Consider the following 109,865-nt stretch of genomic DNA (forward strand, 5'->3'; position numbering starts at 1 on the left):
TCAACCCGATCGCGATGGAAGAAGGTCTGCGCTTTGCAATTCGCGAAGGTGGCCGTACGGTCGGCGCTGGTGTCGTCGCCAAGATCATCGAGTAAAATCGACGATTGCTGTAGCAGTCTGTAGCGCCCGGGCTCAGGCACTCGCTCTGCGCGAGCGTCCGAGCCTACGTTCTTTTTCTAATCGGCGGTGCAATATCGCCTCGCTCTTTTCAAGGAATTTGTCATGCAGAACCAGAAAATCCGCATTCGCCTGAAGGCTTTCGACTATCGCCTGATCGACCAATCGGCAGCTGAAATCGTCGATACGGCAAAGCGGACCGGCGCGATTGTTCGTGGTCCCGTACCCCTGCCGACTCGCATTCAACGCTTCGACATCCTGCGTTCGCCGCACGTCAACAAGACGTCGCGTGACCAGCTCGAAATCCGCACCCACCAGCGTCTGATGGACATCGTTGACCCGACGGACAAGACCGTCGACGCGCTCATGAAGCTGGATCTCCCGGCTGGCGTGGACGTTGAAATCAAGCTGCAGTAAGGCTTCCAGCCCTTGCCCGGCCACCCGGGCAACGCTAAGTCATTGATTGCTTGCGGAAAACGAAAAGGCTCGCTATACTATCGAGCTTTTCGCGCATTTGCGTAAAAAAGTCGGCGTCCTGCAGCATGGTTTCATGCCCGAAGCGGTGCCGGCATTTTGTAAATTAGCCCCGACCAATCGCAGTCGGGAATGGAGAAAACGATGAGCCTTGGACTCGTAGGTCGCAAGGTTGGCATGACCCGTATCTTCACGGCTGAAGGGGATTCAATTCCCGTCACCGTGCTGGACGTGTCCGACAACCGCGTGACGCAGATCAAGACTGTTGAAACCGACGGCTACACGGCCGTGCAGGTTGCCTTCGGTACGCGCCGTGCATCCCGCGTGACGAAGCCGTTGGCAGGTCATCTCGCCAAAGCCGGTGTTCAAGCCGGTGAAATCCTCAAAGAATTCCAGATCGATGCCGCTAAGGCTGCCGAACTGTCGAGCGGCGCCGTGGTTGGTCCCGAGCTGTTCGAAGTGGGCCAGAAGGTCGACGTGCAAGGCGTGTCGATCGGTAAAGGCTACGCCGGTACCATCAAGCGTTATAACTTCTCGTCTGGCCGTGCATCTCACGGTAACTCGCGCTCGCACAATGTGCCGGGCTCGATCGGTATGGCGCAGGATCCGGGTCGTGTTTTCCCGGGTAAGCGCATGACCGGTCACATGGGCGATGAGAAGGTAACGGTGCAAAACCTCGAAATCGCTCGTATCGACGCTGACCGCAAGCTGCTGCTGGTCAAGGGCGCCGTTCCGGGTGCGAAGGGTGGCAAGGTATTCGTTACGCCGGCCGTGAAGACGCGTGCCGTGAAAGGAGCGAAATAATGGAACTTAAGCTCCTGAATGCCAATGGTCAGGAAAGTGCAGGCGTTAGCGCGTCGGACGTCGTGTTCGGCCGCGACTACAACGAAGCCCTGATTCACCAGGTGGTGGTTGCGTACCAGGCGAATGCCCGTAGCGGCAACCGCGCGCAGAAGGATCGTGAGCAGGTCAAACACACGACCAAGAAGCCGTGGCGCCAGAAGGGTACGGGCCGCGCCCGTGCCGGTATGTCGTCGAGCCCGCTGTGGCGCGGCGGTGGCCGTATTTTCCCGAATTCGCCGGAAGAAAACTTTTCGCACAAGGTCAACAAGAAGATGCATCGTGCAGGTCTCTGCTCGATCTTCTCGCAGCTGGCCCGCGAAGGCCGCATCTCGGTGGTCGACGAGTTGACGCTCGAAGCGCCGAAGACGAAGCTGCTGGCCGAAAAATTCAAGGCGATGGGTCTCGATTCCGTGCTGGTGATTACCGACACGGTTGACGAAAACCTGTACCTCGCGTCGCGCAACCTCGCCCACGTGGCGGTTGTGGAGCCGCGTTACGCCGACCCGCTGTCGCTGATCTACTTCAAGAAGATCCTGATCACGAAGGCTGCGGTCGCCCAGATCGAGGAGTTGCTGTCATGAGCGAGATTCGCAAGAACGATCATCGTTTGATGCAGGTCCTGCTCGCGCCGGTGGTCTCCGAAAAGGCGACGCTGGTGGCCGACAAGAACGAACAGGTTGTGTTCGAAGTCGCGCCGGATGCCACGAAGCAGGAAGTGAAAGCTGCAGTCGAGCTGCTGTTCAAGGTGGAAGTCGATTCCGTCAACGTGTTGGTCGCGAAGGGCAAAGCCAAGCGCTTTGGTCGCTTCATGGGCAAGCGCAAGGACGTGAAGAAGGCGTACGTCTGCCTGAAGCCCGGCCAGGAAATCAACTTTGAAGCGGAGGCCAAGTAATCATGGCAATCGTGAAAGTTAAGCCGACTTCGCCGGGTCGCCGCGCGATGGTCAAGGTGGTCAACAAGGAACTGCACAAGGGCAAGCCGTTCGCAGCGCTGCTCGACACGCAGTCGTCGACCGCCGGCCGTAACAACAACGGTCACATCACCACGCGTCACAAGGGTGGTGGTCACAAGCATCACTATCGTGTTGTTGACTTCCGTCGCACGAAGGATGGTATTCCCGCAAAGGTCGAGCGTCTCGAGTACGACCCGAACCGTAGCGCGAACATCGCGCTGGTTCTGTACGCAGACGGCGAGCGCCGCTACATCATCGCTCCGAAGGGTATTACCGTTGGTCAACAGCTGATGTCAGGCTCGGAGGCGCCGATCCGCGCAGGTAACACGCTGCCGATTCGCAACATCCCGGTCGGTACGACGATTCACTGCATCGAAATGCTGCCGGGCAAGGGCGCGCAAATGGCGCGTTCGGCGGGTACGTCGGCGATGCTGCTGGCTCGCGAAGGCATCTACGCGCAGGTTCGTCTGCGTTCGGGCGAAATCCGCCGCGTTCACGTTGAATGCCGCGCAACGATCGGTGAAGTAGGCAACGAAGAGCATAGCCTCCGTCAAATCGGTAAGGCTGGTGCGAACCGCTGGCGCGGTATCCGCCCGACGGTGCGTGGCGTTGCAATGAACCCGGTCGACCACCCGCACGGTGGTGGCGAAGGCAAGACTGCGGCAGGCCGCGATCCGGTGAGCCCGTGGGGCACGCCGACGAAGGGCTATCGCACCCGCAGCAACAAGCGCACGACGAGCATGATCGTCCAGCGCCGTCACAAGCGTTAAGGAGTAGGCAATGGCACGTTCTATTAAGAAAGGTCCGTTCTGCGACGCCCATTTGCTGAAGAAGGTTGAGGCGGCTGCAGCATCGCGTGACAAGAAACCGATCAAGACCTGGTCGCGTCGCTCGACGATCCTGCCGGACTTCATCGGCCTGACGATCGCCGTTCACAACGGCCGTCAACACGTTCCGGTGTATGTCACGGAAAACATGGTCGGCCACAAGCTTGGCGAGTTCGCACTGACCCGTACGTTCAAGGGACACGCGGCCGACAAGAAGGCCAAGAAATAAGGGGCAGTCAAGATGGAAGTGAAAGCAATTCATCGCGGTGCCCGCATCTCGGCGCAGAAAACGCGCCTTGTGGCTGACCAGATCCGCGGTTTGCCGGTCGACAAGGCGCTGAACGTTCTGACGTTCTCGCCGAAGAAGGCTGCGGGGATCGTGAAAAAGGTCGTGCTGTCGGCGATCGCGAATGCGGAGCACAATGAAGGCGCCGATATCGACGAGCTCAAGATCAAGAGTATCTACGTCGACAAGGCAGCATCGCTGAAGCGTTTCACCGCGCGCGCTAAAGGCCGCGGTAACCGCATCGAGAAGCAATCCTGTCACATCACTGTGACGGTCGGGAATTAAGGGGTCATACGATGGGACAGAAAATTCATCCGACTGGCTTCCGTTTGGCCGTCAGCCGCAATTGGGCTTCGCGTTGGTACGCGAACAACAACAATTTCGCGGCGATGTTGCAGGAAGACATCGGTGTTCGTGAATACCTGAAGAAGAAGCTGAAGAACGCGTCCGTCGGCCGCGTTGTGATCGAGCGTCCTGCAAAGAACGCGCGTATCACGATTTTCAGCTCGCGTCCGGGTGTCGTGATCGGCAAGAAGGGTGAAGACATCGAACTGCTGAAGTCCGAGCTGCAAAAGCGCATGGGCGTTCCGGTTCACGTCAACATCGAAGAAATCCGCAAGCCGGAAACGGACGCGCAACTGATCGCTGATTCGATCACGCAACAACTCGAGCGCCGGATCATGTTCCGCCGCGCGATGAAGCGTGCGATGCAGAACGCGATGCGTCTGGGTGCTCAAGGCATCAAGATCATGAGCGCTGGCCGTCTGAACGGTATCGAAATCGCCCGTACGGAATGGTATCGCGAAGGTCGCGTGCCGCTTCATACGCTGCGTGCGGATATCGACTACGCAACGTCGGAAGCAAAGACGACGTACGGCATCATCGGCGTGAAGGTGTGGGTCTACAAGGGCGACACGCTCGGCCGCAACGACGCACCGGTGGTCGAAGAAGTCGCCGAAGAAAAGCGTCCGCGCCGCAACGCACGTCCGGGTGGCGATCGCCGTCCGCGTCGTGATGGTGAAGGTGGTGGCCCGGCAGGTGCACGCCGTGGCGCTCCCCGACGTGCTGGCGGTGCCGGCGGCGACGGGAAGACTGGAGAATAACGATGCTGCAACCGAAACGCAGAAAGTATCGCAAAGAGCAGAAAGGTCGTAACACCGGCGTTGCTACCCGCGGCAACGCGGTGTCGTTCGGTGAGTTCGGCCTGAAGGCTGTCGGTCGTGGCCGTCTGACCGCGCGCCAGATTGAAGCGGCGCGTCGTGCAATGACGCGTCACATCAAGCGCGGTGGCCGCATCTGGATCCGGATCTTCCCGGACAAGCCGATCTCGACCAAGCCGGCGGAAGTACGTATGGGTAACGGTAAGGGTAACCCGGAGTACTACGTCGCTGAGATTCAACCGGGCAAGATGCTGTACGAAATGGACGGCGTAACCGAAGAACTGGCGCGCGAAGCGTTCCGTCTGGCTGCAGCGAAGCTGCCGCTGAAGACGACGTTTATCGTGCGTCAGCTCGGCGCCTAAGGAGCAAATGATGAAGGCTTCCGAACTTCACCAGAAAGATCAGGCCGCGCTCAACAAGGAGCTGTCGGACCTGTTGAAGGCGCAATTTGGCCTGCGCATGCAACTCGCGACTCAGCAGCTCACGAACACGAGCCAGCTGAAGAAGGTCCGTCGCGACATCGCGCGTGTGCGGACCGTCCTGACTGAGAAGGCGAACCAGAAATGAACGATAGCGTAAAAAACTCGCTCAAGCGGACGCTGGTCGGCAAGGTCGTCAGCAACAAGATGGACAAGACGGTTACCGTGCTGGTCGAGCACCGCGTGAAGCACCCGATCTACGGCAAGTACGTCGTGCGGTCGAAGAAGTACCACGCGCATGACGACGCGAACACGTACAACGAGGGCGACCTCGTTGAAATCCAGGAAACTCGTCCGATTTCGAAGACGAAGGCTTGGGTTGTGGCTCGCCTGGTCGAGGCTGCTCGCGTCATCTAATGTCGCAAAGCTGTAGAAAATAGTTGAAATCGCAGTAAGTTTCGCTTGCAAGACCGAGATTATTTGATATAATTTCGGTCTTCCCTCTTTATGGGAGCCCCGTCGCGGGCGAAGTTGGTGGGGGAAGCGGTTCGGGCGCCAGCCTAGACCGAAGGATTCACCGGATTGCGATGGCGGGTTTCGTTTGCCGTCGCTGCTGTTCTAACCCAAGCAGCCGATCGGCTGACGGGACCAAGACTGACCGGGAAGCGCCATGGTGGTGTGACCGGATTAAGTTGGGAAAGATAAACCATGATCCAGACCGAAACTCGGCTTGAAGTGGCCGACAACACGGGTGCACGTGAAGTCATGTGCATCAAGGTGCTCGGCGGCTCGAAGCGTCGTTATGCCAGCATTGGCGACATCATCAAGGTGACTGTCAAAGAGGCAACGCCGCGCGGGCGCGTGAAGAAAGGCGAAATCTACAACGCCGTGGTGGTTCGCACCGCCAAGGGCGTGCGTCGTCAGGACGGCTCGCTGATCAAGTTCGACGGCAACGCGGCTGTGTTGCTCAACACCAAGCTCGAACCGATCGGTACCCGTATTTTTGGGCCTGTCACGCGCGAGTTGCGTAGCGAACGATTCATGAAGATCGTTTCGCTGGCGCCTGAAGTGCTGTAAGGAGTCGCGATGAACAAGATTCGCAAGAGTGACGAAGTTATCGTCATCACCGGCAAAGATAAGGGCAAGCGTGGCGTGGTGCTGGCCGTTCACGGCGAGACCGTGACTGTCGAGGGCATCAACCTCGTCAAGAAGCACGTCAAGCCGAACCCGATGAAGGGTACGACGGGCGGCGTGGAAGCCAAGACGATGCCGCTGCAAATTTCGAACGTCGCATTGGTGGACGCGAATGGCAAGCCATCGCGTGTAGGCATCAAGGTCGAAGGGGGCAAGAAGGTCCGTTTCCTGAAGACGACCGGTGCCGTACTGAGCGCCTGACGCTGCGGAGTAAAAAATGGCTCGTTTGCAAGAGTTTTACAAAGAGAAGGTTGTACCCGGCCTCATCGAGAAGTTCGGTTACAAGTCCGTGATGGAAGTGCCGCGCATCACCAAGATCACCCTTAACATGGGCCTTGGCGAGGCCGTCGCTGACAAGAAGATCATCGAAAACGCCGTTGGCGATCTGACGAAGATCGCGGGCCAGAAGCCGGTGATCACGAAGGCACGCAAGGCAATCGCTGGCTTCAAGATCCGTCAGGGATATCCGATCGGTGCAATGGTCACGCTGCGTGGCCAGGCAATGTACGAATTCCTGGACCGTTTCGTGACGGTTGCGCTCCCCCGTGTGCGCGACTTCCGTGGCGTGTCGGGCAAGGCGTTCGATGGTCGCGGCAACTACAACGTCGGTGTGAAAGAGCAGATCATTTTCCCCGAAATCGACTACGACAAGATCGACGCACTGCGTGGGCTGAACATCAGCATCACGACGACTGCGAAGACTGACGACGAAGCAAAGGCTCTGCTCGCCAGCTTCAAGTTCCCGTTCAGAAACTGAGGTTACCGTGGCTAAACTGGCACTGATCGAACGTGAAAAGAAGCGTGCTCGCCTCGCCGCCAAGTACGCTCCTAAGCGTGCAGCATTGAAGGCAATCATTGGCGATACGAGCAAGTCGGAAGAAGAGCATTACGCAGCACGCCTGGAACTGCAGCAACTGCCGCGAAACTCTAACCCGACCCGTAAGCGCAACCGTTGCGCAATTACCGGTCGTCCGCGCGGCACGTTCCGTAAATTCGGGCTGGCGCGTAACAAGATTCGCGAAATCGCGTTCCGCGGCGAGATCCCTGGCCTGACCAAGGCGAGCTGGTAATAGGAGAAACATAAATGAGCATGAGTGATCCTATCGCCGATATGCTGACTCGCATCCGCAATGCGCAGATGGTCGAGAAGGTTTCGGTGACTATGCCCTCGTCGAAAGTCAAGGTTGCGATTGCGCAGGTCCTGAAGGACGAAGGTTATATCGACGATTTCGCAGTGAAGTCCGAAGGTGCGAAGTCGGAATTGAACATCGTGTTGAAGTATTACGCTGGCCGTCCGGTCATCGAGCGCATTGAACGCGTCTCGAAGCCTGGTCTGCGTGTGTACCGCGGCCGTAACGACATCCCCGTGGTCATGAATGGCCTGGGCGTGGCAATCGTGTCGACGCCGAAGGGCGTGATGACGGACCGCAAGGCACGTGCAACGGGCGTTGGCGGCGAAGTCATCTGCTATGTCGCTTAAGGCCGAAAGGAGAGAAACATGTCTCGAGTAGGTAAGAGCCCAATCGCGCTGCAAGGCGCGGAAGTGGCCCTGAGCGCCGACAGCATTACTGTCAAGGGTCCGCTGGGTACGATTTCGCAGGCTGCCAACAGCCTCGTGAAGGTAGTGAACGACAGCGGCACGCTGAAGTTCGAGCCGGTCGATGAAAGCCGCGAGGCGAATGCGATGTCGGGCACGATGCGCGCGCTGGTTGCGAACATGGTGCACGGCGTGACGAAGGGTTTCGAGCGCAAGCTGACGCTGGTTGGCGTCGGTTACCGCGCACAAGCGCAAGGCGACAAGCTGAACCTGTCGCTGGGTTTCTCGCACCCGGTGGTGCACCAGATGCCGGCTGGCGTCAAGGCAGAAACCCCGTCGCAAACCGAAATCGTGATCAAGGGGATCAACAAGCAACAAGTCGGTCAAGTCGCTGCAGAAGTGCGCGGCTACCGTCCGCCGGAGCCCTACAAGGGCAAGGGCGTGCGTTACGCCGATGAGGTTGTGATCCTCAAAGAAACGAAGAAGAAGTAAGGGTGCGCAATCATGGATAAGTCTCAATCTCGCCTGCGCCGCGCTCGTCAGACGCGTATCAAGATCGCTGAGCTGCAGGTCGCGCGTCTCGCCGTGCATCGCACGAACACGCACATCTATGCGCAAGTGTTCTCGCCGTGCGGTACCAAGGTGCTCGCTAGCGCGTCGACGCTCGAAGCCGAAGTGCGTGCGCAACTGGCCGATCAATCGGGAAAGGGCGGCAACGTTGCTGCTGCCACTCTGATCGGCAAGCGCATTGCAGAAAAGGCTAAGGCTGCCGGCATCGAATCCGTCGCCTTCGACCGTTCGGGTTTCCGTTACCACGGCCGCGTGAAAGCGCTGGCTGACGCGGCGCGCGAAGCCGGACTCAAGTTCTAAGGGAAGAATTCGTCATGGCAAAGATGCAAGCTAAAGTTCAGGCTGACGAACGCGACGACGGCCTTCGTGAAAAAATGATCGCGGTTAACCGCGTGACCAAGGTCGTGAAGGGTGGCCGTATTCTCGGCTTCGCTGCACTGACCGTGGTTGGCGACGGTGATGGCCGCGTCGGTATGGGCAAGGGCAAGGCGAAGGAAGTGCCGGTCGCTGTCCAGAAGGCGATGGAACAGGCTCGCCGCAACATGTTCAAGGTGCCGTTGAAGAACGGTACCTTGCAACACGAAGTGCACGGTAAGCACGGCGCATCGACGGTCCTCCTCGCTCCGGCGAAGGACGGTACCGGCGTGATCGCGGGCGGACCGATGCGCGCCGTGTTCGACGTGATGGGTGTGCAGAACGTTGTGGCCAAGAGCCACGGCTCGACGAACCCGTACAACCTCGTTCGTGCGACGCTCGATGGTCTGCGCAAGCAGTCCACGCCGGCCGACATCGCTGCGAAGCGTGGCAAGTCCGTCGAAGAAATTCTGGGCTAAAGGTGGACACCATGTCTGATAAAACTGTCAAGGTCCAGCTCGTCAAGAGCCTGATCGGCACCCGTGAATCGCACCGTGCAACGGTGCGTGGCTTGGGCCTGCGCCGACTCAACTCGGTTAGCGAGTTGCAGGATACGCCGGCTGTGCGCGGCATGATCAACAAGGTTTCGTACCTCGTTAAGGTCATCAGCTAAGCGGCTGACCAGGACTCAAGGAGTTGATAATGGAATTGAATAACCTGAAGCCGGCCGAAGGCGCGAAGCACGCAAAGCGCCGCGTTGGTCGCGGCATCGGCTCCGGCCTCGGCAAGACCGCTGGCCGTGGTCACAAGGGTCAGAAGTCGCGTTCGGGCGGCTTTCACAAGGTTGGCTTTGAAGGCGGTCAAATGCCGCTGCAACGTCGCCTGCCGAAGCGTGGCTTCACCTCGCTGACGAAGGAATTCGTCGGGGAAGTACGTCTCTCGGATCTGGAGAAGCTGCCGGTCGACGAAATCGATCTGCTGGCTCTCAAGCAAGCCGGCCTCGTCGGCGAGCTGATCCGTAGCGCCAAGATCATTGCAACGGGCGAGCTCAAGCGCAAGGTCGTTGTGAAGGGTCTGGGTGCGACGAAGAGCGCACGTGCTGCTATCGAGGCAGCCGGTGGCTCTTTTGCCGAGTAACGCGCAAGTTAATAGCCGTCACTAGCACTTGCATCGGAGAAGGTACTTGGCTAACAGCCCGAGTCTCGCAAAACCCGGCCGCAGCGCGGCGAAGTTTGGCGATCTGCGCCGGCGAGCAGTGTTCCTGCTGCTGGCGCTAGTCGTCTACCGTATCGGCGCGCATATTCCGGTGCCGGGTATCGACCCGGACCAACTGGCGAAACTGTTCCAAAGCCAGTCGGGCGGCATCCTTGGCATGTTTAACATGTTCTCGGGTGGCGCACTTTCGCGGTTCACGATTTTCGCGCTGGGGATCATGCCGTACATTTCGGCGTCGATCATCATGCAGTTGCTGGCGATTGTTTCGCCGCAGCTCGAAGCGCTGAAAAAGGAAGGGCAGGCAGGTCAGCGAAAGATTACGCAGTACACGCGGATCTTCACGGTTGTGCTGGCGACGTTCCAGGCGTTCGGTATTGCCGTCGCTCTGGAAAATCAGCCGGGCCTCGTGATCGATCCGGGGATGGTTTTCCGCTTGACGACGGTCGTGACGCTGGTGACCGGCACGATGTTCCTGATGTGGCTGGGTGAGCAGATCACGGAGCGCGGGCTTGGCAACGGTATCTCGATCATCATATTCGGCGGTATCGCGGCGGGTTTCCCGAACGCAATCGGTGGTCTCTTTGAACTGGTGCGAACCGGCTCGATGAGCATCATCTCGGCGATTATCGTCGTCGCGCTGATTGCTGCTGTGACCTATCTGGTGGTGTTCATCGAACGCGGCCAGCGCAAGATACTTGTGAATTATGCGAAGCGGCAGGTGGGCAACAAGATTTACGGCGGCCAGTCTTCGCATTTGCCGCTGAAGCTGAATATGTCGGGCGTGATTCCGCCGATCTTCGCATCGTCGATCATTCTCTTCCCGGCAACTATCCTGAACTGGTTCAGTTCGGGTTCGCGTACCAGCTGGTTCGCAGACACGTTGCACAACGTTGCCGAAGCCCTGAAGCCCGGTCAACCGGTGTACGTGTTGCTGTACGCGTTGGCGATCGTCTTCTTCTGCTTCTTCTACACTGCACTGGTGTTTAACAGCAGGGAAACGGCCGACAACCTGAAAAAAAGCGGCGCTTTCGTCCCAGGTATCCGCCCGGGCGATCAGACGGCGCGATATATCGACCGCATCCTCACGCGTTTGACGCTTGCCGGTGCGATCTACATCGTGTTCGTTTGCCTGCTGCCTGAATTTCTGGTGCTGCGCTGGAACGTGCCGTTTTATTTTGGTGGAACGTCGCTGCTGATCATTGTCGTCGTCACAATGGATTTCATGGCGCAGGTGCAGTCGTACGTTATGTCGCAACAGTATGAATCGCTGCTGAAGAAAGCTAATTTCAAAGGCGGCGGCGTCCCGATGCGTTGAAAGGACTTATGGCCAAAGACGATGTTATCCAGATGCAGGGCGAAGTAATCGAGAACCTGCCTAATGCTACCTTCAGGGTGAAGCTGGAAAACGGCCATGTCGTGTTGGGACACATATCCGGCAAAATGCGGATGCACTACATCCGGATCTTGCCGGGCGACAAGGTGACGGTTGAATTGACGCCTTACGATCTGTCGCGTGCGCGGATCGTGTTCCGGGCGAAGTGATTTGAAAAAAGGGTAATATCATGAAAGTGATGGCATCGGTTAAGCGCATTTGCCGCAATTGCAAGATCATCAAGCGCAAAGGCGTTGTGCGCGTGATTTGCAGTTCTGATCCGCGCCACAAACAGCGTCAAGGCTGAACGCCGCGCTTTTGCTTGCGCTTTTTGTTTGAGGAAAAACAATGGCTCGTATCGCAGGGGTTAACATCCCGAATCACCAGCATACTGAAATCGGCCTGACGGCTATTTACGGTGTCGGTCGCACGCGCTCGCGCGACATTTGCGTCGCTGCTGGTGTGGCATTTTCGAAGAAGGTCAAAGACCTGACTGACGCAGACCTCGAAAAGCTGCGTGAAGAAGTCGGCAAGTTCATCGTTGAAGGCGATCTGCGCCGTGAAACGACGATGAACATCAAGCGCCTGATGGATCTCGGCTGCTATCGTGGCGTGCGGCATCGTAAGGGTCTTCCCCTGCGCGGCCAGCGTACGCGTACGAATGCCCGTACGCGCAAGGGTCCGCGTCGTGCAGCGCAATCGCTGAAGAAGTAAGCGGAACTGACAGTTACAGGAAAACGTAATGGCTAAGGCTTCGAACAACTCCGCGGCGCAACGCGTTCGCAAGAAGGTCAAGAAGAACGTCGCCGAGGGCGTGGTTCACGTTCACGCGTCGTTCAACAACACCATCATCACGATCACCGACCGTCAAGGCAACGCGCTTGCCTGGGCAACGTCGGGCGGTCAGGGCTTCAAGGGTTCGCGTAAGTCGACTCCGTTTGCAGCTCAGGTCGCAGCTGAATCAGCTGGCCGCGTGGCGATGGAATACGGCGTGAAGAACCTCGAAGTGCGGATCAAGGGCCCCGGTCCTGGCCGGGAATCGGCGGTGCGAGCGCTGCATGGTCTTGGCATCAAGATCACCGCGATCTCCGACGTGACGCCGGTCCCGCACAACGGCTGCCGTCCGCCGAAGCGTCGTCGTATCTAAGACGCTGGTATTTCGAGCGCCTGTTGCCGCCTTGCGCGGTGGCGGGCTGCGTGCGTTATTGAATTGACTAAGCCCACCGTTCGACTCAAAGGGTTCGGACTAGCGCGAGTGGAAGCATTCGCGTGATAAATCACAGAAGGAATCAACGTGGCACGTTATATCGGCCCCAAGGCCAAGCTGTCCCGCCGTGAAGGCACTGACCTCTTCCTGAAGAGCGCGCGCCGTTCGCTCGCTGACAAGTGCAAGCTTGACAGCAAGCCCGGCCAGCACGGCCGTACCTCGGGCGCACGTACGTCCGACTATGGCACTCAGCTGCGCGAGAAGCAAAAAGTAAAGCGTATCTACGGTGTCCTCGAGCGCCAGTTCCGTCGCTACTTCGCTGAAGCAGACCGCTTGAAGGGCAACACGGGTGAGAACCTGCTGCAACTGCTCGAATCGCGTCTGGACAACGTCGTGTATCGCATGGGCTTTGGCTCGACGCGCGCTGAAGCGCGTCAGCTCGTTGGCCACAAGGCAATCACGGTGAACGGCGTCGTGACGAACATCCCGTCGATGCAAGTGAAGGCTGGGGACGTCGTCGCCGTGCGCGAACAGAAGCGCAAGCAGGCTCGCATCATTGAGGCGCTGTCGCTCGCTGAGCAAGGCGGCATGCCGAGCTGGGTCGCGGTCGACGCGAAGAAGTTCGAAGGTACCTTCAAGCAGAAGCCGGAACGCAGCGACATCGCTGGCGACATCAACGAAAGCCTGATCGTCGAATTGTATTCGCGGTAATCGGATTGACGGCCGGGGCGCCCTGATTGCGTTGCGCAAGGGGGCGTCTCGGCTGTTTATTTTCAGGTTGTTACCGGTCAGCCTTATCGGTGTAACGAGCCGAGGGTATTGAAAAGGAAAACCTATGCAAACCAGTTTGTTGAAGCCCAAGATTATCGCAGTTGAATCGCTTGGCGAAAGCCACGCGAAAGTGGTCATGGAGCCGTTTGAACGCGGTTATGGCCACACCTTGGGCAACGCGCTTCGGCGCGTGCTGTTGTCGTCGATGGTGGGCTATGCCCCGACCGAGGTGACGATTGCAGGCGTCGTGCACGAGTATTCGACGCTCGACGGTGTGCAAGAGGATGTGGTCAACCTGTTGTTGAACCTGAAGGGCGTCGTCTTCAAGCTGCATAATCGTGACGAAGTGACGGTTACGCTGCGGAAGGAAGGCGAAGGCGTGGTCACGGCCGGCGATATCGAACTCGCGCACGATTGCGAAGTCATCAATCCCGATCACGTGATTGCGCATCTGTCGAAGGGCGGCAAGCTCGACGTGCAGATCAAGGTCGAAAAGGGCCGCGGCTATGTGCCGGGCAATGTGCGTCGTTACGGTGAAGAGTCGGCCAAGATCATCGGCCGGATCGTGCTGGACGCCTCGTTTTCGCCGGTTCGTCGCGTGAGCTACGCGGTCGAAAGCGCTCGCGTCGAGCAGCGCACCGACCTCGACAAGCTCGTGATGAACATCGAGACCAACGGTGTGATTTCGCCGGAAGAAGCGATCCGACAATCGGCGCGCATTCTGGTCGATCAGTTGTCGGTGTTCGCGGCACTGGAAGGTACCGAAGCAGCGGCGGAAGCGCCGTCGCGCGCACCGCAGATCGATCCGATCCTGCTGCGTCCGGTCGACGATCTCGAACTGACGGTTCGTTCCGCGAACTGCCTGAAGGCCGAGAACATCTACTACATCGGCGACCTGATCCAGCGTACCGAGAACGAACTGCTCAAGACTCCGAATCTGGGTCGCAAGTCGCTGAACGAGATCAAGGAAGTTCTGGCATCGCGTGGGCTGACGCTCGGCATGAAGCTCGAAAACTGGCCGCCGGCTGGTCTCGACAAGTAAGCGGACAACTCGGTCGGGTGTGACCCGCGAATTGCACCGCTGTACTGTACTGGCAAAGGCGCGGATTTTCCTTTAAAATCCGCGTCTTGTCTTTTGTCACTACCGGCCCGTGCGCTCACTGTTTGTAGTCGATGCTGCAGAACGAGTGCGATAGAAGAGCTGGACCAAAACTTTGAACTGAAGGAATTAACATGCGTCACCGTCATGGTCTGCGGAAACTGAACCGCACGAGCAGCCACCGTTTGGCAATGCTCCGTAACATGTCCAACTCGCTGATCGAGCACGAAGTCATCAAGACCACGCTGCCGAAGGCCAAGGAACTTCGTAAAGTCGTCGAGCCGCTGATCACGCTCGGCAAGAAGCCGTCGCTCGCAAACCGTCGTCTGGCGTTCAACCGCCTGCGCGATCGTGACTCGGTCACGAAGCTGTTCGACGTGCTCGGCCCGCGCTACGCAAACCGTCCGGGCGGCTACCTGCGCGTGCTGAAGTTCGGCTTCCGCGTTGGTGACAATGCGCCGATGGCTCTGGTCGAACTGCTCGACCGTCCGGAAGTTGAAGAAACGGAAGTGCAAGAAGCTGAGTAAGCTTTCTGCTTCGACAAAAAGCCAGGCGCATCGCCTGGCTTTTTTGTTTTCTGCGGCGGATTTTTCATTGATAGCGAAAGCTGCTTCGCAGTGACCAAATGTCGCGGCCGCACCGCGTGGCGCCCTGCAGGGCGACAGGGCCAGGTGATACGATATAGGGATCGAAATCCTGCGCCGCCGGAGCTTGGTGTGAGTGTGAATGTGACCTTGGTGCTGACAACGGTGCCGGACGCGGCCGGCGCTCAAAAGCTCGCAGCCGACGCGCTCGCCGCTCGCCTTTGCGCATGCGTCACCCAGCTAGGCAGCGTGCAGTCGAGCTATCACTGGCAGGGCGCGATCGAAACCGCGCAGGAAATCCAGCTGCTGTTCAAGACCAGCGCCGCTCGCGCGCTCGAACTGGAGCAATACATTCAGGCTCACCATCCCTACGGCACGCCGGAAATCCTCTCATGGCAAGCGACGGCCTCCGCCGCCTACGGCCAGTGGATCACTGCTGAAACCCAACGCCCTGTTCATGTTTAACGGTCTCGATCGGCGCGCGCGCGCTGCGCTGCGCACCGCATTCTTTCTGCTCGGCTGCGTGTTCCTCGCGCAAGTCGCCACGCTCGCGCGCGCCGCGGACGACTTCCTCGACCCGTCCGTCGCGTTCCGGTTCAGCGCGACCGAGGCCCCCGGCCAAGTCGTCGTCACCTACAAGATTGCGGACGGCTACTACATGTACCGCGAGCGCTTCGCGTTCGCGACCCGCAACGGCACGGCGACGCTTGGCGAGCCTGAACTGCCACGCGGTCATGTGAAGTTCGATCAGACATTCAACAAGAATGTCGAGACGTATCGCAACGAGCTGACGATTCGTATTCCGGTCAAGCAGGCTGCCGGACCGTTCGATCTTGCGGTGACGTCGCAGGGCTGTGCCGACGCGGGCATCTGCTACCCCCCGATGGAGCGCGTGTACCACGTGAGCAGCGAGGCGCTGCAGCTGGCTGGCAGCGGGGCGGCGACCCCAACCGCGCAACAATCCGCCGCCACTGACGACGAACCCTGGTACGAACGCGCCACCAGCGCCGATTACGCGAAGTCGCTGCTGCAGCGTGGCGGTTTTTTTGCGATCGTCGGGCTTTATTTCGTTGCCGGCGCCATTCTGAGCTTGCTGCCGTGCTCGTATCCGATGATTCCGATTCTGTCGGCGATCATCATCGGTGAGGGAGCGCGCGTCACGCGCAGGCGTGGCTTCGCGCTGTCGCTCGCGTATGTAGTCGGGATGGCGCTCGTGTACACGGTGCTGGGTGTCGTGGCGGCACTCGTCGGGCAGAGTCTCGGCGCATGGCTGCAGAACCCGTGGGTGCTCGGCGCGTTCGGCGGCCTTCTGACGATTTTCGCGCTGCTGCTGATCGCCGGTGTGGATCTCGAACTGCCGCCGCGCTGGCGCGATCGCATGTCGAGCGCGTCAGCGGGACGCTCGGGTGGCAAATTTACCGCGGTCGCCGTGATGGGCGCGCTGTCGGCGCTGGTGGTCGGCGCCTGCATGACCGCGCCGCTTTTTGCGGTGCTCGCGTTCATCGCGCATACCGGCAACGCCGTGCTCGGTGGCGCGGCACTGTTCTCGATGGGCATCGGCCTCGGGCTACCGCTGCTGATCATTGGCCTCGGCGCGGGTACACTGCTGCCGCGCGCGGGCAAGTGGATGGACAGCGTAAAAGTGTTCTTTGGCGTCGTTCTGCTGGCCGCGGCGCTGTGGATTGTTTGGCCGGTGCTCGGCGGGGCGGCGTCGATGCTGTTGAGCGCCCTCTGGCTGCTGATCGCCGCGGTTGCGCTCGGCCTGTTTTCCAAGTCGGTTGCGGGCGCCTCGATATGGCACCGGCTTGGGCGGGCGGTCGGCGTCGTGATGGCGGTTTGGGCAGCCGCGCTTCTAGTTGGCCTCGCGGCGGGATCGTTGGATCCGCTGCGACCGCTGGCGGTGCTCGCGGCTCGCGCCGGCAATCAGGCAAGCATCGCGAAGGATGGCTCCAGCGCGGCCGCGCCGGCGCCGCAAAGCGATTTGACGTTCGCGCCGGTACGTTCATCGGATCAGCTCGACCAGGCCGTCAAAACGGCGGCGCAGCCAGCCATGCTCGATTTTTACGCGGACTGGTGCGTGAGCTGCAAGGAGATGGAGAAATTCACCTTCAGCGACCCGCGCGTTCAGGCGAAGCTGAAGCAGATGAATCTGCTGCGCGCCGACGTCACTGCGAACAATACCGACGACCAGGCGCTGCTCAAGCGCTTCAATCTGTTCGGGCCGCCGGGGATTATTTTTTTCGATCAGGGTGGCAAGGAAGTGTTGCGGGTGGTCGGCTACGAATCGGCGGATAAATTCCTGCGCACACTGGATCGGGCGAGTGCGTCGGGCGTGTAATCGAAGGCCGCGGGGCGTTGCAAGACCGCCGCTTCGCAAACGGCAGCACAAAAGAACGGAGGCGAAACCCTAAGGTTCGCCTCCGTTCTTTTCTCGACGGCCGCGCGCTAAACCGCGCCTGGTTTACTTGTGCGAACGCAGGATCTTCGCGGCATCCAGCGCGAAATACGTCAGCACGCCGTCCGCGCCTGCACGCTTGAACGCGAGCAGCGATTCCATCATCACCTTGTCGTGATCGAGCCAGCCATTCTGCACGGCGGCCTTCAGCATGGCGTATTCGCCGCTTACCTGGTACACGTAGGTGGGGAACTGGAACTCGTCCTTCACGCGACGCACGATGTCCAGATACGGCATGCCCGGCTTGACCATCACCATGTCCGCGCCTTCGTTGATGTCGGCCTGCACTTCGCGCAGCGCCTCGTTGGAATTTGCCGGGTCCATCTGGTAGGTCATCTTGTTGCTCTTGCCGAGGTTCGTCGCGGAACCGACGGCATCGCGGAACGGGCCGTAGAACGCCGAAGCGTACTTCGCCGCGTACGCCATGATGCGCGTGTGGATGTGGTCCTCGCTCTCGAGCATTTCGCGGATCGCACCAATGCGTCCGTCCATCATGTCCGACGGCGCGACGATGTCGACGCCGGCTTCCGCCTGCGCACGAGCCTGCTCGACGAGGATCTCGACGGTTTCGTCGTTGATCACGTAGCCGGCTTCGTCGAGCACGCCGTCCTGACCATGGCTCGTATACGGATCGAGCGCCACGTCGGTGAGCACGCCGAGCTCCGGAAAATTCTTCTTCAACTCACGCACCGCGCGCGGGATCAGACCCGCCGGGTTGGCCGCTTCTCGGCCTTCAGGTGTCTTCAGCGAGGGCTCGATCGCGGGAAACAGAGACAACACCGGCACGCCCAGTTCGACGCACTGCCCGGCGACGCCCATCAGCAGATCGACCGATACACGCTCGACGCCCGGCATCGACGGCACGGCTTGCCGCACGTTGGTTCCCTCGACGATGAACACGGGGTAAATCAGATCGTTGGTCGTGAGGATGTTTTCGCGCATCATGCGACGCGAGAAGTCGTCACGGCGCATGCGGCGCGGACGGTAGTGCGGGTAGAAGCTCATATCGAGTCGAAGATCGTGGATAGGTGGAGTGGACAAATAGCACCTGGCTCCGCTCCCGGAAACTTTTCGAGACAATGGTATATCATACCGATCGAGCAAGGCGCCTAGCGCTGACCTCCCCGCTTCTCCTCCCTGAGCGGGTGCCTGTCGTTTTTCGATTAGGCTGTTTGACCCGCCGTTCAAGCGGCGGGTTTTTTTATGCGCGGCCGCAAACGCGCTCTGACGCGGGTTTTACAGGCATATCACGCGTGCCGCGGGATTCCTGCATTGATATGCATTCAGCCCGCGGCCGGCGTTTCGCCTGTTTCGCCCGCTGCCTCCGGGATCAGCCAGCTCTCGATCAGCTCATGCGCTTCATCGAGCCCCGTTCGCTTGAGCGCCGAAAACAGTTGCGCGGTGAGTTCGCCGCGATAGCCCGCAGCCCGATATTCGGCCAGTCCCTTCTGCGCGGTGCGCAACGCGTTCGTGCTTTCCTGACGCGTCAATTTGTCGCATTTGGTGAGCAGCGTGTGGATCGGCTTGCCGGTCGGCGCGAACCACTCGATCATGCGCCGATCGAGATCCGTCAGAGGGCGGCGCGAATCCATCATGAGGATCATGCCGCGCAGTTGCGAGCGCGATTGCAGATACGTGGACAGCAGCGCTTCCCAGTGCGCCTTCGCCGCACCCGGCACTTCCGCATAACCGTAGCCCGGCAGGTCGACCAGATAGGCGGTCGGCTCATCCGCCTTGCCAACCGAAAAATAATTGATGTGCTGCGTGCGGCCAGGCGTCTTACTCGCGAATGCAAGTCGCTTCTGATTGCAGAGCACGTTGATCGCGGTCGATTTGCCCGCGTTCGAGCGTCCCGCGAAAGCGATCTCGGGCTGCGCGGTGGCCGGCAGGTCGCGCAGATGATTGACGGTGGTATAGAAGCGGGATTCGTGGAGCAGGAAGGGCATGGTGGAAGCCAGATTGGAGAAGCTGCGGAGCCCGCAGCGGGAACGGGGTCAAGCCCGACTGGCGTCTAAGCGATTAGCGAGTTATTGTACAATACGATGGTTTACTGAAAACCTCAGGAGGCCGCCGCACGTGCCTTGGCGGCTCCTGGCGGTCACTCGGTCGCCGTCGTCGTACTTTGCAGAACATCTAAAATCCCACAAGACGAGACAGGGTGTGCGAATGAATCGACTGTGCAAGACTCTGATGGTGCTTCATGTAACGGCAGGTCTTTCAGGTTTGGCAATTCAGGCACGAGCAGCAGATCCGGCAAAGCCGGACATCAATCGGGGGCAGGCAATCGCGGTACAGGTATGCGCGTCATGTCACGGCGCAGACGGCAACAGTGCCGGCGGCGCATACCCGAAACTGGCGGGCCAGCATCCTGAGTACCTCGTCAAGCAGCTCAGAGATTTCAAGCCGCAGCCGGGCGCCAAACAGGCCGCGCGCAACAATGCGATCATGGCGGGCATGGCCGCAGCGCTTTCCGATCAGGACATGATCAACGTCGCGGCTTACTTCTCGACGCAGACGCCCAAGCCAGGCTATGCGCACAACAAGAAGACCGTCGCGGTGGGGCAGCAGATCTATCGCGGTGGGATTGCCGACCGCGGGGTGCCGGCCTGCGCGGCCTGTCACGGGCCCACGGGGCAGGGCATTCCGATCCAGTATCCACGCCTGTCGGGGCAGTGGGCCGAGTACTCGGTGACGCAATTGACCGCGTTCACGCAAGGTCCGGGCGCTCGTAATAACAACGACGCGATGCATGCGATAGCATCGCGTCTGTCGGACAACGAAATCAAAGCGGTTGCCGACTACATCGCGGGCCTGCATTAAGCGCTTCGTCCGCGCAAATCCAACCGGCCCGGCGAGGCCGGTGAAAAACAAGAAAAGGGTGAGGGTGTCGTCGCTACGACAGCCCTTCACCCTTTTTTGCTGTTCAGTCGGAGATTGAATGAGCGTCACCACGTCGGGTCTGCAGTCGAAGTCGGGCAATCGCGTCATGCGCAGCGCCATCGAGCTCCTGAGCTCGATGCGTTTCGCCATTGCGCTGCTCGTCATTCTGTCGATCGCCAGCATCATCGGTACCGTCCTCACGCAGGACGATCCGTATCCCAACTACGTCAACCAGTTCGGTCCGTTCTGGGCGGACATCTTCCGCGCGCTGAGCCTCTACACGGTGTACAGCTCGTGGTGGTTCATGCTGATTCTCGGCTTCCTGATGGTGTCTGTGTCGCTCTGCGTGATCCGCAATGCGCCGAAGATGGTCGCCGACGCGAAGAGCTGGAAGGACAAGGTTCGAGAAGGCAGCCTGCGCGCGTTCCATCACAAGGGTGAGTTCGCGGTGCACGGCACGCGCGCGCAGTCGGCGGCGGTGCTCGCAAGGTTGTCGGCGAAGCTCGGCTACAAGTTCGTCACGCGCGAGTCGGACGGCGCGACGTTGATCGCCGCGAAGCGTGGCGCGCTGACGAAGTTCGGCTACATCTTCGCGCACCTCGCGATCGTCGTGATCTGCCTCGGCGGCCTGCTCGACAGCAATCTGCCGATCAAACTGCAAATGTGGCTGTTCGACAAGTCGCCGATCAACTCGAACACGGTGATCAACGAGATTTCGCCCGAGCATCGGCTGTCGCAATCGAACCCGACGTTCCGCGGCTACGCGTGGGTACCCGAAGGGCAGCACGTGTCGACCGCGATCCTGAATCAGCCCAATGGTTCGCTGATCCAGGACCTGCCGTTTTCGATCGAGCTCAACAAGTTCATCGTCGATTACTACTCGACCGGCATGCCGAAGCTGTTCGCGAGCGACATCGTCGTGATCGATCACAAGACCGGCGCGCGCGTGCCGGCGCGCGTCGAGGTCAACAAGCCGTTCGAATACGACGGCGTGTCGATTTATCAATCGAGCTTCCAGGACGGCGGCTCGCAGATGCAGATGACTGCCTTCCCGATGTCCGGCCCGAGTGCAAAGCCCGCGCCGTTTGGCGGCACGATCGGCGGCAGCGCGCCGTTGAGCTCGGCCACGCCGCTGGCCGATGGCCAGACCGTCGAATTCACCGACTTCCGCGCGATCAACGTCGAAAACATCTCGAAAGGCAACGGGCAGAACGATGCGCGCGGGGTTGTCGCGCAGCACTCGCTTAAGGAAGCGTTCGACGAGCGCCTCGGCTCCGGCGCGAAGACGTCGAAGCCGCTCGATCTGCACAATGTCGGCCCGTCGGTGCAGTACAAGATTCGCGGCAAGGATGGCCAGGCGCGCGAATACAACAACTACATGCTGCCCGTCGACGTGAACGGCGAAAAAATGTTCCTCGCCGGCATGCGCTTGAATCCCGACGACCCGTTCCGCTATCTGCGAATTCCCGCCGACAGCGGCGGCACGCTCAAGGAATGGATGAATCTGCGCGCCACGCTGGAAGACCCGAACCAACGGGCCATCGCCGCTCATCAATTCGCGCAGCGTTCGGTACCGGGTTCAAACGCGGAGTTGCAGCAACATCTGGAGGAAAGCGCCTTGCGGGTGCTGACCCTTTTTGCGGGCGCCGACAGCAGCATGAAGATGCCGAATGGCGAAACACTTGGCGGCTTCCAGGCGGTCGCTGGGTTTATCGACCGCTCGGTACCGAAGGGCGAGCAGGAAAAGGCCGCGGGCCTGCTGCTTCGCATGCTCGAAGGCGTGACGTGGGACTTGTGGCAACTGTCGCGCCAGCGGCTCGGCGAGCCCGCCGCGCCAGCCGATGCGGACACGAGCCGCTTCATCCAGAGTTCGCTTAATGCGATTTCCGACAGCTTTCTGTATGGATCGCCGGTTTATTTGCAACTTGACTCATTCAAGCAGGTGCAAGCTTCGGTATTTCAGTTGACGCGCGCGCCGGGCAAAAAAGTCGTGTATCTTGGCAGCCTGCTTCTCGTATTGGGCATCTTCTCGATGTTCTACGTTCGCGAACGGCGTCTGTGGTTCTGGCTCAAGGACACGGACCACGGCACGAGCGTCGTAATGGCGATGTCGAGCGCGCGTAAGACGCTAGACTTCGAGAAAGAGTTCGTCCAGACGCGGGCCGCCGTGAGCGCCGCATTGGGCGCGAAACTCATCGAAGCAGCCGATGGCAGCCCGGCCGGTCAGGCCGCCGCTGCGTCGGCAAGCTCACAGGATTCGACCCGGTAAGATCATGGACTTGACTCAGGTTTCCTCCTCCTCTTCTTCTGCTTCACGCGCCGACAAGGCGTTTGCGAGCAGCACGCCCGAACTCCCGAACTTCGACGAACGGCCGTTCCTGAAACGCCTGGGTATCGTCGACTGGCTGTTCGCGCTCGCGCTCGTCGGGGGCGCCGGGTTCGCGCTGTCGCGCTATTACCCGTTCATGAACTACTACGACAAACTGGTGCTGATGTGCGCGGTGCCGGTTTTCGTCGTGCTCGGCTGGCGCTGGAAGCCGGTGCGTCCGCTGATGGCGGGAATCGCCGCGCTGTCGCTGCTCGCAATCCAGATCTACCACGGCGATCTGAGCCGCGCCGACAACGCTTTCTTCCTCAAGTATTTCCTGTCGAGCCAGTCCGCGATCCTGTGGATGAGCGCGCTCTTCGTATTCGCGACCCTGTTCTACTGGATCGCGCTGCTGTCGCGCTCGCCGACCGGCGCCGCGATCGGCTCGAAGATGACGTGGGCGGCGGTGCTGATGGGCTTCGTCGGCATGATGGTGCGCTGGTACGAGTCGTATCTGATCGGCGCGGACGTCGGCCATATTCCGATTTCGAACCTCTATGAAGTGTTCGTGCTGTTCAGCCTGATCACCGCGCTGTTCTATCTGTACTACGAGCAGCACTACAACACGCGCGCGCTCGGCGCGTTCGTGTTGCTCGTGATCGGCGCAGCCGTCGGCTTCCTGATGTGGTACTCGGTCGCGCGCGACGCGCAGCAGATCCAGCCGCTCGTGCCGGCGCTGCAAAGCTGGTGGATGAAGATTCACGTGCCGGCGAACTTCATCGGCTATGGCAGCTTCGCGCTGTCGGCGATGGTCGGCGTCGCATATCTGGCGAAGGAACGCGGCGTGCTCGCGGATCGTCTGCCGGCGCTCGACGTGCTCGACGACGTGATGTACAAGTCGATCGCGGTCGGCTTCGCGTTCTTCACGATCGCGACGATTCTCGGCGCGCTGTGGGCCGCCCAAGCCTGGGGCGGCTACTGGAGCTGGGACCCGAAGGAGACGTGGGCGCTGATCGTGTGGCTGAACTACGCGGCCTGGCTGCACATGCGTATGATGAAGGGACTGCGCGGCGCGCTCGCCGCGTGGTGGGCGCTGACCGGGCTGCTGGTCACGAGCTTCGCGTTCCTCGGCGTGAACATGTTCCTGTCGGGCTTGCATAGCTACGGCAAGCTGTAAGATCCGCCGCGCTGAACCGACTAAGAACCGCCGCGTGCTTTCGCACCGGCGGTTTTTTTATGGCCGATGGAATATTCGTTGCTCCCCGGTGTTCGCCAGTCGAGCACCTGAGCAACTACCCGTGGATGACAGACGCCCCCAAAGGGGCGATCATCAATAAGGCTCCGCAACGCGCGCGACGCGGCGGGCCGGCAAGGAGTAGCACGATGTGGATCAAGCGAAGCGACAGAATTCAACTGACCGGCGATGACATCGCGCGCAGCGAAATCGCGCCGCGGCACGTGTTCGAAAACCGGCGACGCATCCTGCAGGCGGCGGGCGCGATGGCGCTCGGCAGCCTGATCGGCGTGAGCGGCGAGGCGCTCGCGACCTACTCGTCGCCCGATCCGAAGGCGCAGAAGCTCGCGGCGAAAACCAACACCAGGTTCGTCGCGCTCGACAAGATCACGCCGTACAAGGACATCACCACCTACAACAATTTCTACGAGTTCGGCACCGATAAATCCGACCCCTCGCAGCGCGCGGGCACGTTGCGGCCGCGTCCGTGGAAGGTGAGCGTCGAGGGCGAGATCAAGAATCCGAAGGTGTACGACATCGACGATCTGCTGAAGCTCGCGCCGCTCGAGGAGCGTGTGTACCGGCATCGCTGCGTCGAAGGTTGGTCGATCGTGGTGCCGTGGATCGGCGTCTCGCTGTCGGAGCTGATCAAACGCGTCGAGCCGACCGGCAATGCAAAGTACGTGCAGTTCATCACGCTCGCCGATCCGTCGCAGATGCCAGGGTTGTCGGCACCCATACTCGATTGGCCGTACTCCGAAGGCCTGCGGATGGACGAGGCGATGCATCCGCTGACGCTACTGACGATGGGCCTCTACGGCCAGGTGCTGCCGAATCAGAACGGCGCGCCGGTGCGCGTCGTGGTGCCGTGGAAGTACGGCTTCAAGAGCGCGAAGTCGCTCGTGAAAATCCGCTTCGTCGAAAAGCAGCCGCCGACGAGTTGGAACACGTACGCGTCGAACGAATATGGGTTTTATTCGAACGTGAATCCGAATGTCGATCATCCGCGCTGGAGTCAAGCCACTGAACGGCGCATCGGCGAAGACGGCTTTTTCACGCCGAAACGCAAGACGCTGATGTTCAACGGTTACGGCGATCAGGTCGCGTCGCTCTATCAGGGCATGGACCTGAAGAAGAACTTCTAGGGCGAGCGCGATGGTTTCCGATACGCAAACTGTCACCCGCACCGAGCCTGCGACGCGGCGGACCTCGTCGGCGTCGGCGGCGAAGCTGCGCTCCACCGGCGGCGCGCGCTGGGTCGTGCCCACCAAAGTCGCAGTCTTCATCGCGGCGCTCTATCCTCTCGTGCGCCTCGTGCTGTTCGGCCTGACCGACCGGCTCGGCGCGAATCCGATTGAATTCATCACGCGCTCGACCGGCCTGTGGACGCTCGTGTTCCTGTGCATCACGCTTGCGGTGACGCCGCTACGCCGTCTGACCGGCGTCGCCGCGTTCATGCGTTTCCGCCGCATGCTCGGGCTCTACACGTTCTTCTACGCGACGCTGCATTTCACCACGTACCTGTGGTTCGACAAGTGGTTCGATGTTGCCGAGATTCTGAAGGACATCGGCAAGCGGCCGTTCATCACGGTGGGCTTCGCCGCGTTCGTGCTGCTGATCGCCCTTGCGGTCACGTCGCCGCGCGCGATGGTGCGCAAGCTCGGACGTCGCTGGCAGACGCTGCATCGCGCGATCTATGCGATCGGCGTGCTCGCGATCCTGCATTTCTGGTGGATGAAGGCGGGCAAGCACGACCTGCTGCTGCCGAAGATCTACGGCGTGGTGATGATCGCATTGCTGGGATGGCGGCTGGTGGTGTGGATCCGTGAGCGGAGGATGGGAACGCGCCGACGATGATGGCGAGTTTATTGGCGTCACGCTGTTTCAAATAAAAATGGCGATGCCACCGTGGCATCGCCATTTTCGTTGCTGCGCTCGACCTTCGCGCTCTGCCGCAGGTACTGACGTTTACGCCGGCAGTATCGTTTCATCCGCAAACAGCTGCTTGAGCTCTTCGCGCGCGCGAACCACATGCGCCTGTGTACCATCCACCATCACCTCGGCGGCGCGCGCACGGGTGTTGTAGTTCGAGCTCATCACGAAGCCGTACGCGCCGGCCGAGCGGATCGCGAGCAGATCGCCGGGTTCGACCGCGAGCAGCCGCTCGCGGCCGAGCCAGTCGCCGCTTTCGCAGACCGGGCCGACCACGTCGTACACATGCGCGGGGACGTCGCGCTTCACGACCGGCTCGATGGCGTGATAGGCGTCGTACATCGCGGGGCGCGCGAGATCGGTCATCGCGGCGTCGACGATCGCGAAGTTCTTGTCCTCGCCCGGCTTCAGAAACTCGAGACGTGTGAGCAGCACGCCCGCATTGCCGACCAGCGAGCGGCCCGGCTCGAAATAGACTTCGCGGTGACCGTGGCCGCGCGCTTCGATGCGATCGAGCACCGTGCGCACGAATTCGCCGATTTCCGGCGGCGTTTCGTCGTCGTAGGTGATGCCCAGACCGCCGCCGACGTCGATATGGCGAATCGACACGCCGTCCTGCTCGATCTGCTCGACGAGTTCCAGCACCTTGTCGATCGCGTCGAGATAGGGCGCGACTTCGGTGATCTGCGAGCCAATATGGCAGTCGATGCCGATCACCTCGAGATTCGGCATCGCCGCGGCCGCCTGGTAGGTGGCACGCGCATCTTCGAAGGCGACGCCGAACTTGTTGGTCTTGAGTCCGGTAGAAATGTACGGATGCGTTTTCGCATCGACATCGGGATTCACGCGCAGCGACACCGGCGCTTTCTTGCCCATCTCGCCCGCCACCGCGTTGAGGCGGTCGAGTTCGGAAATCGATTCGACGTTGAAGCATTTGACGCCCGCCGCGAGCGCGTCGCGCATTTCGCTTGCCTGCTTGCCAACGCCCGAAAACACGGTGTTTTCCGCTTTGCCGCCAGCCGCGAGCACGCGCGCGAGCTCGCCGCCCGACACGATGTCGAAGCCCGCGCCGAGGCGCGCGAACACGTTCAGCACCGCGAGATTGCTGTTGGCCTTGACGGCCACGTGCACGCTCGCGCGACGCCCCGCGCAGGCGCCCGCATAGGCGTTCCAAGCAGCGGTGAGCGCGGCGCGTGAATAGACGTAGAGCGGCGTGCCGAACTGCTCGGCGAGGGAAACGGCGGACACGCCTTCGGCGTGCAACACGCCGTCGACGTAGTCAAATGCGGATCGAGTCATGCGAAAGTCTTATTGAACGGAGGGGACGGCAGAGGCGGGCAGCGGCACGGCGGGAGCCGATGCCGCCGAAGCGGGCGGCGCCGCGAGCTGGTCTTCGGGGGCGAGCGTGAGCGGCGTGCCCGAGGTGTCCGGGATCGAACCCGTGTCGGCCGCGCTGCCGCTAGCCGGTTGCGTTCGATCGGTCGATGGCGTTTGCGTGCGGTGAGCCGGCGGGGCAGGCATCGGCGGTACGGTCGGCAGATAGAGTGAGCCGCGTTGGCCGCAGCCGGTAAGCGCACAACCTGCGAGAATGACCAAAACCGCTACAATCGCGCGGCCGGGCGCTGCCGCGCGCATCCGAGTTACGACTCGCATGACTGTCCCTGAATGAATAATCGATGGAGTTTAGCATGTCCGATAGTGATTACCTGACCCGTGCGGAAGCCGTGCTGGCCGCCATCGAGAGCGCGCTCGACGACATCGACGCCGACATCGAGCTCGAGCGCAGCGGCAACGTTTTGACGCTCGAATTCGAGAACCGCACGAAGATCATCGTCAACCTTCAGCCGCCGATGAGCGAGATCTGGATCGCGGCGAAGGCCGGCGGTTTCCACTTCCGTTTCGTCGACGGTGAATGGCGCGACACGCGCAGCGGCGCGGAGTTTTTCGCGGCGCTATCGCAGTATGCGACGCAGCAGGCTGGCGAGCCGGTGCGGATCGCCGCGCTATGAGCGCGGTGTAATAAGCGCGAGACGCTCTCAAAACGAAACCGCCGCTTAACGAACGCGGCGGTTTTTTCTTTTCTAGCGGGACATCGACGCAGCCTCAGTGCCCACGGAACAGATTCATGATGTCCTGCTTTTCCTGTTCGCCGACCTGTTCCGGAGCGGCGGCTGCCGCGCTCGCCTCCGCATCGAGCGTCGCCTGACTGACGCCGACCGTCGCGATGAAACCGTGGCCCGGCGTGAACTCGTCGAAATAAAGCTCCGAGCCGATTTCGCTGACGTCGTCGGGGCGTGGCATCTTGTACTCGGGCACCCCCTTCAGCGCGCGTCCCATGTACTCGATCCACACCGGTAGCGCCAGGCCGCCGCCGGTTTCCTTGTCGCCGAGGCTGCGCGGGTTGTCGTAGCCGATCCACGCGATCGCGGTGAGCGTGTGCTGATAGCCGGCGAACCACGCGTCACGGGAATCGTTGGTCGTGCCGGTCTTGCCGGCGAGATCGGTGCGCTTGAGCACGTTGCTCTTCGCCCCGGTGCCGTGCTGCGCGACGCTTTGCAGCAGGCTGTTCATCACGTAGGCGTTGCGCGGTTGGATCGCGAACGGCGCGCTTTGCCCGGCCACGAGCGGCTGCGCGTGCGCGACGACGATGCCGCGCTGATCGGTGACCTCCGCGATCAGATACGGATTGATCCGGTAGCCGCCGTTGGCGAACACCGAGAACGCGCCGGCCATTTGCAGCGGCGTCACGAGACCCGCGCCGAGCGCCATCGGCAGATAGGCGGGATGGCGGTCCGCGTCGAAGCCAAACCGCGTGATGTATTGCTGCGCGTACTTCGGGCCGATCTGGTTCAGGATGCGGATCGACACGAGGTTCTTCGACTTCTGCAGCGCGGTGCGCATCGTCATCGGACCGTCGAAGCCGCCGCCGTAGTTTTTCGGCTCCCACGCCTGGCCGCCGGTTTCGGCGGCGCTGAAGAAGAGCGGCGCGTCGTTGATGATCGTGGCGGGCCCGAGGCCCTTTTCGAGCGACGCCGAATAGATGAACGGCTTGAAGCTGGAGCCCGGCTGACGCCACGCCTGCGTCACGTGATTGAACTTGTTCTTGTTGAAGTCGAAGCCGCCGACCAGCGAGCGGATCGCACCGTCCTGCGGCACCAGCGAGATGAACGCGCCTTCCACCTGGGGCAATTGCGTGATCGACCAGTCGCCCTCGTCGTTCTTCACGAGCCGCACGATCGCGCCGGGCCGGATGCGCTGATTCGGCTGCGCGCGCGGGCCGAGCGCGAACTGCGCATAGCGCAGGCCGTCGCCCTGAATGGTCGCGACATTGCCGTCGATGAACGCCGCCTGGACCTGCTTCGGGCTCGCCGCCGTGACGACGGCCGCGATGATTTCGCCATTGTCGGGATGTTCGAGCAGCGCGTCGTCGATGGCCTGCTCGCGCTCGTCGGCGTCGGCCGGCAGATCGATGAACGCCTCCGGGCCGCGATAGCCGTGACGGCGCTCGTAGTCCATCAAGCCTTTGCGCACCGCGTGGTAGGCGACGTCCTGATCGGCCGAGTCGATCGTGGTCACGACGTTCAGGCCGCGCGTATAGGCTTCCTCGCGATACTGCGCGTACATCATCTGCCGCACCATTTCCGCGACGTATTCCGCGTGCACGCTGTACTCCTTGCCCATGCCCTTCACGACGAGCCGCTGCCGGCTCGCCTCGTCGTACTGTTCCTGAGTGATGTAGTGCAATTCGTACATGCGCTGCAGGATGTACTCCTGGCGCACCTTCGCACGCTTCGGATTGACGACCGGGTTATACGCGGAGGGCGCCTTCGGCAGACCGGCGAGCATCGCCGATTCGGCGAGCGTCAGGTCCTTCAGATCCTTGCCGAAGTACACGCGCGCGGCACTCGCGAAACCGTACGCGCGCTGACCGAGATAGATCTGATTCATGTACACCTCGAGAATCTGATCCTTGCTCAGCTTCGACTCGATCTTGTACGCGAGCAGCATCTCGTAGATCTTGCGCGTGTACGTCTTTTCGCTGGAAAGGAAGAAGTTGCGCGCGACCTGCATCGTGATCGTGCTCGCGCCTTGCGTCGCATGACCGTTGGTCAGCGCGACGAAGCCGGCTCGCGCGATGCCGGTGAGGTCGACGCCACCGTGCTCATAGAAGCGCGCGTCCTCGATCGCGAGGATCGCTTTCTTCAGGTTGTCGGGCACGTCCTGGATGTGCACGATGTCGCGCCGCTCCGCGCCGAATTCGCCGATCAGCACGTGGTCGGCCGTATAGATTCGCAGCGGCACTTTGGGCTGATAGTCAGTCAATGCATCGAGTGACGGCAGGTTAGGCGTCGCGACGACGAGCGCATAGCCGAGCACCAGCGCCACGCATACGATGCCCGCCACGATCAAGCCGACAAAGCCGAGGATCAGCTTCAGCCATAACGGACGTTTGCGCTTTTTCGGCGCGGGCGGTGGGGACGCAGGAGACGTGGCTTGCATAGGAGTACCGGAAAAACAGTCCCGCGATTATAGCCGCCAGGGTTTTTCTGCTTTCGACAAGCTTACGAATAACGTGCAATCGGCACACGCCAGGCGGCGCGGGAATGACTTCGCTGTAGTCCCAACTGTAGTCGCTTTGATGTCGCTCGGGGCGGCTTCGCATCCGCGTTAGCCATTCGGCTGAATGTCGTTAGGACGTGCGTCTGCCGACAATGATCGCTCGTTACTCGCGTTCGAATGGTTCGTCGCGTGAGTCAGAGGGAGGGCGGTATGGCCTATAAAAATTCGTGGCTTCAGGCGGTGCGGGAGGGCCGGCAGCGTTTCGCCGCCGGCATCGATGTCGGTTCGCAAAACGTGCGTCTCGTCGTGGTGAGTCAACGCGCCCGGGGCGCGCTGCATCTCGAACATATGAGCACGGTGCCGCTCGCGGCCGGCACCATGGCGGGCGCCGAGATCGTCGATCGGCAGGCCGTCGCGCGGGCGTTGCGCGATGCGTTCGCCGGTTTGCCGCGCGTGTGCGCGACGCACGCGCTGCGCTGCGCGATGGCCGTGCCTTCGTCGGCCACGCTGACGACGACAGTGCCGCTCGCGCGGCTCGCCGCTCAGAGCGACTGCGAGGCGGAGGACGGCGGCGTTGCGCTCGCCGGACTTGCGCCCGCGGTGATGGGAGAGGCGGAGCGCATCGCCGGCCTCGAGCGTCATGCGCTCGCGGTCGACTGGTACGTCGACGAGACGCCGTCGCCGGTGCGCTCGGTGAAGATCGCCGCGACCGCGCGTCAGCATCTCGAAGCGCGGATCGAATGCGCCGCGACCGCAGGGATTTCGCTGTCCGCGATCGATGGCGAACCGCACGCGGCATTGCGCGCGCTGCGCCACGCGGCCAGTCGCGAGCTCGACCCGAACGAGCCGTACGCGGCGGTGTGGGTCGGTACGGACGGCGTGTACGGCTGGAGCGTCGTCGATGGCGCGAGCGTCGGCGAGATGCGCTACCCGGCGCCCGAGCATGCCGATCTCGCCGACGCGTTGCGCGATCTCACGCACGGGCCGGAGTTCGACTGCGCGCTGATCGGCGGCGAAATCGATCTGCTCGACGGCGTAGGCTTTTCACTCGCCGATATTGGCGACGTGCTCGGCTGCTCGGCGCTGCCGTTCGAATGCGCGCTGCTCGGCAGCCACGCGCGGCCGCTCGACGACGCCTTGCTGCACGAGCCGGCTGGCGCGGTCGCGTTTGGGCTCGCGTTGCGCGGGGTGCTGGAATGAAGACCGTTCTGTCGTTTTCGTCTGGCGTCGCCGCGCGTGCCGATCAGCGCGCCGCTGTACCGTGGCTGGGCGGCTTCAATCTGCTGCCGTATCGCCAACGCAACGCGCGACTCGCGCGGCGCCGCTGTATGCGCGACTGGGCTGTGGCTGCTTGTGTCGGTGCCGCGGGTGTGTCGCTCGTCGCCGGTTGGCAGAGCTTCGCCGCAGCGCGGCTCGATGCGCGGCGCGCGGCGGCCGGACAGGCGCTGACTCCGCTCGCCGTGCCGCTCGCGGAGCACGCGAAGCTGTCGCGGGCCGAACAGGATGAGCGCGAAGCCGCGGCGCGCGCCGCGAGTCTCGCGAGGCCGCTCGCACATCTGCGCGATCTGCTCGACGCGCTGAGCTTCGAACCCGGCGATCGCGTCGTGTTGCGGCAGCTGCGCCAGCGCGAGTACGAGACTGAATTGCTGGCGACTTCGAGTGACCATATCGCGTCGGCTGAGTGGCTCAAGCGGCTCGGCGCGATCCACGGCGTGCAGGGCGCGGAGATGCGCGATCTGCATCGGCCGACGGGGAAGGGCGGCGCGTCGACGGAACAGGTGATAGGCGGACCCGTGGAGTTCGATGCGCGCCTGAGCTGGGGCGATCCGCCGCACAAAGCGACGCGCGCCCTGCAGGCCGCACCAACGGGAGGTGCGCGATGAGCACGACCTTTTTCGAGGCGGGTGGTGCGGCGCATGGGTCCGCGGGTTTTTCGCGCTGGGTCAAGCGGGCGCGTATGCCGCTCGAGGCGTGGAGCCGGCGCCGTCGCCGGCTCGTCGCGGCGACGCTTGCAGTGCTCGTGTTCGGCGTCGGCGCGTACGGCTGGAACGCGGCTGATCTCGCCGGACTGGAAGCGAGCCGCGCGGCGCTCGCGGTCAGCACGCAGCGTCTCGCGGACGCGCGGCACACGCTCGCACAGCTGTCGTCGCTGCGCCGTGCAGCCGCGGCGATGCCGGCCACGGCGTCGAGCGCCGTGTCGTGGAACTCCGCCGACGACGTGCGCATCGTCTCCGAGCTGGCCACGCAAAGCGGCGTCGCGCTGCTTGCGGTGGAACCGGGCGCGGCGAGCGGCGAGGGCGTCGAGCGGATGCGCGTGCTGCAGCTCACCGCGCGCACCGACTTCGTTCACCTGATGGCGTTTTTCCACGGGCTCGCGCAACTGCCGGTGCTGATCGTTCCCGTCGACGTGACCGTCAAGCAGGACGGCAAAGGGCTCGCGGTGGCCGCGACGCTGCAGGTGTACGCCGCGCTGCGGCCGGTGCCCGACACCCCGATTGCGAGCGCCGAGGCGAGCCCTGACGCCGACGAGGCTGTCGACGATGACGACGAAGGCCTCGTGTTCTTCGATCCGTTTGCGAAGTCGCAGATCTCCGCGAGCGGCGAGCTGGGCGATGCTTCTGAGTTGCGCCTTGTCGGTTTGCTGCGCGATCGTACCCGCGGGCTCGCGCTGCTCGACACGCCAGACGGCACGACGACGGTCGCGGCCGGGCAACGACTGGGCGTCGAGCGGGTCACACAGCTCGACGCGCTTGGCATTACGCTCGCGAACGGCGGCGCGACGCGCACGCTGACGCTGACGGAGGCGTCATGATGCGCCCGCTCAAGCGATGGAGCGTGGCGACGCCGGGTGTCGGACGCGAGGTCCGCGTCGTCTCCGGACGGTGTTTCGGGCTCTACGTCGCCGCGACGCTGGGTGCCGGCGTCGCACAGGCAGCGACGCCACTGCTGCTGCCGCCGTTGCCGACTTACGCAGCGCTCGACGACCCGGCCGTATCGGCCAACACCGCCTACGAGACGGCGCCGCTGCCGAGCGGCGGCATCGGCCAGGCGGCCAATCCGTTCGGCGACGTTTCCACGCCAGGCGCGGCCCGGGAGCCGGACACGCTCCAGCCGGCCGCGCGTTCCGCGATAGCGCCCGACGCCTCCCCGGACGACGTCGCCAACGGCCCGATGCCGCCGCCTTCGCCAAACCAGCCCGCCACCCCGGCTCGCGACGACAGTGCCGGCACGCCCAGTCTCGAAGGGCCGCCGGTCCCGCTGCCGCCGCGGCCGCGCCTCGCCGACGCATCGGCGAGTACGGACTCGGGCCTTCCCGCGGGCAACGAGCCGATCTCGCTGAACTTTCAGCGTGCGCAACTTGGCGCGGTCCTGAAAGCGTTCGCCGAGTTCACCGGCCTGAACATCGTCGCCAGCGACAAAGTGCGCGGCGCCGTGTCGATACGCCTCGACAAGGTGCCGTGGCGCACCGCGTTCGACACCTTGCTCGACGTCAACAATCTGGCGATGGAGCGCCACGGCAACGTAATCTGGGTCGCGCCTGCCGCCGAACTCGCCGCGCGCGAACGTCAGCGCTTCGAAGCCCACGCGCGCGCCGCGGACCTCGAGCCGCTCGCGAGCCGCACCTTCGAGCTGCACTACGCGCACGCCGAGGACGTGCGTCGCCTGCTGACCGGTTCCGGCACGCAGCGCGTGCTGTCCAAACGTGGCGCCGTCACCGCTGATCCGCGCACCAACCTGCTGTTCGTCACCGATCTCGCGGGGCGACTCGAGCAGATCGCGGCGCTGATCGCTTCCGTCGACCGGCCGACTCGCCAGGTGCTGATCGAGGCTCAGATCGTCGAAGGCGAGCAGGGCTTTTCGCGCAATCTCGGGGTGCGGCTGTCGCTCGCCGGCACCAGCGCGGACGGTACGTCGAGAGGGCTGACGGGTGGGACGGACGGCTCCGTGTACGATCTGTCGGCCCGACCGATCTCCGGATTCGATGCCGCGACCGCCGGCCTCACGCTGTTCGCGGCTCACGCGACCCGGCTGCTGAATATCGAACTCTCGGCGCTCGAGTCCGAAGGGCATGGGAAAATCGTGTCGAGCCCACGGGTCGTCACCGCGGACCGGATGAAGGCGATCGTCGAGCAGGGCACCGAGTTGCCGTATCAGGCGAAGGTCGGCCAGGGCGTATCGGGCGTGCAGTTTCGTCGGGCGACGCTCAAACTGGAGGTCGAGCCGCAGATCATGCCGGATGGCCGCGTGGTGCTCGATCTCGACGTCGCGAAGGACAGCGTCGGCGAGCAGACCGACGCCGGGCCCGCGATCAACACCAAGCACGTGCAAACGCGCGTCGAGGTCGAGGATGGCGGTACGGTGTCGATCGGCGGAATTTACGAGACCGACGACCGTGACGACGTCGAGCGGGTGCCCCTCCTCGGCAAAATACCGGTTCTGGGCGCATTGTTCCGCCATCGGACTCATCGCGACACGCGTAGCGAACTGGCGGTTTTCATCACGCCGCGCGTGGTGCGGGAAAATTAGGGCATATAGGGCACGCATGCACCGCCGTCCGCCGGCGGCGCGCAGGCTCGACAAGGCAGCCGCTTTGCCAGTAAGCTGCGGCACGAACTACACCGGATTAGCCAGAGGACACCGTTGCAAGCGCGGGACGCACACGCCAATGTTTTTTTCGTAGGGCTCATGGGGGCAGGAAAAACCACTGTGGGTCGGGCGGTTGCGCGCCGTCTCGAGCGCCCGTTCTTCGATTCCGACCATGAAATCGAGGCGCGCACGGGCGCGCGCATTCCCGTGATCTTCGAGCTCGAGGGCGAAGCGGGCTTTCGCGATCGCGAAGCGAGCGTGATCTCCGAGCTGACCGGGCGCGACAATATCGTGCTCGCGACCGGCGGCGGTGCAGTCCTGCGGCCGGAAAACCGCGAAGCGTTGAAAAGCCGTGGCCTCGTGATCTATCTGCGCGCCAATCCGCATGACCTGTGGCTGCGCACGCGGCGCGACAAGAATCGCCCGCTGCTGCAAACGGAAGACCCCAAGGCGCGCCTCGAAGCGCTCTATGAAGTGCGCGACCCGCTGTACCGCGAATGTGCGCACTTCGTGATCGAAACCGGCCGGCCCTCGGTCAACGGACTCGTCAACATGGTTCTGATGCAGCTCGAGATGGCCGGCGTCGCCAAACATCCTGCTTCATAATGGACCGTATGATTACCGTCAACGTCGAACTGGGCGAGCGCGCCTACCCCATCCATATCGGTGCCGGCCTGATCGGCCAGACCGCGCTGTTCGCGCCGCATATCGCCGGCAACTCGGTCACGATCGTCACCAATAGCACCGTCGATCCGCTCTACGGCGACAAGCTGCGCGCAGCGCTTGCGCCGCTGAACAAGCAGGTGTCCACGGTGGTTTTGCCGGACGGCGAAGCACACAAGAATCTGCAGACGCTGAACCTGATCTTCGACGCGCTGCTCGGCTCGCGCGCCGACCGCAAGACCACGCTGATCGCGCTCGGTGGCGGTGTGATCGGCGACATGACCGGGTTTGCCGCCGCCTGCTACATGCGCGGCGTGCCGTTCATCCAGGTGCCGACCACGTTGCTGTCGCAGGTGGATTCGTCGGTCGGCGGCAAGACCGGCATCAATCATCCGCTGGGCAAGAATATGATCGGCGCGTTCTACCAGCCTCGGGCGGTGATCGCTGACATCGGCGCATTGCGTACGTTGCCCGAACGCGAACTCGCGGCGGGCATCGCCGAGGTCATCAAGACCGGCGCAATCGCCGACGCCGGATTCTTCACCTGGATCGAGGCCAATATCGAGGCTTTGAACCGCTGCGAACCGGAGGCGTTGATCGAGGCAGTCAAACGCTCGTGCGAGATCAAGGCGTCGGTGGTGGCGCAGGACGAGCGCGAAGGTGGTTTGCGCGCGATCCTCAACTTCGGTCACACGTTCGGCCACGCGATCGAAGCCGGACTCGGCTATGGCGAGTGGCTGCACGGCGAGGCGGTCGGCTGCGGAATGGTGATGGCGGCGGATCTGTCCGTGAGGCTCGGCCATCTCGATGAAGCGTCGCGCAAGCGGCTCGTCGACGTCGTGCTTGCCGCGCATCTGCCCACTCGTGCTCCCGCGCTTGGCGCGGATCGTTACATCGAGCTGATGCAGATCGACAAGAAGGCGGAAGCCGGCGCGATCAAGTTCATTCTGCTGAAGCGTTTCGGTGAGACACTGATCACCCGCGCGCCCGACGCCGACGTGCATGCGACGCTGGCCGCCGCCGTCTAGATTCAACACGGCCCTGCAGCCACGCTTCACGCACCCGCCTCACGAGGCGCCGCCCATGTTTCGGAGGACCCGGTGACTGACAGGCGCAGCGACGATATCCAGCATGACACGACGAGCGCGCGCGCAGGCGTCGGGAACGGCGTCATCGCCGCCACGGTCAGCACCGCGGATGCCGCTGCCGCGGTTGCCACACCCGCCGTCCCCGCGCCGACCCAGCAGGCGCTCGAAGCGCATCTCGCGCCGTACGCGGCGCATTCGAGCCAGTCGCGTGGGCGTCGCTATGCGGAAACCGCGCCGAGCGCGCGTACTGAGTTTCAGCGCGACCGCGACCGCATCGTCCACTCGACCGCGTTCCGGCGGCTCGAATACAAGACTCAGGTATTCGTCAACCACGAGGGCGACCTGTTTCGCACGCGCCTCACCCATAGCCTCGAAGTTGCGCAGATCGCGCGCTCGGTTGCGCGCAATCTGCGCGTCAATGAAGATCTCGTCGAAGCGATTTCGCTCGCGCACGATCTCGGCCATACGCCGTTCGGCCATGCCGGCCAGGATGCGTTGAACGAATGCATGCGCGAACATGGCGGCTTCGAGCACAACCTGCAGAGCCTCACGGTCGTCGACGAACTTGAAGAGCACTACGGAGCGTTCAACGGGTTGAACCTGTGCTTCGAGACGCGCGAGGGCATTCTCAAGCATTGCTCACGCGACAACGCGCGCCGGCTCGGGACATTGGGCGAGCGCTTTCTCGAAGGGCGGCAACCGTCGCTCGAAGCGCAGATCGCCAACGTCGCCGACGAAATCGCGTACAACAATCACGACGTCGACGACGGTCTGCGCTCCGGTCTGCTGTCGCTCGAGCAGCTCGCCGAAGTGGAACTCTGGCAGACGCACTGCGAGGCGGCGCGCGGCGACTATCCGCAGATCGAGGGGCGTCGGCTGATTCACGAGACGGTGCGGCGCGTGATCAATACGCTGATCGTCGATCTGATCGAAACGACGCGGGCCAATCTCGCGCGCTACGCGCCGGCGTCACTCGACGACGTGCGCGCGGCGCCCCCGCTCGTCGCGCACAGTGATGCGATCGCCGCGCAGGCCGCGGCGCTCAAGCGCTTCCTGTTCAGAAACATGTACCGTCACTATCGCGTGATGCGCATGGCCAACAAGGCACGCCGCGTCGTGGTCGGCCTGTTCGACGCGTTCACCGACGACCCGCGGCTGCTGCCGCCGGACTATCAGTCGGCCGATGCGACGCGTCAGCCGCGTTTGATCGCGCATTACATCGCGGGGATGACCGATCGTTACGCGCTGAAGGAGTATCGGCGGCTGTTCGTGATCGACGATAACTAGCCGCTGGCGGCTGGGCGCGGCAAGGGCTGTAACGCTCAGCGTTGCCGCATCGAAGCGGCCGTCGCGCCCCCTTGCCGGCACCGTCAAACCGCGCAAGCCAGCGTCATCGCGAACGGGACGCGAACAGCGCCCCCGCCACCAGCGCAAGCCCGCCGACGATCGCAATCGTCTGCCACGGATTTTCATGCACGTAGTGATCGGCGTCCGAGATCGCGACGCCCGCACGATCGCGCATCGCGTCGCGCGTGTCGTTCAGCCGCTCGCGCGCGGCGTCCAACTGTTTGCGCAGCCTGCCGCGCAGGGCCACGGCGTCGGCCTGCGTGCCGTCGGCCAAGGTCGATTCGAGTTCCGACAGCAGGGTGCGCAACTCGACCGCGATATCTTCGGCCGCGTGGCGGCTGTGGCGAGCGATGCGCCGCGCGCGGCGACTCGCGCTGGTCCAGGATTCGCCGAGGGCGTCTCGCGTATTTGGAAGTGCTGTCATGGTCGCTCCGTCGATGAGTTGAAAGGCCCCGCGCATCGTCGCGCGGACACGCAATGCGCAGACGCAGTATCACGTCGTCGCATAGGAAACGCCATCTAAACGCAACTTCGATGCCAAGCGTTGCATCGCCGGCACCGCTGCACGCGTGCGGCTCGCGACAGGATGGGGTGTGCCCGTATCGTCGCCGGATTTTGCACTTGGACGCGCCGAATTCGCGTCAAATTTACAAACGCTGATGCCGGATGACGCTGCCATCCCGATGCAACTGAGACGCCAAATGCAAACGCCGTGATCGGTTCGATGACGGCGTTCCCCAGGTCGCGAAAATTCGACTACCCTAATTCAAGCTACCCGCTCTAGCGAAGCGTTAGAAACGGTAACCGACGTTGACGTAAGTGACGATCGGGTTCAGCTTGATCTTGGTTTGCGATTGCACGGTCAGCGTGCCGACCGGCGTGGCCGATGCCGAAGTGAGCTTTGCGGTCGTGCTGAGCGGCAGGTACGAGATCGACACGCCGGCGAACCAATGCTGATTGAAGGCGTACGTGAAGCCCGCATTAAACACAGGTTCCCACGAACTATCCGTCGACACACTGGTCGGACCATGCAGAACGTTGGCTTCGAATGCGCTGTTGGAAATGTGTTCGTCGGTGAACCAGACGCGGCTCACACCGAGACCGAGATACGGGCGGAACGAAGCGGTCGGCGCGTTGAAGTAGTACTTGAACAGCAGCGTCGGGCTCCACTGTTTGGCCTGCCCGAGCTTGCCGAACTGCGCGAAGCTGCCCGTGCCGTACAGATCGAAAGTAGGGGGGACGCCAATGACGAATTCGGTTGCGATATGGTCGGTGACGAAGTAGCCGGCGGTGAAACCGATGGTATCGGCCGAACTCAGCGAGGCGCCGGTGTTGGCTTCGGTGATGTTGGTTGGGCTACCGCCAATGCTGGTCACGGTCAGTGGGTCGCTGCTCGATTGGGGCGCCAGATGGAACCAGCCCGTCGAGAAGACAATGGTGCCGGCCGATTGTGCGTGCGCTGCCGTGCTCATGCAGGCTAGCACTGCCATCCCCGTTACGGCCTGTTTTAATTTCATATGTGCTCCTCCAAAAAAGGCCCGCTCATTATGACTACAACGTTTGAAACAAACCATACGCGGCGGGTAGAGTTTTCTCCCTAAGCACCGCGTGGTTTCTGGCTTGGCCGCATGGCGCCGAACCTTGCGCCCATGCGGCTCTTCGGACCTTCGGGTATATACCAACGCGACTATTGGACACTCCAGCATGGCACGGCTTGCACGTCTTTATGTCCCCGACCAGCCGCAGCACGTCATCCTCCGCGGGCTCGACCAGCAGCCCGCCTTCGTCGACGACCAGGACTACGAGCTTTTCATTGACTGTCTGAAGGCGGCCTCCCGGGACCATCACCTCTCCATCCACGCTTACGCCTTGATGCCGGGCGCCGTGCAACTGCTCGTCACGCCCACCGAGGAGTCGAGCCTGCCCAAGGCGATGCAGGCCGTCGGGCGGCGCTACGTCGCGCATTTCAACCGGCGCTATGCGCGTCGCGGCACCTTGTGGGAAGGCCGTTACCGGGCCACCGTGATCGAGGGTGAGCGCTACTTCCTGCTTGCGAGCCGGGTCGTGGAAATGTGTCCGGTGCGCTTGCAGCTGGTCAACGCGGCCGAGGATTATCGCTGGTCGAGCTATCGTCATCACATCGGCCTCACGCTCGACAGTCTGATCACGGATCACCCCCTTTACTGGTCGCTCGGCAATACGCCGTTCGAGCGACAGCGTGCTTATCGCGAACTCTGCGAGCAGCCGCTCGACGAGCGCGAGGCAAGTCAGCTCCAGCAAGCCACGTTGAAGGGCTGGGTGCTCGGCAGCGACACGTACCGCGAATGGGCGGCGCGCGCGGCCAACCGACGTGTGTCACCCCTACCGCGTGGCCGGCCACGCAAGGTGCGCGAGACGCCGCATACGCAGTGAGGCGGCGGCAGGGCGATGCCCCGGCGGCGCCGATAGAGCCGCTTTAAATCCGATTAAAGCGTTTTGCATCAAGGGACTGCATGAAGGCGGCATGTCGTATGCCGTTTTCTTTTGCCCCAAATTGATATGGCACCAATAAAAAATAATCGCAATGCACCAATTTGATAATCGGGGGCTGATCACTAGGTTTTATTTGCTATTTCGTTGATTCGTCGCGTATATTCCGATTTCCGACGCTTTTCGTCCCGCGCAGTGTTGCTGCGAGAAGAGCGCCGTCGCGCTCGCGAAGCGCACTGCGGCAAAAAACAATGGTTTAACGGCCTGTCCGGCCTCCTCACAGACGGTGTCCCCATGAACGACCACCAGCAACCGATTCACCCGGTTCCCGCCGCCCAAGGTCTGTACGACCCGCAAAACGAGCATGACGCCTGCGGCGTCGGCTTCGTCGCTCATATCAAGGGCCACAAGAGTCACGAAATCGTCCAGCAGGGCCTGAAGATTCTCGAGAACCTCGATCACCGGGGCGCCGTCGGCGCCGATCCGCTGATGGGCGACGGCGCGGGCATCCTGATCCAGATTCCGGACGGCTTCTATCGCGAAGAGATGGCCCGGCAGGGCGTGACGCTGCCACCGGCTGGCGAATACGGCGTCGGCATGATTTTCCTGCCGAAGGAGCACGCGTCGCGCATCGCCTGCGAACAGGAGCTCGAGCGCACGGTGAAGGCCGAGGGTCAGGTCGTGCTCGGCTGGCGCGACGTGCCGGTCGACCACGCCATGCCGATCTCGCCGACCGTGAAGGCGAGCGAGCCGCTGATCCGCCAGATCTTTATCGGCCGCGGCAAGGACATCATGGTGACCGACGCGCTCGAGCGGAAGCTGTACATCATCCGCAAGACCGCGAGCCATCGCATCCAGGCGCTGAAGCTCAAGCACGGCAAGGAATACTTCGTGCCGTCGATGTCGGCGCGCACGGTCGTCTACAAGGGTCTGCTGCTGGCGGGCCAGGTCGGCGTGTACTACCGCGACCTGCAGGACGACCGCACCATCTCGGCGCTCGCACTCGTGCACCAGCGCTTCTCGACCAACACGTTCCCGGCGTGGGAACTGGCTCACCCGTACCGCATGATCGCCCACAACGGCGAAATCAACACGGTGAAGGGCAACGTCAACTGGCTGAACGCGCGTACCGGCGCGATCGCCTCGCACGTACTCGGCGACGATCTGCCGAAGCTGTGGCCGCTGATCTATCCGGGCCAATCGGATACGGCATCGTTCGACAACTGTCTCGAACTGCTGGTGATGGCCGGCTACCCGCTCGTCCACGCGATGATGATGATGATTCCGGAAGCCTGGGAACAGCACACGCTGATGGACGAAAATCGCCGCGCGTTCTACGAATACCACGCCGCCATGATGGAGCCGTGGGACGGCCCCGCCGCCATCGCGTTCACCGACGGCCGCCAGATCGGCGCGACGCTCGACCGTAACGGTCTGCGCCCGGCGCGCTACATCGTCACCGACGACGACCTCGTCATCATGGCGTCGGAAGCCGGCACGTTGCCTATTTCCGAGTCGAAGATCGTCAAGAAGTGGCGTCTGCAGCCGGGCAAGATGTTCCTGATCGACATGGAGCACGGCCGCATCATCGACGACAAGGAACTGAAGGACAACCTCGCGAACGCCAAGCCGTACAAGAGCTGGATCGACGCCGTGCGCATCAAGCTCGACGAGATCGAGGCGAAGGCCGAAGACGTCGTGACGGAACGCCGCGAAGCTGCTGCGCTGCTGGATCGCCAGCAGGCGTTCGGCTACACCCAGGAAGACCTGAAGTTCCTGATGGCGCCGATGGCGCAAGCGGGCGAGGAAGCCGTCGGCTCGATGGGCAACGACTCGCCGCTCGCGGTCATGTCCAACAAGAACAAGACGCTCTATCACTACTTCAAGCAGCTGTTCGCGCAGGTCACGAACCCGCCGATCGATCCGATCCGTGAAAACATGGTGATGTCGCTCGTGTCGTTCATCGGCCCGAAGCCGAACCTGCTCGACACGAACAACATCAACCCGCCGATGCGTCTCGAAGTGTCGCAGCCGGTGCTCGACTTCAAGGACATCGCGAAGATCCGCGCGATCGATCAGTACACGGGCGGCAAGTTCAGCTCATACGAACTGAACATCTGCTATCCGGTCGCCTGGGGCAAGGAAGGCATCGAGGCACGCCTTGCGTCGCTGTGCGCGGAAGCCGTCGATGCGGTCAAGTCCGGCTACAACATGCTGATCGTGTCGGACCGCAAGACCGACCGCGACAACGTCGCGATTCCGGCGCTGCTCGCTACGGCCGCGATCCACACGCACCTCGTGCAGCAGGGTCTGCGCACGAGCACGGGTCTCGTCGTCGAAACCGGTTCGGCGCGTGAAACGCACCACTTCGCGCTGCTCGCGGGCTATGGCGCGGAAGCCGTGCACCCGTACCTCGCGATGGAAACGCTGACCCAGCTCGCGGCCGGCCTGAAGGGCGACCTGTCGGCGGAGAAGGCGGTCTACAACTTCACGAAGGCAGTCGGCAAGGGCCTGCAGAAGGTCATGTCGAAGATGGGTATTTCGACCTACATGTCGTACACCGGCGCGCAGATTTTCGAAGCGGTCGGTCTCGCCGCGGATCTGGTGTCGAAGTACTTCCACGGCACGTCGTCGAAAGTCGGCGGCATTGGTCTGTTCGACGTCGCGGAAGAAGCGATCCGTTTGCATCGCGAAGCATTCGGCGACAACCCGGTCCTCGCGAACATGCTCGACGCGGGCGGCGAGTACGCGTACCGCGTGCGCGGCGAAGAACACATGTGGACGCCGGATGCGATCGCCAAGCTGCAGCACTCGGCGCGCAGCAACTCGTACCAGACGTACAAGGAATACGCGCATCTGATCAACGATCAGACCAAGCGCCACATGACCTTCCGCGGCCTGTTCGAGTTCAAGTTCGATCCGACCAAGGCGATCCCGCTCGACGAAGTCGAACCGGCGAAGGACATCGTCAAGCGTTTCGCGACCGGCGCAATGTCGATGGGCTCGATCAGCACCGAAGCGCACGCCACGCTCGCCGTCGCGATGAACCGCATCGGCGGCAAGTCGAACACCGGTGAAGGCGGTGAAGACGCGAACCGTTACCGCAACGAACTGCGCGGCATTCCGATCAGGAACGGCGACACAATGAAGTCCGTGATCGGCGACGAAGTGGTCGTGGACATTCCGTTGAAGGAAGGCGATTCGCTGCGCTCGCGCATCAAGCAGGTCGCGTCGGGCCGCTTCGGCGTGACGGCGGAGTACCTCGCGTCGGCCGACCAGATCCAGATCAAGATGGCGCAGGGCGCGAAGCCGGGCGAAGGCGGTCAGCTGCCGGGTCACAAGGTGTCGGACTACATCGGCAAGCTGCGGTACTCGGTGCCGGGCGTCGGCCTGATTTCGCCGCCGCCGCACCACGACATCTACTCGATCGAAGATCTGGCGCAGCTGATTCACGATCTGAAGAACGTGAACGCGTCGTCGAGCATCTCGGTGAAGCTCGTGTCGGAGTCGGGCGTCGGTACGGTTGCCGCGGGTGTCGCGAAGGCGAAGGCCGACCACGTCGTGATCGCCGGTCATGACGGCGGCACGGGTGCATCGCCGCTGTCGTCGATCAAGCATGCGGGCACGCCGTGGGAACTGGGTCTCGCCGAAACGCAGCAGACGCTGGTGCTGAACCAACTGCGCGGCCGTATCCGCGTGCAGGCCGACGGTCAGATGAAGACCGGCCGCGACGTCGTGATCGGCGCGCTGCTCGGCGCTGACGAGTTCGGCTTCGCGACGGCGCCGCTCGTCGTCGAAGGCTGCATCATGATGCGCAAGTGCCATCTGAACACGTGCCCGGTCGGAGTCGCGACGCAAGATCCGGTGCTGCGCGCGAAGTTCCAGGGCCAGCCGGAACACGTCGTGAACTTCTTCTTCTTCATTGCGGAAGAGGCGCGCGAAATCATGGCGCAACTCGGTATCCGCAAGTTCGACGACCTGATCGGTCGCGCGGAACTGCTCGACACGAAGAAGGGTATCGAGCACTGGAAGGCGAAGGGCCTCGACTTCTCGCGTGTGTTCTACCAGCCGCAAGTGCCGGCTGAAGTCGCGCGCAAGCACGTCGACGTGCAGGATCACGGCCTCGACCGCGCGCTCGACCACACGCTGATCGAGAAGGCGAAGGCCGCGATCGAGAAGGGCGAGCACGTGTCGTTCATCCAGCCGGTGCGCAACGTGAACCGCACGGTCGGCGCGATGCTGTCGGGCACGATCGCGAAGAAGTACGGCCACGAAGGACTCGCGGACGACGCGATCCACATCCAGTTGAAGGGCACCGCGGGTCAGAGCTTCGGCGCGTTCCTCGCGAAGGGCATCACGCTGGATCTGGTCGGCGACGGCAACGACTACGTGGGCAAGGGCCTGTCGGGCGGCCGCATCATCATCCGTCCGACCAACGATTTCCGCGGCAAGTCGGAAGAGAACATCATCTGCGGCAACACGGTGATGTACGGCGCGATCGAAGGCGAAGCCTTCTTCCGCGGCGTGGCCGGCGAGCGATTCTGCGTGCGTAACTCGGGCGCGACGGCGGTCGTCGAAGGCACGGGCGACCACGGTTGCGAATACATGACGGGCGGCACGGTCGTCGTGCTCGGCGAGACCGGCCGTAACTTCGCGGCCGGTATGTCGGGCGGCATCGCGTACGTGTTCGATCCGGAGGGCATGTTCGCGAGCAAGTGCAACAAGTCGATGGTCGCGCTCGAACCGGTGCTGCAACAGGCCGAACAGGAGCGCACGGTCGATCAGGGCGTGTGGCATCGCGGCACGACCGACGAAGCGCTGCTCAAGGGGCTCATCGAGCGTCACTTCCAGTTCACGGGCTCTCCGCGCGCGAAGGCGCTGCTCGAAAACTGGGACGCGGCACGCCGTCAGTTCGTGAAGGTGTTCCCGACCGAATACAAGCGCGCGCTCGGCGAACTCGCCGCGAAGAAGGCGAACAGCGAAGTGCTCGCCGCCTGAGCTGCCTTCACGGAAGTCAACTTTAGACGTACCCGCCGCGTTCCGACCAATCGAAGCGCGGCGGGTCCAGATTACCCCTAGATACAGATAGAGAAGAGAACCACATGGGCAAGGCAACCGGTTTTCTCGAGTTCGAACGTCGCCACGAGACGTACGAGGCTCCGCTCACGCGTGTGAAGCACTACAAGGAATTCGTCGCGGCACTGACCGACGACGAAGCGAAGATTCAAGGCGCGCGTTGCATGGACTGCGGCATTCCGTTCTGCAACAACGGCTGCCCGGTCAACAACATCATCCCGGACTTCAACGACCTGGTGTTCCGTCAGGACTGGAAGAACGCGATCGAAGTGCTGCATTCGACCAACAACTTCCCCGAGTTCACGGGCCGCATCTGCCCGGCACCGTGCGAAGCGGCGTGCACGCTCGGCATCAACGACGACCCGGTCGGCATCAAGTCGATCGAGCACGCGATCATCGACAAAGCCTGGACCGAAGGCTGGGTCGCGCCGCAAACGCCGAAGCACAAGACCGGCAAGAAGGTCGCCGTGGTCGGCTCGGGCCCCGCGGGTCTCGCGGCCGCGCAGCAGCTCGCGCGCGCCGGTCATGACGTGACCGTGTTCGAGAAGAACGACCGGATCGGCGGCCTGCTGCGTTATGGCATCCCCGACTTCAAACTGGAGAAGTGGCAGATCGACCGCCGCATGCGCCAGATGGAAGGCGAAGGCGTGACGTTCCGCACCAACGTGTTCATCGGCAAGCCGGACTCGCTGCCGGCGCACATCGGCAACACGGCGAAGGAAACCATCACGCCGGCCGAACTGAACGAACAGTTCGACGCGGTCGTGATCGCCGGTGGTTCCGAAATGCCGCGCGATCTGCCGGTGCCGGGCCGCGAGCTCGAAGGCGTGTATTACGCGATGGAATTCCTGCCGCAGCAGAACAAGGTCAACGCCGGCGACAAAGTGCCGAACCAGCTCGTCGCGAAGGGCAAGCACGTCGTCGTGATCGGCGGCGGCGATACCGGTTCCGACTGTGTGGGCACGTCGAACCGTCACGGCGCGAAGAGCGTCACGCAGTTCGAACTGCTGCCGCAGCCGCCGGAAGAAGAGAACAAGCCGCTCGTATGGCCGTACTGGCCGATCAAGCTGCGCACGTCGTCGTCGCATGAGGAAGGCTGCGAGCGCGACTGGGCGGTCGCGACCAAGCGTCTCGAAGGCAAGAACGGCAAGGTCGAGAAGCTGATCGCCGCGCGCGTCGAATGGAAGGACGGCAAGATGGTCGAAGTGCCGAACTCCGAATTCGAAATGAAGGCCGACCTCGTGCTGCTCGCGATGGGCTTCACGCAGCCGGTGTCGCCGGTGCTCGAAGCGTTCGGCGTCGACAAGGATGCGCGCGGCAACGTGCGCGCCACGACCGAGGGCGACAAGGCGTACTACACGTCGGTGAACAAGGTGTTCACGGCAGGCGACATGCGCCGCGGCCAGTCGCTCGTGGTGTGGGCGATTCGCGAAGGCCGTCAGTGCGCACGTTCGGTCGATGCGTTCCTGATGGGGCATTCGGAACTGCCGCGTTAAGCGTCTTCAGCCGGTGTGCGTGCCTGGAGTTCCAGGCCGCGCGCGCCGGCCACGATTTGCAGGAAGACGTGGAGACGACAAGGCGCCCCATGAAGTGCGCCGGTAGCGGGAAAGCAATGCCGTAAAAAAGAAACCGGGCTCGCCTGAAAGGGGGAGCCCGGTTTTCTTTTATCTCGTCGCGGTGCGTTATGTCCGCCTCATTGGCGATAGCGCGCGAGCGTCAGACCGTCGAGATCGATCTCCGGATTGCGCTGCGCGATCAGATCCGCGACCACGCGCGCCGAGCCCATCGACATCGCCCAGCCCGTCGAGCCGTGCCCGAGGTTCAGCCATAAGTTGTCGATGTTGCACGGGCCGAGCAGCGGCGCGCCATCGGGCGTCATCGGCCGGCGGCCGACCCAGAAGTGCGCGGAAGTCGGATTGGCCGCGTGCGGAAACCAGTCGCGCAGCACCGTGAGCAGCGTTTGCAGCGCCTGCTCGCGCAACGTCGTCTGGCGATTGCCGAGCTCCGCCGTACCCGCAATGCGCAGGTTGTTGCCGAAGCGCGTGATCGCCGTCTTCAGCGATTCGTCCATCAGTGCCGCCCGTGGCGCTTTTTCCTCGTCGGTCACAGGCAGCGTGGCCGAATAGCCCTTCACCGGATAGAGCGGCACCTTCACGCCGAGCGGCGCGAGCAGCGCCGCGCTATCGACGCCGAGCGCGACGACCACCGCGTCGGCCGGCAGCGTCTGCGCGCCCCGCTCGCTTTGAATATGCACGCCGCGCGCCGTCGCTCCCTCGACATCGAGCGACGTGACGCGCGTGTCGAAGCGAAAGCTCACGCCATTGCGTTCACAGATCGCGCGCAGTTCGCGGGTGAAGCGCGCGCAGTCGCCGGCTTCGTCGTCGGGCAGATAGAGGCCCGAGAACGGCGCCTGACGCGCCCAGTGCAGACCCGGCTCGATCTCCGCGCACTGCGCGGCGCTGACTTCCCGATGCACGATGCCCGCATCGCGCAGCACCGCGAGCGCCGGCTGCGCGAGTTCGACGTCGTACTCGCTGCGAAACAGTTGCAGATAGCCCTGGCTGCGGCCGTAATCGAACGGATGACGGCCGCGAAATTCGTGCAGGCAAGCGCGGCTGTAGTACGCGATGCGCTGCATACGCTGCTTGTTCACGCGAAAGCGGTCGAGGTCGCACTCGCGCAGCCAGCGCGCGATCCAGTGCCATTGGGCCGGATCGAGCGTCGGCCGGAAGATCAGCGGCGAGGCCGGCTTGAACAGGTACTTGAGGATTTTCGCCGGCATGCCGGGCGCGGCCCATGGCGTCACGTAGCCCGGCGCGATCACGCCGGCGTTGCCGAAACTCGTGGACAGGGCGACGTCGGGTTCGCGCTCGATCACCGTCACGTCGCAGCCTTGCTGGCACAGATAAAAAGCAGTGGCGACGCCGATGACGCCGCCGCCGAGTACGATCGTTTTCATGATTGGGAACTGCGGTGTCAGACGATCTCAAGCGGCGGAGCCGGCCGCCCCTAGCACCTTGCCCTTCGTTTCCGGCAGGCACAACGCGGCGACGATCACGAGCAGATACCCCGCGCCCGCGACGATGCCCATCGCCTTCACGAGCGTCATCGTCTGCGCGAAGGTGCCGACGAGTATCGGAAAGAACGAGCCGAGCCCGCGCCCGAGGTTGTAGCAGAAGCCTTGTCCCGAGCCGCGGATTTCGTTCGGATACAGCTCCGACAGATACGCGCCGATGCCCGCGAAAATTCCCTGCACGACGATGCCGAGCGGAAAGCCGAGCGCGAGCATCATCGCGTCGGTGATCGGCAGCATCGTGTAGACCATGCCGAGCACGAACGAGCCGACCGCGAACAGCACGAACGACGCGCGCCGGCCGATCCTGTCGCACAGAATCGCGCCGACGATATAGCCGGCGAACGAACCGACGATCAGCACGATCAGATAGCCGCTCGTATTGAACACCGACAGATGGCGCTCCGTCTTCAGATAGGTGGGCAGCCACGTCGTGATCGCGTAGTAGCCGCCGAGCATGCCGGTGCACAGCGCGCTGCCGAGCACAGTTGTCTTCAGATGCTCGGCTGAGAAGATCTGCATGAAGTGCGACGTGTTGATGCCGCTTTCGCGCGCGCGACGCGTCGCTACAAAGATGTCGGGGTCGCTGACGTTGCGGCGGATATGGATGATCCATGCGACGGGCAGCAGGCCAACCCAGAAACACGCGCGCCACGCGTACTGCTCGGGCAGCAGCGCGAAAGCCGCCCAGTAGACGATCGCCGCGGCCGCCCAGCCGAACGACCAGCTGCTCTGCACGGTGCCGACCGCCTTGGCGCGATGCTGTGGCGAGCGGATCGTCTCGGCCATCATGATCGTCACGACCGACCACTCACCGCCGAAGCCGATGCCCTGCAACGTACGCGTGGCGAGCAACTGCCAGAGCGACTGCGTGAAGCCAGACAGGAACGTGAAGATCGCGAAGGTGGCGATCGTCCATTGCAATACACGGATGCGGCCGTGGCGATCGGCAAGAATGCCGGCGAGCCAGCCGCCGATCGCCGACGAAATCAGCGAGCTGGTGGCGACCATGCCTGCTTCGCTTTTGCTCATGCCCCACGTCGCGATCAGCGTCGGAATGAGGAACGAGTAGATCATGAAGTCGAACGCGTCGATCGCGTATCCGCCGAAACCGGCGAATAGCGTGCGACGCTCGCGCGGGGTCAGCTCGGTGAACCATTGGAGAGAAGACATGTTTTGTTGTGGTCTCCAGGTTTTCTTGTGCCTGCGGGGGCCGGATGGGAGGGTGTCCGTATTCTATGGGGATGCGGCGTCGTGAGGCCAGTTGGGGTCAAAAAGGGCGTGCGCGCGGTAACGGCCGATAAGGCACCGCAAGGGAACGGAAATCAGTGGACCAACCGTCCCTCTTTTTTCTTACTAACCCCTACGATGTAACGCAAAACTTCCTGGTCAACGTTAAACTGCGTCTGCAGCCCCGGCTGCCCCACGCAATCCTCCTATACACCTGTCGCCCCCGATGTCCGTTACCGCGAAAAACCGTTCGCCTTTCCGCGCCTTTGCGAGCACGACCGTGCCCGTGGAGCGCGGCATGCCCGGCGAAGCGTCGGCGGCGCGGCGGCGCTTTCTGAGGGGCTCGGCCGGCGCGATGCTGGCCGCGGGTTTCGGCAGCACGCTGCTGTCCGCCTGCGGCGGTAGTCTCGAAGCCGATCAGCCGGCTACGCCGCGGCTCGTGTCGGTCAGCAACTTCCGCGATGTCGGCGGCGCGGGTGCCGGCTATCTGACCGTCGACGGCAAACAGATGCGGCGCGGCGTGTTCTATCGCGCGAACGCGCTGACGCTGAGCGGCACCGACACGGCGACGCTCGACAAGCTCGGTATCGTGTCGGTCTACGACCTGCGCACGCCCGCCGAAATCGCACGCACCGCCGACGTGCTGCCGAGCGGCGCGACATCCTCGACGCTGAACGTGCTCGGCATGAACGACTTCGTCGCGCCCCCGGTCGATTCTCCCGTCGACGCCGTCGCGTTCATGCAGGCGCAGGCGCGCGCGTATGTGACGGGCGGCCCGCAGCGAGCCGCCTATGGCGCGCTGCTCGGCGCGCTCGCCGACGGCACGGGCGCGCAGCTATTCCACTCGAACGCGGGCAAGGATCGCGCGGGCTGGGTGGCGGCGCTGCTGCTCAGCATCGCCAACGTTCCGCTCGACGTGATCATGCAGGACTACCTGCTCAGCAACGTCTATCTCGCGCCATCGATCGCCGCGCAAACCACCACGCTGCGCGCGCAGGAAGGCGCGGCCATCGCGACGGCGAGAGCGCCGTTGCTCGACGTGGACGAGAACTATCTGCAGGCGGGCTTCGACCAGGTGCAGGCGAGCTACGGCACGATGGCGAGCTACCTGACGCAAGGCCTCGGCCTTTCCACGGCGACGGTCGACGCGCTGCGCAATCGGCTCGTGCATTGACGCGCTTCGCTGGCGCGCTTTGGTGGCCTTCCTTACAACGCAAAAAAAAGTCCGCCGCAGAGGTGCGGGCGGACCGGGAAGGGCTGCATCGAGGTTGCCGGGGGCGACTATAAGGCCGCACCCCGCGCGACAGTCGATGCGGTAAGGGCGGGTAAGTGTCCGGTCCGCGCCGCGTTTGGCTGCGAGCATCCTTACGACAGCGCCGGCTCCACCGGCGATTCGATCCGCACTTCGAGCCCCCCCTGCGCGTGATTGCGCACGAGGCAGCGCCCACCGCGATCGTGCGCGAGCCGCGCGACGATCGCGAGACCGAGCCCGCAATGGCCTTCGCCGCCGCGCGCGGCGTCGAGCCGCACGAACGGCTTCATCGCCGCGGCAATGCGGTCGTCGGGAATGCCGGCGCCGTGGTCGCGCACGCTGATCGTCCAATGACGGTCGTCGCACGCGGTCGAGATTTCCACCGGCGGCATGCCGTGTTCGAGCGCGTTGTCGACGAGGTTCGTCACGAGCCGGTCGAGCAGCGTGCGCGGCAGCGTGAACGAGGGGCCGGCGCGCAGATCGAGCGCGAACAGCGGGGTTTCGGCGGGGTCCGCCGCTTCGGCGGTTTCCGCGGCCTCCGCGTAATCGCCCGAGGAAAACTGCTCGCGCAAGAACTCGTCGACTTCGACGGGCGGTCCGGCGTCCGCCGATTGGCCCGCGAATTCGAGGAACTGCTGGACGATGTTGGTCAGGGAATCGACGTCGCGGATCAGGCCCGCGCGCTCGTTTTCGTCGACCAGCACGCTTGCGCGCAGCTTCAGGCGCGTGAGCGGCGCCTTCAGATCGTGCGCGACGCCGGCGAGCATCACCGCCTGGTCGTCGCCGGCTTCGTTCAGGCGCCGCATCATGTCGTTGAATGAGCCGATCAGCTCACGCAGCTCGCGCGGGCCCTGCACCGGCACGGGTTGGGGCCGGCCGCCCGAGCCGAACGCCCGCGACGCATCGGCCACGCGCGACAACGGCCGTTGCATCTGCCACACCGCGAACAACGACAGGATCAGCCCGGCGACCAGCATCGACACCGATTCGATCAGAAAGCGCGGCGGCGGCGGCAGGTCGACCGGCACGACGACCCAGTTCGACTTGCCCGGGACCAGCACCCACAGTTGCGGCGGACGCAGATCGTCGACGGCGATCTGCGTGCCGGCCGGCAGGTTCTCACGCAGGTGCCGGCTCAGTTCGACCACCATATGCTCGTGCGGCTCGCGCAGATGCACGCTGGTCGGCATGTTCCAGGTGGGCACCAGATGCACGCGCATCGCCGGCGCGAGCGCGGCGCCCTTGATCGGCTCGCCGTTGATCGCCTGCAGCACGAGCAGAATGCCGCGCGCGAAGCCGTCGATTTCATGGCGCGGCGGCTGCATCGTCACCAGCACGAACCAGCTCGCCTGAATCGCGAACAGCACCGCCGCCGACAGCAACGCCATTCTGCCGAACAGCGTGTTCAGCGGATTTCTCATGCGCTCGGGGCGGCCCCGTCCTCGAAGGCTGTGCCGTTGGCATCGGGCACGAACACGTAGCCCTTGCCGCGCACCGTTTGCACGTAGCACGGGTTCGACGGGTCGTCCTCGATCACGCGGCGCAGGCGCCAGATCGGTACGTCGAGGCTACGGTCGCGGAACGCGAGGTTGTCGCGATGCACGAGATCGTGAATCAGCACGCGCGACAGCACCTTGTACGGATTGTTGACGAAGATCTTCAGCAGCGCGAATTCGCTGTCGCGCAGCGGCAGCTTGGCGTCGTCGCGGCTCAGCGAGCGCGTGGCGAAGTCCAGTTCGAATGGCCCGAAACGATAGCGCTTGCGTGCTTCGGGCGCGCTCGTGGTGGACGGCCCGCGCCGGCGCAACACGGTCTGGATCCGCACGAGCAGTTCGCGCGGATCGAACGGCTTGGTCAGATAGTCGTCCGCGCCGAGCGACAGACCGACGATGCGGTCGGCCACCGTGCCGCGCGCGGTCACGAAGATCACCGGAATGTCGTCGCCGGCGGCGCGCAACGCGGTGAGCGCGCGCAGGCCGTCGGTGTTCGGCATCATGATGTCGAGCACGACGACCGACGGCCGCTCACGCTCGAGACGACGCTGCAAATGGGTGCCGTCATGCAGCACGGACGCATCGAAGCCGTTCGACTGCAGAAATTTGCAAAGCAGATCGCGTACGACCGGATCGTCGTCGACGATAAGGACCTGTGGATTCATGGCGAAATTCTAGACTGGCCCGCCCGACGCGCGACCGGGCATTTCCTTACCAACGCTTACTGTGCACCGCTCGGTGCTGGCGGGCTCGCGCCGGGGCGGATCAGCGAAGGTGCAGCGCTTACTTTAGCACTGCCTGATCCGGCTCTGCGCGACGACAGGCACGCGATGACAACAGTTGGCAAGCACTCGAAAGCCCTCGCAAGCCCACGGAACGGATCGTAACAACCGCGCGAAAGCGTGCTTTGCTTCGCCCATCGTCGGCACCCGCGCGGCGCGATGATTCGTTCCGCAGCAAGTCGCTCCGCACGCCGAACGAGGCCCGCTGCCTCGGACGACGGCACGCGGCGTTCAACCGACACCGGTGCGCAATGCGCACCTTCGCGAGGTCCATCATGACGATCCACAATACGCTCAGTACCACGCCTTTCTCCTCGCTGGCGAATAAGCCGGCCACGGAGAAATCCGCCAGTTCAAGCTCCACGGGCGCAGCGGCGAAATCGCAGCAGAGCGCCGGGCTCGGGCAGCCTGCACTGCCTGCGCCGGGCACGGGGCTCATCGGCCGTCTGGTCAACACGACTGCTTGAATCGGCGAGGTCCGCGTGCCGTTATCCGGAACTACTGAGCAGCGGCGGCGCGCCGTGGCGTGGCTCGTTGCCGGCGCGCTGCTGTTGCCGCTCGGCGGCTGCGGCGCCGCGGCGCTGCCGTGCCGGGTCACGGCGGCGACCCTGAAAGTGCTGCCGGTCGTCGGCCATGCGGCGGCGACGCCTTTCGACATGTGCGCTTCCGCGATCGATTGAATCATGACGCTTACCCGGATGGTTGGTGCACTGATGCTGCTCGGCGGCGTGCTGTCGTGCGCCGCGCATGCACAGCTCGTCGCGCGCAGTGCGAAGGCGGCCAGCGTGGCATCGAATAGCGTCGTCACCGATACGCGGCGGCGCTCGCCGGACGCGCCGTTTTCGTTTCGCGGTGTCGCGCTCGGCATCACGATCGACGAATTCCGCGCGGGCTCGACCGTGCGCGCGACGCCGGTCGGCAGCGTGCCGATCTGCGAGACGGACGTGCAGGCCGGAGCGCTCGGCATGCGGCTGAAGTCCCACGATAGCCTGAGCGTCGCGTGCCGCTGGGCGCATCGCGATGATGAACGCTGGGCGGTGTCGCAGGCCGTGGTCGATGGTGCGCCGGCGCTCGAACACGTGATGCGCTTCGCGCGCATCGGCGGGCAGGGCGCGCTGCGTCTCTACGAGATGTCGTTCGTGATCGACGAGCTGACCGCGGAGGATCTGCGCGACGCGCTCGAGGATCGTTACGGGCCGCCGCGTCTCGCGACCCGCAACGCGGCGGCGCCGGGCGCGATGCCGATGTACGTATGGGAGAACGCGGTGAGTTCGATCACGCTGTGCTTTCTGCCCGGCAGCCGCAACGGCACGCTCACGTATCTGCTGAAGGGCTCGGATGCGTGGATGAAAGCGGTCGTGCGGCAATGGCAGGCGAGCGGCGCCGACGCGGGCTGATGTTTGCCAGGCAACCCTGATTACCGGTGCGAACCCAACGCCGAAACCGGGCGGTGTCCGGATAGGCCGCCTCACTTCGACTCCTTTCATCCTTTCCGCCACGGAGCCAGCATGACCGCGCTACGTCTCACCCTCGTGCTCGGCGCCGCGAGCTATCTCGCGGCCTGTTCGAGCGCGCAGACCAGGTCGATCGTCGAAACGCCGATGGCGCCGCCGCTCGCGTCCGCGCCGTTGAACGTCAACACGCAAGGCGCGATCTATCAGGCCGGCGCGCCGCTGCTGCTGTATGAGACGCCGCGCGCGCAGCACGTCGGCGACGTGCTGACGATCCGGCTGTCCGAATCGTATAGCGGCAACAACAGCGCCAGCGCGTCGGCGAACCGCACGAGCAGCATCACCGCGACTGCCGCGGATCAATCGACGAATGCCGCCGCGCGACTCGCCAAACTGTTCAACATCGGCTCTGCCAGCACCGACTACAAAGGGCAGGGCAATCTGAGCGACATCAGTAACATGACGGGCACGCTAGCCGTGACCGTGATCGGCACGGTGTCGGGCGGCAATCTCGTCGTGTCAGGCGAGAAGGTGATCGCGATGAGCGGGACCCGCGACCGTCTTCGACTCTCGGGCATCGTCAATCCCAAGGACATCGAAGCAGGCAATTACGTCGCGTCGAGCAAGGTCGCGAACGCGCGCATCGAGCAGGCGGGCCTCGGCATGGTCAACGATGCGACGACGATGGGCTGGCTGCAGAGGATGTTTCTGAGTGTGCTGACGTTTTGACCGTCAGCCGGGTCAGCGCGGTGCGCGCGACACCGCGCTGCGCGTTACGTGCGACGCGTGGGCCGCATCAACCGGCTTCGACCATCAGGCGCCGCTAACCGAGCGGCGGCGCAAGTCCGCGTTCGGCCGCGCCGATCTCGCCGTCCGGCACGAACACGTAGCCGCGTCCCCACACCGTCTGCACGTAGCGCGGTTCCGACGGGTCCACTTCGATCAATCGACGCAAGCGCCAGATCGATACGTCGAGACTGCGGTTGCGATGCGCTTCGCTATTGCCGTGCAGTTTTTCGAGCAGCTGCGCACGCGTGAGCACGGTCATCGCGTGCGTGACGAACACCTTCAGCATCGCGAATTCGCTCGAACGCAGCGTGATGCGTTCGCCGTCGCGGCGCAGTTCGCGCGCGGGGAAGTTCACTTCGAAGCGGCCGAAATGATAGGGCGCGCGCTGTTCGGGCGCGCCCGGCGCGATCGAGCCGCGACGCCGCAGCACGGTGCGAATCCGCGCGACGAGCTCGCTCGGTTCGAAAGGCTTGCCGAGATAGTCGTCGGCGCCGAGTTCGAGGCCGATCACGCGATCGATCGGATCGGCGCGCGCGGTCAGCAGGATCACGGGAATGTCGTCGCCGGCGACACGCAAGGCGCGCAGCGCGCTGATGCCGTCGAGCTCCGGCATCATGATGTCGAGCACGACGAGCGCGGGACGCTCCTGCTGCAATCTGCGCTGCAACGCCAAGCCATTTTCCAGCATGGCGACCTTGAAGCCGCGGCCGTGCAGATATTCGCCGACGAGCTCGCGTACGACGGGATCGTCATCGACGATCAGGATGGTCTGGTTCATTCAGGTCATCTTAGTGATGCGCACGGGCCGCGCAAAGCGTATACCGCTTTCCAATCCTTTCCCGTGTAAGGCGCTGCAAGCGAAAGCAAAGCCGCGAGCACTCAGTGGGGCGGCGCGAACGCCTGCGAGGTTTGCAGGGTCTGCTGTTGCTGCGCTTGACGCGGGAAATCGGTCCGATCGACCACCATCCGCTCGATCAGTCCGCCGAGCTTGACCGAGGCCGACGAAAAACGGTCGGTGTTCAGGCCGCCGGTCTGATAGCGCGCGGTGACCAGAATGCGGCCGCTCTGGATCAGCGTCAGATCGATGATCGACAGGTACTGGATCGATTCGTCGCTGAACGAGCGGCGGCCATAGTCGATCGCGGCGTTGTAGACGAGCCGCGCTTCGCAGCCGGCCGGCGAGGTGCCCGGATTGTAGACGTCCGAACGAATACCGCGCCGCTCGAGCGCGAGCTGCAGCGCCGGCACGAAATCGCCGACCGACACCGCCGGGTTCACTTCGATGCAGAGGTGCTGCAAATCCGCGGGCCGCCCGTTGACGAAGGTCGGCGACGAGTAGTTCGACGCGATCGCGTAGCCGGCCTGGATGACGGAGCCGGTGGCGTCGGCGGCCTGGATCAGCGTCCAGGCGCAGCCGTCGAGCGCGAGCGTCAGCGTCGCGGCGAAGGCGGCGAGGGCGCAACGACGCCGGCATATCAGCGAGGCGACCAGACTCAGGCGCGAATGCCTGATTGCCGCTGGCGCGCGCACGGTCGGCGACGAGGTCATGAGGCAGCGCCCGATTCCGGTCACGAAATGCGATGGAGCATCAAAAGCAGCGACGGCCGCGCGCTCAGCGCGTCACGCGCAGTCGCAGTTCGTTCTGACCTTGCACGCTCGCGGTGACGTTCACGCGACGGGCGTCGGTGGTCACGACGAAATGCTGGCGCACGGGTGTGTTGACGTCGTGCACGACGCGCGGAAAGCAGGCGGCGATGTCGGCGCCGAGTTCTTCGAGCGGATCGTTGATGACGCCGTCGGCTTGCCAGTGCGCGCGCCAGTGGCAGTCGTACGCGTGCGGGCTGGCGCGGCAATCGTCCGGATTGGAGACGCCCGGCAGTTGCGCGGCGGTCTCGTTTGGCAGTCGCCGGAAATCGCTCGCATCGACGATGTGCGTGAGCGCCGCGCAGATATCGGCGGGTTGGTTCGGCTCGGTCGTTTGCGCGGCATCGACGGCGTTCGTGAGCAGCAGCGCCGCGCCGCAGGCGAGCGCGATGCGCGGGAGCAAAGACGGGAGCAAAGGTGAAACACGGCGAGCGAATGACATGGGCGAGGAGTCCGAAGAGCGGTTGCGATGAAAGACGTGACTGACATCAACGACGGCCGACGCATGGCGCGGCCCGTACGACTATCGTCGCTGCTCGCAGGCATTTTCAAAGCGCGGAACAGCTTGCGCGCTCCGCAAATGCTTTCGAACTCTTCTCGTGTCTTTCCGGATGTTGCGCCCGGAGGCGCCGGCGCGCAGGCGAGGCTTAACCGAGCGTCAAGCCGCCATCGATGTGAATCACCTGGCCGGTGATGTGGCGTGCCGCGTCGGACAGCAGGAATGCGATCAGCGCGGCGACGTCGTCCGGTTCGGCAACATGACCGAGCGGCGTGGCTTCGGCGGCGTGCGCCCACACGGCCGCGTTGTCGGCGCTTGGGCCGCGATCCTTCGCGTGTAGCCCGGCGCCACGCAATTGACGGTCACGCCGAGCGGCGCGAGCTCCGCGGCCGCCGTTTTCGCAAGCGCTTCGAGTGCCGCTTTCGCGGCCGCCGTCGCGGCGAATGGCGCATCCGCGCGATAGCGATGCGCGACGAACGAACTCAAGGCGACCACGCGAGCGCGCTTCGATGTTTCGAGCGCGGGCATCGCGCGCCGCACGAGCGCGGCGAAGGCGGCCGGCATCGCGGCGAAGGCGGCGCCGAAGGTGTCGGGATCGAGCGCGGCCAGCGTTTGGCGCTGCGCATGGCCGGCGTTCGCGACCAGTTGATCGAGTGCGCCGAAGCTCGCGAGCGTCTGATGGATCACGTGCTCCGCCGCGCCGCGCTCGGCGAGGTCGCCGAACCCGGTCGCGCAGCGTGCGCCGCTTGCCGTGCAGTCGGCGGCAACCTGCACGAGCCGTCGACGGGAGGCGTCGTCTGCGCCGCGCGCGTGCAGCATCAACGACGTATGCGGCGCCGCGAGGCGCCGTGCGAGCGCCGCGCCGATGCCGGAACCGGCGCCGGTGATCAGCACGACGCGTGCGGCGCCGCCGTGCGCTTCGCTGACGTGAGCGCCGCTCGCGTCGCTCACGCCGCTACCGCTTCGGAAGAACGCTCGACGTCGAGCGTTTCGTCATGGAACGCTGCGAGCGATTCGCGATGTGCGACGCTGACGATCGCAGCCTTCGGCAACCGCTCGGTGAACAGCCGATAGAGCCGCGACTCGTTTTCCGCGTCGAGCGCGCTGGTCGCTTCGTCGAGGAACAGGTAGTCCGGCTTGTGCAGCAGCACGCGCGCGGCGGCGAAGCGCTGCTGCTCACCCGGCGACAGCACGCGAGTCCAGTGCGCCGTTTCCTGCAGACGGTCCGCGTATTCCGACAGATGGCAGGTGATGAGCGCGTCGCTGCATTCGTCGTCGCTATAGGTGTCCGCCGCCGACGGATACGCGAGCGCCGCCTTCAGCGTGCCGATCGGCATATAGCTGACCTGCGGGATGAACATCATGCGCGCGTTGACCGGTGCGTCGATCGAGCCGTCGCCGAACGGCCACAGGCCCGCGAGCGCGCGCATCAGCGTGCTCTTGCCGGCGCCCGACGGACCGCGCACGAGCCAGCGCGAGCCCGGCCGGATCGCGATATCGCGGATGCGCGACAGTGGGTTGCCATTGGGCAGCGCGAGCTGGAGGCCGTCGGTGGTAAGCGTGTTGCTGTCGACGAAATGCAGATTGATGCCGCCGTGTTCCGTGGCCGGCGACACCGATTCCTTCAGACGCGGCGAATGCACGACGCGCTTGAATTCGCGCAACCGGTTCACGGTCGCGCGCCATTCGACGAGGCTCGTATAACTGTTGATGAACCACGAGAACGAATCGCTGACCGTGCCGAACGCGCTCGAAATCTGCATCAGCACGCCGAACGTGAACGCGCCCGCGAAGTAGCGCGGCGAGGCGACGACGATCGGGAAAATGATCGCGATCTGGCCGTAGAAGCTCAGCACGAAGGTGAGGCGCTTCGTGTACTTCATCACCTGCCACCAGTTGTCGCGGATGCGGCCGAACAGCGTGCGCGCGTTCGTCTTCTCGGTTTCCATGCCGTTGTAGAACGCGATCTGCTCGGCGTTCTCACGCAGCCGGATCAAGCCGAAACGGAAATCGGCCTCGACTTTCTGCGCCTGATAGTTGATCGACACGAGCGGATGGCCGACCTTCTGCGTGACGAGCGAGCCGCCCACCGCATACAGCGCCGCGGCCCACACCATGTAGCCGGGGATCTGCAGCGGCATGCCGCCGAGCGAGATGCTCAACGCGCCCGCGAGCGACCACAGGATCGTGATGAACGACACGAGCGTGACGACGGTCGACAGCAGATCGAGCGTCAGCGACAGCGTGGTGGTCGCGAACGACTGCAGGTCGTCGCTGATCCGCTGGTCGGGGTTGTCGGCGAGGCGGTCGCGCTCGATGCGGTAGAACGCGCTGTCGTCGAGCCACTCGTTCAGGTAGCGGGTGGTCAGCCACTGGCGCCAGCGGAAGCCGAGCATCTGGCGCAGATAGCGTCCATACACCGCGAGGATGATGAAACCGAATGCGAGTCCGGTAAAGATCATCAGCAGGTGCGGGAAGTCGTGGACGTTCTTCGCCTGCAGCGCGTTGTAGAAGTCCCTGCTCCAGCTATTCAGGCGTACGTTGATCCAGACGACGAGCAGGTTCATCACGATGATCGTGACGAGCAGCCCCCACGCGATGCCTCGTTCCTCGGAAACCCAGTAGGGCTTGATCAGGGTCCACGCGGAGACCTTTTCGTCGGGCGGCAGCGCGGGGCTGGCGGAAGTACGTGGTGTCATGAGCATCCTGATGAAGTGCTGACCCGAAGTGCCATTCCGGCGTACGGGTCCAATCTGGTTGACCCATGTCGGGCGATCCCGCGAACAGCAGGCCCCTCTGCGAGGGCGTGGCTGCCGCGGGTCTGCGATACCTGGCCGGGCATCGCGCCATCACGCTCGATGAACGCGAGTCCGGACGGGCGCCCGATTCTGGCGTGACGCCCTTAAGCGAAAATTAATTTTCGGGGCCGGCATCCGTTGGGGGGCCGCCGCCACGCATGCGGCCACGAGCGCCGCGCGCACCGCGTTTTTGCGGCACCGGTCACGGCATTGTGCCAGAGCGCCGGGCCGCTTCGCACCGGCATCTCGATAGACGGTGCCAGATCAAAATTGGGGTGGCGACCGCGGAGCGCGGGTTTGCGGGCGCCGCGCCTTTTATGGTCTAATGACCTGCGACGAAACAGGGGTGCTTCGCCCACAGGCGGCATGACTTTCATGCCGGGGCGGCGAGGCTGAGAGAGACCCTTTGCACCCGATCCGGGTAATACCGGCGCGGGAAGTTTCCGGAAGCAACCGTCTTCCATTCCCCGCCGGGCGGCGAGCGCAGCTCACATGTGCACGTCGTACCGGCCGGCTTCACCCGCCGGTTTCGTCCTGGGTACGTGCGTTTTTGGCCGTACGGAAAGGACTCGATGACCGCCTATTCTTCAGACATGCATTTTTCCCTTCGTCACGCCGCCTCGGGCGAGCCGTGCCGTTCTGGTTTTGCCCACCGCAGTCGAACGGAGCGCGCGCGATGAACTGTCCCGCCCGACCCGATTTCGCCGTGCTCGGCGGCGGCCTGTGCGGCCGCCTGGTCGCGTGGCGCCTCGCTGGCGACGGGCATCGCGTGGCGCTCTACGAGCGCGGCGATGCCGCCGGTTCGCAGGCTGCCGCGTGGGTCGCCGCCGCGATGCTCGCGCCGCTGGCAGAGGCCGCGAGCGCCGAGCTGCTGATTACGCGGCTTGGCGCGAGTTCGCTCGAAAGCTGGCCGCGCGTGCTTGCCGAACTGCCGGAGCCGGTGTTTTTCCAGCGCAACGGCACGCTCGTCGTCTGGCATCACGCGGATCGCACCGAGGCGCCGCTATTCGAGCGGCGCGTGCGTGCGAACGCGCCGGCCGAGTTGCTCGACGGCGGCTTCGTCGCGTTGGCGGGCGCGCAGCTCGGCGCCGCCGAACCCGCGTTGGCCGGCCGCTTCAGCCAAGGCTGGCTGCTGCCGCGAGAAGGCCAGCTCGACAACCGCCAGGTGCTGTCCGCGCTTGCGGCCGGGCTTGCCGAGCGCGGCGTCGACACGCACTGGAACACGCCGATCGACGACGCGTCGCTGCCCGAGGCCGGCATCACCATCGATTGCCGCGGGCTCGGCGCGAAGCCGGTGCTGCCGACGCTGCGCGGCATCCGCGGCGAAGTTGCGCGCGTGCATGCGCCTCACCTGCAGCTGACGCGCCCGGTGCGGCTACTGCATCCGCGTTACCCGCTGTATATCGCGCCGAAGCAGAACGGCCTCTACGTGATCGGCGCGACCGAGGTGGAGGGCGAGGACATGTCGCCCGTCAGCGTGCGTTCGGCGCTCGAGTTGCTGAGCGCGGCGTTTTCGGTGCACCCGGGCTTCGGCGAGGCGCGCATTCTCGAGCTGAATTCGCAGTGCCGGCCGACCTTGCCCGATCATCGTCCCGCGCTGCTGTGGGACGGCGCGCGCACGCTGCGCGTGAACGGCCTGTACCGGCACGGCTATATGATCGCGCCCGAAGTCGCCGACGAAGCCGTGCGCTTCGCGAGCGCGCTGCTCGACGGCCGCGTCGGTGATGCCGACGCATTCGCCGGCTGGCGGCGCGACTCACGCTGGAGCGAGCTGTTCCAGCAGCATTTCGCGCGCGAGCCGGCCCGAGCGTAGCGGCCGACGTGCCGCGCGCGATGCCGCTTGCGCCATCGATTGAACCGTATTCGAACACCATGGACATTCATATCAATCAGAAGCCGTTGTCGCTGCCCGAGGGCGCGACCGTCGCCGATGCGCTCGCCGCCTTTGGCGCGCGTCCGCCGTTCGCGGTCGCGCTCAACGGCGATTTCGTCGCGCGTGCGCAGCATGCGGCGCGCGCGTTGCAAACGGGCGACCGGCTCGACGTCGTGCAGCCGGTCGCGGGCGGCTGAGCGCGACCGCGCCAGCCTGTCGCTTACCGAACGCAACAACCGTCGCCGAAAACCCATTGCCGCAACGCGGTCGGTTCTAGCCGCGAGGGCAAACCAGGATGATGCAAATGACTTCTCACGAGACCGCCGACGCGCTGACGCTATACGGTCAAACTTTTGCAAGCCGCGTGCTGCTCGGCACATCGCGCTATCCGTCGCTGCAATCGCTGTCCGATTCGATCGACGCCGCGCGCCCCGGCATGGTGACGGTCGCGCTGCGCCGTCAGATGAACGAGGGCCACGCCGAAGCCGGCTTCTTCGATCTGCTCAAGCGCCATGGCGTGCCGCTGCTGCCGAACACGGCGGGTTGCCTGAGCGTCGGTGAAGCGGTGACGACCGCGCACATGGCGCGCGAAATCTTCGAGACCGAGTGGATCAAGCTCGAACTGATCGGCGACGACTACACACTGCAGCCCGACCCGGTCGGCCTGATCGAAGCCGCCGCGCGGCTCGTCAAGGATGGCTTCAAGGTGCTGCCGTACTGCACCGAAGATCTGGTGATCGGCCGCCGTCTGCTCGACGCCGGCTGCGAGGCGCTGATGCCGTGGGGCGCGCCGATCGGCACCGGCAAGGGCGTGATCAATCCATACGGGCTGCGCGTGTTGCGCGAGCGGCTGCCGGACGTGCCGCTGATCGTCGACGCCGGGCTCGGCGTGCCGTCGCATGCGGCCCAGGTGATGGAGTGGGGCTTCGACGGCGTGCTGCTGAACACGGCCGTGTCGCAGGCGACGCACCCCGACGCGATGGCGCGCGCGTTCGCGCTGGGCGTCGAGGCGGGCCGGCAAGCGTATCTCGCGGGCCCGATGGCCGAGCGCGAGAGCGCGCACGCGAGCACGCCGGTGATCGGCATGCCGTTCTGGCATCAGGATGGAGGTGCCGCATGACTCAGTCGTTGACGCTGAAGGACCGCGATCTGTTCTGGCCGACGGCCGACGAACTCATCGAAGCCGCCGAGCGCATCCGCGCACGTCTCGGCGACTGGCCGCCGACGCACGCGCCGTGGCGCATCTGCCTGATCGCACCCGACGAACCGAACGGTGGCGACCTGATCGTGATCGCCGACGCACAGCAGCACGGCGAGCAGATCGCGCGCTGGCTGACGCGGGGTGCGGGCGTGATCGTCGCCGCGGAAAACCGCGCGACGCTGCATCTGGGTGGCGAGAAGTACGGCCTCGAAGGCCATCTGGCGGAAGACTGGATTGCCGCGCTTGCCGCGTTCCTCGACTGCGGTTTCGATCCGCACGACGCGCTGGTGCTCGCGCTCGCGTGGCGCGATGGCGACGAGACCCGCGCCGACGATGCTTTCCCGGCCGACCTCGCTCGCTTTCCGCGCCTTACCGACCTGCCGGCGGCACCCGCCAAGGCGTTCCCGCGCTGCCCGGCAAGGCTCGGCCTGTATCCGGTGTTGCCGACCGCGGACTGGGTCGAACGGGTGGTCGGCTTCGGCGTGAAGACGGTGCAGTTGCGCCGCAAGTCGGCCGAACCCGTCGACGAACTGAAGCGCGAAATCGCGCGCTGCGTGGCGGCCGGCCGCGCGCACGACGCGCAGGTGTTCATCAACGATCACTGGCTGGCGGCGCTCGAGGAGGGCGCATACGGCGTGCACCTCGGCCAGGAAGACGTGCATACCGCGGATCTGTCCGCGCTGGCCGACGCGGGCATCCGCCTGGGCCTGTCCACTCATGGCTTCTACGAGATGCTGAAGGCGCTGCATTTCCGGCCGAGCTACATTGCGTTGGGCGCCGTGTTCCCGACCACGACCAAGGTCATGCCGACCGCGCCGCAGGGCTTGCGCCGCCTCGCACGCTATGTGCGGCTGCTCGACGGCGTGGTGCCGCTCGTCGCGATCGGCGGGATCGATCTGCAGGTGCTGCCGGACGTGCTCGCGACCGGCGTCGGCTGCGCGGCCGTGGTGCGCGCGGTGACGGAAGCGGCCGACCCGGCCGCCGCCGTTTCTGCACTGCAACACACGTTTACGCAATAATCGTCAGGCATAGTCAAGGAACGGGGCACCTCACGGCAGCTTTTGCACGATGGCCCTATAATTCGGCCTTCCCTGTAAAAGGATTGTCAGTTTGGTGCCTTCCTATCCCGAGACCTTACTCGAGCTGCGCGACGTCGACTTCGGTTACGGCGACCGGCTCGTCCTGTCGAATCTGAATCTGCGCTTTCGTCGCGGTCAGGTCGTCGCGGTCATGGGCGGCTCGGGTTGCGGCAAGACCACGGTGCTGCGGCTGATCGGCGGCCTCGTGCGCGCCCAGCGCGGCCAGGTGCTGTTCCATGGCGAGGACATCGGCGAGCAGACGCGTGAAGGCCTTTACGCGCTGCGCCGCAAGATGGGCATGCTGTTCCAGTTCGGCGCGCTGTTCACCGACATGTCAGTGTTCGAAAACGTCGCCTTCTCGCTTCGCGAGCATACCGATCTCCCCGAAGAACTGCTGCGCGACCTCGTGCTGATGAAGCTCAACGCGGTCGGCCTGCGCGGCGCGCGCGACCTGCTGCCGTCCGAGATTTCCGGCGGCATGGCGCGGCGCGTGGCGCTTGCGCGCGCAATCGCGCTCGACCCCGAACTGATGATGTACGACGAGCCGTTCGCCGGTCTCGACCCAATCTCGCTCGGCATCACCGCGAACCTGATCCGCACGCTGAACCGGGCGCTCGGCGCCACGTCGATTCTCGTCACGCACGACGTGCCGGAATCATTCGCGATCGCCGACTACGTGTACTTCCTGTCCAACGGCGGTGTGCTCGCCGAAGGCACGCCCGACGAACTGCGCGCGTCGACCGATCCGACCGTGCGGCAGTTCATCGACGGCGCGCCGGACGGCCCGTTCAGATTCCACTATCCGGCGCAGACGCCGCTCGCGGCGGACTTCGGCATCGGCGGAGGCCAGTCATGATCAGTACGATCGGTCGCTCGGTCATCACCGGGCTCGGCACCGCCGGTTACGCGACGCGCTTCTTCCTGCGGCTCGTGCTCGAATTTTTCCCGCTGCTGCGCCGCCCGCGTCTTGTCACGAAGCAGATCCACTTCGTCGGTAATTATTCGCTCGTGATCATCGCGGTGTCGGGGCTGTTCGTCGGCTTCGTGCTCGGGTTGCAGGGCTATTACACGCTGAACCGTTATGGCTCCGAGCAGGCGCTCGGGTTGCTGGTCGCGCTGTCGCTCGTGCGCGAGCTCGGGCCGGTCGTGACCGCGCTGCTGTTTGCCGGGCGCGCGGGCACGTCGCTGACCGCCGAAATCGGCCTGATGAAGGCGGGCGAGCAGCTTACCGCGATGGAAATGATGGCCGTCGATCCGGTCAAGGTCGTGATCGCGCCGCGCCTGTGGGCCGGCATCGTGTCGATGCCGATCCTCGCCGCGATCTTCAGCGCGGTCGGCGTTCTGGGCGGTTACGTGGTGGGCGTGCTGCTGATCGGCGTCGATGCCGGCGCGTTCTGGTCGCAGATGCAAAGCGGCGTCGACGTGTGGCGCGATGTCGGCGCCGGGGTCGTCAAGAGTGTGGTGTTCGGCCTCGCGGTGACCTTCGTCGCGCTGTATCAGGGCTACGAGGCGAAGCCGACGCCGGAAGGCGTGTCGCGCGCGACGACCCGCACGGTCGTGTACGCGTCGCTCGCGGTGCTCGGGCTCGATTTCCTGCTGACCGCACTAATGTTCAGCTAAGACCGCGCAGCATGCCGGCTGCCGGCGGTGCATGATGCGCCGCGCACGGCGGGAGGTGGCGGCGGCGCGGCGGATTCACTTTGGGATGACGATGAAAAAGAATGTTCTCGACTTTTGGGTCGGCCTGTTCGTGGTGCTGGGTTTCGCGGCGTTGCTGTTTCTTGCGCTGAAGGCCGGCAATATGAGCTCGTTGTCGTTCCAGGCAACCTACCCGGTCAAGCTGAAGTTCGACAACATCGGCGGGCTGAAGCCGCGCGCGCCGGTGAAGAGCGCCGGCGTGACGGTAGGCCGGGTCGCGTCGATCGGCTTCGACAGCAACACCTACCAGGCGCTCGTCACGATCGATATCGACAAGCAATATCAGTTTCCGAGGGACACTTCGGCGAAGATCCTGACCTCGGGTCTGCTCGGCGAGCAGTACATCGGGCTCGAGCCGGGGGGCGACTCGGAAATGCTGAAGGCCGGCGATACGATCTCGATGACGCAATCGGCGATCGTGCTGGAAAACCTGATCGGCCAGTTCCTGTATAGCAAGGCCGCGGATTCCGGCGCGGCGAAGCCCGCCGCATCCGCCCCTGCACCGGCGCCGGGCGCGCCGGCCTCCGGCGCTGCCGGCCAGTAAGGCCAACAAGGAGAATCAGATGCAGACGACACTGCAGACCGCGCGCAGCGGCGCGCGCGTCCTACAGTTCGGCAAGGTCACCGTGGCGGCTGCGCTGCTCGCCGGTTGCACGACCGTGCAGACGCCTACCAAGGGCGACCCGTTCGAAGGGCTGAACCGTACGATCTTCACCGTCAACGACAAGATCGACCAGTACGCGCTGAAGCCGGTTGCGCAGGGCTACGTTCGGGTCACGCCGCAGCCGGTTCGCGACAGCGTGACGAACTTTTTCTCGAACATCGGCGACGTCTATATCGCGGCGAACAACCTGCTGCAGCTGCGCATCACCGACGGCGTGTCCGACATCATGCGGATCGTGATCAACACGTTGTTCGGCGTCGGCGGCCTGTTCGACGTCGCGACGCTCGCGAAGCTCCCGAAGCACGACAACGACCTCGGTCTGACGCTCGGCCACTACGGCGTGCCGGCGGGCCCCTATCTGGTGCTGCCGCTGTTCGGGCCGAGCACGGTGCGCGATGCGGTCGGCTCGCTCGGCAACTACTACGTGAACCCGATCAGCTACGTCGACCCGCCGGGTCTGAGTTGGGCGCTGTATGGCCTGAACATCGTCAACACGCGCGCGAACCTGCTCGGAGCGAGCAACCTGCTGGAAGGCGCGGCGCTCGACAAATACTCGTTCGTGCGTAACGCGTATCTGCAGCGCCGGCAGTATCTGTTGTCGGATAACCGCCGGCGTCCGCAGGAACTGCCGAGCTACGACGAGGAAGCGCCGCTGCCGAAGTACGACGAAGGCGAGACGGGCGCGTCAGGTGCGCCGGCCAAGCCGGCTCCCGCATCCGGCGCGGCCGTGGGCACGCCGCAAGGCGCGTCGGCACCGGAGGCCGCGTCGGGCGCCGAAACACCGCCTCTCGACCTGAAAGGCGGCCCGGAAACGCAAATTCCGGCCGGTCAGTTGGTGCCGCCCACGCGCTTCAACTTCCCGTCCTTAAGATTGCATTGAACGTGCAGCCGTAACAGATCGATACGACTCTCGCAGTTCGCGCATGGATTGCCGTCGAACTCGCGTGATAAGGTCGGTTCAAACTGTTGCATTATTTTTGAGGCAAAGCTCGATATGAAAAAATTCTTCCTGATTCCGTTGTTTGCCGCGTTGTTTTCGTTCATCAGCGCGGGCGCATCGGCGCAAACCGTCGACACCAACGCGCCCGACGCGCTGATCAAGACCGTCACCCAGCAGGTGATGGACGCGATTCGGGGCGACAAGTCGATCCAGCAGGGCGACATCACGCACATCACGGCGCTCGTCAACGAAAAGATCCTGCCGTACACCGATTTCCGCCGCACCACCCAACTCGCGATGGGCCGTAACTGGCGCACCGCGACGCCCGAACAGCAGAACCAGGTGGTCGAGCAGTTCAAGATGCTGCTGATCCGCACGTACGCGGGCGCGCTCGCGCAGGTGCGCGACCAGCAGATCCAGTACAAGCCGTTCCGCATGAACCCGGACGACACCGACACGGTGGTGCGCTCGGTCGTGATGAACAACGGCCAGCCGATCGAACTCGACTACCGCCTGTACAAGACGGCGCAGGGCTGGCGCGTGTATGACATCAACGTGCTCGGCGCGTGGCTGATCCAGGCGTATCAGCAGCAGTTCAACGAGCAGATCCAGCAGAAGGGCGTGGACGGACTGATCCAGTTCCTCACGCAGCGCAATCAGCAACTCGCCGCGGGCAAGCAGTCGTGAGCGACGTGCTGAACCCGGTTGCGAACCGCTTCGACAGCGGCACGACGCTGACCCACGCGAGCGCGAAGGCCGCGCTCGGGGCAGGTCTGCAACGCATCGCGGCGGGTGCGGGCGGCGTCGATTGCGCGCCGCTCACGCAATTCGATTCGTCGGCGCTCGCCGTCCTGCTCGCGTGGGTGCGGGCCGCGGCGGCGCGCGGCGGCAAGTTCGAAATCGTCAATCTGCCGGCTGGGCTCGCCAGTCTCGCGCAGGCCTACGGCGTCGATACGCTTCTCTCTTCTGGCGCCTCCAGCATGGTTGCGTCAGCGCGACATTGACGCTCCTCTAGCGTCGTCTCCCCCTTCCGGCCAGGCCGGGGGTGTCAGTTTTTGCCCTATAATCAAACGTTTTTTTGGGGCGTCGAACTGGCCCCCTAATCGGCCCCGGTTCCCGTTTCTTCCAGCATTTGCGCGTCCCCAAGCTCCATTGGGGCTACTTCAGGCGCCGCGACGCACGCGGCCCATAGTCATGTCAGCCATAGAAATTCGTAACGTCAAGAAGCGCTACAAGGACTTGCAGGCGCTCAAGGGCGTCAGCCTCACGGTCGAAGAAGGCGAGTTCTTCGGACTGCTCGGTCCGAACGGCGCGGGCAAGACGACGCTCATCAGCATACTCGCGGGTCTCGCGCGCGCCGACGAAGGCAGCATCGCGGTGCGCGGTCACGACGTCGTCGACGATTTCCGCAACGCGCGCCGCGCGCTCGGCGTGGTGCCGCAGGAGCTCGTGTTCGATCCGTTCTTCACGGTGCGCGAAACCTTGCGCATCCAGTCCGGCTACTACGGGCTGCGCAACAACGACGCGTGGATCGACGAGATCATGGCCAATCTCGATCTCACCGAAAAGGCCGATGCCAACATGCGCGCGCTGTCGGGCGGCATGAAACGCCGCGTGCTGGTCGCGCAGGCGCTCGTGCACCGCCCGCCGGTGATCGTGCTCGACGAGCCGACCGCGGGTGTCGACGTCGAGTTGCGCCAGACGCTGTGGAAGTTCATCTCGCGCCTGAATCGCGAAGGCCACACGATCGTGCTGACCACGCACTATCTGGAAGAAGCCGAATCGTTGTGCGACCGCATCGCGATGCTGCGCCGTGGCGAGGTCGTCGCGCTCGATCGCACCAGCACACTGCTGCAGCGTTTCGCCGGCATGCAACTGTTCGTGCGCTTCGCGCAGGGCGTGCTGCCCGCCGAACTGCGTCCGCTCGAGGCGGAAAGCGGCGCCGGCAACGGCAATGGCCGCCAGCATCTGCTGCGCCTGACGAGCTACGACGACGTCGAGCGCATCCTCGCGCACTGCCGCGCGGCCGGTTGTACATTCGAAGAAATCGAGGTCCGCAAGGCCGACCTCGAAGACGTATTCGTTCAGGTGATGAACGGTCCAGAAGTGATCGAGGGGCTTGCATGAGCGGGTACAGTGGATTTAGCACGCTGTTTTACAAAGAACTGCTGCGCTTCTGGAAGGTGTCGTTCCAGACCGTGCTCGCGCCGGTCATCACCGCGCTGCTTTACCTGACCATCTTCGGCCACGCGCTGCGCGGCCACGTGCAGGTCTATCCGGGCGTCGAATACACGAGCTTCCTGATTCCGGGCCTCGTGATGATGAGCGTGCTGCAGAACGCGTTCGCGAATAGTTCTTCGTCGCTGATTCAATCGAAGATCACCGGCAACCTCGTGTTCGTGCTGCTGCCGCCGCTGTCGCACCACGAGATGTTCGCGGCCTACGTGCTCGCGGCCGTGGCGCGCGGGCTGTGTGTCGGCTTCGGCGTGTTCATCGTGACGATCTGGTTCGTGCCGCTCGCCTTCACCGCGCCGCTCTACATCATCGTGTTCGCGATGTTCGGCTCGGCGATTCTCGGCACGCTGGGTCTGATCGCCGGCATCTGGGCCGAGAAGTTCGACCAGCTCGCCGCGTTCCAGAACTTTCTGATCATGCCGCTCACGTTCCTGTCGGGCGTGTTCTACTCGACGCATACGCTGCCGCCCGTATGGCGCGAAGTATCGCGGCTCAATCCGTTTTTCTACATGATCGACGGCTTTCGCTATGGTTTTTTCGGCGTGTCGGATATCGACCCGCTGGTGAGCCTCGCGATCGTCGCCGGTTTCTTCGTGGTGCTGGCCGCCGTGGCGATGCGCATGCTCGCTACCGGCTACAAGCTGCGCCACTGACGAGGAGCTTCTCTCATGTTGCCGACTCCCGAACAGGTCAAACAGTACATTGCAGCTGGACTCGCGTGCGAGCATCTCGAAGTCGAAGGCGACGGTCAGCATTTCTTTGCGACGATCGTCTCGCCGAACTTCGAAGGCAAGCGCCTGATCCAGCGTCACCAACTCGTGTATGCGGCGCTCGGCGACCGCATGCGCGAAGAAATCCACGCGCTCAGCATGAAGACGCTGACGCCCGCCGAATGGCAGAACGCGTAATCTGGAAATTTAGTGCGAATTACTCAGGAAGGGCGCGACACCGCTAGCGGCGCGCCGAACACAGACAAAGCAGGTCCGGACGCGAACCGGGCCGATCAGGAACCGACAGGCATGGATAAACTCATCATTGAAGGTGGCTACCCGCTCTCCGGTGAAGTTGTCGTCTCGGGTGCGAAAAACGCGGCATTGCCGATCCTGTGCGCGGGTTTGCTGAGCGCCGATCCGGTGCATCTGGAGAACGTGCCCGATCTCCAGGACGTGCGCACGATGCTCAAGTTGCTCGGCCAGATGGGCGTGCGTATCGAGGCCGGCGAAGGGCGCGTCGCGCTCGACGCGTCGAAGGTCGACAACCTCGTCGCGCCGTACGAAATGGTGAAGACGATGCGCGCGTCGATCCTCGTGCTCGGTCCGCTCGTCGCGCGCTTCGGTCATGCGCGCGTGTCGCTGCCGGGCGGCTGCGCGATCGGCGCGCGTCCGGTCGATCAGCACATCAAGGGTCTGCAGGCGATGGGCGCCGAGATCACGATCGAGCACGGCTTCATCGAAGCGCGCGCGAAGCGTCTGAAGGGCGCGCGCATCGTCACCGACATGATCACCGTGACCGGTACCGAGAACCTGCTGATGGCGGCGGTGCTCGCCGAAGGCGAGACGGTCATCGAGAACGCAGCGCGCGAACCCGAAGTGGTCGACCTCGCGCATCTGCTCGTCGCGATGGGCGCGAAGATCGAAGGCATCGGCACCGACCGTCTGGTGATCCATGGCGTCGACAAGCTGCACGGTGCGAAGCACACGGTGATTCCGGACCGCATCGAAGCGGGCACTTTCCTGTGCGCGGTCGCGGCGGCCGGCGGCGACGTCATGCTGCGCAAGATGCGTCCGCTGCTGCTCGAAGCCGTCACCGAAAAGCTGCGCGAAGCGGGCGTCACGGTCGAGGAAGGCGACGACTGGATGCGCGTGCGCATGGACAAGCGCCCGAGCGCGGTCACGTTCCGTACCTCCGAATACCCGGCGTTTCCGACCGACATGCAGGCGCAGTTCATGGCGCTCAACACGATCGCGGACGGTACGTCGCAAGTCGTGGAGACGATCTTCGAAAACCGTTTCATGCACGTCCAGGAGCTGAACCGTCTCGGCGCGAGCATCACGATCGACGGCAACACCGCGCTCGTAACCGGCGTCGAAAAACTGTCCGGCGCGAAGGTGATGGCCACCGATCTGCGCGCGTCCGCGAGTCTTGTGATCGCCGCGCTGCGCGCCGAGGGCGAGACGCTGATCGACCGCATCTATCACCTCGATCGCGGCTACGACCGCATGGAAGCGAAGCTCAATGCGATCGGCGCGAAGGTGCGCCGGGTTTCCGGGAGCGGGGCATGAGTTCGATGCCGCAAACGTCGTCGTCGCCGGCGGTCAGCGCGCCGCTCACGCTCGCGTTGTCGAAAGGGCGTATCTTCGAGGAAACGCTGCCGCTGCTCGCGGCGGCCGGCATCGAGGTAGCGGAAGATCCGGAGAGCTCGCGCAAGCTGATTCTGCCGACCACCGACCCGAACCTGCGCGTGATCGTCGTGCGCGCGACCGACGTGCCGACCTATGTCGAGTACGGCGCGGCCGACTTCGGCGTGGCCGGCAAGGACGTGCTGCTCGAGCATGGCGGCAGCGGCCTGTATCAGCCGGTGGATCTGGACATCGCGCGTTGCCGCATGTCGGTCGCGGTCGCAGCCGGTTTCGATTATGCGAACGCGGTGCGCCAGGGCGCGCGTCTGCGGGTCGCGACCAAGTATGTTGAAACCGCTCGTGAGCATTTTGCCGCCAAGGGCGTTCACGTCGATCTGATCAAGCTGTACGGTTCGATGGAACTCGCTCCGCTGGTTGGTCTCGCCGACGCGATCGTCGACCTGGTCAGCTCGGGCAATACGCTGCGCGCGAACAATCTGGTCGAGGTGGAGGAGATCATGCAGATTTCGTCGCGTCTCGTCGTGAACCAGGCAGCGCTGAAGCTCAAACGCGCCGCGTTGCGGCCGATTCTCGACGCGTTTGCCAATGCTTCGTCGAAAACCGCGGCCCCGGCGGCCTGACTGACGATGGCAATATGACGTTGCACTGATAGCGCGCCTTACCGAAACGGATACCTGTATGTCTACCAAGATTCGCAAACTCGATTCCACCGCTCGCGACTTCCACAAGTCGCTGCATGCGGTGCTCGCGTTCGAGGCGAGCGAAGACGAAGCCATCGAGCGCGCGGTCGCGCAGATTCTGAACGACGTGAAGGCGCGCGGCGACGAGGCGGTGCTCGAGTACACGAATCGCTTCGATCGCGTCGATGCCAAAAGCGTGGCCGAGCTCGAACTGCCGATGGCCGAACTCGAGGCGGCGCTCGAAAGTCTCGAGCCGAAGCGGCGCGCGTCGCTCGAAGCGGCGGCGGCACGCGTGCGCGGCTATCACGAGAAGCAGAAGATCGAGTGCGGCAGCCATAGCTGGCAGTACACCGAAGCGGACGGCACCGTGCTCGGCCAGAAGGTCACGCCGCTCGATCGCGCGGGGATCTACGTGCCGGGTGGCAAGGCCGCGTATCCGTCGTCGGTGCTGATGAACGCGATTCCGGCGCGGGTGGCTGGCGTGCGCGAAATCGTGATGGTCGTGCCGACGCCGGAAGGCGTGAAGAATCCGCTCGTGCTCGCGGCGGCTCTGCTGGGTGGCGTCGATCGCGTGTTCACGATCGGCGGCGCGCAGGCGGTAGCTGCGCTCGCGTACGGCACGCCGACCGTGCCCGCGGTCGACAAGATCTGCGGCCCCGGCAACGCGTACGTCGCGTCGGCCAAGCGTCGCGTGTTCGGCACGGTCGGCATCGACATGATCGCCGGGCCGTCGGAAATCCTCGTGTTGTGCGACGGCACGACCGACCCGCGCTGGGTCGCGATGGACCTGTTTTCGCAAGCCGAGCACGACGAGCTCGCGCAGTCGATCCTGCTGTGCCCCGACGACGCGTTCATCGCGCGCGTGCAGGAAGCGATCGACGAACTGCTGCCCACCCTGCCGCGCCGCGAAGTGATCCGCACGTCGCTCGAAAACCGCGGCGCGCTGATCAAGGTGCGCGACATGGCCGAGGCCTGCGCGATCGCCAACGACATCGCGCCGGAGCACCTTGAAATTTCGGCGCTGGAGCCGCATCAGTGGGCGCAGCAGATCCGTCACGCAGGCGCGATCTTCCTTGGCCGTTACACGAGCGAGAGCCTCGGCGACTACTGCGCGGGCCCGAATCACGTGCTGCCGACGTCGCGAACCGCACGGTTTTCGTCGCCGCTCGGCGTCTATGATTTCTTCAAGCGTTCGAGCCTGATCGAGGTCAGCGCGGAAGGTGCGCAGACGCTCGGCGAGATTGCCGCGGAACTGGCATACGGCGAAGGTCTGCAAGCGCACGCACGCAGCGCCGAATACCGGATGCGGCAGAACACCAACGAACGCGGCTGAGGCGGAGCGCTGATCGCGCTGGCGCGCGGCGGAACTCAAGCAGGCGTAAGCGGAAGCAGGCGAAGCGGCGAGGGCGGCAACCGCCGCCGCATCGACCGGCTTCCATGTTTCCGGCTTCCTCCACTCGCTCGAGCGACGGCTCGAGCCCACCCGCCCCATTCAATAACGACGACAGAGACCAACCCGAGCGCCCCACGCCGACGACGCCGACCCCGCGTCTTTCGCACGGCCCGGCCCCCGAACCTATGACGACACCTCAAGACATCATCCGCAGCGACGTGCTCGCAATGACGAGCTATCCGGTTCCGGACGCCACCGGCTTCATCAAGCTCGACGCGATGGAAAACCCGTTTCCGCTGCCGCCGGAACTTGCCGCGCATCTCGGCGAGCGTCTGGCCGGCGTCGCGTTGAACCGTTATCCGGCGCCGCGCCCCGAGCAGTTGATCGAGCGCATTCGTCACGTGATGGGCGTGCCGACGGGGTGCGACGTGCTGCTCGGCAATGGCTCGGATGAAATCATCAGCATCATGTCGGTCGCGTGCGCGAAGCCGGGCGCGAAGGTGCTCGCGCCGGTGCCGGGCTTCGTCATGTATCAGATGTCGGCGAAGCTGGCCAATCTCGAATTCGTCGGCGTGCCGCTCAAAGCCGACTTCACGCTCGATACCGACGCGATGCTCGCGGCGATCGCCGAGCATGAACCGGCGATCATCTATCTCGCGTATCCGAACAACCCGACCGGCACACTGTTCGATGACGCCGAAATCGAGCGCATCATCGCCTCGGCGGGCAAGAGCCTCGTCGTGATCGACGAGGCGTATCAGCCGTTCGCGCAGAAGAGCTGGCTGCCGCGCGCCGACCAGTTCGACAACGTCGTCGTGATGCGCACGGTGTCGAAGCTGGGCCTCGCCGGCATTCGCCTCGGTTACCTGGTCGGCAAGCCTGCGTGGCTGACCGAGTTCGACAAGGTTCGCCCGCCGTACAACACCAACGTGCTGACGCAGGCCGCCGCTGATGTCCTGCTCGACCACATCGGCGTGCTCGATGCGCAGGCCGCGCAATTGCGCGACGAACGCGAGAAACTCGCGCAGGCGGTGGCCGCGCTGCCGGGCGCCGAAGTGTTCACTAGCGCGGGCAACTTCCTGCTCGTGCGGGTGCCCGATGCGTCGGTATTGTTCGAAACCCTGCTAACGGCGCGGATTCTGATCAAAAACGTGAGTAAAATGCATCCATTGCTGGCCAATTGCGTGCGTTTGACCGTCGGTTCGCCGAACGAGAACGCCCAGTTGCTCGCCGGCCTGAAACTCGTGTTGCGGTAACCCGCCGCATTGAGCGGCGGCACTGAGCCGCTGCGTTGAAGGGCTGCACTGAGCAGCCCGCCAGTTTGTCCACCCCACATTACTAGCGCTTTTAAGCCAGATTCGAGGAATTGCCATGCGCCTTGCGGAAGTCGTTCGCAACACCAGCGAAACGCAGATCCGTGTGAAGATCAACCTGGACGGCACCGGCCAGCAGAAGCTGGCCACCGGTGTGCCGTTCCTGGACCACATGCTCGACCAGATCGCCCGCCACGGGTTGTTCGACCTCGAGATCGAAGCGCATGGCGACCTGCATATCGACGACCATCACACGGTCGAAGACACCGGCATCACGCTCGGCCAGGCCGTCGCGAAGGCGATCGGCGATCGCAAGGGCATCCGCCGCTACGGCCATTCCTACGTGCCGCTCGACGAAGCGCTGTCGCGCGTCGTGATCGATTTTTCCGGCCGTCCGGGCCTCGAATTTCACGTGCCGTTCACGCGCGCGCGCATCGGCACGTTCGACGTCGACCTGTCGATCGAATTCTTCCGCGGCTTCGTGAACCATGCCGGCGTGACGCTGCACATCGACAACCTGCGTGGCATCAACGCGCACCATCAGCTCGAAACGGTGTTCAAGGCATTCGGGCGTGCGCTGCGCATGGCCGTCGAACTCGACGAGCGCGCGGCCGGACAGATTCCATCGACCAAGGGCAGCCTCTAACGTAACGGCCGTAGCAGGCCTTAACACGGGTTTCGCCGCCTCCAACGTCTTCAGGCCACTCACCTTCAAGCGATTCATCGGGTAGGACCGCATTTGCCGGCACGTCGTTTGACGCCGCGCGGCGGCATCGATGGAGCGAGGGCAGAGCGGCCAAACTTGAAATGAAAACTTCGATAGCGATTGTGGATTACGGAATGGGCAACCTGCGCTCGGTTGCCCAGGCACTGCGTAAAGCGGCGCCGGAAGCGGACGTGGCGATCGTCGATCGTCCGGAAGCGATCCGCTCGGCCGACCGCGTGGTGCTGCCGGGCCAGGGTGCGATGCCCGACTGCATGCGCAGTCTCGGCGCGTCCGGTTTGCAGGAAGCGGTCGTCGAGGCGTCGCGCAGCAAGCCGCTGATGGGCGTGTGCGTCGGCGAGCAGATGCTGTTCGACTGGAGCGCCGAGGGCGACACGCCGGGTCTGGGTCTGTTGCCCGGCAAGGCGGTGCGCTTCGAGCTCGAAGGCCAGGTGCAGGACGACGGCTCGCGCTTCAAGGTTCCGCAGATGGGCTGGAACCGCGTGCGTCAGGCGCAGCCGCATCCGCTGTGGGACGGTGTCGCCGACCACGCGTTCTTCTACTTCGTGCACAGCTACTACGTGGTTCCGGACAACCCGGCGCATACGTCGGGCGAAACGATCTACGGCGTGCCCTTTACCTCGGCGGTAGCGCGCGATAACATCTTTGCCACCCAATTCCACCCTGAAAAGAGCGCCGAGGCGGGTTTGCGCGTGTATCGCAACTTCGTGCACTGGAACCCGTGAACGCCTTTTTTCATCCCGTTGCCGCGCGCGCGTCGCGCGGTGCCGCGGTCCCGCATCCGACCGGCGCCCCACTGGAGCGCCGAACGAGTTGTACTAAACTAGCGAGACGGTATTGCGGCGGGCTGACTCGCCAGCCGCTGCCGCCGACCTTCAATCCACTCCCAGATAACACCCGATTGCTATGCTGCTGATTCCCGCCATCGACCTGAAAGACGGTCAGTGTGTACGCCTCAAACAGGGCGATATGGACCAGGCGACGATTTTCTCCGAGGAACCGGCGGCAATGGCCCGACATTGGGTCGACCGCGGCGCGCGTCGTCTGCATCTCGTCGATCTGAATGGCGCGTTCGCCGGCAAGCCGAAGAACGGCGATGCAATCCGGGCGATCATCGATGAAGTGGGCGGCGCGATTCCGGTTCAGTTGGGCGGTGGCATCCGCGACCTGAACACGATCGAGCGCTATCTGGACGACGGTTTGTCGTACGTGATCATCGGCACGGCCGCGGTGAAGAACCCCGGCTTTCTGCAGGACGCGTGCACCGCGTTCGGCGGTCACATCATCGTCGGCCTCGACGCGAAAGACGGCAAGGTCGCCACCGACGGCTGGAGCAAGCTGACCGGTCACGAAGTGGCCGACCTCGCGCGCAAGTTCGAGGACTACGGCTGCGAGTCGATCATCTACACCGACATCGGCCGTGACGGCATGCTGCAAGGCATCAACATCGAAGCGACGGTGCGCCTTGCGCGCGCGGTCAAGATTCCGGTGATCGCGAGCGGCGGCCTGTCGAACCTCGCGGACATCGAATCGCTGTGCGAAGTCGAAGGCGAGGGCATCGAGGGCGTAATCTGCGGCCGCGCGATCTATTCGGGCGACCTCGACTTCGCGGCCGCGCAGACGCTCGCGGACAAACTGCGCGAAGCGGACGACGCTTAAGCACGGCGTCGGCTGCGCGTGCTGGGCAGGTTGCGCGGGCCGCCGGCGTTGCGCTCGTGTCTGTTTGCGGCGCTCGTTCGAACGATGGCTTGCCTGTAACGCGCGTCGCACGATCAAGCGCCCGGAACCTCGCCAGCTTCCGGCCGGCACCTCACTCGCGGCGCGACGCAACCGCTCGCGCCGGCACCGTGCCGCTTGCCCGCAAGCGAGCGGCCTCATCAGCGGTATTGGCAGAATTGCACGATCATGGCTCTAGCTAAACGCATCATCCCCTGTCTCGACGTCACCGCGGGCCGCGTGGTCAAGGGCGTCAACTTCGTCGAACTGCGCGACGCGGGCGACCCGGTCGAAATCGCGCGCCGTTACGACGATCAGGGCGCCGACGAACTGACGTTCCTCGACATCACCGCGACCTCGGATCAGCGCGACCTGATTCTGCCGATCATCGAGGCGGTCGCTTCGCAGGTGTTCATTCCGCTGACGGTCGGCGGCGGCGTGCGCGCGGTCGAAGACGTGCGGCGCCTGCTGAACGCGGGCGCCGACAAGATCAGCATGAACTCGTCGGCGGTAGCGAATCCGCAACTCGTGAAGGACGCGACCGACAAATACGGCTCGCAGTGCATCGTCGTCGCGATCGACGCGAAGCGCGTGTCGGCCGACGGCGAAACGCCGCGCTGGGAAGTGTTCACGCACGGCGGGCGCAAGGCCACCGGTCTCGATGCGGTCGAATGGGCGCGCAAGATGGCCGAGTTGGGCGCGGGCGAAATCCTGCTGACCAGCATGGATCGCGACGGCACCAGGAGCGGCTTCGACCTCGCGCTCACGCGCGCGGTGTCGGACGCGGTGCCGGTGCCGGTGATCGCCTCGGGCGGCGTCGGCAATCTGCAGCATCTCGCCGACGGCATCAAGAGCGGTCACGCGGACGCGGTGCTCGCCGCGAGCATCTTCCACTATGGCGAACACACGGTCGGCGAGGCCAAGCGCTTCATGGCCGAGCAGGGCATTTCGGTGAGGTTGTGACGTGACGAATCCTTCGGCAGTGAACTGGCTCGACAAGGTCAAGTGGGACGCGAACGGCCTCGTGCCGGTGATTGCGCAGGAAGCGTCGACGAACGACGTGCTGATGTTCGCGTGGATGAACCGCGAGGCCCTCGCGAAGACCGTCGAGACCGGCCGCGCGGTGTATTTCTCGCGCTCGCGCCAGCGCCTGTGGTTCAAGGGTGAGGAGTCGGGCCACGTGCAGCATGTGCATGAAGTGCGACTCGATTGCGACGAAGACGTCGTGCTGTTGAAAGTCGAGCAGGTATCGGGCATCGCGTGCCATACCGGCCGCCACTCGTGCTTTTTCCAGAAATTCGAAGGCTCGGTGGACGATGGCGACTGGCAGGCCGTCGATCCCGTGCTGAAAGACCCCGAACACATCTACAAATGACGCAATCCACGCAAAACCCGTCGCCCGCCACGGCTTCCACGCTCGACACGCTGCTGCGCCTCGCGGCGGTGATCGACAGCCGCAAGGGCGGCGATCCGGACATCTCGTATGTATCGCGCCTGTTCCACAAGGGCGACGACGCGGTGCTGAAAAAGATCGGCGAAGAAGCCACCGAAGTCGTGCTGGCCGCGAAGGACGTGCGCCAGGGCGGCGCCCCGAAGGCGCTGGTCGGCGAGGTTGCGGACCTGTGGTTCCACTGCCTCGTGATGCTGTCGCATTTCGAACTGAGCCCCGCCGACGTGATCGCCGAACTCGAGCGTCGCGAAGGCCTGTCGGGCATCGAGGAAAAGGCGCTGCGCAAGAGTCGCGAGCGCGAGGAAAACGGCGACTGAGCAGCCGAAGCGGAAATCTGGCGTTTCCGCTTGAAGTCGCGCGCGCCGGCACCAATATAGCGGTAACCGCACCTCCGGGAGGACGCAAGCATGGAACAGTCGCAAGGAAGCTATCCGCCGCCGGTCTACCGCCACGCGATGGAGCCTGAGCGCGAGCGCAGCCTGCGCACGCTCACGCACGTGCTGTACGCGCTGTATGCGGTCCACTGGCTGACCGGCGGGCTCACCATTCTGGTCGCGATCATCATCAACTACGTCAAACGGTCGGACGTGGCCGGCACGCCGTACGAAGCGCACTTCGAATGGCAGATCCGCACGTTCTGGCTGGGCCTCGTCGGTTACGCGATCGGCGCGTTGCTGCTGCTCGTCGTGATCGGCATTCCGGTGCTGTGGGCAGTCAGCATATGGATGTTGTACCGTATTATCAAAGGCTGGCTGTATCTGTACGATAACAAGCCGTTCGCGAATCCGGCCAGTTGGGTCTGAACGCTAGCCGGTCCGTATGGGCGGGCCGGCTTTCGGATCGAACCTCGGCGCGGGCGGCTTCGCTCGCCCAAGTCATACCGCGTCAGGAATACGATGAGTCACGATCCGAACTGCCTTTTCTGCAAGATTGCCGCCGGCGAAATCCCGTCGACCAGGGTCCACGAAGACGACGAGTTCGTCGCCTTCCGCGACATCCGTCCGGCGGCCGAAACGCATGTGCTGGTGATTCCTCGCAAGCACATTGCAACGCTGTCGAACTGCACGGAAAGCGACGCGCCTCTGCTTGGTAGAATGCTTGTCCTGGCCGCGCGACTGGCCGAACAATTGGGGGTCGCGTATAACGGCGGCGAAACGGGCTTTCGCACGGTAATCAATACCGGTCCGGGCGGTGGTCAGGAGGTGTATCACCTGCACGCGCACATTCTCGCGGGACCGCGTCCCTGGCAACGCATGGGCTGAGCGCCGGTTCACGCGTCAGGCGCACTGCGTGGCAAGTGCGCACCGCCGCGAGTTTTGGTCGAGGACAATAGCGCCGTCGTTGTTTTTACCGCTGTGTAATAACGTCGACGCGATCGTGTGGCCACAATGACAGGCGTAGATGGCCGCATTGCGAGCGAGGCGATGCAGCCTGAGGTAACGTAGAGATATATCGAGACGAAGCGCACGCGCTTCAGGTTATGCAAATTGGCCGCATCGAGATGCGGCGCCGGGGATAAGGAGAGTCGTCATGGGTTCGTTGAGTATTTGGCATTGGTTGATCGTTCTGTTGATCGTCGCGCTCGTGTTCGGCACGAAGAAGCTGCGCAACATCGGCAGCGATCTGGGCGGCGCCGTGAAGGGCTTCAAGGAAGGCATGAAGGAAGCCGATTCGTCGTCGGCCGACGCGCAACAGCAGCAGCGCGAGCTGCCGCGCAACGGCGCGGTGGACGTCGAAGCGAAGGAAAAGACGCAGCAATCGAGCGATTACCGCTAAGCCGCGGCCTTCGCGCCGTTCCCGCGTTTCTGACGGACATTCCACTTCATGCTGGACCTCGGTCTAACCAAGATGGCGCTGATCGGCGTCGTCGCGCTGGTCGTCCTCGGGCCTGAGCGCCTGCCGCGTGTCGCTCGCACGGCCGGCGCGCTGTTCGGCCGCGCACAGCGGTACATCAACGACGTTAAGGCCGAAGTCACGCGCGAAATCGAGCTCGACGAATTGCGGCGCATGAAGACCGAGTTCGAGAAGGCCGCGAGCAATGTCGAAACGGCGGTTCATGACAATCTGCGCAAGCACGAGAATGAACTGAACGAAGCATGGAATAGCGGTACGTCGGTATCGCCGAGCATCGCCGGCGGCGCGCTCGAAGACGCCGGCAGCGGAGCCAGCGGCAGCGCGGGTGCCAACTCGTGGCCCGTCAGTACGCCGGCCGCCGCGCCCAAACGCAAGACCTGGCGCGTCCAGCAGAGCGCCACGCCCACCTGGTACAAGCGAGCGAGCCTGCGGCGCACGCGCGTGCAGTCGGGCGCCGCGCGCGTTGCGCGGCACACACCTGCCAACCTGCGTCGTCCGACGCGGTTTTTCTGATGTTCAGATCGACAATCCCCAACCGAGGGCCGGTGTGAGCGACCCCCAGCAATCCCAGAACGAAGGCACTGAAGAGACCTTCATTTCCCACCTCGTCGAACTGCGTGACCGCATCATTCGTGCGGGGCTCGCCGTCGTCGTCGTGTTCATCGGGCTCGTGTACTGGGCGCCGGACATCTTCAGACTGCTCGCCCGTCCGCTGATGATGAATCTGCCGAAGGACGGCAAGATGATCGTCACCGACGTCACCGGCTCGTTCTTCGTGCCGATGAAGGTGACGATGCTGGTCGCCTTCGTGATCGCGCTGCCGGTCGTGCTGTACCAGATCTGGGCGTTCGTCGCGCCTGGGCTCTATCAGCACGAGAAGAAGCTCGTCGCGCCGCTCGTCGCGAGCAGCTACACGCTGTTCCTGTGCGGCATGGCGTTCGCGTATTTCGTCGTGTTTCCGACCATCTTCCGCGTGATGGCGCACTACAATGCGCCGCTTGGCGCGGAGATGACAACCGATATCAACAATTACCTGAGCTTCGTGCTGACGATGTTCATCGCGTTCGGCGTCACGTTCGAGGTACCGATCGTCGTCGTGCTGCTGGTGCGGATGAACGTGGTGAAGCTGAAGAAGCTGAAGGAGATCCGGCCGTATGTGATCGTCGGCGCGTTCGTGGTGTCGGCCGTCGTAACGCCGCCGGACGTGTTTTCGCAGTTGATCCTCGCGGTTCCGCTGATTCTGCTGTACGAAGCTGGCATCGTCGCGGCGCGGTTGATCGTCGGCAAGCAGCCGGTGGTCGTGGAGGATGCGAGTCCGCCGCCGTCTAGTTGAAGTGCCGCGAGTCAGTGCCGGGTGTCAAATGAAAAAGGGCAGTTCATTGCGGACTGCCCTTATTCATTGCGTGGAATCGCGGCATTACTTCAACCGCCTTCGTCATCCGGCTGATCGCCGCCGTTATCGTCTTGCGCCTGCTTCGGCGGCGGCGGGCGTTTGCCGATCATCACGTCGAGATCGATCTGATGACCTTTGCGCACCAGATGCACTTTCGCCGCCGTACCGGGCTTGATCTGCGCGATCACGTTCAACAGACGCGTGGTGTCGGTGATCACCTGGCCGTTTACGCTCGTCAGGATGTCGCCGGGCTTGATGCCCGCACGGTCGGCCGGGCCGCTTTTCAGCACGCCCGCGACAATAGCGCCCGACTTCTGATCGAGCCCGAACGACTCCGCGATTTCCGGCGTGACGTCCTGCGGTTCGACGCCGATCCAGCCGCGCGTGACCGTGCCGGTCGTAATGATGCTCTCGAGCACGCTGCGCGCGGTCGACACAGGAATCGCGAAGCCGATGCCGAGCGAGCCGCCCGAGCGCGAGTAGATTGCGGTGTTGATGCCGAGCAGGTTGCCGTTAACGTCGACGAGCGCACCGCCCGAATTGCCGGGGTTGATCGGGGCGTCGGTCTGGATGAAGTTTTCGAACGTATTGATGCCGAGATGGTTGCGGCCGAGCGCGCTGACGATGCCCATCGTTACGGTCTGCCCGACGCCGAACGGATTGCCGATCGCGAGCACGACGTCGCCGACGCGGGTCTGGTCCATCCGGCCGAGCGTGATGGTGGGCAGATTGGTCATATTGACCTTTAGCACGGCCAGATCGGTTTCGGGGTCGATGCCGATGACCTTCGCGCTGGCGGTGCGGCCATCGGCGAGCGCGATTTCGATCTGATCGGCGCCGTCGACGACGTGCTGGTTCGTTAGAATGTAACCTTCCGAACTCACTATCACGCCTGAGCCGAGATTCGAGGCAGGCTGCTCCTGCTGCTTGCGATTGTTCCTGTCGCCGAAGAAGTAGCGGAACAGCGGGTCTTTGGCGCGCGGGTCGGGAGGCAGCGAGCCATCCTTGCTGGAGAACACGTTGACGACCGCGGGCATGGCCTTTTGCGCCGCTTCGGCATAGGACGTTTCGGCATGGCCAGTGCCGATGCCCGGCGCCACTTCCCGTAGCGCGACGATCGGTTCGGCGAGTTGTCTGCCGAATTGTCCTTGACGCTGCAGCCACTGCGGTTTGAGGGTCGCAATGATGAACATCAGCGCCAACAGCACCGTCACCGCTTGGGCAAATAACAGCCAGAAGCGTCTAAGCATCTGAAGACTAGAGGTCTATATGGATCGGATTGAACTTGAATTGTACTTGAACAATCTCCTTGAAACCGCGCGCTTCAAGGACTATTGCCCGAACGGATTGCAGGTCGAAGGACGCCGCCGGATCAACAAGCTCGCGACCGGCGTGACCGCGTCGGTGGCCTTCCTGGAGGCCGCGCTCGACTGGGGCGCGGACGCCGTGCTGGTCCATCACGGCTATTTCTGGCGCAACGAGGCACCGCAGATCACCGGCCGCAAACATGCTCGTTTGAAGCTGCTGCTCGCCAACGACCTGAACCTGTTCGCCTACCATCTGCCGCTCGACGATCATCCCGAGTTCGGCAACAACGCGCAGATCGGCGAGAAGATGGGCTGGATCAGCGACGCGCGTTTCGGCGACAACGATCTCGGCTGGCTCGCCACGCTGCCGATGCCGATCACGCTGTCGCACCTCACCGCGGAAATCGAGCAGACACTGGGCCGCACGCCGCTCGTGTTCGGCGATCCGGATACGGAGCTGCGCCGCGTCGGCTGGTGCACGGGCGCCGCGCAAGGCATGTTCGACGCGGCGATCAACGCGGGTGTCGACGTCTACGTGACCGGCGAGGTATCGGAGTCGGTGATGCATACGGCGGCGGAAAGCGGCGTCGCGTTTCTGGCCGCTGGCCACCACGCGACCGAGCGCTTCGGCGTGCAAGCGGTGGGCAAGCATCTGTCCGAATCGTTCGATATCGAACATCTGTTTATCGATATCCCCAACCCCGTTTGAATTGCGAATTGCATTAACGAAGAAAAAAGCAGGAATACTGCAGAAGGCACTTAAAAGGAGGTGCGAAAAAGTTTGCGATCGGTGAGGACAAACCCTGAGTTATCAAGGGCTTCGCACGGTTTTTGGCAATCGGCCCTTGTAAATGGCGACTCCATTCGAGCAAACTAGCGGCGGTAGAAGCGACGTGAAGGAAAAATCCAACTCAGAAGTGGGGCGTGTGATGCGAGACAAAGAAGAGGAACGCGTCGATGGCAGCCGCCGTAACTGGCTGGTAGCGACGACCGTAGCAGGCGGCATAGGAGGTGTTGCCGTTGTCGTACCCTTTGTTAGTTCCTTTGCACCATCCGAAAAGGCCAAGGCCGCAGGTGCCCCGGTCGAAGTCGATATCAGTGGTCTGAAGCCCGGCGACATGATGACGGTCGCCTGGCGCGGCAAGCCGGTGTGGATCATCAACCGCACGGACCGCATGCTCGCCGATGTTCAAAAAGCCGACAGCCAGGTCGCGGACCCCCACTCGCTGAATCCGTTTTCGATGCCGCTGCCGGACTACTGCAACAACGAATTCCGTTCACGCGCCGAGAACAAGCATCTGCTGGTTGCCGTCGCCGTTTGCACGCATCTGGGCTGCACGCCGACGCCGCGCTTCCAGGAAGGCCCGCAGCCGAATCTCCCCGACGACTGGCCCGGCGGTTTCCTGTGCCCGTGCCACGGCTCGACCTACGACATGGCCGGCCGCGTCTTCAAGAACAAACCCGCTCCGCAGAACCTCGACATCCCGCGCTTCATGTTCACGTCGGCGACGGCCCTTGTGATCGGGAAGGACGAAAAAGGAGAAGCGTAATGGCGAGCGAACACGAAGTAGAGACGACCGGGCTGGCTGGTTGGATCGACCAGCGCTTCCCGATGACTGCCACGTGGAAGAAGCACGTTTCCGAGTACTACGCGCCGAAGAACTTCAACTTCTGGTACTTCTTCGGTTCGCTTGCGTTGCTGGTGCTGGTCAACCAGATCGTCACCGGCATTTTCCTGACGATGAACTACAAGCCCGACGCGACGCTCGCGTTCTCGTCGGTCGAGTACATCATGCGCGAGGTGCCGTGGGGCTGGCTGATCCGCTACATGCACTCGACGGGTGCATCGATGTTTTTCGTCGTCGTGTATCTGCACATGTTCCGCGGGCTCATGTACGGCTCGTACCGCAAGCCGCGCGAGCTCGTGTGGATTTTCGGCTGCCTGATCTTTCTGTGCCTGATGGCCGAGGCGTTCTTCGGCTACCTGCTGCCGTGGGGGCAGATGTCGTTCTGGGGCGCGCAGGTGATCGTGAACCTGTTCTCGGCGATTCCGTTCATCGGTCCGGATCTGTCGCTGTGGATTCGCGGTGACTACGTGGTCTCCGACGTCACGCTGAACCGCTTCTTCGCGTTTCACGTGATCGCGATTCCGCTGGTGCTGATCGGCCTCGTGATCGCGCACCTCGTCGCGCTGCACGAAGTCGGCTCGAACAACCCGGACGGCATCGAGATCAAGGCCAAGAAGGGCCCGGATGGCGTGCCGCTCGACGGCATTCCGTTCCACCCGTACTACTCGGTGCACGACTTCATGGGCGTAACGATCTTCCTGCTGATCTTCGCGGCGATCATCTTCTTCGCGCCGGAAATGGGTGGGTACTTCCTTGAAGCCAACAACTTCATCCCCGCGAATCCGCTGCAGACGCCGCCGGAAATTGCGCCTGTGTGGTACTTCACCGCCTTTTATGCGATGCTGCGCGCCACTACCGATCCATTCAAGATCGTGCTGATGATCGTCATCGCGCTACTCGGGTTGCTGGCGCTCGTGCGCGCGCGCGGCAAGTGGAAGTTCGGTCTGCCGGTGCTTGCGGTGCTGGTGATCGTCGCGATGGTGTTCACCGAATCGAAGTTCTGGGGCGTCGTGGTGATGGGCAGCGCTGTGATTTCGCTGTTCTTCCTGCCGTGGCTCGACCGGTCGCCGGTCAGGTCTATTCGCTACCGGCCGTTCTTCCACAAGGTTTTCTTCGGGATCTTCGTGATCGCGTTCCTGACGCTCGGCTTCCTCGGCACGCGACCGCCATCGCCGGCCTCGACGCTGATCGCCCAGATCTGCGCGCTGATCTACTTCGCGTTTTTCCTCGGCATGCCCTTCTGGACCCGGCTTGGCAAGTTCAAGCAGCCGCCCGAGCGGGTGCGGTTCAAGCCTCACTAATCGCGAGCCAGGAGAACATGAAGATGAAAAAACTGCTTTCGATGTGCGCGCTGGTCGGCGCGACCGTGCTTGCGCTGTTGGCCGCTCCGGTTCACGCGGACGAGAATTTCCCGCTCGATCGCGCGCCGGACAACACGAACAATTTCGCTTCTTTGCAGCGCGGCGCGCAATTGTTTGTAAACTACTGCCTGAATTGCCACAGCGCGAACCTGATGCGCTACAACCGCCTGACCGATCTCGGCATCACGCCGAACGAAATCCAGGCGAACCTGCTGTTCACCACCGACAAGGTCGGCAACACGATGACCGTGGCGATGCGCCCGGAGGACGCGAAAGCGTGGTTTGGGGCGACGCCGCCGGATCTGTCGGTGGAGGCGCGGGCGCGCGGCACGGACTGGCTTTATACGTATCTGCGGAGTTTTTACCGCGACGATACGCGGCCGACCGGCTGGAACAATCTGGTGTACCAAAACGTGAGCATGCCTCACGTGCTGTGGCAGCTTCAGGGGCAGCGTGCGGCGAAATTCGGTGACGAAACCGACGAAAAAACCGGCGAAAGAGTACACAAATTCCTCGGTTTCCAGCAACTGACTCCGGGGACGATGTCGCCGGTAGATTATGATTCTGCTGTGGCCGACCTCGTGTCGTACCTGTCATGGATGTCCGAACCGACGCAGCAAACCCGCAGGCAACTTGGCGTGTGGGTGCTGTTGTTCCTCGGTATCCTGAGCTTTTTCGCCTGGCGACTGAACGCCGCGTACTGGAAACATATCAAATAATCACGCCGCTACATGGCGTGGGGCCGGCGCCAGGAAAAACCTGCTGAACGGTTTTTCCGCGCGCTGGCCCTTCAGCTTTTTGAGGAAACGTAAACATGATGGTTCTGTATTCCGGCACTACTTGCCCGTTCTCCCAGCGCTGCCGGCTGGTGTTGTTCGAAAAGGGCATGGACTTCGAGATCCGCGACGTCGACCTGTTCAACAAGCCGGAAGACATCGCCGTGATGAATCCGTATGGTCAGGTGCCGATTCTCGTCGAACGGGACCTGATTCTGTACGAATCGAACATCATCAACGAGTACATCGACGAGCGCTTCCCGCACCCGCAGCTGATGCCGGCCGATCCGGTCCAGCGCGCGCGTGCCCGCCTGTTCCTGCTCAACTTCGAGAAAGAGCTGTTCGTCCACGTCGGCACGCTCGAAAACGAGAAGGGCAAGGCAGCGGAGAAGAATCACGAGAAGGCGCGCCTCGCGATCCGCGATCGCCTGACGCAGCTCGCGCCAATCTTCCTGAAGAACAAGTACATGCTCGGCGAAGAGTTCTCGATGCTCGACGTCGCGATCGCACCGCTGCTTTGGCGCCTTGACCACTACGGTATCGAGCTGTCGAAGAACGCCGCGCCGCTGATGAAGTACGCCGAGCGCATTTTCAGCCGCCCGGCTTATATCGAAGCGCTGACGCCGTCGGAAAAGGTGATGCGTCGTTGAGTTTGGCTTTGGAGCGCGGATGCCGCATCGCTTCGATGCGCGCCCGCGCCCGCAAGAGGACTGTTGATGCAAGAGATTTCCACGAAGCCTTATCTGTTGCGCGCGCTCTACGAGTGGTGCACGGATAACGGCTACACACCGCATATCGCGGTCCGCGTCGACAATCAGACGCGCGTGCCGCGTCAGTTCGTGCGCGACAACGAGATCGTGTTGAACATCAGCTTCGAGGCGACCAGCCAGCTGCAGATGGGCAACGAGTGGATCGAGTTCAACGCGCGCTTCTCCGGCAAGTCCCACAAGATCGAAGTGCCGGTCGCCAATATTCTTGCGATCTACGCGCGCGAGAATGGCCAGGGTATGGCGTTCCCGGTCGAATCGGCGGGCGGCGAGGCTCAGGATTCGGGCGCGGATGCCGCGGACGAAGCTGACACGCCGGCGCCTCCGCGCGCCGTCGAAACCGCCCCCGCCGACCCTGCCGCGGCCACCGACGCCGACGACAAACCGCAGCCCGACGACGACGGCTCGAAAGGCGGCGGAAGGGCTCGCCTTAAGATCGTGAAATGAAGTAGAATCACGGCCTCATGCCGGCTTAGCTCATCAGGTAGAGCGCTTGACTTGTAATCATGAGGTGGCGGGTTCGAGTCCTGCAGCCGGCACCATATGCTTCTCCGACGACCTCCGAAGTCGTCCGAAAACCCCGCTAGAGTCCTTGATTCTGCGGGGTTTTTTGTTGTCCGACGCCGGCGGGAGCTCCGATGGAATCGAATTAGGTCCGATAGGCTTGCTGGTATATTCGTTGGTATCACGCAAACGCCTGTTGGTACCCACGACATGAACCTTTCAGATCTCGCTATCCGCAATGCCAAGCCCCATGACAAGCCTTACAAGCTGACGGACGGAGACGGCATGTTTTTGCTGGTGCAGCCGAACGGCGGGAAGTACTGGCGGCTCGCGTACCGCTATCTGGGAAAGCAGAAAACGTTGGCGTTGGGCGTGTACCCCGAGGTTAGTCTCGCTCTCGCCCGTCAGCGACGAGTAGAAGCGCGCGAGCAGTTGGCGAAGGGATCAGATCCGGGAGAAACCAAGAAGGCCGATAGGCGGGCCGCACATTTGGCTGCCGACAATTCGTTCGAAGTCGTCGCAATGGCTTGGTTGGAGGAGCGTCGACCATACGTCGAGCCTCGGCAGCATGAGCGGACGTTGGTTCGGTTGAAGAGCGATGTGTTTCCCTGGCTTGGCAAGCGTCCGATTGCGGACATTAATGCTCCCGAGATCCTGGCTGTGCTGAAACGGATCGATAGCCGTGGCGCTCGGTTTACAGCGCACCGTATTCGCAGCGAGATTGGCCGGGTCTTCATCTACGGGATCAAGGAAGGGCATTGCAAGGGCAACCCTGCGGCGAGTCTCGTGAAGGCCATCCCGCCAGCGCAGACGACTCACTTCGCGTCGATTACCGAGCCCGCAAAGGTTGGAGAAATGTTGCGAGCGTTCGACGGCTTCTCCGGCACGTTCCCCGTGCTATGCGCGCTCAAGCTCGCGCCGATGCTGTTCGTGCGTCCTGGGGAGCTACGGAAAGCGGAATGGTCTCAGTTCGATCTGGAGAAAGCGGAGTGGCGCTACCTAGTCACGAAGACCAAGACCGAGCATCTCGTTCCGCTGGCCACACAAGCCGTCAAGATTCTGAAGGAGTTGCAGGCCGTGACCGGGAGCGGGCAGTATGTGTTTCCGGGTGCCCGTTCCCGGCAGCGTCCGATGAGCGATGCTGCAATCAACGCCGCGCTGCGTCGTTTGGGTTACGACACGCGTACCGAAATCACCGGCCATGGATTCCGAGCGATGGCCCGGACGATTTTGCATGAAGAGTTGGAGCAGAAGCCGGAAGTAATCGAGCACCAACTCGCGCATACGGTGCCGGACACGCTGGGCAGAGCATACAACCGGACGAAATTCATTAAAGAGCGCTGCGTCATGATGCAGAAATGGGCCGACTATCTGGACCAAATGAAGCTCGGCGCAAAGATCATCCCGATGGCGGTTGCGGCCAGCTAGGCCTGTGCTATAAGGCTTCAGGGGGGGCGCGTGGTTCTTGCCGATTAGGGTAGGTGGCGCCCTCGATCTTGATTTGCGTTTTTACTATCCTGACCGATGATTATTCCCGGATGACTGCGCCTATCGAACTGCCGCTTGGCGACCAGATTGACTGCTGGCCACTTGTGCGCGACATTGCGCGCGCGGAGGTGCGGGACCTCAATCCGAAGGCCGCAGGGATCGAGTGTATCGTTGCAAAGAAGCCCGACCCTGTCGACGTAGCTGGCGTTGGACCAATTGAGTTCGTCGAGCGGGAACTGACGGACGATGATCACGCGTATCTCCTGCGTGTCCTGCCTCATTTGCCAGCGCTCCAGATTCCGTACTCCGACGATGTCGTCGAAGCATTCCTACGCAAGTTCCGCGCGCTGCCCGATCGCCCCTCCTGGGAGCCAGTGCTGCTAACAGAGTCTCGGTATCTGCGAGAGCACGCGCGAATTATTGAGCAACGGTGGGAGTTGGCTGGCCAACATTTGCAGGCACTCCAGGATTGGCTCGATATAGGCCGCATCCGAGCATTTCGCAGCAGGCATGTGCCGACGAATGAATTGCTCGTCGGCACGCTGGTTCCGCGCCGCGACGTTCTTGCCTACTTGGATCACTGTGAAATTGCCTATATCGGGAAGAAAACGGCAGCAGCTTCTGTCGAGCAGGAAGCGAAACAAGGCATCGGTGTGGTCGCTAGCAAGGCGGAGACGCAGGAAGACTCGGCCGTTCCCGAGCCCAGGCCCGCATCACGATCCGTTCGATCAGCCTACTGGGTAGCAGCAGTACAACCAGAGGTAGTTAAGAAAGAGCTGAGCGAGCAAGCTGCACCGCAGGCTCAGGCAATTCCGACTGGCCCACTACTCGACATCAAGCAAGTCAGCGAACGGGTAGGTATCAGTGTCTCGATGCTGCATGAAAAAATGAAGCCCGCATCGCGATACTTCGATCACAAATTCCCGCCGAAGATCCAACTCACCGAACGCACGGTGCGTTATTCCCAAGCCGCTGTTGATGCGTGGATACAGGCGTGCGTATCGGGACCGTCGGCGGCAGGGAGCACGAGAGGCAGTGAGGGCACCCATGCTGAACACGTTGCGTTGAAGTTCCAGAGCCAAAATAGTGCCGGCGCAAACATTGCGAACTCCGCCAATGACCAAGGCGATGACGATCGGTTGAGAGACACGGGGCTCCTCACAGAGGAGATCGTTCGATTATTTTCTCGAAAAGCTCGCGATGGGGATCTAACGGACACTTTCTCTAATCCACCTTCCGGGTTGAAGCGGCGTGCTCAGATAAACAGTGTGAAGGGCGTATGTGCCTACTGGAATCCCGTTGAAGTTGCCCTGTGGTTGCACGAATTCAGGACAGGTGTCTATCCCGCGCGCGTGTTGGCGGAAATTTTCGACTACGAAAACCTTGAGCCGTGGCGGTCCCGCTGGGCCGACGAAGTGAAAAGGCTTGATAGGCGCCGTGGCGGTGTGAGGTAACGTTGGCTGAACGATGGTATCCCGGAGCGCATTGTCCAAAGTCGTTCATTGACTTCCCGTGCCATCGATCGTAAGTCACTGAAAAAAAAGAAAAGACCTTCCCGTTGTTTGGTGGGAAGCCTGCGCATTTGCAAGTATCGGCCTACATCGAGCGCAGGCCGAGGTTGCTGTATCGGATTTGTCGGCCTTTCTCGATGCGTCACTTTTGAAAGGAAAGCCGATGACGAACCTCTGTAAAGCGAAACTCCCGCTCCGCGGTTTCTTGCCCATCGCGTCAAACCAGACTTCGCGACTTGTCGCACGTGAAGCGGTACCGCCGCAACATTTCCATCCCCTCACGATTGCGCTGGCGGTGGCCGCCACGGCCACTTCGCTTTGTGTCGCCGCATACTCCGGCTGGGAGCGCGGCGATACGTACGTGGAGCGTGCGACGTATACAGCGCTGGCCGTCGTGATCGCTTCCGGCGTCCACCTCTTACCGGCGATGAGCCAGCAACGGCCGCTCGTAGTGCGTATCGCGCTGTCCCTGCTGTGCGTGGCGGGTCTGGCCGTGACGCTCGGCGGCCAGGCGGAGTTCTTCGCGTTGGCTCAGCAGCACGCCGGGGCACGCCGCGCTGATACTGTACCTGCTGTCGCCTCCCTCTCGCACCTGAAAATCTCTTCGTCTCGCAGCCTGGCGGCCATCGCCGCTGACCAGGCGAGCGCGCGCAAGGCGCTTGCCGTCATCAACGACCAATCCTGCCATGTCCGCTGCAAGGATCTGCGTACGCGCCGTGCCGTGCTCGCTGCGACGCTCGACGAGCTGGATACCGAAGCGAACGAGGCGAAGCGTCGCGAAGTCGCCGATGATCGTCAGGCGGTCCTGGCCGACCACGCGATGCGGTTGCGCGACGAGATGCGCGACGACCCAGTCGTGACGCGACTCGCGGCACTGACGGGCCTTGCCGGGGATCGCGTGGGGTTGCTGCTCAGCCTCGTGTGTGCGGGCGTGCTCGACGGTATCGGCGTTGTCGCCTGGTACCTCGTGTTTGCTGTTCATCGCACAGGTGACCGCGATAGCGTCATGTCGGTCGAATCCGATGACCTCGCGGTAGTGGCGCGCGTCGTACACGGTCCCGAGGCGGAATCGAAGAATCGCGCTCTGCCGCCGATTGCGGACCGCCTGCTCGACACGCGACTGACGCAATTGACGCGAGCCGTCGCTGACGGCCAGGTGAAGATGACGGTGGCGGGTATCCGCAATTATCTGGGGTGTGCGCAGGGGACGGCGATCAAGTTGCGTCGCGAACTGTTGGCGCAGTGCACGAGTCAGCTCTCGACCGACGGGGAGGTGTGATGGCAGCCGCCCGTTTCAACAGTACCGGCACCGGCGTGATCCTAGAGTCGGCGGTCGACATTGTGATGGAGTCGCCAGACTGGCTTTGGCCTGGTTGGCTCTCGACCGGCAAGGTGCATTTGTTGGCTGGGCCACCGTCGTGCGGCAAGTCGACCCTCGCGGCGAGCATCGGCGCGATTATCTCTACGGGAGGGCGCTGGCCGGATGGATCGGTTAGCCCGCGCGGCCGCGTACTTATCTGGTCCAGCGAAGACCGTGCCGAAGACACGATCATTCCGCGTTTCGTTGCCGCTGGCGCCGATCGCAGCATGATCGAAGTCGTCCGTTGCGTGGAGGAGAGCTGGATGCCGCGCCCGTTCAACCCGACCCGCGACATGGGGTACCTCGAAAACAAGATTCGCGAACTACGTGATGTGCGGATGGTGATTATCGATTCGATCGCCGACCTCATGTCCGGCAGTCCCGGCAACAATGGCAAGGTCCGCAAGGACATGCTGCCGCTGACCGGCCTCGCGGAGCGCACAGGTGTTGCTGTTGTCGGGCTCGCGCATGTCGTGAAGGCTTCGAAGAAAAAGCACCCGCTCGAACGCATCCTCGGTGGCGTTGGGGTGGGTGCCGTGGTGAGGATCGCGATGCTCGTTGCCCGCGACGACAGCGGCGGCTTCGGCGCCCCGGGTGAGTGGAATGTCCTCGTCAAGGCAAAGTCAAATCTGGGTCGCGACGACGGTGGATTGCTGTTCCGCACGGAGGGGTTCCGGCTCACCGAACCCAAAACGGGCAGGCCGGTCGACAGTTCGCTGATCGTCTGGGGTAGCGCCTTGCCAGGGACCGCGACGGCCATCCTGCATCGTGCGGAAGGTGGCGAAGCAGGTGGCGGCAAGGTCCGGCAGGCTGCTGACTTTCTCATGTCGACGCTGCGGGATGGCCCGGTTCCGTTCCCGGAAATTGAAGCCAGGGCGGCCGAGGCTGGTATTTCGGAGGCGACGTTGCGCCGTGCGCGCGAGCAATACGGCTTCGGCTCGAATAAACAGCGTGGTGCAGGATCAGCGAGTCCACACGTCTGGTCGATGCCGCAACAAGGCATGAGCAGCGGCATGGCCGGCGGGCACAGCATTTCGGACCTCGCTGTTTCGGCACCGATCGTTAACTCGGGGTACACGTCGTTGTTCCACGGCTCTGCAGCGCATCCGGGTGCGATGCCCAACGGCTCGGATCTGGCAACGTATCGTGGCGGATTTTCGTCGCCCCAGTTCGCTTCGCCAAATGACGCGCGGACGTTCGTCGCACCGCCGGCGCAAGCTGAACAACATGCGCAAGTTGAGCAAGTTGAACAACCTGAGCGGGTAGAAATGTATCCGCAGCTGGCACGCGTGCCGCAGCCTACCGTGTCAATCGCTGGTGACGCGAGCATGAGTGATTGTCGCGGTGTGCTGCAGGAGCCGCAGGCAGAAACCGGCATGCTTGCTGCATTTCTAGGGTATGCGCTGGATGAGGTCAAACGCGAGATTAGGCGTCGCCCTCTGCCTGTAGATAGCCAAGACCAGGACGAAGCCTCGTTTTACTATGCCGACGTCGTTGAATCGGTGGTCAGAAGCTACGAAGGTGATCTAACGCAGCCCGAACGGCAACAATTGCGGGAAGCGCTGTGGGCAGAGCTCCTGAACTGCGTTTGCGCAAATCAGCAATGAGCGGCGTGCGTCGGTGCATGCCCGTCCTCGAATCCGGGGGCGGGCAGGGGCGACTTTCTTAGTGACATTCGCTATCTAAACACCAACGTTCGCCAGCCGTAGCCCGCGGCGTCTTTGCGCCAAACCGGGTCCCTTTGAGCATATGCGGCTGACCACAAGTCCAGTTGGCGTGAGTTCGCGTAATGACGGGTTTCGCTGAATTGCGTTGCCGTTCAGCGAAATTTCATATGCCGTCAAGTAAAAAATGTCGGTACAAGTCTTAATCATTATGTGGTGAATAATGTTAAATCTTTCCCGATCTTTTGGTTTCATGTGTGCGAAATACCTATGTTTCGTGTGATATCGAATTTAGGTAACTAGTGAGATCATTGGTTGTTCTTGAGAAAGTAGTTGTTGTTCTTGGAGGAGCACTTCATCGAATCGACGCTACTTCATTGAGAAATTATTCACCGCACCGGGAAACTTTAAATGATGTAAATTAAAAATGAAGGTTTGAATATGAGCGTCTTTGTTCCGCAAGAAAATCTGGATATCCTTGATCAAACGTTCGAGCAGCTTGCTCAGCAAGAAAGCGTATTTTTTGGTCACAGAACCGAAAAAGACCGTACTTGGAAGACCGGTGACTACGGCTGGCTGTTCAAGCGGTTGGTCAAGTTCATGGATGCCGTGCTGTACTCGAAGTTGATGCCGTTCCATATCGAGCAACATGGCAAACGCAAGAAGGTGACGGACGCGTCTCACCTTGCAAGCTATTATCGCCAATGTCATCGGTTCATGGATTTATATTGGAAAGGACAGGCGTATAGCCCTGATCTTCAGTTGTTCTTCGATTGCTTCCTCAAGCATCCTAAGATCGGGTATTGCCTTTTTCAAGGATCGAGATGGAATCTGGAAGAGGGGCTGTGCGAAGCGGAGGTGTTTAACGATTTTGTGACATATCTGAGACGCGAGGCGGTAGCCGGTAACGTCAAAAAGAAAATCGCTGACTGGAAAGCGGTCTTGAAGGATGAGAAGAAGTCGATCCGAAAATACATCGTTTGTTTAGCCAAGAGGTACTCGAAAATGTTGGCCGTCCGGGTCGATATGGGCTATGTGACGGTAGCGCCGAATGAAGAAGCAACGCATTTACGCACGGCGTGGCAATCCGGCGATGCGAGCGCCTGGTCAGCGCCGATGGATGCGGAGCGCGAGCGGGCCATGCAGGCGGAAAACAGAGCTCGAATTGACGTCGAGATTGCATTAAGGGATCGTGCCACGTTCTTCAGCAACCAGTACGGTGCAGACAAGGATTTATTCGAGCACATGATCGGCTATATCGTGAAGCTCGAGCGCTCTGATAATGGTCCGTACCATTTTCACTGCATCTTTTTCTTTGACGGCCAGAAGGTGCAAAGCGTCAAGTATTGGACGAAGCGCATCGAGCGCTACTGGAAGAAGATCACGCAGGATCGCGGGTACGTGCATAACTGCCACATCAATCCAAAAAAGGAGGAGCTGAAAATGCAGGGGCGATGGGCAGTCGGCCGTATCTGCAGTGGCAGCCGGCGCCAGGTCAGGACGCTCGCGCGATATGCGACGTGGTATTTCGCGAAGGATGGCCAGCGTGTGCGGGTGAAGCCCAAGGTGAAGTCAAAGCTGTTGACGACAGGGCTGACCCGTGAGAAGCGATTGGGTGGTCCCGGACGACCGCGAAAAGCGATGATGAGGTCGACGTCAGCCCCTGCGTAAGCATTGGGGCAAGAGGAGCCCATCGGCCTGACGAGCTCCTCCCAATGAAAGGGTGCGAAGCAAATGCGCACGCGCCCTCGGTTGCGTTACGGCTGGCCGTACTGCCAGGTATTCGTATAAAGCTCGCCGTCCGCCTGCCAGCCGAGCTGCACCTGTACCGCCTGCTCTGCGGGCGAGCTTGCTGTGGGTGTGAGGACGTCAACGAACGGCGTATTGAACGTCAGCGGTGACGGCGTATTGCCCGTACTCGATCCCCATACCGTCGCGTCGTAGGTCGTGGCCGGTATGCTGGTTTGGGCCGCGCCAAGCGAATTGATCGACGCCCAGAAGTTCGAATAGAACGTACCGGCTGGCGTCGTCCAGTCGATCAAGGCTGACGTACCCGGCGCACTCTGCGTACCGGAACCGCCCGGCGTCAAGTAGTTCGCAATCACGTCCTTGCCGAGCGTCTGCCAGGCCACCGTGCCGCCCGCGGCCGCCGCATAGTTGCGAGCGATGTTCTGGATCTGCTCCGAGCGGATCTCTGTGCCGGTCGTGTCGTACAGCGTGACTGTGTAGACGCCGAAGCTTGGGATCGTCGAGACATCCTGCGACGATGTCGCGTATTCGGGCAGACCTTTCGGCGAGAACGACGTCGTACTGCCCGAGACCGGCGCCCACGCCCACTTGTAGGTCGTGGACATGCCGCCGTTGACACGGTTGCCGGTGCTCGTGAGCGGCGCTGCCAATGTACCCGTCGGAATTTGCAGATAACCCGCACCCGTGCCGTTCCCTGCGGTCTGGAACCAGAGGCCGCTGGTGGGTAGGCCCGGTCCCGTCACCACAGCGGAGCCGACGCCCGTAACCGTACCGTTGACCTTTACCGAAGACGGGATCTGGATGTCGAGACCTGACTCGTAATGCGCGTTGGCCGTGTTCGCCGAATCCGTGTACTGCCCGCGACCGAGGAACGACGCGATGTAGGTGCCATCCTGCTGCTGGTTGCCGATGATGTCCCACTTGCCGTTGGGGAGTTGCTGCACGTAATCCATAGCAAAGTCGGGCGTGCCGTCCGGATCGGTCATCATCAGATAGACGAGCGCGGCCGGATTGCTGATGCCGGCAAGCGTCCCAGCCGGAAGAAACGCAACCGTCTTGATGCCGGTCAGCACCGTACCCTTGGTAAGGAGTGTGTGACGCCTGGCGAAGCCGGCGACGCCCGTGCCGACGCCGTTGTTCAGGTAACTCGCATCGATCGCCGTCGTGCAGTTGCTGCCCGAATTGCCCGTGGCGCCACCCTGAACGTCCGACATGCAGGCGGTCAACGATGCTTGCAGGCTGGCCAGATAATTCGCCGGCTGGGCCGGTGCTGAAAGCGCCGTGGATACGGTCGTTCCGGAGTTGAGCTGGACGGCCGTATCGGGATTGGCAAGGCTTGTGATTTGCAGGCCGGAACCCGTAGCCGACGGCGTGACGGCGATGGAATCGATCACCGCATCCGCGCCCGTCTGGTTCGGCGTGAAGGTCGTGCCGATGGGATCGAAGCTGGTTGTAACGCTGTTGGCTGACAGGATAGGTGCGATCGCGGTATCGAGGGTGGCTTCTGCCGTGGTAATGGCCGAGGACGTGATGGCGGATGCGTTACCGGCCAGCGTCGCCGGATTACCCGATGGGGTCATGAGTGCAGCAACCGCCGTCGTTAGCGGCGTGACGTTCGCCGTGACTGGTGCGCCGTTGCTCGTATTAACGATGGCAACGACCGAATAGAGCATGGACGACACGCCGGACGGATCAGTCGCGGTAATCAGGAAGGGAGCGGTCAGTCCGGTCAGCGAGACATTGTAGGTGCCGTTTGCGGCGGAAGTAGCCGTTGCGGTCTTGCCTGCCGAGTCCGTGACCGTGACAGTCGCTCCGGTCAGCGCGGTGCCAATGGCGACGGTACCGGTCATGGCAGTCGCGGCAGCCGTTACCGGCTGGCTACCGGCTCCGCTCGATGTTGACGAGCCACTGCCGCCACCGCCGCACGCGGCGAGTACGGCGCTCATCGACGCACACAGCGCGAGTCGCGCGATCCCCGTGTTGAATCGGATTTTCATTCTTCTATGGTCCTTGCTGGTTGAGTGGTGTGGGGGAAGGAGGAACCGCCTGTCACAGACGGCTCCGTCTTTACGCTGCTGTCAGCGATCGAGCTGCCAGCCGTTGTCGGTCTTGACCATCGAGAGCTTGTCGGTATAAGTCTTCTCGATCCCGTCGCCGACCATCGCGCGGAGGTTGTCGCTGTTATTCGAGAAGAAATCCATCCAAAAGGAATACGGCAAAGCCCGGCATTTGTTCGGCATCGAGTTGATGTAGTTCTTGATGTTGATTGCGCCGTTCGCCTGTCCGCGTATTTCATCAACCTGGGGCTGGTATTTCTGAACGATAGCGTTGTAAGCGGCGGTGTACGCATCGGTACCGGGGCTGCCGTCGAGCGCCTTGATCTCCTGTGTTTCCAAGGCACCGAGCCGCGCTTCCTGCTGTTGAAGATCCAGCCACTTCTTCATTCCGTCCTTCTCATCGCTCGTAGGTTCAAGCTGTAGCGTGTATTCGATCTCGACCTGATAAGCGGTGGGATCGTTGCCGGGAACGCCATTCGTTTTCTTGAAGCGGGTGAGCGTCAGGTCCTGGCACTGGTCGATCTGTGACTGGAATGCAGTCTTTGCATCGGATTCGCTCGGAGCACTGTTGCCGCATGCGGCAAGCAAAACGGTTAGCGCACTCAGAGCGACGAGGAGGGGGATGCGGGTGTAGCGGTGGTTTTTCATGTCGTGAAGACTCTTTCCGATTTGTAAGGTTTGTTGGCAAAGCTGGTGGAGCCGTTGCAATGTTAAAGGCATTCATCGTTGTAGGTTTAGGTTCAACCCATAAAGTCCTTAATTTCAAAGGTTGTGTTCTCCACTATTTCGGTGGAACGGAGAACACATGGCAAAAGTAGATCTGGACGAGCTTGCCGGCCTGATTGGCCGGGCGATTGCAAAGCACCGACTGGGGAGCGGCCTGACGCAAGAGCAGGTTGCTGAATTGCTCCGAATCGGCAATGAGGCCGTTTCGCGTATGGAGCGCGGCCTCGTAATGCCGACGGTTGCCCGGCTGGTGGAGCTGGCAGAAATCTTCGGCTGTGATGCCGCGGATCTGCTGACCGGAGCCAGCACGCGCAGCAGTGATCAGGGGAAGTACGTCGGCCAGCTTCTGGCGAAGCTCAACGGCAATGACCGGACGATGGTCGTCGAGATTGTTGAACGTCTGGCGGGTCGGCTCGCGCGACGCTGAGGGGATTGAGCCGGTTGCTGACGCGGGTTCAGCCGGTATCTGGAGAGACATCAGGCAGAGTTCGGCCAGTTTCGGCCGCTCGTCTACGATGTCGCACTGACACTTGGATGTCGCTTTGATCTTTTGCAGCGGTCACTCGCTCGACGGAACGAACCGGGCTCGCTTTAGAATCCAGAAACGATGGTTCGCCAAGCCGATTGGCTCCCGGTAAGAAAAAGAGACGTCATGAAGAGACGATGCCTTCTAAAGGGCGTTGCCGCCCTGCCTTTCCTCCCCACCACCACGATCTTTGCCGACATGATTCCAGCTGTGGCTCGAACAGGCCGCGTCCGGCCTATCGATTCTGCATGGCCGGAAACAGAAGAGTGGGAGGCGCTGAGTCGCGCAGTTGGTGGAAATTTGTTGCGACCAACGACCATCTGGCAGACCTGTGCGCAAGCGGCCCGTACGCCCGATTGTCTTGCTCGCCTGGAGGAAGCACGAAACCCGATCGCGCTCGGCGACGATCCCGGCGGCACCCAGATCTCGGGCTGGCTCGACGCATGGACACCCCGCGCGAGCGCTTACGCCGTGGCGGCCCGTTCTACCGCCGACGTGGTTGCGGGCATCAAATTCGTGCGCCAACACAATTTGCGTCTGGTGGTGAAAGGCGGGGGGCATAGTTACCTTGGCGGGTCGAACGCGCCGGATTCCATTTTGATCTGGACACGCGGGATGAACCGCATCGAGCTACACGATGCGTTCGTTCCATTGGGCTCTTCGATGCCTCCGACGCCGGCTGTGACTGTAGAGGCCGGTTGCATGTGGATCGACGTCTACACTGCCGTTACCACAAAGGCGGGGCGATACGTCCAGGGCGGCGGTTGTGCGAGCGTGGGAGTGGCCGGCCTCGTCCAAGGCGGCGGTTTCGGATCGTTCTCGAAGCGTTACGGATTGGCGGCCGCGAGCCTGCTCCAGGCCGAGATCGTCACCGCTGACGGCGTTGTCCGCACGGTCAACGCATCGCAGGAGCCCGACCTGTTCTGGGCGCTGAAAGGCGGGGGTGGCGGCAGTTTCGGTGTGGTGACCAGGATCACTTTGCAGACCCACGATCTGCCTGAGCACTTTGGTTGGGCTGAGTTCACGGTCAAAGCGTCATCGCGTGAGGCTTACCGGCGGCTGGTTGAACGGCTCGTTGACCACTATGCCGAAAACCTCTTCAACCCCCAATGGGGCGAGCAGCTTGTTTTTCACGAGAACGAAGTCCACGTGTCGATGGTGTGTCAGGGCCTCAACGACGGACGGGCCAAATCGGTCTGGGCACCTTTCATCGATTGGATACGAGCCTCACCAGCAGATTTCACCTTCAACGACGAACCTCAGATCGGCGCCGGTCCCGCACGCCGCTGGTGGGATCTCAAGGCCAACCCGGGACTGGTGCCCGACCCACGGGCCGGAGCGGCCACCCAGCACGGTTGGTGGCGAGGCGATGGAGACCAGGCCTCACTATTTCTGCACGGCTACGAGTCACAATGGCTACCCGCGACGCTTCTCGAACCAGCCCAACGCGGTCAGCTTGCAGGGGCGCTCATGGAGGCCACTCAATTTCAGGCTGTGGAACTGCATGTCAACAAAGGGCTCGCGGGCGCCCCTACGGAGGTGAACGAGCAAGCACGTCAGTGCGCCATGAATCCGAAAGTTGCCGACGCGTTCGCCTTGATGATTGTGGCTGCGGGCGGTCCGCCGCCGTTTGCGGGGCTCCCGATCACGCCCCCTGACATGACAGAGGCACATCGCCAAGCCGAGCGTGTGGCCAAAGCTGCGGCCGTTCTTAAAGCATTGTCGCCACAAAGCGGCTCCTATCTTTCGGAAACAGATTTTTTCCGTGGAGATTGGCGCGAAGCGTTCTGGGGGGCGAATTATGCGCGGTTGAAAGCGATCAAGAACCGCTACGACCCCGAGGGATACTTTTTCGTCCATCACGGGGTCGGCAGCGAGGACTGGAGTCCCGACGGCTTCACGCCGGTGCGGTTGTGATCTTTGGGATGTCCGTTCATCGACTTGGAGCGGTCGCGCGTCGTCCATTCGGACCACAGACCGCTACGGGGCGAACCCAGCCGAATACCGCGTGCCAGGTTCGCCCATAAGCAGGTGTCCAATCAGTACTCTTCGGGCAGCAGGATCGTGGTCGCGGATCGGTCTGGCTCAGTAATGATCCAGACCTTGCTTCGCCCGTCCGGCAGGTTGTAGCCGGACAGCAACCGCTTGCCGGTTAGCACCGCCAGCTCGTTCGCGGCTAGATCCTCTGTGCTCAAATCACCCCAGTCACCGTGAATGTGCCGCGCGAGCAGCAGCACACCTTCGATGCCCGCCGCATCGAGCGCGGCCTGAGCTGCGGGAGTGATGACAGGTCGCCCGATCGGGAAACGCGGGCCGTTCGCGTAGCTCATGCGTGGCCCTCCTGTACGTAGTGGGCGGTAGACCATGCGGGATAGCGACGGGTTGCCGGTTGAGCCGGGCGGGCTTCGTTACCAGGCACGACGTCATCCAAGCGTTCGATGGTGGAGTTCGACCGATCCCATTCCGTGATGACCAAGATGCGAGTCTGGTTCGGCAGGCGGTAGATCGAGATCAGCCGCAGGCCAGCTACGATCGATACATCGTTCTGGCGCTTGTCGTCGTCAGAAATGCAGCCCCAGTCGCCGGCGATATGGCGGAGCACGACGCTGATGAGCGGCACGCCGTTCGCGCGCAGTGCCGCGAGCGCCGCGTGCGAGACGAGCAGCTTGCCTGGATGGAACAGGGGCTTGAGGCGGGTAGCTTGATACATCTTTATCTCCTTGATACGGACGAGCACGCCCCTCCGGATCTGGCCGGATGCGTGCGGACGAATGAGGGGGAAACCGCCGCAGTGCGCCGGGCGTGCGGCGGCTGAACGCGTTACGGGCGATGGTTATCGGATTCCAGCGGAAGCCCGACGCCAAACTGGGACAGCGCCATCTCCGAGTGCGCGCGAAGCGCGGGAAAGATGCTTGCGGCACCGGGCATCGCCGCGAGGACGCGAATCTCTTCACGGCTGCGGTGCTGTTCGAATGCCCAAGCTGCAGCGAAGCTGATGGCCGTGATACCGGCCGCGACACCGAGGCACTTTGTTACGGGACCGGGATGCGGCAGATGAATGAATTTCGTTTCATGCATGGATTGCTCCACGGATAGATGACGAGCACGGGTCTCCGGAAGAACCGGATGACGTGATCGCGTTGTGGTGGAAAATGGATCGGGCGCAGGACGCGCCCGGCTTATGCCGTGAGGTCAGCGAGCTGGCGGCGCAAGGCGGACGCCTTTGCCTGAGAACAGCCGAGGTGACGGCGAATGTCGCTGACCGTCGGGCGTAAATGGCCGGCCGCGATGTCGCGAACGAGCCTGGTCACTTCGTCACCGGGCGGAGACTCATTCGGTAACGGCGTGACCGGTTCGTCGCGCGGTGCGTGACGTTCGGTGACAGGCGTGCGATCCTGCCCTGCAGTTCCGTGACTAACGGTTTTCTCGATATGACTTGCCGCAAAGGGCGTGACTGCGGTCCGAGTCACCACAACAGGTTCAGCCGGTAACGACGGCGACCGAAGCGCCACCGTCCACAGCAGGCATGCAACGCCTTCCAGAACTGCAGCGAATGCGAGCCCCGACAGCACATCGACGCGCGCCGTAGCGACGCCGAGTAACGCTGCCAGTCGTGACGTGACTGGATCGGCCCGTGATGCGTCACGCTGCGCCATGACGCGGTCACGCCCGGCTTGCCGCCGCCGGATGTCATCGGCTTCGGCATTCAATGCATCGAGTTTCGCGGCGAGCGTGACGCGACGCACATCGAGTCCGGCGCAGTAGCGCGAGCAGTGCTGCACTCTTGCCAACGCGAGCTGACGTGTGACAGTAGCCCGTTCCTCCATGACGGGCGCTAGCGGTTGCGGCGCAACGGAAGGATTGCCCAGCACGTCTGCTGTCACAGCGGACGCGCGGGCATCGCCGGCATGCTGCTGGCCGAGAAAGAAAAAGGTCGCATGACCATAGCAGGCGGTGACCATGCAGGTACCCCATAACAGGTAACCCGTGATCCGGACAGCTACCGGCGCACCGCGTATGAGCGTCGGCAGCAGGTGGGCGCTGACGACGAGCACGACGCTGATCGCGACCCACACGGCCCGCTCCGATAACGTACCGCCACGCTGCCAGCCGGCGAGCACCGACATGCTGCCCGCCGTACCCGTCGCTACGACTGCTAGAAGCAGAGCGGGCCGGACGCGGATCATGCAGCCTTTCCGCCGAGTGACGTCGCGCGCTGTTCTAGCTTTCCTCTCAAGCCGGAAGCAGGCGGCGCCACGACCTCGGTGCTACCGTCCCCTTGACTGTCTCCGCAACCGGAATTGGTTGGGTAGAACTCTTCGGCGACGGCCGCGCTTTCCTCGATACTGTCCTCGAATGCGCCGTTACTGAACCCGGCACGTGCCGCAGTGTCGAGAGCCGCCTGATCGAATCCGGTGGCCTTGCGCCGCGCATCGATTTCCCGTGCCTGCATGATCGCCTCTTCGAGAGTGCTGCCACTCCGCACGCCGAGGTCCACGTAGTAGATCGCACTTCGATAGCTCTGCGCGGTCGACTTTCCCCGCAGCTTCAGCTCCAGCGGCAGGCACGCAAGCAGGTTGCCCGATACCGCGCTGAAGTAATGCAGCCGCGCAGCGAGCGTGCGAATACTGTTATAGGACGTCGTTCTGAAGATAAACGATCCGAGTTCGTCATCCTTCTCCGGCAGACGCTTGCCGTTCTTCTCGACAACGCGACCGATGGAAATTCTGCCGATGATCGGCGGGGTGATAGCCAGGCCTTTGAGCATGGAGACTCTCCTATAAATGTAAATAGCGGGAATGAAGCTGGAGGAGCGGAACAGCAGGAATGGCGGGGAATCAGGTGTTCACGAGAAATCGGCGGGAGCCAGCTTTCGTGATGGCGTACTGCGTGGCTAGATGCGGGTGATCAGCGAGCAGGCGTTTTAGATCGACGCCCGTGCCGCCCTTGCTGCGCCGGTAGGAAACGGAACCGGTCTCGAACTCGGCCCGATCGGCTTCCGCCATCGCTTGCACGATGCTCTGCCTGAGTTGCGCTTCGACCTGCTGGCGAGCCTCGATCTCGACTCGCACAGCGACGAGATCCGCGAATGCCGATGAAAGCCTGCGGTCGTCCTTGAAATCGACCGTGCCGCCCGCGCCCGGATACAGACAGCGCAGCGCACGATCCGCCGAATCTGAGCCGTCGGCTGGAGGCGGGGAATCCGTCGCCACGTAATTCCAGAACCCCGCTTCGAGTTGGATCAGGCGGGCTATCAACCCGTCGTCACGCTCGATGCGATGCACCTCAAGTTTCTGGCCGCAGATCAACACGGCGACGTCGGCAGCCGATTTACCTGTGACGGCGAGCTGATGTTGTACCTGAAGCTGCACGTACTCGGGCACGCCATCACGCCAGAGCCGTGCGCCGAATTCGCCGGCCGTCTTGCATTCGAGCAGTTGCACGTCGTGATTGCCGACCACTTCGCGATCGACGTTTGCGAGCATGAACGGGATCGTCGGATGCTGGAGCACCGCATTGACGCGCCGAACCTTGTTGCCGGTTTGCTTCGTGTAGGACGCGGCGACAATCGGCTCCAGCAATGTGCCCCAGTAAATCGGTTCGGTGGTGTCATGCGGATCGGGGCGCGGCAGGTTCGCGTCGCGCCCGGTCTTGATGAGCCACAGTTCTAGCGGACTCATGTACGGATTCAGACCCACGGCAGCCGCCGCATCGGAGCCGCCGACCCCGGTTTTTCTCACCGACAACCAGTCTTCATGAGACAGGTCTTTCGTTTCCACGAGTCGTAATGCCGGACGATTTCTGCCACGTCCAGGCAGTAGTTGAGCTTGAGACATTGCATTTCCTCCAGATGTGAAAAAGCCCGGCGGAACGATCCCGGCCGGGCTGTTATGACGTTGAGAACATCATCAGGCGATCAGTTTTATCGCCTCGTCCCAGGCGCGCTGCTTCAGCGTCGCTCCCGCGCCGAACCACGCGGCATCGAGTCGGTTATCCTCGCTACGAGCGCGGCGCTGATGGTCGACAAACTCCGTAACCGAATTCACCAGACCCCATGCCGTGTCGGACGATGAGGCGAGCGTCGCGCCCATCCCCTTGCCGGCGTACAGCGATTGCACGGCTTTGATTGCGCGGTCGTTCGTCACAGGCATCGGCATGTTCGGCCCGCCAGTCGGGTACGTGAGCACGCGCTGAAAGAACTTCTCGGCGATGGAATCGTTGACCTTGCGTTCGGTCAGCGCCTTCATACGCACCATGAATCCGTCCCAGCTTGAAATTGCGATGCCGAGCTGGCGTTTGACGGCTGCGGCGTCGAACTGCGAACGGTGCGGCACCTTGACGGCACCCGCCGAATCGCCCAGAGCAATCTGAAGCGTGTTGTTGCAGACGACCCGCACACTCGTGAACTGCGCTGTGGTCGCAAGCGTGCCGTCGCAGGCGGTGGCGAGCAGCAGATAGCCGTTGACAGTATCGTTGCCTTTGAGAGTTACGGACTGGCCCGTGCGAGCGAGTGCCCAGAGCTTCTTCCCGTCCTTGAGTACGCCCGCGGTCTCGAGCTCGAAGCCGTTTATCTCGGTGAGATCGCGGTAGAACTCAAGAATTTCGCGAGGTTGAACCACCTGATACCGTGATGACACAACCGACAGCGGGGCTTTAGTATCCGAGCGGTACAGCACGCGCTGTTCGGGAAATGCGTGGATAGAGCCAAGGCTGCTACTACCGGCAACGAAGCGGACGTCGGCAGATTCGATCTGCCAGTCCATCCCCGATTGTTTCATCCATACCTCGATCGGCTGACGTGGAGATAGTTGATTGCCAAGGCCATGCCACTGGGTTTCACCAACATAGGCCATCGATTTGACGAGATGCATGAATAGCTCCTTGTAAACGGCATAAAGCCCGGCGCGCGACCGAGCAGATGCGAAAAAAATGAAGGGGATACTGCTGAAGAGAAGACTACGGATCAGGGAGATGCTTTGTGGCGGCTGAACACATGCTGGCATACGTGGCAGCGGAAGTTATCGAGCACCTTGTCGTCGATCACTTCGCCGAACACCGAGCCGGTTGCACAACCTGCTGTGCCGCCGATGAGGCCGGCGATCACGGCACCCGCGATGGCTCCGCACACGGCACCGGCAGGTCCGGCGAGCACGCCGACGGATGCGCCAGTTTCCGCACCGGACAGGGCGAACGCGATACCGCTGGCCGTGCCAGCGATTGCACCAACGGCTCCGCCAGTCTTGCGTGCGCGGTTGCGAGCATCGACGCAATCGGACTGGCACTTCGGGCATGAGGGGATCGAGCCTGGTTGTGCGTTGGCTCGGGAATAGTTCGACCGTGTGTGCGGCGGGACGAAACCTCGCTCAAACGGTTCGTCGTCGTCGCGCTCGTGCAGATGCATATCGTCCGGGTCATACGGATCGTGTGGATGGGGATAGAAGCGCGGATCAGGCATGGGCGGTCGCAGCCTCCCGCCGGATCTTGTCGCTGTACTGGCGTAGGCCGACTGATGTGAGCACGCCGGCCGCGAAGACAATGCCGAACGCGAGTAGGTATTCAAAAGGGGAAGGGTAAGTAGGCATCACGGCTCCGATGAGTTCACCTGCACGGGAATGCGGGCGGAGCGGGCGGGCATGCTGCCGTGCTCGAGAGGGTGATATATGTCTCAGATTTGTTTGATTGTGGTCAGGAATGCATGCGATCGGCGGACCTTAGCATGTCGCGCTTGCGAAGGCCGGCGTGGAATCCGTGCCGATATTTAGCGTGCCGACGAAATAACCAATCGAGAGTGATCCTTCGACAACCGGTGGCGGAGCCCGGAATAGAACTCGAGTCCGCTTGCTGAACTAAATGGTAACGCCTCGGCCCTGAGGACATGGTTTCGTTTGTTGAGCCGCGCATCTACCGCTCAGAGTGGGAGCTCCGCTTGAGCAATCTCACGCCAGCCCCGGTCAAAAGTAAACGTCTTAGCGAGGCCAACCGGATTCTGAATCCTGAGCACTCGGGCCTTTGTCGGGTCAGTCGCATGTTCGACCACGTACAGCCAGTAGGCACTACCTTTCCCGCGGGCATGGTCGAATTGCGTGTGTGACAGTGCTACGGGCCGATCTTCTAGACTACCCGTCATCGACTTTACTTCGACCCATCGAACCTGCTTGCCACCGGGGTCGGCTTCGTAGAGGTCGAAGCCATGATTGCCTTCCGGTGTGCGGCGAAGTGCTGGCTCAAGCTTAATGATCAGGTCGATAGCATGCCCTTCGATCTGCATACGTGTCGCTTGATCGAGGCCGTCTGGATCGGGCCCATCGTCATCCGGATGTGTGCCGACGTAGGAGATGAAGGGGCGCCCCCCCGTTTGGCCGGGTGTCCTCTTTCCATGACTATCGCCATTTCCATTGGCTTTGCCGCCAGAAGCACCGTGGGCATCTGAGCCGCCGGGCGCGCCTCCGTTTCCCGGACCACCGCCGCGTGGTGTTCCAGTACCGGTGCGGCCTTGGCCGCCACGCCCAGCACCACTGCCTACGCCGTCGCCACCATCTGGATCAGGTGTGACGGGCGGGATATCCGGCATGTCGTCGCCGTATAGGTCTCTGGCATCGTCGTACACGTCACCGTCGGATGGCTCGTCGGCCTCCGGCTCGGAGGCTGTCGATGGCTCGGGTTCGAATGGTGGATTGGTGATGCCTAGCCGGGAAATCAGGTCGGCCACGTTGGTGATACCGAGCTTGCGCAGCAGATCGAGCGCCGCCGGATCGATGCCCGCCTCTTTGGCCAACTGATCGATGATCGGAGGCTTGAAGGCGATCTTGGTCTGCAGGAATGGGTTGGGCTTCCAGCCAAGGGTGTCGAACACTACAAAACTCGGAGGCACGAGCTCGCCGTCGGCGTTCGGCACCCAAGCGACCTGATTGAGCGTCCGGACGAAGGTGGCGTCGAATCGGGCGGTCTTTGTCTCATGGGAATAGCCCCATTTGTAGGAGCCATAGAAAGCGGCAGTGCCACGCCCTTCGAGGTCAGCCAACGCCTCCCACAGCACCTTCACCCTGGCTGCTGCCTCCTCGGGTTCCAGTGTGTGCAAGAACTCCAACAGCTGCTTCAGCCCACGAAGACTGAAGTCTTCTGGCGGGCTTTCCCAGCTCGCACGCTCAAGGCCTGCTTCTCTGCGAATCTGCGCCTTCTCGGAATTCCCCAGCCCCGATGGAGTTGCTTGCGGCATGAGGTAGCGGCTTGCGCCACATGACACCAGCAGGTCACGGATTTCTTCACCACGCAGGCA

120 protein-coding genes, 1 tRNA gene, 2 pseudogenes and 1 riboswitch (1 of these 124 running past the window's edge) are annotated in these 109,865 nt (G+C 62.9%); of the genes and pseudogenes, 95 read left to right on the forward strand and 28 right to left on the reverse strand.

Annotated elements, in window-relative coordinates:
* The 32 genes and pseudogenes from HDG37_RS25075 to dsbD form a co-directional block, all read left to right on the forward strand.
* Positions 1–95, forward strand: a pseudogene (locus tag HDG37_RS25075) (elongation factor Tu); the annotation flags it as partial.
* A gap of 127 nt (positions 96–222) precedes the next feature.
* Positions 223–534, forward strand: a complete 312-nt coding sequence (gene rpsJ, locus HDG37_RS25080; RefSeq protein WP_006998489.1) for a 30S ribosomal protein S10 — start codon at positions 223–225, stop codon at positions 532–534.
* Between the two features lie 201 nt (positions 535–735).
* A complete protein-coding gene (gene rplC / locus HDG37_RS25085; protein ID WP_090805499.1) occupies positions 736–1,395 on the forward strand; it encodes a 50S ribosomal protein L3 in 660 nt (219 codons plus the stop codon).
* Positions 1,395–2,015 (forward strand): 50S ribosomal protein L4, encoded by a 621-nt coding sequence (gene rplD, locus HDG37_RS25090; RefSeq protein ID WP_090802165.1) that lies wholly within the window; start codon positions 1,395–1,397, stop codon positions 2,013–2,015. Before rplC ends, rplD begins: the two co-directional genes overlap by 1 nt.
* Positions 2,012–2,326 carry a 50S ribosomal protein L23 gene (rplW, locus tag HDG37_RS25095; RefSeq protein WP_008923345.1) on the forward strand — a complete coding sequence of 105 codons (315 nt, stop codon included), beginning with the start codon at positions 2,012–2,014 and terminating at the stop codon, positions 2,324–2,326. The genes rplD and rplW overlap by 4 nt, the downstream gene beginning before the upstream one ends.
* 2 nt (positions 2,327–2,328) lie before the next feature.
* The gene (rplB, locus tag HDG37_RS25100) at positions 2,329–3,156 is read left to right on the forward strand and encodes a 50S ribosomal protein L2 (RefSeq protein WP_018420149.1); all 828 of its coding nucleotides are present in this window, start codon (positions 2,329–2,331) and stop codon (positions 3,154–3,156) included.
* A 10-nt stretch (positions 3,157–3,166) separates the two neighbouring features.
* Complete coding sequence (rpsS, locus tag HDG37_RS25105) at positions 3,167–3,442, forward strand: 30S ribosomal protein S19 (protein ID WP_006998484.1); 276 nt, start codon at positions 3,167–3,169, stop codon at positions 3,440–3,442.
* A 12-nt stretch (positions 3,443–3,454) separates the two neighbouring features.
* Positions 3,455–3,784 (forward strand): 50S ribosomal protein L22, encoded by a 330-nt coding sequence (gene rplV / locus HDG37_RS25110; RefSeq protein WP_004199272.1) that lies wholly within the window; start codon positions 3,455–3,457, stop codon positions 3,782–3,784.
* Positions 3,785–3,795: 11 nt separating this feature from the next.
* Positions 3,796–4,602 carry a 30S ribosomal protein S3 gene (gene rpsC, locus HDG37_RS25115; RefSeq protein ID WP_012434570.1) on the forward strand — a complete coding sequence of 269 codons (807 nt, stop codon included), beginning with the start codon at positions 3,796–3,798 and terminating at the stop codon, positions 4,600–4,602.
* A 2-nt stretch (positions 4,603–4,604) separates the two neighbouring features.
* Complete coding sequence (gene rplP / locus HDG37_RS25120; RefSeq protein WP_008923342.1) at positions 4,605–5,021, forward strand: 50S ribosomal protein L16; 417 nt, start codon at positions 4,605–4,607, stop codon at positions 5,019–5,021.
* Between the two features lie 10 nt (positions 5,022–5,031).
* Entirely contained in the window at positions 5,032–5,226 is a 195-nt protein-coding gene (gene rpmC / locus HDG37_RS25125) for a 50S ribosomal protein L29 (protein WP_007180130.1), read from the forward strand.
* Positions 5,223–5,495 (forward strand): 30S ribosomal protein S17, encoded by a 273-nt coding sequence (gene rpsQ, locus HDG37_RS25130; RefSeq protein WP_184052225.1) that lies wholly within the window; start codon positions 5,223–5,225, stop codon positions 5,493–5,495. The genes rpmC and rpsQ overlap by 4 nt, the downstream gene beginning before the upstream one ends.
* 291 nt (positions 5,496–5,786) lie before the next feature.
* A complete protein-coding gene (rplN, locus tag HDG37_RS25135; RefSeq protein WP_006998478.1) occupies positions 5,787–6,155 on the forward strand; it encodes a 50S ribosomal protein L14 in 369 nt (122 codons plus the stop codon).
* 9 nt (positions 6,156–6,164) lie between these two features.
* Positions 6,165–6,473: a 50S ribosomal protein L24 gene (gene rplX, locus HDG37_RS25140; protein ID WP_184035555.1), complete on the forward strand. Its 309-nt coding sequence runs from the start codon at positions 6,165–6,167 to the stop codon at positions 6,471–6,473.
* Positions 6,474–6,489: 16 nt separating this feature from the next.
* Positions 6,490–7,029, forward strand: a complete 540-nt coding sequence (gene rplE / locus HDG37_RS25145; protein WP_090802163.1) for a 50S ribosomal protein L5 — start codon at positions 6,490–6,492, stop codon at positions 7,027–7,029.
* Positions 7,030–7,036: 7 nt separating this feature from the next.
* Positions 7,037–7,342, forward strand: a complete 306-nt coding sequence (rpsN, locus tag HDG37_RS25150; RefSeq protein ID WP_090802162.1) for a 30S ribosomal protein S14 — start codon at positions 7,037–7,039, stop codon at positions 7,340–7,342.
* 14 nt (positions 7,343–7,356) lie between these two features.
* Positions 7,357–7,752: a 30S ribosomal protein S8 gene (rpsH, locus tag HDG37_RS25155; protein WP_006052216.1), complete on the forward strand. Its 396-nt coding sequence runs from the start codon at positions 7,357–7,359 to the stop codon at positions 7,750–7,752.
* Positions 7,753–7,770: 18 nt separating this feature from the next.
* On the forward strand, positions 7,771–8,301 hold the full coding sequence (rplF, locus tag HDG37_RS25160) for a 50S ribosomal protein L6 (RefSeq protein ID WP_018420154.1): 531 nt from the start codon (positions 7,771–7,773) through the stop codon (positions 8,299–8,301).
* 12 nt (positions 8,302–8,313) lie between these two features.
* The gene (gene rplR / locus HDG37_RS25165) at positions 8,314–8,679 is read left to right on the forward strand and encodes a 50S ribosomal protein L18 (protein ID WP_184052227.1); all 366 of its coding nucleotides are present in this window, start codon (positions 8,314–8,316) and stop codon (positions 8,677–8,679) included.
* A 14-nt stretch (positions 8,680–8,693) separates the two neighbouring features.
* Positions 8,694–9,212 carry a 30S ribosomal protein S5 gene (gene rpsE, locus HDG37_RS25170; RefSeq protein ID WP_075303262.1) on the forward strand — a complete coding sequence of 173 codons (519 nt, stop codon included), beginning with the start codon at positions 8,694–8,696 and terminating at the stop codon, positions 9,210–9,212.
* Positions 9,213–9,223: 11 nt separating this feature from the next.
* Positions 9,224–9,406 (forward strand): 50S ribosomal protein L30, encoded by a 183-nt coding sequence (rpmD, locus tag HDG37_RS25175; RefSeq protein ID WP_008923335.1) that lies wholly within the window; start codon positions 9,224–9,226, stop codon positions 9,404–9,406.
* Between the two features lie 29 nt (positions 9,407–9,435).
* The gene (gene rplO, locus HDG37_RS25180; RefSeq protein ID WP_018420156.1) at positions 9,436–9,870 is read left to right on the forward strand and encodes a 50S ribosomal protein L15; all 435 of its coding nucleotides are present in this window, start codon (positions 9,436–9,438) and stop codon (positions 9,868–9,870) included.
* 46 nt (positions 9,871–9,916) lie between these two features.
* Positions 9,917–11,263, forward strand: coding sequence for a preprotein translocase subunit SecY (secY, locus tag HDG37_RS25185; RefSeq protein WP_013090753.1), 1,347 nt, complete (start codon positions 9,917–9,919; stop codon positions 11,261–11,263).
* Positions 11,264–11,271: 8 nt separating this feature from the next.
* The gene (gene infA / locus HDG37_RS25190; protein WP_004521905.1) at positions 11,272–11,490 is read left to right on the forward strand and encodes a translation initiation factor IF-1; all 219 of its coding nucleotides are present in this window, start codon (positions 11,272–11,274) and stop codon (positions 11,488–11,490) included.
* Between the two features lie 20 nt (positions 11,491–11,510).
* The gene (gene rpmJ, locus HDG37_RS25195; RefSeq protein WP_004199844.1) at positions 11,511–11,627 is read left to right on the forward strand and encodes a 50S ribosomal protein L36; all 117 of its coding nucleotides are present in this window, start codon (positions 11,511–11,513) and stop codon (positions 11,625–11,627) included.
* Positions 11,628–11,668: 41 nt separating this feature from the next.
* Entirely contained in the window at positions 11,669–12,034 is a 366-nt protein-coding gene (gene rpsM / locus HDG37_RS25200) for a 30S ribosomal protein S13 (RefSeq protein WP_013589830.1), read from the forward strand.
* A 28-nt stretch (positions 12,035–12,062) separates the two neighbouring features.
* Positions 12,063–12,467: a 30S ribosomal protein S11 gene (gene rpsK / locus HDG37_RS25205; protein WP_006052224.1), complete on the forward strand. Its 405-nt coding sequence runs from the start codon at positions 12,063–12,065 to the stop codon at positions 12,465–12,467.
* 147 nt (positions 12,468–12,614) lie between these two features.
* Positions 12,615–13,238: a 30S ribosomal protein S4 gene (gene rpsD / locus HDG37_RS25210; RefSeq protein ID WP_013090752.1), complete on the forward strand. Its 624-nt coding sequence runs from the start codon at positions 12,615–12,617 to the stop codon at positions 13,236–13,238.
* A 124-nt stretch (positions 13,239–13,362) separates the two neighbouring features.
* A complete protein-coding gene (locus HDG37_RS25215) occupies positions 13,363–14,340 on the forward strand; it encodes a DNA-directed RNA polymerase subunit alpha (RefSeq protein WP_007730697.1) in 978 nt (325 codons plus the stop codon).
* Positions 14,341–14,531: 191 nt separating this feature from the next.
* Positions 14,532–14,924 carry a 50S ribosomal protein L17 gene (rplQ, locus tag HDG37_RS25220; protein ID WP_013090750.1) on the forward strand — a complete coding sequence of 131 codons (393 nt, stop codon included), beginning with the start codon at positions 14,532–14,534 and terminating at the stop codon, positions 14,922–14,924.
* 189 nt (positions 14,925–15,113) lie between these two features.
* Positions 15,114–15,446: a divalent-cation tolerance protein CutA gene (gene cutA / locus HDG37_RS25225; RefSeq protein WP_090802155.1), complete on the forward strand. Its 333-nt coding sequence runs from the start codon at positions 15,114–15,116 to the stop codon at positions 15,444–15,446.
* Positions 15,439–17,319 carry a protein-disulfide reductase DsbD gene (gene dsbD, locus HDG37_RS25230; RefSeq protein WP_184052229.1) on the forward strand — a complete coding sequence of 627 codons (1,881 nt, stop codon included), beginning with the start codon at positions 15,439–15,441 and terminating at the stop codon, positions 17,317–17,319. Before cutA ends, dsbD begins: the two co-directional genes overlap by 8 nt.
* Before the next feature lie 123 nt (positions 17,320–17,442).
* Here the strand turns inward: dsbD and hemB are convergent, their stop codons facing one another.
* Together hemB and yihA are read right to left on the reverse strand one after the other, a co-directional pair.
* Positions 17,443–18,441, reverse strand: coding sequence for a porphobilinogen synthase (gene hemB / locus HDG37_RS25235; protein ID WP_184052231.1), 999 nt, complete (start codon positions 18,439–18,441; stop codon positions 17,443–17,445).
* A gap of 278 nt (positions 18,442–18,719) precedes the next feature.
* Positions 18,720–19,382 carry a ribosome biogenesis GTP-binding protein YihA/YsxC gene (gene yihA / locus HDG37_RS25240; protein WP_018420165.1) on the reverse strand — a complete coding sequence of 221 codons (663 nt, stop codon included), beginning with the start codon at positions 19,380–19,382 and terminating at the stop codon, positions 18,720–18,722.
* A gap of 220 nt (positions 19,383–19,602) precedes the next feature.
* Here yihA and HDG37_RS25245 point away from each other — a divergent pair, with 220 nt between their 5' ends.
* From HDG37_RS25245 to msrQ, 5 genes are all read left to right on the forward strand, one after another.
* Positions 19,603–20,256, forward strand: a complete 654-nt coding sequence (locus HDG37_RS25245; RefSeq protein ID WP_090802150.1) for a cytochrome c — start codon at positions 19,603–19,605, stop codon at positions 20,254–20,256.
* Positions 20,257–20,374: 118 nt separating this feature from the next.
* Entirely contained in the window at positions 20,375–22,585 is a 2,211-nt protein-coding gene (locus HDG37_RS25250; protein WP_184052233.1) for a cytochrome c biogenesis protein ResB, read from the forward strand.
* Between the two features lie 4 nt (positions 22,586–22,589).
* Complete coding sequence (gene ccsB / locus HDG37_RS25255; RefSeq protein WP_184052235.1) at positions 22,590–23,801, forward strand: c-type cytochrome biogenesis protein CcsB; 1,212 nt, start codon at positions 22,590–22,592, stop codon at positions 23,799–23,801.
* A 206-nt stretch (positions 23,802–24,007) separates the two neighbouring features.
* Positions 24,008–25,003 carry a protein-methionine-sulfoxide reductase catalytic subunit MsrP gene (gene msrP / locus HDG37_RS25260; protein ID WP_184052237.1) on the forward strand — a complete coding sequence of 332 codons (996 nt, stop codon included), beginning with the start codon at positions 24,008–24,010 and terminating at the stop codon, positions 25,001–25,003.
* Positions 25,004–25,013: 10 nt separating this feature from the next.
* Positions 25,014–25,715, forward strand: a complete 702-nt coding sequence (gene msrQ / locus HDG37_RS25265; protein WP_184052239.1) for a protein-methionine-sulfoxide reductase heme-binding subunit MsrQ — start codon at positions 25,014–25,016, stop codon at positions 25,713–25,715.
* 111 nt (positions 25,716–25,826) lie between these two features.
* On the opposite strand, the gene lysA is transcribed toward msrQ, so the two are convergent.
* The gene (lysA, locus tag HDG37_RS25270; protein ID WP_184052241.1) at positions 25,827–27,089 is read right to left on the reverse strand and encodes a diaminopimelate decarboxylase; all 1,263 of its coding nucleotides are present in this window, start codon (positions 27,087–27,089) and stop codon (positions 25,827–25,829) included.
* 9 nt (positions 27,090–27,098) lie between these two features.
* Positions 27,099–27,443, reverse strand: coding sequence for an LPS translocon maturation chaperone LptM (gene lptM / locus HDG37_RS25275; RefSeq protein ID WP_090802141.1), 345 nt, complete (start codon positions 27,441–27,443; stop codon positions 27,099–27,101).
* A gap of 35 nt (positions 27,444–27,478) precedes the next feature.
* Here lptM and cyaY point away from each other — a divergent pair, with 35 nt between their 5' ends.
* Complete coding sequence (gene cyaY, locus HDG37_RS25280; RefSeq protein WP_090802140.1) at positions 27,479–27,799, forward strand: iron donor protein CyaY; 321 nt, start codon at positions 27,479–27,481, stop codon at positions 27,797–27,799.
* Positions 27,800–27,893: 94 nt separating this feature from the next.
* Here the strand turns inward: cyaY and HDG37_RS25285 are convergent, their stop codons facing one another.
* Positions 27,894–30,290 carry a penicillin-binding protein 1A gene (locus tag HDG37_RS25285; protein ID WP_184052243.1) on the reverse strand — a complete coding sequence of 799 codons (2,397 nt, stop codon included), beginning with the start codon at positions 30,288–30,290 and terminating at the stop codon, positions 27,894–27,896.
* 270 nt (positions 30,291–30,560) lie between these two features.
* Between HDG37_RS25285 and pilM the strand changes: the two genes are divergently transcribed.
* The 7 genes from pilM (at position 30,561) to HDG37_RS25320 (ending at position 37,975) form a co-directional block, all read left to right on the forward strand.
* Positions 30,561–31,550 (forward strand): pilus assembly protein PilM, encoded by a 990-nt coding sequence (gene pilM / locus HDG37_RS25290; RefSeq protein ID WP_184052245.1) that lies wholly within the window; start codon positions 30,561–30,563, stop codon positions 31,548–31,550.
* Positions 31,547–32,233 (forward strand): fimbrial assembly protein, encoded by a 687-nt coding sequence (locus tag HDG37_RS25295; protein ID WP_184052247.1) that lies wholly within the window; start codon positions 31,547–31,549, stop codon positions 32,231–32,233. The genes pilM and HDG37_RS25295 overlap by 4 nt, the downstream gene beginning before the upstream one ends.
* Positions 32,230–33,162: a hypothetical protein gene (locus tag HDG37_RS25300; protein ID WP_184052249.1), complete on the forward strand. Its 933-nt coding sequence runs from the start codon at positions 32,230–32,232 to the stop codon at positions 33,160–33,162. Before HDG37_RS25295 ends, HDG37_RS25300 begins: the two co-directional genes overlap by 4 nt.
* The gene (pilQ, locus tag HDG37_RS25305) at positions 33,159–34,877 is read left to right on the forward strand and encodes a type IV pilus secretin PilQ (RefSeq protein ID WP_184052251.1); all 1,719 of its coding nucleotides are present in this window, start codon (positions 33,159–33,161) and stop codon (positions 34,875–34,877) included. The genes HDG37_RS25300 and pilQ overlap by 4 nt, the downstream gene beginning before the upstream one ends.
* 114 nt (positions 34,878–34,991) lie before the next feature.
* Positions 34,992–35,543, forward strand: coding sequence for a shikimate kinase (locus HDG37_RS25310; protein ID WP_090802131.1), 552 nt, complete (start codon positions 34,992–34,994; stop codon positions 35,541–35,543).
* Complete coding sequence (gene aroB, locus HDG37_RS25315) at positions 35,543–36,628, forward strand: 3-dehydroquinate synthase (RefSeq protein WP_184052253.1); 1,086 nt, start codon at positions 35,543–35,545, stop codon at positions 36,626–36,628. The genes HDG37_RS25310 and aroB overlap by 1 nt, the downstream gene beginning before the upstream one ends.
* A 144-nt stretch (positions 36,629–36,772) precedes the next feature.
* Entirely contained in the window at positions 36,773–37,975 is a 1,203-nt protein-coding gene (locus HDG37_RS25320) for a deoxyguanosinetriphosphate triphosphohydrolase (RefSeq protein WP_311541596.1), read from the forward strand.
* 103 nt (positions 37,976–38,078) lie between these two features.
* On the opposite strand, the gene HDG37_RS25325 is transcribed toward HDG37_RS25320, so the two are convergent.
* Together HDG37_RS25325 and HDG37_RS25330 are read right to left on the reverse strand one after the other, a co-directional pair.
* Positions 38,079–38,459, reverse strand: a complete 381-nt coding sequence (locus tag HDG37_RS25325; protein WP_013090729.1) for a YqjD family protein — start codon at positions 38,457–38,459, stop codon at positions 38,079–38,081.
* A gap of 367 nt (positions 38,460–38,826) precedes the next feature.
* Complete coding sequence (locus tag HDG37_RS25330; RefSeq protein ID WP_184052257.1) at positions 38,827–39,552, reverse strand: OmpW family protein; 726 nt, start codon at positions 39,550–39,552, stop codon at positions 38,827–38,829.
* 187 nt (positions 39,553–39,739) lie between these two features.
* On the opposite strand from HDG37_RS25330, the gene HDG37_RS25335 reads away from it, so the two are divergent.
* From HDG37_RS25335 to HDG37_RS25345, 3 genes are all read left to right on the forward strand, one after another.
* Positions 39,740–40,447, forward strand: a complete 708-nt coding sequence (locus HDG37_RS25335) for a transposase (RefSeq protein WP_013090727.1) — start codon at positions 39,740–39,742, stop codon at positions 40,445–40,447.
* A 351-nt stretch (positions 40,448–40,798) separates the two neighbouring features.
* A complete protein-coding gene (locus tag HDG37_RS25340; protein ID WP_184052259.1) occupies positions 40,799–45,502 on the forward strand; it encodes a glutamate synthase-related protein in 4,704 nt (1,567 codons plus the stop codon).
* A gap of 104 nt (positions 45,503–45,606) precedes the next feature.
* Positions 45,607–47,076, forward strand: coding sequence for a glutamate synthase subunit beta (locus HDG37_RS25345; protein WP_184052261.1), 1,470 nt, complete (start codon positions 45,607–45,609; stop codon positions 47,074–47,076).
* A 197-nt stretch (positions 47,077–47,273) separates the two neighbouring features.
* Here the strand turns inward: HDG37_RS25345 and HDG37_RS25350 are convergent, their stop codons facing one another.
* Together HDG37_RS25350 and HDG37_RS25355 are read right to left on the reverse strand one after the other, a co-directional pair.
* A complete protein-coding gene (locus tag HDG37_RS25350; protein WP_184052263.1) occupies positions 47,274–48,539 on the reverse strand; it encodes a D-amino acid dehydrogenase in 1,266 nt (421 codons plus the stop codon).
* Positions 48,540–48,566: 27 nt separating this feature from the next.
* The gene (locus HDG37_RS25355; protein WP_184052265.1) at positions 48,567–49,826 is read right to left on the reverse strand and encodes an MFS transporter; all 1,260 of its coding nucleotides are present in this window, start codon (positions 49,824–49,826) and stop codon (positions 48,567–48,569) included.
* Positions 49,827–50,181: 355 nt separating this feature from the next.
* On the opposite strand from HDG37_RS25355, the gene HDG37_RS25360 reads away from it, so the two are divergent.
* Positions 50,182–51,057 carry a tyrosine-protein phosphatase gene (locus HDG37_RS25360; RefSeq protein WP_184052268.1) on the forward strand — a complete coding sequence of 292 codons (876 nt, stop codon included), beginning with the start codon at positions 50,182–50,184 and terminating at the stop codon, positions 51,055–51,057.
* Between the two features lie 191 nt (positions 51,058–51,248).
* On the opposite strand, the gene HDG37_RS25365 is transcribed toward HDG37_RS25360, so the two are convergent.
* Together HDG37_RS25365 and HDG37_RS25370 are read right to left on the reverse strand one after the other, a co-directional pair.
* Positions 51,249–52,556 (reverse strand): ATP-binding protein, encoded by a 1,308-nt coding sequence (locus tag HDG37_RS25365; protein ID WP_184052270.1) that lies wholly within the window; start codon positions 52,554–52,556, stop codon positions 51,249–51,251.
* Positions 52,553–53,293, reverse strand: a complete 741-nt coding sequence (locus HDG37_RS25370) for a response regulator (protein ID WP_184052272.1) — start codon at positions 53,291–53,293, stop codon at positions 52,553–52,555. The genes HDG37_RS25365 and HDG37_RS25370 overlap by 4 nt, the downstream gene beginning before the upstream one ends.
* 392 nt (positions 53,294–53,685) lie before the next feature.
* On the opposite strand from HDG37_RS25370, the gene HDG37_RS25375 reads away from it, so the two are divergent.
* The 4 genes from HDG37_RS25375 (at position 53,686) to HDG37_RS25390 (ending at position 55,590) form a co-directional block, all read left to right on the forward strand.
* On the forward strand, positions 53,686–53,877 hold the full coding sequence (locus HDG37_RS25375; RefSeq protein ID WP_260334988.1) for a hypothetical protein: 192 nt from the start codon (positions 53,686–53,688) through the stop codon (positions 53,875–53,877).
* A 54-nt stretch (positions 53,878–53,931) separates the two neighbouring features.
* Positions 53,932–54,090 carry a DUF6726 family protein gene (locus HDG37_RS25380; RefSeq protein ID WP_041734448.1) on the forward strand — a complete coding sequence of 53 codons (159 nt, stop codon included), beginning with the start codon at positions 53,932–53,934 and terminating at the stop codon, positions 54,088–54,090.
* Between the two features lie 3 nt (positions 54,091–54,093).
* On the forward strand, positions 54,094–54,807 hold the full coding sequence (locus HDG37_RS25385) for a hypothetical protein (protein ID WP_184052276.1): 714 nt from the start codon (positions 54,094–54,096) through the stop codon (positions 54,805–54,807).
* A gap of 111 nt (positions 54,808–54,918) precedes the next feature.
* A complete protein-coding gene (locus tag HDG37_RS25390) occupies positions 54,919–55,590 on the forward strand; it encodes a flagellar basal body L-ring protein FlgH (protein ID WP_184052278.1) in 672 nt (223 codons plus the stop codon).
* A gap of 94 nt (positions 55,591–55,684) precedes the next feature.
* Here the strand turns inward: HDG37_RS25390 and HDG37_RS25395 are convergent, their stop codons facing one another.
* The 5 genes and pseudogenes from HDG37_RS25395 to HDG37_RS25415 form a co-directional block, all read right to left on the reverse strand.
* Positions 55,685–56,428 (reverse strand): response regulator, encoded by a 744-nt coding sequence (locus HDG37_RS25395; RefSeq protein ID WP_184052280.1) that lies wholly within the window; start codon positions 56,426–56,428, stop codon positions 55,685–55,687.
* Between the two features lie 101 nt (positions 56,429–56,529).
* Positions 56,530–57,198, reverse strand: coding sequence for a hypothetical protein (locus HDG37_RS25400; RefSeq protein WP_184052282.1), 669 nt, complete (start codon positions 57,196–57,198; stop codon positions 56,530–56,532).
* Between the two features lie 64 nt (positions 57,199–57,262).
* Positions 57,263–57,736 (reverse strand): hypothetical protein, encoded by a 474-nt coding sequence (locus HDG37_RS25405; RefSeq protein ID WP_184052284.1) that lies wholly within the window; start codon positions 57,734–57,736, stop codon positions 57,263–57,265.
* Between the two features lie 205 nt (positions 57,737–57,941).
* Positions 57,942–58,744: pseudogene (locus tag HDG37_RS25410) on the reverse strand (SDR family NAD(P)-dependent oxidoreductase).
* On the reverse strand, positions 58,741–60,492 hold the full coding sequence (locus tag HDG37_RS25415) for an ABC transporter ATP-binding protein/permease (RefSeq protein WP_184052286.1): 1,752 nt from the start codon (positions 60,490–60,492) through the stop codon (positions 58,741–58,743). The pseudogene HDG37_RS25410 and the gene HDG37_RS25415 overlap by 4 nt, the downstream one beginning before the upstream one ends.
* A gap of 431 nt (positions 60,493–60,923) precedes the next feature.
* Positions 60,924–61,047, forward strand: a riboswitch (TPP riboswitch).
* 220 nt (positions 61,048–61,267) lie between these two features.
* Between HDG37_RS25415 and HDG37_RS25420 the strand changes: the two genes are divergently transcribed.
* The 28 genes from HDG37_RS25420 (at position 61,268) to tatC (ending at position 83,104) form a co-directional block, all read left to right on the forward strand.
* The gene (locus HDG37_RS25420) at positions 61,268–62,404 is read left to right on the forward strand and encodes an FAD-dependent oxidoreductase (protein WP_184052288.1); all 1,137 of its coding nucleotides are present in this window, start codon (positions 61,268–61,270) and stop codon (positions 62,402–62,404) included.
* A 59-nt stretch (positions 62,405–62,463) separates the two neighbouring features.
* Complete coding sequence (thiS, locus tag HDG37_RS25425; protein WP_026225709.1) at positions 62,464–62,661, forward strand: sulfur carrier protein ThiS; 198 nt, start codon at positions 62,464–62,466, stop codon at positions 62,659–62,661.
* 107 nt (positions 62,662–62,768) lie between these two features.
* Positions 62,769–63,584: a thiazole synthase gene (locus tag HDG37_RS25430; protein ID WP_184052290.1), complete on the forward strand. Its 816-nt coding sequence runs from the start codon at positions 62,769–62,771 to the stop codon at positions 63,582–63,584.
* Entirely contained in the window at positions 63,581–64,684 is a 1,104-nt protein-coding gene (gene thiE, locus HDG37_RS25435) for a thiamine phosphate synthase (RefSeq protein ID WP_184052292.1), read from the forward strand. The genes HDG37_RS25430 and thiE overlap by 4 nt, the downstream gene beginning before the upstream one ends.
* A gap of 91 nt (positions 64,685–64,775) precedes the next feature.
* Positions 64,776–65,600 carry an ABC transporter ATP-binding protein gene (locus HDG37_RS25440; RefSeq protein ID WP_018420056.1) on the forward strand — a complete coding sequence of 275 codons (825 nt, stop codon included), beginning with the start codon at positions 64,776–64,778 and terminating at the stop codon, positions 65,598–65,600.
* Complete coding sequence (mlaE, locus tag HDG37_RS25445) at positions 65,597–66,364, forward strand: lipid asymmetry maintenance ABC transporter permease subunit MlaE (RefSeq protein ID WP_184052294.1); 768 nt, start codon at positions 65,597–65,599, stop codon at positions 66,362–66,364. Before HDG37_RS25440 ends, mlaE begins: the two co-directional genes overlap by 4 nt.
* 91 nt (positions 66,365–66,455) lie before the next feature.
* Complete coding sequence (gene mlaD / locus HDG37_RS25450) at positions 66,456–66,986, forward strand: outer membrane lipid asymmetry maintenance protein MlaD (protein ID WP_221312130.1); 531 nt, start codon at positions 66,456–66,458, stop codon at positions 66,984–66,986.
* A gap of 19 nt (positions 66,987–67,005) precedes the next feature.
* Entirely contained in the window at positions 67,006–67,986 is a 981-nt protein-coding gene (locus HDG37_RS25455; protein ID WP_184052298.1) for a VacJ family lipoprotein, read from the forward strand.
* A gap of 114 nt (positions 67,987–68,100) precedes the next feature.
* Complete coding sequence (locus tag HDG37_RS25460) at positions 68,101–68,733, forward strand: phospholipid-binding protein MlaC (protein ID WP_184052300.1); 633 nt, start codon at positions 68,101–68,103, stop codon at positions 68,731–68,733.
* On the forward strand, positions 68,730–69,050 hold the full coding sequence (locus HDG37_RS25465) for an STAS domain-containing protein (protein ID WP_184052302.1): 321 nt from the start codon (positions 68,730–68,732) through the stop codon (positions 69,048–69,050). The genes HDG37_RS25460 and HDG37_RS25465 overlap by 4 nt, the downstream gene beginning before the upstream one ends.
* A gap of 190 nt (positions 69,051–69,240) precedes the next feature.
* A complete protein-coding gene (locus HDG37_RS25470) occupies positions 69,241–70,173 on the forward strand; it encodes an ABC transporter ATP-binding protein (RefSeq protein ID WP_184052304.1) in 933 nt (310 codons plus the stop codon).
* Positions 70,170–70,934, forward strand: a complete 765-nt coding sequence (locus tag HDG37_RS25475) for an ABC transporter permease (protein ID WP_184052306.1) — start codon at positions 70,170–70,172, stop codon at positions 70,932–70,934. Before HDG37_RS25470 ends, HDG37_RS25475 begins: the two co-directional genes overlap by 4 nt.
* Positions 70,935–70,949: 15 nt before the next feature.
* Positions 70,950–71,189 (forward strand): BolA family protein, encoded by a 240-nt coding sequence (locus HDG37_RS25480; protein ID WP_008918725.1) that lies wholly within the window; start codon positions 70,950–70,952, stop codon positions 71,187–71,189.
* A 111-nt stretch (positions 71,190–71,300) separates the two neighbouring features.
* Positions 71,301–72,563 carry a UDP-N-acetylglucosamine 1-carboxyvinyltransferase gene (gene murA / locus HDG37_RS25485; RefSeq protein WP_184052308.1) on the forward strand — a complete coding sequence of 421 codons (1,263 nt, stop codon included), beginning with the start codon at positions 71,301–71,303 and terminating at the stop codon, positions 72,561–72,563.
* The gene (gene hisG / locus HDG37_RS25490) at positions 72,560–73,261 is read left to right on the forward strand and encodes an ATP phosphoribosyltransferase (RefSeq protein ID WP_090802096.1); all 702 of its coding nucleotides are present in this window, start codon (positions 72,560–72,562) and stop codon (positions 73,259–73,261) included. The genes murA and hisG overlap by 4 nt, the downstream gene beginning before the upstream one ends.
* Positions 73,262–73,319: 58 nt before the next feature.
* Positions 73,320–74,654: a histidinol dehydrogenase gene (hisD, locus tag HDG37_RS25495; protein WP_184052310.1), complete on the forward strand. Its 1,335-nt coding sequence runs from the start codon at positions 73,320–73,322 to the stop codon at positions 74,652–74,654.
* 245 nt (positions 74,655–74,899) lie between these two features.
* Positions 74,900–75,970 carry a histidinol-phosphate transaminase gene (gene hisC / locus HDG37_RS25500; protein ID WP_184052312.1) on the forward strand — a complete coding sequence of 357 codons (1,071 nt, stop codon included), beginning with the start codon at positions 74,900–74,902 and terminating at the stop codon, positions 75,968–75,970.
* A 115-nt stretch (positions 75,971–76,085) separates the two neighbouring features.
* Complete coding sequence (gene hisB, locus HDG37_RS25505) at positions 76,086–76,673, forward strand: imidazoleglycerol-phosphate dehydratase HisB (RefSeq protein WP_013090696.1); 588 nt, start codon at positions 76,086–76,088, stop codon at positions 76,671–76,673.
* A 161-nt stretch (positions 76,674–76,834) separates the two neighbouring features.
* Complete coding sequence (hisH, locus tag HDG37_RS25510) at positions 76,835–77,476, forward strand: imidazole glycerol phosphate synthase subunit HisH (protein ID WP_184052314.1); 642 nt, start codon at positions 76,835–76,837, stop codon at positions 77,474–77,476.
* A gap of 181 nt (positions 77,477–77,657) precedes the next feature.
* Complete coding sequence (gene hisA, locus HDG37_RS25515; protein WP_090802089.1) at positions 77,658–78,410, forward strand: 1-(5-phosphoribosyl)-5-[(5-phosphoribosylamino)methylideneamino]imidazole-4-carboxamide isomerase; 753 nt, start codon at positions 77,658–77,660, stop codon at positions 78,408–78,410.
* 246 nt (positions 78,411–78,656) lie between these two features.
* Complete coding sequence (gene hisF, locus HDG37_RS25520) at positions 78,657–79,430, forward strand: imidazole glycerol phosphate synthase subunit HisF (RefSeq protein ID WP_184052316.1); 774 nt, start codon at positions 78,657–78,659, stop codon at positions 79,428–79,430.
* Position 79,431: 1 nt separating this feature from the next.
* Positions 79,432–79,842: a phosphoribosyl-AMP cyclohydrolase gene (hisI, locus tag HDG37_RS25525; protein ID WP_090802086.1), complete on the forward strand. Its 411-nt coding sequence runs from the start codon at positions 79,432–79,434 to the stop codon at positions 79,840–79,842.
* Complete coding sequence (locus HDG37_RS25530) at positions 79,839–80,234, forward strand: phosphoribosyl-ATP diphosphatase (protein WP_184052318.1); 396 nt, start codon at positions 79,839–79,841, stop codon at positions 80,232–80,234. Before hisI ends, HDG37_RS25530 begins: the two co-directional genes overlap by 4 nt.
* Before the next feature lie 90 nt (positions 80,235–80,324).
* The gene (locus tag HDG37_RS25535; RefSeq protein WP_184052320.1) at positions 80,325–80,720 is read left to right on the forward strand and encodes a hypothetical protein; all 396 of its coding nucleotides are present in this window, start codon (positions 80,325–80,327) and stop codon (positions 80,718–80,720) included.
* Positions 80,721–80,813: 93 nt separating this feature from the next.
* Positions 80,814–81,179, forward strand: a complete 366-nt coding sequence (locus HDG37_RS25540; protein WP_184035806.1) for a histidine triad nucleotide-binding protein — start codon at positions 80,814–80,816, stop codon at positions 81,177–81,179.
* Positions 81,180–81,447: 268 nt separating this feature from the next.
* A complete protein-coding gene (tatA, locus tag HDG37_RS25545) occupies positions 81,448–81,693 on the forward strand; it encodes a Sec-independent protein translocase subunit TatA (RefSeq protein ID WP_090802080.1) in 246 nt (81 codons plus the stop codon).
* A gap of 48 nt (positions 81,694–81,741) precedes the next feature.
* On the forward strand, positions 81,742–82,284 hold the full coding sequence (tatB, locus tag HDG37_RS25550; protein WP_184052322.1) for a Sec-independent protein translocase protein TatB: 543 nt from the start codon (positions 81,742–81,744) through the stop codon (positions 82,282–82,284).
* A 34-nt stretch (positions 82,285–82,318) separates the two neighbouring features.
* Complete coding sequence (tatC, locus tag HDG37_RS25555; RefSeq protein ID WP_184052324.1) at positions 82,319–83,104, forward strand: twin-arginine translocase subunit TatC; 786 nt, start codon at positions 82,319–82,321, stop codon at positions 83,102–83,104.
* Between the two features lie 89 nt (positions 83,105–83,193).
* On the opposite strand, the gene HDG37_RS25560 is transcribed toward tatC, so the two are convergent.
* The gene (locus tag HDG37_RS25560; protein WP_184052326.1) at positions 83,194–84,414 is read right to left on the reverse strand and encodes a Do family serine endopeptidase; all 1,221 of its coding nucleotides are present in this window, start codon (positions 84,412–84,414) and stop codon (positions 83,194–83,196) included.
* 19 nt (positions 84,415–84,433) lie between these two features.
* On the opposite strand from HDG37_RS25560, the gene HDG37_RS25565 reads away from it, so the two are divergent.
* The 12 genes from HDG37_RS25565 to HDG37_RS25620 all read left to right on the forward strand — a co-directional run bounded on the left by HDG37_RS25565 (position 84,434) and on the right by HDG37_RS25620 (position 97,201).
* Entirely contained in the window at positions 84,434–85,180 is a 747-nt protein-coding gene (locus HDG37_RS25565; RefSeq protein WP_184052328.1) for a Nif3-like dinuclear metal center hexameric protein, read from the forward strand.
* Between the two features lie 220 nt (positions 85,181–85,400).
* Positions 85,401–86,021: a ubiquinol-cytochrome c reductase iron-sulfur subunit gene (petA, locus tag HDG37_RS25570; protein WP_090802072.1), complete on the forward strand. Its 621-nt coding sequence runs from the start codon at positions 85,401–85,403 to the stop codon at positions 86,019–86,021.
* Positions 86,021–87,400, forward strand: a complete 1,380-nt coding sequence (locus HDG37_RS25575; RefSeq protein ID WP_184052330.1) for a cytochrome bc complex cytochrome b subunit — start codon at positions 86,021–86,023, stop codon at positions 87,398–87,400. Before petA ends, HDG37_RS25575 begins: the two co-directional genes overlap by 1 nt.
* A gap of 23 nt (positions 87,401–87,423) precedes the next feature.
* Complete coding sequence (locus tag HDG37_RS25580) at positions 87,424–88,179, forward strand: cytochrome c1 (RefSeq protein WP_184052332.1); 756 nt, start codon at positions 87,424–87,426, stop codon at positions 88,177–88,179.
* Positions 88,180–88,274: 95 nt separating this feature from the next.
* Positions 88,275–88,886: a glutathione S-transferase N-terminal domain-containing protein gene (locus tag HDG37_RS25585; protein ID WP_006052302.1), complete on the forward strand. Its 612-nt coding sequence runs from the start codon at positions 88,275–88,277 to the stop codon at positions 88,884–88,886.
* 66 nt (positions 88,887–88,952) lie between these two features.
* Positions 88,953–89,450: a ClpXP protease specificity-enhancing factor gene (locus HDG37_RS25590; RefSeq protein WP_184052334.1), complete on the forward strand. Its 498-nt coding sequence runs from the start codon at positions 88,953–88,955 to the stop codon at positions 89,448–89,450.
* Positions 89,451–89,469: 19 nt separating this feature from the next.
* Positions 89,470–89,545, forward strand: a tRNA-Thr gene (locus HDG37_RS25595).
* A 172-nt stretch (positions 89,546–89,717) separates the two neighbouring features.
* Positions 89,718–90,935, forward strand: coding sequence for a phage integrase central domain-containing protein (locus HDG37_RS25600; RefSeq protein WP_184052336.1), 1,218 nt, complete (start codon positions 89,718–89,720; stop codon positions 90,933–90,935).
* A gap of 53 nt (positions 90,936–90,988) precedes the next feature.
* Entirely contained in the window at positions 90,989–92,449 is a 1,461-nt protein-coding gene (locus HDG37_RS25605) for an AlpA family phage regulatory protein (protein WP_311541587.1), read from the forward strand.
* A 220-nt stretch (positions 92,450–92,669) separates the two neighbouring features.
* A complete protein-coding gene (locus HDG37_RS25610) occupies positions 92,670–93,785 on the forward strand; it encodes a hypothetical protein (protein WP_184052338.1) in 1,116 nt (371 codons plus the stop codon).
* Complete coding sequence (locus HDG37_RS25615) at positions 93,785–95,473, forward strand: AAA family ATPase (RefSeq protein ID WP_184052340.1); 1,689 nt, start codon at positions 93,785–93,787, stop codon at positions 95,471–95,473. The genes HDG37_RS25610 and HDG37_RS25615 overlap by 1 nt, the downstream gene beginning before the upstream one ends.
* A 498-nt stretch (positions 95,474–95,971) precedes the next feature.
* Entirely contained in the window at positions 95,972–97,201 is a 1,230-nt protein-coding gene (locus tag HDG37_RS25620; RefSeq protein WP_260334992.1) for an inovirus Gp2 family protein, read from the forward strand.
* An 86-nt stretch (positions 97,202–97,287) separates the two neighbouring features.
* Here HDG37_RS25620 and HDG37_RS25625 read toward each other — a convergent pair whose 3' ends face one another.
* On the reverse strand, positions 97,288–99,276 hold the full coding sequence (locus tag HDG37_RS25625; protein ID WP_184052342.1) for a cell wall anchor protein: 1,989 nt from the start codon (positions 99,274–99,276) through the stop codon (positions 97,288–97,290).
* Positions 99,277–99,357: 81 nt separating this feature from the next.
* Positions 99,358–99,984: a hypothetical protein gene (locus HDG37_RS25630; protein WP_184052344.1), complete on the reverse strand. Its 627-nt coding sequence runs from the start codon at positions 99,982–99,984 to the stop codon at positions 99,358–99,360.
* A 157-nt stretch (positions 99,985–100,141) separates the two neighbouring features.
* Here HDG37_RS25630 and HDG37_RS25635 point away from each other — a divergent pair, with 157 nt between their 5' ends.
* Positions 100,142–100,489 carry a helix-turn-helix domain-containing protein gene (locus tag HDG37_RS25635; protein WP_184052346.1) on the forward strand — a complete coding sequence of 116 codons (348 nt, stop codon included), beginning with the start codon at positions 100,142–100,144 and terminating at the stop codon, positions 100,487–100,489.
* 225 nt (positions 100,490–100,714) lie between these two features.
* The gene (locus HDG37_RS25640; RefSeq protein ID WP_184052348.1) at positions 100,715–102,505 is read left to right on the forward strand and encodes an FAD-binding oxidoreductase; all 1,791 of its coding nucleotides are present in this window, start codon (positions 100,715–100,717) and stop codon (positions 102,503–102,505) included.
* A gap of 122 nt (positions 102,506–102,627) precedes the next feature.
* Here HDG37_RS25640 and HDG37_RS25645 read toward each other — a convergent pair whose 3' ends face one another.
* The 9 genes from HDG37_RS25645 to HDG37_RS40080 form a co-directional block, all read right to left on the reverse strand.
* Complete coding sequence (locus tag HDG37_RS25645) at positions 102,628–102,918, reverse strand: hypothetical protein (RefSeq protein WP_184052350.1); 291 nt, start codon at positions 102,916–102,918, stop codon at positions 102,628–102,630.
* The gene (locus HDG37_RS25650; RefSeq protein WP_184052352.1) at positions 102,915–103,298 is read right to left on the reverse strand and encodes a hypothetical protein; all 384 of its coding nucleotides are present in this window, start codon (positions 103,296–103,298) and stop codon (positions 102,915–102,917) included. The genes HDG37_RS25645 and HDG37_RS25650 overlap by 4 nt, the downstream gene beginning before the upstream one ends.
* A gap of 110 nt (positions 103,299–103,408) precedes the next feature.
* Positions 103,409–103,666, reverse strand: a complete 258-nt coding sequence (locus HDG37_RS25655) for a hypothetical protein (RefSeq protein ID WP_184052354.1) — start codon at positions 103,664–103,666, stop codon at positions 103,409–103,411.
* A gap of 101 nt (positions 103,667–103,767) precedes the next feature.
* Complete coding sequence (locus tag HDG37_RS25660; protein WP_184052356.1) at positions 103,768–104,775, reverse strand: hypothetical protein; 1,008 nt, start codon at positions 104,773–104,775, stop codon at positions 103,768–103,770.
* The gene (locus HDG37_RS25665) at positions 104,772–105,356 is read right to left on the reverse strand and encodes a hypothetical protein (protein ID WP_184052358.1); all 585 of its coding nucleotides are present in this window, start codon (positions 105,354–105,356) and stop codon (positions 104,772–104,774) included. Before HDG37_RS25665 ends, HDG37_RS25660 begins: the two co-directional genes overlap by 4 nt.
* Positions 105,357–105,426: 70 nt before the next feature.
* Positions 105,427–106,425 carry a YqaJ viral recombinase family protein gene (locus HDG37_RS25670; protein WP_184052360.1) on the reverse strand — a complete coding sequence of 333 codons (999 nt, stop codon included), beginning with the start codon at positions 106,423–106,425 and terminating at the stop codon, positions 105,427–105,429.
* Positions 106,426–106,497: 72 nt separating this feature from the next.
* Positions 106,498–107,460, reverse strand: a complete 963-nt coding sequence (locus HDG37_RS25675; RefSeq protein WP_184052361.1) for a DUF932 domain-containing protein — start codon at positions 107,458–107,460, stop codon at positions 106,498–106,500.
* A gap of 92 nt (positions 107,461–107,552) precedes the next feature.
* Positions 107,553–108,044: a hypothetical protein gene (locus HDG37_RS25680; protein ID WP_260334994.1), complete on the reverse strand. Its 492-nt coding sequence runs from the start codon at positions 108,042–108,044 to the stop codon at positions 107,553–107,555.
* A gap of 453 nt (positions 108,045–108,497) precedes the next feature.
* Positions 108,498–109,865 carry the end of a sacsin N-terminal ATP-binding-like domain-containing protein gene (locus HDG37_RS40080; protein ID WP_311541590.1) on the reverse strand. The gene runs 1,917 nt beyond the window's last position, so 1,368 of the gene's 3,285 nt are visible here — the last part of the coding sequence; its start codon lies off the right edge, out of view — the gene reads right to left on this strand; the stop codon is at positions 108,498–108,500.

This window comes from Paraburkholderia sp. MM5384-R2, from assembly GCF_014201025.1.
In the GTDB taxonomy this organism is placed as follows: domain Bacteria; phylum Pseudomonadota; class Gammaproteobacteria; order Burkholderiales; family Burkholderiaceae; genus Paraburkholderia; species Paraburkholderia tuberum.

What these genes read in the sequence shown, in the direction of transcription:
- HDG37_RS25575 (WP_184052330.1), top strand. Translation starts at nt 86,021, where the DNA reads ATGGCGAGCGAACACGAAGTAGAGACGACCGGGCTGGCTGGTTGGATC.
- HDG37_RS25660 (WP_184052356.1), bottom strand. Translation starts at nt 104,775, where the DNA reads ATGATCCGCGTCCGGCCCGCTCTGCTTCTAGCAGTCGTAGCGACGGGT.
- cyaY (WP_090802140.1), top strand. Translation starts at nt 27,479, where the DNA reads ATGTCCGATAGTGATTACCTGACCCGTGCGGAAGCCGTGCTGGCCGCC.
- HDG37_RS25325 (WP_013090729.1), bottom strand. Translation starts at nt 38,459, where the DNA reads ATGACAGCACTTCCAAATACGCGAGACGCCCTCGGCGAATCCTGGACC.
- HDG37_RS25330 (WP_184052257.1), bottom strand. Translation starts at nt 39,552, where the DNA reads ATGAAATTAAAACAGGCCGTAACGGGGATGGCAGTGCTAGCCTGCATG.
- HDG37_RS25375 (WP_260334988.1), top strand. Translation starts at nt 53,686, where the DNA reads ATGACGATCCACAATACGCTCAGTACCACGCCTTTCTCCTCGCTGGCG.
- HDG37_RS25335 (WP_013090727.1), top strand. Translation starts at nt 39,740, where the DNA reads ATGGCACGGCTTGCACGTCTTTATGTCCCCGACCAGCCGCAGCACGTC.
- hemB (WP_184052231.1), bottom strand. Translation starts at nt 18,441, where the DNA reads ATGAGCTTCTACCCGCACTACCGTCCGCGCCGCATGCGCCGTGACGAC.
- HDG37_RS25250 (WP_184052233.1), top strand. Translation starts at nt 20,375, where the DNA reads ATGAGCGTCACCACGTCGGGTCTGCAGTCGAAGTCGGGCAATCGCGTC.
- rpsH (WP_006052216.1), top strand. Translation starts at nt 7,357, where the DNA reads ATGAGCATGAGTGATCCTATCGCCGATATGCTGACTCGCATCCGCAAT.
- HDG37_RS25295 (WP_184052247.1), top strand. Translation starts at nt 31,547, where the DNA reads ATGAAGACCGTTCTGTCGTTTTCGTCTGGCGTCGCCGCGCGTGCCGAT.
- tatA (WP_090802080.1), top strand. Translation starts at nt 81,448, where the DNA reads ATGGGTTCGTTGAGTATTTGGCATTGGTTGATCGTTCTGTTGATCGTC.
- mlaD (WP_221312130.1), top strand. Translation starts at nt 66,456, where the DNA reads ATGAAAAAGAATGTTCTCGACTTTTGGGTCGGCCTGTTCGTGGTGCTG.
- HDG37_RS25285 (WP_184052243.1), bottom strand. Translation starts at nt 30,290, where the DNA reads ATGCAAGCCACGTCTCCTGCGTCCCCACCGCCCGCGCCGAAAAAGCGC.
- hisB (WP_013090696.1), top strand. Translation starts at nt 76,086, where the DNA reads ATGCGCCTTGCGGAAGTCGTTCGCAACACCAGCGAAACGCAGATCCGT.
- HDG37_RS25665 (WP_184052358.1), bottom strand. Translation starts at nt 105,356, where the DNA reads ATGCTCAAAGGCCTGGCTATCACCCCGCCGATCATCGGCAGAATTTCC.
- HDG37_RS25680 (WP_260334994.1), bottom strand. Translation starts at nt 108,044, where the DNA reads ATGCCTGATCCGCGCTTCTATCCCCATCCACACGATCCGTATGACCCG.
- HDG37_RS25345 (WP_184052261.1), top strand. Translation starts at nt 45,607, where the DNA reads ATGGGCAAGGCAACCGGTTTTCTCGAGTTCGAACGTCGCCACGAGACG.
- HDG37_RS25580 (WP_184052332.1), top strand. Translation starts at nt 87,424, where the DNA reads ATGAAAAAACTGCTTTCGATGTGCGCGCTGGTCGGCGCGACCGTGCTT.
- rplX (WP_184035555.1), top strand. Translation starts at nt 6,165, where the DNA reads ATGAACAAGATTCGCAAGAGTGACGAAGTTATCGTCATCACCGGCAAA.
- HDG37_RS25355 (WP_184052265.1), bottom strand. Translation starts at nt 49,826, where the DNA reads ATGTCTTCTCTCCAATGGTTCACCGAGCTGACCCCGCGCGAGCGTCGC.
- lysA (WP_184052241.1), bottom strand. Translation starts at nt 27,089, where the DNA reads ATGACTCGATCCGCATTTGACTACGTCGACGGCGTGTTGCACGCCGAA.
- HDG37_RS25535 (WP_184052320.1), top strand. Translation starts at nt 80,325, where the DNA reads ATGGAACAGTCGCAAGGAAGCTATCCGCCGCCGGTCTACCGCCACGCG.
- hisH (WP_184052314.1), top strand. Translation starts at nt 76,835, where the DNA reads ATGAAAACTTCGATAGCGATTGTGGATTACGGAATGGGCAACCTGCGC.
- HDG37_RS25540 (WP_184035806.1), top strand. Translation starts at nt 80,814, where the DNA reads ATGAGTCACGATCCGAACTGCCTTTTCTGCAAGATTGCCGCCGGCGAA.
- rplQ (WP_013090750.1), top strand. Translation starts at nt 14,532, where the DNA reads ATGCGTCACCGTCATGGTCTGCGGAAACTGAACCGCACGAGCAGCCAC.
- rpsS (WP_006998484.1), top strand. Translation starts at nt 3,167, where the DNA reads ATGGCACGTTCTATTAAGAAAGGTCCGTTCTGCGACGCCCATTTGCTG.
- rpmJ (WP_004199844.1), top strand. Translation starts at nt 11,511, where the DNA reads ATGAAAGTGATGGCATCGGTTAAGCGCATTTGCCGCAATTGCAAGATC.
- rpsM (WP_013589830.1), top strand. Translation starts at nt 11,669, where the DNA reads ATGGCTCGTATCGCAGGGGTTAACATCCCGAATCACCAGCATACTGAA.
- dsbD (WP_184052229.1), top strand. Translation starts at nt 15,439, where the DNA reads ATGTTTAACGGTCTCGATCGGCGCGCGCGCGCTGCGCTGCGCACCGCA.
- HDG37_RS25215 (WP_007730697.1), top strand. Translation starts at nt 13,363, where the DNA reads ATGCAAACCAGTTTGTTGAAGCCCAAGATTATCGCAGTTGAATCGCTT.
- rplN (WP_006998478.1), top strand. Translation starts at nt 5,787, where the DNA reads ATGATCCAGACCGAAACTCGGCTTGAAGTGGCCGACAACACGGGTGCA.
- rplO (WP_018420156.1), top strand. Translation starts at nt 9,436, where the DNA reads ATGGAATTGAATAACCTGAAGCCGGCCGAAGGCGCGAAGCACGCAAAG.
- HDG37_RS25560 (WP_184052326.1), bottom strand. Translation starts at nt 84,414, where the DNA reads ATGCTTAGACGCTTCTGGCTGTTATTTGCCCAAGCGGTGACGGTGCTG.
- rpsK (WP_006052224.1), top strand. Translation starts at nt 12,063, where the DNA reads ATGGCTAAGGCTTCGAACAACTCCGCGGCGCAACGCGTTCGCAAGAAG.
- pilQ (WP_184052251.1), top strand. Translation starts at nt 33,159, where the DNA reads ATGATGCGCCCGCTCAAGCGATGGAGCGTGGCGACGCCGGGTGTCGGA.
- hisC (WP_184052312.1), top strand. Translation starts at nt 74,900, where the DNA reads ATGACGACACCTCAAGACATCATCCGCAGCGACGTGCTCGCAATGACG.
- HDG37_RS25655 (WP_184052354.1), bottom strand. Translation starts at nt 103,666, where the DNA reads ATGCATGAAACGAAATTCATTCATCTGCCGCATCCCGGTCCCGTAACA.
- thiS (WP_026225709.1), top strand. Translation starts at nt 62,464, where the DNA reads ATGGACATTCATATCAATCAGAAGCCGTTGTCGCTGCCCGAGGGCGCG.
- HDG37_RS25300 (WP_184052249.1), top strand. Translation starts at nt 32,230, where the DNA reads ATGAGCACGACCTTTTTCGAGGCGGGTGGTGCGGCGCATGGGTCCGCG.
- pilM (WP_184052245.1), top strand. Translation starts at nt 30,561, where the DNA reads ATGGCCTATAAAAATTCGTGGCTTCAGGCGGTGCGGGAGGGCCGGCAG.
- HDG37_RS25530 (WP_184052318.1), top strand. Translation starts at nt 79,839, where the DNA reads ATGACGCAATCCACGCAAAACCCGTCGCCCGCCACGGCTTCCACGCTC.
- rplE (WP_090802163.1), top strand. Translation starts at nt 6,490, where the DNA reads ATGGCTCGTTTGCAAGAGTTTTACAAAGAGAAGGTTGTACCCGGCCTC.
- HDG37_RS25630 (WP_184052344.1), bottom strand. Translation starts at nt 99,984, where the DNA reads ATGAAAAACCACCGCTACACCCGCATCCCCCTCCTCGTCGCTCTGAGT.
- HDG37_RS25585 (WP_006052302.1), top strand. Translation starts at nt 88,275, where the DNA reads ATGATGGTTCTGTATTCCGGCACTACTTGCCCGTTCTCCCAGCGCTGC.
- petA (WP_090802072.1), top strand. Translation starts at nt 85,401, where the DNA reads ATGCGAGACAAAGAAGAGGAACGCGTCGATGGCAGCCGCCGTAACTGG.
- HDG37_RS25600 (WP_184052336.1), top strand. Translation starts at nt 89,718, where the DNA reads ATGAACCTTTCAGATCTCGCTATCCGCAATGCCAAGCCCCATGACAAG.
- lptM (WP_090802141.1), bottom strand. Translation starts at nt 27,443, where the DNA reads ATGCGAGTCGTAACTCGGATGCGCGCGGCAGCGCCCGGCCGCGCGATT.
- HDG37_RS25430 (WP_184052290.1), top strand. Translation starts at nt 62,769, where the DNA reads ATGACTTCTCACGAGACCGCCGACGCGCTGACGCTATACGGTCAAACT.
- mlaE (WP_184052294.1), top strand. Translation starts at nt 65,597, where the DNA reads ATGATCAGTACGATCGGTCGCTCGGTCATCACCGGGCTCGGCACCGCC.
- rplF (WP_018420154.1), top strand. Translation starts at nt 7,771, where the DNA reads ATGTCTCGAGTAGGTAAGAGCCCAATCGCGCTGCAAGGCGCGGAAGTG.
- hisG (WP_090802096.1), top strand. Translation starts at nt 72,560, where the DNA reads ATGAGTTCGATGCCGCAAACGTCGTCGTCGCCGGCGGTCAGCGCGCCG.
- rplP (WP_008923342.1), top strand. Translation starts at nt 4,605, where the DNA reads ATGCTGCAACCGAAACGCAGAAAGTATCGCAAAGAGCAGAAAGGTCGT.
- msrQ (WP_184052239.1), top strand. Translation starts at nt 25,014, where the DNA reads ATGGTTTCCGATACGCAAACTGTCACCCGCACCGAGCCTGCGACGCGG.
- HDG37_RS25395 (WP_184052280.1), bottom strand. Translation starts at nt 56,428, where the DNA reads ATGAACCAGACCATCCTGATCGTCGATGACGATCCCGTCGTACGCGAG.
- infA (WP_004521905.1), top strand. Translation starts at nt 11,272, where the DNA reads ATGGCCAAAGACGATGTTATCCAGATGCAGGGCGAAGTAATCGAGAAC.
- HDG37_RS25245 (WP_090802150.1), top strand. Translation starts at nt 19,603, where the DNA reads ATGAATCGACTGTGCAAGACTCTGATGGTGCTTCATGTAACGGCAGGT.
- HDG37_RS25475 (WP_184052306.1), top strand. Translation starts at nt 70,170, where the DNA reads ATGAGCGGGTACAGTGGATTTAGCACGCTGTTTTACAAAGAACTGCTG.
- HDG37_RS25415 (WP_184052286.1), bottom strand. Translation starts at nt 60,492, where the DNA reads ATGACACCACGTACTTCCGCCAGCCCCGCGCTGCCGCCCGACGAAAAG.
- HDG37_RS25620 (WP_260334992.1), top strand. Translation starts at nt 95,972, where the DNA reads ATGAGCGTCTTTGTTCCGCAAGAAAATCTGGATATCCTTGATCAAACG.
- HDG37_RS25405 (WP_184052284.1), bottom strand. Translation starts at nt 57,736, where the DNA reads ATGTCATTCGCTCGCCGTGTTTCACCTTTGCTCCCGTCTTTGCTCCCG.
- tatB (WP_184052322.1), top strand. Translation starts at nt 81,742, where the DNA reads ATGCTGGACCTCGGTCTAACCAAGATGGCGCTGATCGGCGTCGTCGCG.
- rpsE (WP_075303262.1), top strand. Translation starts at nt 8,694, where the DNA reads ATGGCAAAGATGCAAGCTAAAGTTCAGGCTGACGAACGCGACGACGGC.
- thiE (WP_184052292.1), top strand. Translation starts at nt 63,581, where the DNA reads ATGACTCAGTCGTTGACGCTGAAGGACCGCGATCTGTTCTGGCCGACG.
- aroB (WP_184052253.1), top strand. Translation starts at nt 35,543, where the DNA reads ATGGACCGTATGATTACCGTCAACGTCGAACTGGGCGAGCGCGCCTAC.
- rplR (WP_184052227.1), top strand. Translation starts at nt 8,314, where the DNA reads ATGGATAAGTCTCAATCTCGCCTGCGCCGCGCTCGTCAGACGCGTATC.
- HDG37_RS25650 (WP_184052352.1), bottom strand. Translation starts at nt 103,298, where the DNA reads ATGTATCAAGCTACCCGCCTCAAGCCCCTGTTCCATCCAGGCAAGCTG.
- HDG37_RS25350 (WP_184052263.1), bottom strand. Translation starts at nt 48,539, where the DNA reads ATGAAAACGATCGTACTCGGCGGCGGCGTCATCGGCGTCGCCACTGCT.
- ccsB (WP_184052235.1), top strand. Translation starts at nt 22,590, where the DNA reads ATGGACTTGACTCAGGTTTCCTCCTCCTCTTCTTCTGCTTCACGCGCC.
- rpsC (WP_012434570.1), top strand. Translation starts at nt 3,796, where the DNA reads ATGGGACAGAAAATTCATCCGACTGGCTTCCGTTTGGCCGTCAGCCGC.
- HDG37_RS25420 (WP_184052288.1), top strand. Translation starts at nt 61,268, where the DNA reads ATGAACTGTCCCGCCCGACCCGATTTCGCCGTGCTCGGCGGCGGCCTG.
- murA (WP_184052308.1), top strand. Translation starts at nt 71,301, where the DNA reads ATGGATAAACTCATCATTGAAGGTGGCTACCCGCTCTCCGGTGAAGTT.
- msrP (WP_184052237.1), top strand. Translation starts at nt 24,008, where the DNA reads ATGTGGATCAAGCGAAGCGACAGAATTCAACTGACCGGCGATGACATC.
- rpsJ (WP_006998489.1), top strand. Translation starts at nt 223, where the DNA reads ATGCAGAACCAGAAAATCCGCATTCGCCTGAAGGCTTTCGACTATCGC.
- HDG37_RS25370 (WP_184052272.1), bottom strand. Translation starts at nt 53,293, where the DNA reads ATGAATCCACAGGTCCTTATCGTCGACGACGATCCGGTCGTACGCGAT.
- yihA (WP_018420165.1), bottom strand. Translation starts at nt 19,382, where the DNA reads ATGCCCTTCCTGCTCCACGAATCCCGCTTCTATACCACCGTCAATCAT.
- rplV (WP_004199272.1), top strand. Translation starts at nt 3,455, where the DNA reads ATGGAAGTGAAAGCAATTCATCGCGGTGCCCGCATCTCGGCGCAGAAA.
- HDG37_RS25625 (WP_184052342.1), bottom strand. Translation starts at nt 99,276, where the DNA reads ATGAAAATCCGATTCAACACGGGGATCGCGCGACTCGCGCTGTGTGCG.
- HDG37_RS25670 (WP_184052360.1), bottom strand. Translation starts at nt 106,425, where the DNA reads ATGTCTCAAGCTCAACTACTGCCTGGACGTGGCAGAAATCGTCCGGCA.
- HDG37_RS25385 (WP_184052276.1), top strand. Translation starts at nt 54,094, where the DNA reads ATGACGCTTACCCGGATGGTTGGTGCACTGATGCTGCTCGGCGGCGTG.
- HDG37_RS25360 (WP_184052268.1), top strand. Translation starts at nt 50,182, where the DNA reads ATGCCCGGCGAAGCGTCGGCGGCGCGGCGGCGCTTTCTGAGGGGCTCG.
- HDG37_RS25365 (WP_184052270.1), bottom strand. Translation starts at nt 52,556, where the DNA reads ATGAGAAATCCGCTGAACACGCTGTTCGGCAGAATGGCGTTGCTGTCG.
- HDG37_RS25390 (WP_184052278.1), top strand. Translation starts at nt 54,919, where the DNA reads ATGACCGCGCTACGTCTCACCCTCGTGCTCGGCGCCGCGAGCTATCTC.
- hisD (WP_184052310.1), top strand. Translation starts at nt 73,320, where the DNA reads ATGTCTACCAAGATTCGCAAACTCGATTCCACCGCTCGCGACTTCCAC.
- rplC (WP_090805499.1), top strand. Translation starts at nt 736, where the DNA reads ATGAGCCTTGGACTCGTAGGTCGCAAGGTTGGCATGACCCGTATCTTC.
- HDG37_RS25565 (WP_184052328.1), top strand. Translation starts at nt 84,434, where the DNA reads ATGGATCGGATTGAACTTGAATTGTACTTGAACAATCTCCTTGAAACC.
- rplW (WP_008923345.1), top strand. Translation starts at nt 2,012, where the DNA reads ATGAGCGAGATTCGCAAGAACGATCATCGTTTGATGCAGGTCCTGCTC.
- hisF (WP_184052316.1), top strand. Translation starts at nt 78,657, where the DNA reads ATGGCTCTAGCTAAACGCATCATCCCCTGTCTCGACGTCACCGCGGGC.
- HDG37_RS25400 (WP_184052282.1), bottom strand. Translation starts at nt 57,198, where the DNA reads ATGACCTCGTCGCCGACCGTGCGCGCGCCAGCGGCAATCAGGCATTCG.
- HDG37_RS25635 (WP_184052346.1), top strand. Translation starts at nt 100,142, where the DNA reads ATGGCAAAAGTAGATCTGGACGAGCTTGCCGGCCTGATTGGCCGGGCG.
- rplB (WP_018420149.1), top strand. Translation starts at nt 2,329, where the DNA reads ATGGCAATCGTGAAAGTTAAGCCGACTTCGCCGGGTCGCCGCGCGATG.
- rpmD (WP_008923335.1), top strand. Translation starts at nt 9,224, where the DNA reads ATGTCTGATAAAACTGTCAAGGTCCAGCTCGTCAAGAGCCTGATCGGC.
- HDG37_RS25610 (WP_184052338.1), top strand. Translation starts at nt 92,670, where the DNA reads ATGACGAACCTCTGTAAAGCGAAACTCCCGCTCCGCGGTTTCTTGCCC.
- HDG37_RS25675 (WP_184052361.1), bottom strand. Translation starts at nt 107,460, where the DNA reads ATGCATCTCGTCAAATCGATGGCCTATGTTGGTGAAACCCAGTGGCAT.
- HDG37_RS25460 (WP_184052300.1), top strand. Translation starts at nt 68,101, where the DNA reads ATGAAAAAATTCTTCCTGATTCCGTTGTTTGCCGCGTTGTTTTCGTTC.
- HDG37_RS25615 (WP_184052340.1), top strand. Translation starts at nt 93,785, where the DNA reads ATGGCAGCCGCCCGTTTCAACAGTACCGGCACCGGCGTGATCCTAGAG.
- HDG37_RS25340 (WP_184052259.1), top strand. Translation starts at nt 40,799, where the DNA reads ATGAACGACCACCAGCAACCGATTCACCCGGTTCCCGCCGCCCAAGGT.
- HDG37_RS25480 (WP_008918725.1), top strand. Translation starts at nt 70,950, where the DNA reads ATGTTGCCGACTCCCGAACAGGTCAAACAGTACATTGCAGCTGGACTC.
- hisA (WP_090802089.1), top strand. Translation starts at nt 77,658, where the DNA reads ATGCTGCTGATTCCCGCCATCGACCTGAAAGACGGTCAGTGTGTACGC.
- HDG37_RS25645 (WP_184052350.1), bottom strand. Translation starts at nt 102,918, where the DNA reads ATGAGCTACGCGAACGGCCCGCGTTTCCCGATCGGGCGACCTGTCATC.
- rpmC (WP_007180130.1), top strand. Translation starts at nt 5,032, where the DNA reads ATGAAGGCTTCCGAACTTCACCAGAAAGATCAGGCCGCGCTCAACAAG.
- rpsQ (WP_184052225.1), top strand. Translation starts at nt 5,223, where the DNA reads ATGAACGATAGCGTAAAAAACTCGCTCAAGCGGACGCTGGTCGGCAAG.
- HDG37_RS25640 (WP_184052348.1), top strand. Translation starts at nt 100,715, where the DNA reads ATGAAGAGACGATGCCTTCTAAAGGGCGTTGCCGCCCTGCCTTTCCTC.
- HDG37_RS25470 (WP_184052304.1), top strand. Translation starts at nt 69,241, where the DNA reads ATGTCAGCCATAGAAATTCGTAACGTCAAGAAGCGCTACAAGGACTTG.
- HDG37_RS25455 (WP_184052298.1), top strand. Translation starts at nt 67,006, where the DNA reads ATGCAGACGACACTGCAGACCGCGCGCAGCGGCGCGCGCGTCCTACAG.
- HDG37_RS25590 (WP_184052334.1), top strand. Translation starts at nt 88,953, where the DNA reads ATGCAAGAGATTTCCACGAAGCCTTATCTGTTGCGCGCGCTCTACGAG.
- rplD (WP_090802165.1), top strand. Translation starts at nt 1,395, where the DNA reads ATGGAACTTAAGCTCCTGAATGCCAATGGTCAGGAAAGTGCAGGCGTT.